Source organism: Microbacterium natoriense (assembly GCF_030816295.1).
GTDB lineage: Bacteria > Actinomycetota > Actinomycetes > Actinomycetales > Microbacteriaceae > Microbacterium > Microbacterium natoriense_A.
On record NZ_JAUSXV010000001.1, the window covers coordinates 794017 to 903647 of the forward strand.

General features: G+C 67.5%; 115 protein-coding genes (2 of these 115 only partly in view). 69 read left to right on the forward strand and 46 right to left on the reverse strand.

Annotation, left to right across the window (positions count from 1 at the left end):
- The 6 genes from QFZ53_RS03750 to QFZ53_RS03775 form a co-directional block, all read right to left on the reverse strand.
- Positions 1 to 601, reverse strand: partial view of a glycosyl hydrolase family 32 gene (locus QFZ53_RS03750; RefSeq protein WP_307293645.1) — the 5' portion only. The gene continues 374 nt to the left of window position 1, outside the view; 601 of the gene's 975 nt are visible here — the first part of the coding sequence; its start codon is at positions 599 to 601; the stop codon falls past the left edge of the window.
- A gap of 67 nt (positions 602 to 668) precedes the next feature.
- Positions 669 to 1835, reverse strand: a complete 1167-nt coding sequence (locus QFZ53_RS03755) for a serine hydrolase domain-containing protein (RefSeq protein ID WP_307293647.1) — start codon at positions 1833 to 1835, stop codon at positions 669 to 671.
- Between the two features lie 7 nt (positions 1836 to 1842).
- Positions 1843 to 2697: a carbohydrate ABC transporter permease gene (locus QFZ53_RS03760; protein WP_307293650.1), complete on the reverse strand. Its 855-nt coding sequence runs from the start codon at positions 2695 to 2697 to the stop codon at positions 1843 to 1845.
- Positions 2694 to 3656, reverse strand: coding sequence for a carbohydrate ABC transporter permease (locus tag QFZ53_RS03765; RefSeq protein ID WP_292906946.1), 963 nt, complete (start codon positions 3654 to 3656; stop codon positions 2694 to 2696). Before QFZ53_RS03765 ends, QFZ53_RS03760 begins: the two co-directional genes overlap by 4 nt.
- A 64-nt stretch (positions 3657 to 3720) precedes the next feature.
- The gene (locus tag QFZ53_RS03770; protein ID WP_307293652.1) at positions 3721 to 4992 is read right to left on the reverse strand and encodes an ABC transporter substrate-binding protein; all 1272 of its coding nucleotides are present in this window, start codon (positions 4990 to 4992) and stop codon (positions 3721 to 3723) included.
- Positions 4993 to 5332: 340 nt separating this feature from the next.
- Entirely contained in the window at positions 5333 to 6358 is a 1026-nt protein-coding gene (locus QFZ53_RS03775) for a LacI family DNA-binding transcriptional regulator (protein ID WP_292906950.1), read from the reverse strand.
- Between the two features lie 175 nt (positions 6359 to 6533).
- On the opposite strand from QFZ53_RS03775, the gene QFZ53_RS03780 reads away from it, so the two are divergent.
- The 3 genes from QFZ53_RS03780 (at position 6534) to QFZ53_RS03790 (ending at position 8873) form a co-directional block, all read left to right on the forward strand.
- Entirely contained in the window at positions 6534 to 7688 is a 1155-nt protein-coding gene (locus tag QFZ53_RS03780; RefSeq protein WP_307293655.1) for an SLC13 family permease, read from the forward strand.
- Positions 7689 to 7908: 220 nt separating this feature from the next.
- The gene (locus QFZ53_RS03785; RefSeq protein WP_307293658.1) at positions 7909 to 8136 is read left to right on the forward strand and encodes a hypothetical protein; all 228 of its coding nucleotides are present in this window, start codon (positions 7909 to 7911) and stop codon (positions 8134 to 8136) included.
- Complete coding sequence (locus tag QFZ53_RS03790) at positions 8136 to 8873, forward strand: 3-keto-5-aminohexanoate cleavage protein (protein WP_307293660.1); 738 nt, start codon at positions 8136 to 8138, stop codon at positions 8871 to 8873. Before QFZ53_RS03785 ends, QFZ53_RS03790 begins: the two co-directional genes overlap by 1 nt.
- On the opposite strand, the gene QFZ53_RS03795 is transcribed toward QFZ53_RS03790, so the two are convergent.
- Positions 8870 to 9679, reverse strand: a complete 810-nt coding sequence (locus QFZ53_RS03795; RefSeq protein ID WP_307293664.1) for a class I SAM-dependent methyltransferase — start codon at positions 9677 to 9679, stop codon at positions 8870 to 8872. The genes QFZ53_RS03790 and QFZ53_RS03795 overlap by 4 nt on opposite strands.
- Before the next feature lie 209 nt (positions 9680 to 9888).
- Between QFZ53_RS03795 and QFZ53_RS03800 the strand changes: the two genes are divergently transcribed.
- From QFZ53_RS03800 to QFZ53_RS03810, 3 genes are all read left to right on the forward strand, one after another.
- Positions 9889 to 11721, forward strand: a complete 1833-nt coding sequence (locus tag QFZ53_RS03800) for a SpaA isopeptide-forming pilin-related protein (RefSeq protein ID WP_307293667.1) — start codon at positions 9889 to 9891, stop codon at positions 11719 to 11721.
- 128 nt (positions 11722 to 11849) lie between these two features.
- Positions 11850 to 12791, forward strand: a complete 942-nt coding sequence (locus QFZ53_RS03805) for a hypothetical protein (protein ID WP_307293669.1) — start codon at positions 11850 to 11852, stop codon at positions 12789 to 12791.
- 64 nt (positions 12792 to 12855) lie between these two features.
- Positions 12856 to 13269 carry a YrdB family protein gene (locus tag QFZ53_RS03810; protein ID WP_307293671.1) on the forward strand — a complete coding sequence of 138 codons (414 nt, stop codon included), beginning with the start codon at positions 12856 to 12858 and terminating at the stop codon, positions 13267 to 13269.
- 156 nt (positions 13270 to 13425) lie between these two features.
- Here the strand turns inward: QFZ53_RS03810 and QFZ53_RS03815 are convergent, their stop codons facing one another.
- Positions 13426 to 14421 (reverse strand): SDR family NAD(P)-dependent oxidoreductase, encoded by a 996-nt coding sequence (locus tag QFZ53_RS03815; protein WP_307293675.1) that lies wholly within the window; start codon positions 14419 to 14421, stop codon positions 13426 to 13428.
- Positions 14422 to 14545: 124 nt separating this feature from the next.
- On the opposite strand from QFZ53_RS03815, the gene QFZ53_RS03820 reads away from it, so the two are divergent.
- Positions 14546 to 15055 carry a TetR/AcrR family transcriptional regulator gene (locus QFZ53_RS03820; RefSeq protein WP_307299349.1) on the forward strand — a complete coding sequence of 170 codons (510 nt, stop codon included), beginning with the start codon at positions 14546 to 14548 and terminating at the stop codon, positions 15053 to 15055.
- A 217-nt stretch (positions 15056 to 15272) separates the two neighbouring features.
- Entirely contained in the window at positions 15273 to 16526 is a 1254-nt protein-coding gene (locus QFZ53_RS03825; RefSeq protein WP_307293678.1) for a hypothetical protein, read from the forward strand.
- Here the strand turns inward: QFZ53_RS03825 and QFZ53_RS03830 are convergent.
- Complete coding sequence (locus QFZ53_RS03830; RefSeq protein WP_307293681.1) at positions 16504 to 18222, reverse strand: DUF2075 domain-containing protein; 1719 nt, start codon at positions 18220 to 18222, stop codon at positions 16504 to 16506. The genes QFZ53_RS03825 and QFZ53_RS03830 overlap by 23 nt on opposite strands.
- Positions 18219 to 18539 (reverse strand): nucleotide pyrophosphohydrolase, encoded by a 321-nt coding sequence (locus tag QFZ53_RS03835; RefSeq protein ID WP_307293685.1) that lies wholly within the window; start codon positions 18537 to 18539, stop codon positions 18219 to 18221. The genes QFZ53_RS03830 and QFZ53_RS03835 overlap by 4 nt, the downstream gene beginning before the upstream one ends.
- A 26-nt stretch (positions 18540 to 18565) precedes the next feature.
- On the opposite strand from QFZ53_RS03835, the gene QFZ53_RS03840 reads away from it, so the two are divergent.
- The 3 genes from QFZ53_RS03840 to QFZ53_RS03850 are packed head-to-tail and all read left to right on the forward strand — an operon-like array spanning position 18566 to position 21287.
- Complete coding sequence (locus QFZ53_RS03840) at positions 18566 to 19042, forward strand: very short patch repair endonuclease (protein WP_307293687.1); 477 nt, start codon at positions 18566 to 18568, stop codon at positions 19040 to 19042.
- A 28-nt stretch (positions 19043 to 19070) separates the two neighbouring features.
- Positions 19071 to 20348, forward strand: coding sequence for a DNA cytosine methyltransferase (locus QFZ53_RS03845; RefSeq protein ID WP_307293689.1), 1278 nt, complete (start codon positions 19071 to 19073; stop codon positions 20346 to 20348).
- 6 nt (positions 20349 to 20354) lie between these two features.
- A complete protein-coding gene (locus QFZ53_RS03850; protein ID WP_307293693.1) occupies positions 20355 to 21287 on the forward strand; it encodes a NaeI family type II restriction endonuclease in 933 nt (310 codons plus the stop codon).
- Positions 21288 to 21623: 336 nt separating this feature from the next.
- Here the strand turns inward: QFZ53_RS03850 and QFZ53_RS03855 are convergent, their stop codons facing one another.
- The gene (locus tag QFZ53_RS03855; protein ID WP_307293698.1) at positions 21624 to 23120 is read right to left on the reverse strand and encodes a SulP family inorganic anion transporter; all 1497 of its coding nucleotides are present in this window, start codon (positions 23118 to 23120) and stop codon (positions 21624 to 21626) included.
- A gap of 165 nt (positions 23121 to 23285) precedes the next feature.
- On the opposite strand from QFZ53_RS03855, the gene QFZ53_RS03860 reads away from it, so the two are divergent.
- A complete protein-coding gene (locus QFZ53_RS03860; protein WP_307293701.1) occupies positions 23286 to 23795 on the forward strand; it encodes a hypothetical protein in 510 nt (169 codons plus the stop codon).
- A 55-nt stretch (positions 23796 to 23850) separates the two neighbouring features.
- On the opposite strand, the gene QFZ53_RS03865 is transcribed toward QFZ53_RS03860, so the two are convergent.
- Positions 23851 to 24351, reverse strand: coding sequence for a MarR family winged helix-turn-helix transcriptional regulator (locus QFZ53_RS03865; RefSeq protein ID WP_307293703.1), 501 nt, complete (start codon positions 24349 to 24351; stop codon positions 23851 to 23853).
- Positions 24352 to 24441: 90 nt separating this feature from the next.
- On the opposite strand from QFZ53_RS03865, the gene QFZ53_RS03870 reads away from it, so the two are divergent.
- From QFZ53_RS03870 to panB, 5 genes are all read left to right on the forward strand, one after another.
- Positions 24442 to 25371 (forward strand): NADP-dependent oxidoreductase, encoded by a 930-nt coding sequence (locus QFZ53_RS03870; protein WP_307293705.1) that lies wholly within the window; start codon positions 24442 to 24444, stop codon positions 25369 to 25371.
- Positions 25372 to 25693: 322 nt separating this feature from the next.
- Positions 25694 to 26407: a DUF2520 domain-containing protein gene (locus QFZ53_RS03875; RefSeq protein WP_307293706.1), complete on the forward strand. Its 714-nt coding sequence runs from the start codon at positions 25694 to 25696 to the stop codon at positions 26405 to 26407.
- Positions 26404 to 27255 (forward strand): pantoate--beta-alanine ligase, encoded by an 852-nt coding sequence (panC, locus tag QFZ53_RS03880; protein ID WP_307293709.1) that lies wholly within the window; start codon positions 26404 to 26406, stop codon positions 27253 to 27255. The genes QFZ53_RS03875 and panC overlap by 4 nt, the downstream gene beginning before the upstream one ends.
- Positions 27255 to 27638: an aspartate 1-decarboxylase gene (panD, locus tag QFZ53_RS03885; protein ID WP_307293710.1), complete on the forward strand. Its 384-nt coding sequence runs from the start codon at positions 27255 to 27257 to the stop codon at positions 27636 to 27638. The genes panC and panD overlap by 1 nt, the downstream gene beginning before the upstream one ends.
- Positions 27635 to 28504, forward strand: a complete 870-nt coding sequence (gene panB / locus QFZ53_RS03890) for a 3-methyl-2-oxobutanoate hydroxymethyltransferase (RefSeq protein ID WP_307293711.1) — start codon at positions 27635 to 27637, stop codon at positions 28502 to 28504. The genes panD and panB overlap by 4 nt, the downstream gene beginning before the upstream one ends.
- A 96-nt stretch (positions 28505 to 28600) precedes the next feature.
- Here the strand turns inward: panB and QFZ53_RS03895 are convergent, their stop codons facing one another.
- A complete protein-coding gene (locus QFZ53_RS03895) occupies positions 28601 to 29836 on the reverse strand; it encodes an MFS transporter (protein WP_307293713.1) in 1236 nt (411 codons plus the stop codon).
- A gap of 96 nt (positions 29837 to 29932) precedes the next feature.
- Here QFZ53_RS03895 and QFZ53_RS03900 point away from each other — a divergent pair, with 96 nt between their 5' ends.
- Positions 29933 to 30238 (forward strand): ArsR/SmtB family transcription factor, encoded by a 306-nt coding sequence (locus QFZ53_RS03900; RefSeq protein ID WP_307293715.1) that lies wholly within the window; start codon positions 29933 to 29935, stop codon positions 30236 to 30238.
- Between the two features lie 178 nt (positions 30239 to 30416).
- On the opposite strand, the gene QFZ53_RS03905 is transcribed toward QFZ53_RS03900, so the two are convergent.
- A complete protein-coding gene (locus tag QFZ53_RS03905; RefSeq protein ID WP_307299350.1) occupies positions 30417 to 30695 on the reverse strand; it encodes a helix-turn-helix domain-containing protein in 279 nt (92 codons plus the stop codon).
- A gap of 61 nt (positions 30696 to 30756) precedes the next feature.
- Here QFZ53_RS03905 and map point away from each other — a divergent pair, with 61 nt between their 5' ends.
- Positions 30757 to 31533 carry a type I methionyl aminopeptidase gene (gene map / locus QFZ53_RS03910; protein ID WP_307293717.1) on the forward strand — a complete coding sequence of 259 codons (777 nt, stop codon included), beginning with the start codon at positions 30757 to 30759 and terminating at the stop codon, positions 31531 to 31533.
- Positions 31534 to 31597: 64 nt separating this feature from the next.
- Here map and QFZ53_RS03915 read toward each other — a convergent pair whose 3' ends face one another.
- The gene (locus QFZ53_RS03915; RefSeq protein WP_307293719.1) at positions 31598 to 32128 is read right to left on the reverse strand and encodes a MarR family winged helix-turn-helix transcriptional regulator; all 531 of its coding nucleotides are present in this window, start codon (positions 32126 to 32128) and stop codon (positions 31598 to 31600) included.
- A 148-nt stretch (positions 32129 to 32276) separates the two neighbouring features.
- Here QFZ53_RS03915 and QFZ53_RS03920 point away from each other — a divergent pair, with 148 nt between their 5' ends.
- From QFZ53_RS03920 to QFZ53_RS03960, 9 genes are all read left to right on the forward strand, one after another.
- Positions 32277 to 32663 (forward strand): nuclear transport factor 2 family protein, encoded by a 387-nt coding sequence (locus QFZ53_RS03920; protein ID WP_307293722.1) that lies wholly within the window; start codon positions 32277 to 32279, stop codon positions 32661 to 32663.
- 46 nt (positions 32664 to 32709) lie between these two features.
- Entirely contained in the window at positions 32710 to 33480 is a 771-nt protein-coding gene (locus QFZ53_RS03925) for an SDR family oxidoreductase (protein WP_307293725.1), read from the forward strand.
- Positions 33481 to 33558: 78 nt separating this feature from the next.
- Positions 33559 to 34041 carry a hypothetical protein gene (locus QFZ53_RS03930; protein WP_307293729.1) on the forward strand — a complete coding sequence of 161 codons (483 nt, stop codon included), beginning with the start codon at positions 33559 to 33561 and terminating at the stop codon, positions 34039 to 34041.
- Between the two features lie 68 nt (positions 34042 to 34109).
- Positions 34110 to 34664, forward strand: a complete 555-nt coding sequence (locus tag QFZ53_RS03935) for a PadR family transcriptional regulator (RefSeq protein WP_307293732.1) — start codon at positions 34110 to 34112, stop codon at positions 34662 to 34664.
- Between the two features lie 339 nt (positions 34665 to 35003).
- Positions 35004 to 36665 (forward strand): ABC1 kinase family protein, encoded by a 1662-nt coding sequence (locus tag QFZ53_RS03940; protein WP_373426315.1) that lies wholly within the window; start codon positions 35004 to 35006, stop codon positions 36663 to 36665.
- Positions 36666 to 36735: 70 nt separating this feature from the next.
- Positions 36736 to 38466, forward strand: a complete 1731-nt coding sequence (locus QFZ53_RS03945) for a histidine-type phosphatase (protein ID WP_307293737.1) — start codon at positions 36736 to 36738, stop codon at positions 38464 to 38466.
- Positions 38467 to 38557: 91 nt separating this feature from the next.
- A complete protein-coding gene (locus QFZ53_RS03950; RefSeq protein WP_307293739.1) occupies positions 38558 to 39040 on the forward strand; it encodes an SRPBCC family protein in 483 nt (160 codons plus the stop codon).
- Positions 39037 to 39354, forward strand: a complete 318-nt coding sequence (locus QFZ53_RS03955) for an ArsR/SmtB family transcription factor (RefSeq protein WP_307293742.1) — start codon at positions 39037 to 39039, stop codon at positions 39352 to 39354. The genes QFZ53_RS03950 and QFZ53_RS03955 overlap by 4 nt, the downstream gene beginning before the upstream one ends.
- A 214-nt stretch (positions 39355 to 39568) precedes the next feature.
- Positions 39569 to 40060, forward strand: coding sequence for an SRPBCC family protein (locus tag QFZ53_RS03960; protein ID WP_307293744.1), 492 nt, complete (start codon positions 39569 to 39571; stop codon positions 40058 to 40060).
- Here QFZ53_RS03960 and QFZ53_RS03965 read toward each other — a convergent pair.
- Positions 40057 to 40701, reverse strand: a complete 645-nt coding sequence (locus tag QFZ53_RS03965) for a TetR/AcrR family transcriptional regulator (protein ID WP_307293748.1) — start codon at positions 40699 to 40701, stop codon at positions 40057 to 40059. The genes QFZ53_RS03960 and QFZ53_RS03965 overlap by 4 nt on opposite strands.
- A 96-nt stretch (positions 40702 to 40797) precedes the next feature.
- Here QFZ53_RS03965 and QFZ53_RS03970 point away from each other — a divergent pair, with 96 nt between their 5' ends.
- From QFZ53_RS03970 to QFZ53_RS04025, 12 genes are all read left to right on the forward strand, one after another.
- Positions 40798 to 42357: an AMP-binding protein gene (locus QFZ53_RS03970; RefSeq protein WP_307293751.1), complete on the forward strand. Its 1560-nt coding sequence runs from the start codon at positions 40798 to 40800 to the stop codon at positions 42355 to 42357.
- A gap of 49 nt (positions 42358 to 42406) precedes the next feature.
- On the forward strand, positions 42407 to 43576 hold the full coding sequence (locus QFZ53_RS03975) for an acyl-CoA dehydrogenase family protein (RefSeq protein WP_307293752.1): 1170 nt from the start codon (positions 42407 to 42409) through the stop codon (positions 43574 to 43576).
- Between the two features lie 56 nt (positions 43577 to 43632).
- Positions 43633 to 45123: an MFS transporter gene (locus tag QFZ53_RS03980; protein ID WP_307293754.1), complete on the forward strand. Its 1491-nt coding sequence runs from the start codon at positions 43633 to 43635 to the stop codon at positions 45121 to 45123.
- The gene (locus tag QFZ53_RS03985; RefSeq protein ID WP_307293756.1) at positions 45110 to 45232 is read left to right on the forward strand and encodes a hypothetical protein; all 123 of its coding nucleotides are present in this window, start codon (positions 45110 to 45112) and stop codon (positions 45230 to 45232) included. Before QFZ53_RS03980 ends, QFZ53_RS03985 begins: the two co-directional genes overlap by 14 nt.
- Positions 45233 to 45239: 7 nt before the next feature.
- The gene (locus QFZ53_RS03990; RefSeq protein ID WP_307293759.1) at positions 45240 to 46058 is read left to right on the forward strand and encodes a sulfite exporter TauE/SafE family protein; all 819 of its coding nucleotides are present in this window, start codon (positions 45240 to 45242) and stop codon (positions 46056 to 46058) included.
- A gap of 411 nt (positions 46059 to 46469) precedes the next feature.
- Entirely contained in the window at positions 46470 to 48152 is a 1683-nt protein-coding gene (locus tag QFZ53_RS03995; protein WP_307293762.1) for a DUF11 domain-containing protein, read from the forward strand.
- Between the two features lie 428 nt (positions 48153 to 48580).
- Entirely contained in the window at positions 48581 to 50275 is a 1695-nt protein-coding gene (locus tag QFZ53_RS04000; protein ID WP_307293764.1) for a putative Ig domain-containing protein, read from the forward strand.
- A 101-nt stretch (positions 50276 to 50376) separates the two neighbouring features.
- Positions 50377 to 51684: an RNA polymerase sigma factor gene (locus tag QFZ53_RS04005; RefSeq protein ID WP_307293766.1), complete on the forward strand. Its 1308-nt coding sequence runs from the start codon at positions 50377 to 50379 to the stop codon at positions 51682 to 51684.
- 269 nt (positions 51685 to 51953) lie between these two features.
- Entirely contained in the window at positions 51954 to 52367 is a 414-nt protein-coding gene (locus QFZ53_RS04010; RefSeq protein ID WP_307293768.1) for a hypothetical protein, read from the forward strand.
- 79 nt (positions 52368 to 52446) lie between these two features.
- Complete coding sequence (locus tag QFZ53_RS04015) at positions 52447 to 52671, forward strand: DUF4190 domain-containing protein (protein ID WP_307293770.1); 225 nt, start codon at positions 52447 to 52449, stop codon at positions 52669 to 52671.
- A 139-nt stretch (positions 52672 to 52810) separates the two neighbouring features.
- The gene (locus QFZ53_RS04020; protein ID WP_307293772.1) at positions 52811 to 53002 is read left to right on the forward strand and encodes a hypothetical protein; all 192 of its coding nucleotides are present in this window, start codon (positions 52811 to 52813) and stop codon (positions 53000 to 53002) included.
- A 50-nt stretch (positions 53003 to 53052) separates the two neighbouring features.
- The gene (locus tag QFZ53_RS04025; RefSeq protein WP_307293776.1) at positions 53053 to 53997 is read left to right on the forward strand and encodes an FAD-dependent oxidoreductase; all 945 of its coding nucleotides are present in this window, start codon (positions 53053 to 53055) and stop codon (positions 53995 to 53997) included.
- Positions 53998 to 54066: 69 nt separating this feature from the next.
- Here the strand turns inward: QFZ53_RS04025 and QFZ53_RS04030 are convergent, their stop codons facing one another.
- Genes QFZ53_RS04030 through QFZ53_RS04040 form a run of 3 tightly spaced genes read right to left on the reverse strand, consistent with a single transcriptional unit; the run spans position 54067 to position 56457 of the window.
- Complete coding sequence (locus QFZ53_RS04030; protein WP_307293779.1) at positions 54067 to 54867, reverse strand: alpha/beta fold hydrolase; 801 nt, start codon at positions 54865 to 54867, stop codon at positions 54067 to 54069.
- The gene (locus QFZ53_RS04035; RefSeq protein WP_307293782.1) at positions 54806 to 55861 is read right to left on the reverse strand and encodes an SDR family oxidoreductase; all 1056 of its coding nucleotides are present in this window, start codon (positions 55859 to 55861) and stop codon (positions 54806 to 54808) included. Before QFZ53_RS04035 ends, QFZ53_RS04030 begins: the two co-directional genes overlap by 62 nt.
- The gene (locus QFZ53_RS04040) at positions 55858 to 56457 is read right to left on the reverse strand and encodes a TetR/AcrR family transcriptional regulator (protein WP_307293785.1); all 600 of its coding nucleotides are present in this window, start codon (positions 56455 to 56457) and stop codon (positions 55858 to 55860) included. The genes QFZ53_RS04035 and QFZ53_RS04040 overlap by 4 nt, the downstream gene beginning before the upstream one ends.
- Before the next feature lie 164 nt (positions 56458 to 56621).
- Here QFZ53_RS04040 and QFZ53_RS04045 point away from each other — a divergent pair, with 164 nt between their 5' ends.
- Positions 56622 to 57050, forward strand: coding sequence for a cupin domain-containing protein (locus tag QFZ53_RS04045; protein ID WP_307293788.1), 429 nt, complete (start codon positions 56622 to 56624; stop codon positions 57048 to 57050).
- Between the two features lie 133 nt (positions 57051 to 57183).
- Here the strand turns inward: QFZ53_RS04045 and qcrB are convergent, their stop codons facing one another.
- The 7 genes from qcrB to QFZ53_RS04080 form a co-directional block, all read right to left on the reverse strand.
- The gene (qcrB, locus tag QFZ53_RS04050; RefSeq protein ID WP_307293790.1) at positions 57184 to 58806 is read right to left on the reverse strand and encodes a cytochrome bc1 complex cytochrome b subunit; all 1623 of its coding nucleotides are present in this window, start codon (positions 58804 to 58806) and stop codon (positions 57184 to 57186) included.
- Entirely contained in the window at positions 58796 to 60157 is a 1362-nt protein-coding gene (locus QFZ53_RS04055; protein ID WP_307293792.1) for an NAD(P)/FAD-dependent oxidoreductase, read from the reverse strand. The genes qcrB and QFZ53_RS04055 overlap by 11 nt, the downstream gene beginning before the upstream one ends.
- A 127-nt stretch (positions 60158 to 60284) precedes the next feature.
- Complete coding sequence (locus QFZ53_RS04060; RefSeq protein WP_307293793.1) at positions 60285 to 61040, reverse strand: SDR family oxidoreductase; 756 nt, start codon at positions 61038 to 61040, stop codon at positions 60285 to 60287.
- A gap of 80 nt (positions 61041 to 61120) precedes the next feature.
- Entirely contained in the window at positions 61121 to 61354 is a 234-nt protein-coding gene (locus QFZ53_RS04065; RefSeq protein ID WP_307293794.1) for a hypothetical protein, read from the reverse strand.
- A 159-nt stretch (positions 61355 to 61513) separates the two neighbouring features.
- On the reverse strand, positions 61514 to 62449 hold the full coding sequence (locus QFZ53_RS04070) for an RNA polymerase sigma-70 factor (protein ID WP_307293796.1): 936 nt from the start codon (positions 62447 to 62449) through the stop codon (positions 61514 to 61516).
- Positions 62450 to 62627: 178 nt separating this feature from the next.
- Positions 62628 to 63224, reverse strand: a complete 597-nt coding sequence (locus tag QFZ53_RS04075) for a hypothetical protein (protein WP_307293798.1) — start codon at positions 63222 to 63224, stop codon at positions 62628 to 62630.
- Positions 63224 to 63754, reverse strand: a complete 531-nt coding sequence (locus QFZ53_RS04080) for a carboxymuconolactone decarboxylase family protein (RefSeq protein WP_307299352.1) — start codon at positions 63752 to 63754, stop codon at positions 63224 to 63226. Before QFZ53_RS04080 ends, QFZ53_RS04075 begins: the two co-directional genes overlap by 1 nt.
- Positions 63755 to 63973: 219 nt before the next feature.
- Between QFZ53_RS04080 and QFZ53_RS04085 the strand changes: the two genes are divergently transcribed.
- Positions 63974 to 64711, forward strand: coding sequence for an SDR family oxidoreductase (locus QFZ53_RS04085; RefSeq protein WP_307293800.1), 738 nt, complete (start codon positions 63974 to 63976; stop codon positions 64709 to 64711).
- Positions 64712 to 64757: 46 nt separating this feature from the next.
- Here QFZ53_RS04085 and QFZ53_RS04090 read toward each other — a convergent pair whose 3' ends face one another.
- The 3 genes from QFZ53_RS04090 to QFZ53_RS04100 all read right to left on the reverse strand — a co-directional run bounded on the left by QFZ53_RS04090 (position 64758) and on the right by QFZ53_RS04100 (position 67518).
- Positions 64758 to 65696, reverse strand: coding sequence for an alpha/beta fold hydrolase (locus QFZ53_RS04090; protein WP_307293802.1), 939 nt, complete (start codon positions 65694 to 65696; stop codon positions 64758 to 64760).
- A gap of 68 nt (positions 65697 to 65764) precedes the next feature.
- Positions 65765 to 66508, reverse strand: coding sequence for an alpha/beta fold hydrolase (locus QFZ53_RS04095; RefSeq protein WP_307293804.1), 744 nt, complete (start codon positions 66506 to 66508; stop codon positions 65765 to 65767).
- A 59-nt stretch (positions 66509 to 66567) separates the two neighbouring features.
- Positions 66568 to 67518 (reverse strand): alpha/beta hydrolase, encoded by a 951-nt coding sequence (locus tag QFZ53_RS04100; RefSeq protein ID WP_307293806.1) that lies wholly within the window; start codon positions 67516 to 67518, stop codon positions 66568 to 66570.
- A gap of 209 nt (positions 67519 to 67727) precedes the next feature.
- Between QFZ53_RS04100 and QFZ53_RS04105 the strand changes: the two genes are divergently transcribed.
- The 4 genes from QFZ53_RS04105 (at position 67728) to QFZ53_RS04120 (ending at position 70871) form a co-directional block, all read left to right on the forward strand.
- Positions 67728 to 68474 carry an SDR family oxidoreductase gene (locus QFZ53_RS04105; protein WP_307293807.1) on the forward strand — a complete coding sequence of 249 codons (747 nt, stop codon included), beginning with the start codon at positions 67728 to 67730 and terminating at the stop codon, positions 68472 to 68474.
- A gap of 82 nt (positions 68475 to 68556) precedes the next feature.
- The gene (locus QFZ53_RS04110) at positions 68557 to 69312 is read left to right on the forward strand and encodes an SDR family oxidoreductase (RefSeq protein ID WP_307293809.1); all 756 of its coding nucleotides are present in this window, start codon (positions 68557 to 68559) and stop codon (positions 69310 to 69312) included.
- Between the two features lie 196 nt (positions 69313 to 69508).
- Positions 69509 to 69889 (forward strand): ArsR/SmtB family transcription factor, encoded by a 381-nt coding sequence (locus tag QFZ53_RS04115; protein ID WP_307293813.1) that lies wholly within the window; start codon positions 69509 to 69511, stop codon positions 69887 to 69889.
- Position 69890: 1 nt separating this feature from the next.
- Positions 69891 to 70871 (forward strand): SRPBCC family protein, encoded by a 981-nt coding sequence (locus QFZ53_RS04120; RefSeq protein WP_307293815.1) that lies wholly within the window; start codon positions 69891 to 69893, stop codon positions 70869 to 70871.
- An 81-nt stretch (positions 70872 to 70952) separates the two neighbouring features.
- Here the strand turns inward: QFZ53_RS04120 and QFZ53_RS04125 are convergent, their stop codons facing one another.
- The 5 genes from QFZ53_RS04125 to QFZ53_RS04145 all read right to left on the reverse strand — a co-directional run bounded on the left by QFZ53_RS04125 (position 70953) and on the right by QFZ53_RS04145 (position 74260).
- Entirely contained in the window at positions 70953 to 71780 is an 828-nt protein-coding gene (locus QFZ53_RS04125; protein ID WP_307293818.1) for a ribonuclease H family protein, read from the reverse strand.
- Between the two features lie 167 nt (positions 71781 to 71947).
- Complete coding sequence (locus tag QFZ53_RS04130; protein ID WP_307293821.1) at positions 71948 to 72613, reverse strand: hypothetical protein; 666 nt, start codon at positions 72611 to 72613, stop codon at positions 71948 to 71950.
- Between the two features lie 10 nt (positions 72614 to 72623).
- Positions 72624 to 72839, reverse strand: a complete 216-nt coding sequence (locus tag QFZ53_RS04135; RefSeq protein WP_307293824.1) for a hypothetical protein — start codon at positions 72837 to 72839, stop codon at positions 72624 to 72626.
- 52 nt (positions 72840 to 72891) lie between these two features.
- Positions 72892 to 73206, reverse strand: coding sequence for a protealysin inhibitor emfourin (locus QFZ53_RS04140; RefSeq protein WP_307293827.1), 315 nt, complete (start codon positions 73204 to 73206; stop codon positions 72892 to 72894).
- Entirely contained in the window at positions 73175 to 74260 is a 1086-nt protein-coding gene (locus QFZ53_RS04145; protein ID WP_307293830.1) for a M4 family metallopeptidase, read from the reverse strand. The genes QFZ53_RS04140 and QFZ53_RS04145 overlap by 32 nt, the downstream gene beginning before the upstream one ends.
- A gap of 148 nt (positions 74261 to 74408) precedes the next feature.
- On the opposite strand from QFZ53_RS04145, the gene QFZ53_RS04150 reads away from it, so the two are divergent.
- The gene (locus tag QFZ53_RS04150) at positions 74409 to 75590 is read left to right on the forward strand and encodes a hypothetical protein (protein ID WP_307293831.1); all 1182 of its coding nucleotides are present in this window, start codon (positions 74409 to 74411) and stop codon (positions 75588 to 75590) included.
- Between the two features lie 57 nt (positions 75591 to 75647).
- A complete protein-coding gene (locus QFZ53_RS04155; protein ID WP_307293833.1) occupies positions 75648 to 76859 on the forward strand; it encodes a hypothetical protein in 1212 nt (403 codons plus the stop codon).
- Positions 76860 to 77129: 270 nt separating this feature from the next.
- Here QFZ53_RS04155 and QFZ53_RS04160 read toward each other — a convergent pair whose 3' ends face one another.
- Entirely contained in the window at positions 77130 to 77567 is a 438-nt protein-coding gene (locus QFZ53_RS04160) for a hypothetical protein (RefSeq protein ID WP_307293837.1), read from the reverse strand.
- A 192-nt stretch (positions 77568 to 77759) separates the two neighbouring features.
- Here QFZ53_RS04160 and QFZ53_RS04165 point away from each other — a divergent pair, with 192 nt between their 5' ends.
- On the forward strand, positions 77760 to 79298 hold the full coding sequence (locus QFZ53_RS04165; protein WP_292910581.1) for an SDR family NAD(P)-dependent oxidoreductase: 1539 nt from the start codon (positions 77760 to 77762) through the stop codon (positions 79296 to 79298).
- A 48-nt stretch (positions 79299 to 79346) separates the two neighbouring features.
- Here the strand turns inward: QFZ53_RS04165 and QFZ53_RS04170 are convergent, their stop codons facing one another.
- Together QFZ53_RS04170 and QFZ53_RS04175 are read right to left on the reverse strand one after the other, a co-directional pair.
- Positions 79347 to 79844: a hypothetical protein gene (locus QFZ53_RS04170; protein ID WP_307293841.1), complete on the reverse strand. Its 498-nt coding sequence runs from the start codon at positions 79842 to 79844 to the stop codon at positions 79347 to 79349.
- Positions 79841 to 80179: a winged helix-turn-helix transcriptional regulator gene (locus QFZ53_RS04175; protein ID WP_307293843.1), complete on the reverse strand. Its 339-nt coding sequence runs from the start codon at positions 80177 to 80179 to the stop codon at positions 79841 to 79843. Before QFZ53_RS04175 ends, QFZ53_RS04170 begins: the two co-directional genes overlap by 4 nt.
- Positions 80180 to 80254: 75 nt before the next feature.
- Here QFZ53_RS04175 and QFZ53_RS04180 point away from each other — a divergent pair, with 75 nt between their 5' ends.
- Positions 80255 to 80911, forward strand: a complete 657-nt coding sequence (locus tag QFZ53_RS04180; RefSeq protein ID WP_307293845.1) for an FMN-dependent NADH-azoreductase — start codon at positions 80255 to 80257, stop codon at positions 80909 to 80911.
- A 22-nt stretch (positions 80912 to 80933) separates the two neighbouring features.
- On the opposite strand, the gene arr is transcribed toward QFZ53_RS04180, so the two are convergent.
- Genes arr through QFZ53_RS04195 form a run of 3 tightly spaced genes read right to left on the reverse strand, consistent with a single transcriptional unit; the run spans position 80934 to position 83148 of the window.
- The gene (gene arr, locus QFZ53_RS04185; RefSeq protein ID WP_307299353.1) at positions 80934 to 81344 is read right to left on the reverse strand and encodes an NAD(+)--rifampin ADP-ribosyltransferase; all 411 of its coding nucleotides are present in this window, start codon (positions 81342 to 81344) and stop codon (positions 80934 to 80936) included.
- A gap of 21 nt (positions 81345 to 81365) precedes the next feature.
- A complete protein-coding gene (locus QFZ53_RS04190; RefSeq protein WP_307293847.1) occupies positions 81366 to 82466 on the reverse strand; it encodes a sensor histidine kinase in 1101 nt (366 codons plus the stop codon).
- Between the two features lie 10 nt (positions 82467 to 82476).
- The gene (locus tag QFZ53_RS04195; protein WP_292910565.1) at positions 82477 to 83148 is read right to left on the reverse strand and encodes a response regulator transcription factor; all 672 of its coding nucleotides are present in this window, start codon (positions 83146 to 83148) and stop codon (positions 82477 to 82479) included.
- Positions 83149 to 83236: 88 nt separating this feature from the next.
- On the opposite strand from QFZ53_RS04195, the gene QFZ53_RS04200 reads away from it, so the two are divergent.
- From QFZ53_RS04200 to QFZ53_RS04235, 8 genes are all read left to right on the forward strand, one after another.
- Positions 83237 to 83851: a M15 family metallopeptidase gene (locus QFZ53_RS04200; RefSeq protein WP_307293851.1), complete on the forward strand. Its 615-nt coding sequence runs from the start codon at positions 83237 to 83239 to the stop codon at positions 83849 to 83851.
- Positions 83848 to 84963, forward strand: coding sequence for an alanine racemase (gene alr / locus QFZ53_RS04205; protein ID WP_307293853.1), 1116 nt, complete (start codon positions 83848 to 83850; stop codon positions 84961 to 84963). Before QFZ53_RS04200 ends, alr begins: the two co-directional genes overlap by 4 nt.
- Positions 84960 to 85988: a D-alanine--D-alanine ligase family protein gene (locus tag QFZ53_RS04210; protein WP_307293855.1), complete on the forward strand. Its 1029-nt coding sequence runs from the start codon at positions 84960 to 84962 to the stop codon at positions 85986 to 85988. The genes alr and QFZ53_RS04210 overlap by 4 nt, the downstream gene beginning before the upstream one ends.
- Entirely contained in the window at positions 85985 to 87040 is a 1056-nt protein-coding gene (locus tag QFZ53_RS04215) for an acyltransferase family protein (protein WP_307293858.1), read from the forward strand. The genes QFZ53_RS04210 and QFZ53_RS04215 overlap by 4 nt, the downstream gene beginning before the upstream one ends.
- A gap of 179 nt (positions 87041 to 87219) precedes the next feature.
- Positions 87220 to 88299, forward strand: a complete 1080-nt coding sequence (locus tag QFZ53_RS04220) for an ABC transporter substrate-binding protein (protein WP_307293861.1) — start codon at positions 87220 to 87222, stop codon at positions 88297 to 88299.
- 13 nt (positions 88300 to 88312) lie between these two features.
- Entirely contained in the window at positions 88313 to 89155 is an 843-nt protein-coding gene (locus QFZ53_RS04225; RefSeq protein WP_307293863.1) for an ABC transporter ATP-binding protein, read from the forward strand.
- Entirely contained in the window at positions 89142 to 90023 is an 882-nt protein-coding gene (locus tag QFZ53_RS04230) for an ABC transporter permease (protein ID WP_307293865.1), read from the forward strand. Before QFZ53_RS04225 ends, QFZ53_RS04230 begins: the two co-directional genes overlap by 14 nt.
- Positions 90020 to 90904, forward strand: a complete 885-nt coding sequence (locus QFZ53_RS04235) for an ABC transporter permease (RefSeq protein ID WP_307293868.1) — start codon at positions 90020 to 90022, stop codon at positions 90902 to 90904. Before QFZ53_RS04230 ends, QFZ53_RS04235 begins: the two co-directional genes overlap by 4 nt.
- A gap of 9 nt (positions 90905 to 90913) precedes the next feature.
- Here QFZ53_RS04235 and QFZ53_RS04240 read toward each other — a convergent pair whose 3' ends face one another.
- The 3 genes from QFZ53_RS04240 to deoD form a co-directional block, all read right to left on the reverse strand.
- Positions 90914 to 91504, reverse strand: a complete 591-nt coding sequence (locus tag QFZ53_RS04240; RefSeq protein ID WP_307293871.1) for a nucleoside deaminase — start codon at positions 91502 to 91504, stop codon at positions 90914 to 90916.
- Between the two features lie 102 nt (positions 91505 to 91606).
- Positions 91607 to 94159, reverse strand: a complete 2553-nt coding sequence (locus QFZ53_RS04245; protein WP_307293874.1) for a DEAD/DEAH box helicase — start codon at positions 94157 to 94159, stop codon at positions 91607 to 91609.
- Positions 94160 to 94244: 85 nt separating this feature from the next.
- Complete coding sequence (deoD, locus tag QFZ53_RS04250) at positions 94245 to 94958, reverse strand: purine-nucleoside phosphorylase (RefSeq protein ID WP_292910545.1); 714 nt, start codon at positions 94956 to 94958, stop codon at positions 94245 to 94247.
- A 119-nt stretch (positions 94959 to 95077) separates the two neighbouring features.
- Here deoD and putP point away from each other — a divergent pair, with 119 nt between their 5' ends.
- A complete protein-coding gene (gene putP / locus QFZ53_RS04255; protein ID WP_307293877.1) occupies positions 95078 to 96592 on the forward strand; it encodes a sodium/proline symporter PutP in 1515 nt (504 codons plus the stop codon).
- Between the two features lie 10 nt (positions 96593 to 96602).
- On the opposite strand, the gene QFZ53_RS04260 is transcribed toward putP, so the two are convergent.
- Positions 96603 to 97259 (reverse strand): DNA alkylation repair protein, encoded by a 657-nt coding sequence (locus QFZ53_RS04260; protein WP_307293879.1) that lies wholly within the window; start codon positions 97257 to 97259, stop codon positions 96603 to 96605.
- A 147-nt stretch (positions 97260 to 97406) separates the two neighbouring features.
- On the opposite strand from QFZ53_RS04260, the gene QFZ53_RS04265 reads away from it, so the two are divergent.
- Together QFZ53_RS04265 and QFZ53_RS04270 are read left to right on the forward strand one after the other, a co-directional pair.
- The gene (locus tag QFZ53_RS04265) at positions 97407 to 98852 is read left to right on the forward strand and encodes a glycosyltransferase family 2 protein (protein WP_307293881.1); all 1446 of its coding nucleotides are present in this window, start codon (positions 97407 to 97409) and stop codon (positions 98850 to 98852) included.
- Positions 98849 to 99058, forward strand: coding sequence for a hypothetical protein (locus QFZ53_RS04270; protein ID WP_307293883.1), 210 nt, complete (start codon positions 98849 to 98851; stop codon positions 99056 to 99058). The genes QFZ53_RS04265 and QFZ53_RS04270 overlap by 4 nt, the downstream gene beginning before the upstream one ends.
- Here the strand turns inward: QFZ53_RS04270 and QFZ53_RS04275 are convergent.
- Positions 99020 to 99769: an EAL domain-containing protein gene (locus QFZ53_RS04275; protein ID WP_292910535.1), complete on the reverse strand. Its 750-nt coding sequence runs from the start codon at positions 99767 to 99769 to the stop codon at positions 99020 to 99022. The two genes, QFZ53_RS04270 and QFZ53_RS04275, sit on opposite strands and share 39 nt — an antisense overlap.
- A gap of 72 nt (positions 99770 to 99841) precedes the next feature.
- On the opposite strand from QFZ53_RS04275, the gene QFZ53_RS04280 reads away from it, so the two are divergent.
- Positions 99842 to 100846: a GGDEF domain-containing protein gene (locus QFZ53_RS04280; protein ID WP_307293885.1), complete on the forward strand. Its 1005-nt coding sequence runs from the start codon at positions 99842 to 99844 to the stop codon at positions 100844 to 100846.
- A gap of 12 nt (positions 100847 to 100858) precedes the next feature.
- Here QFZ53_RS04280 and QFZ53_RS04285 read toward each other — a convergent pair whose 3' ends face one another.
- Positions 100859 to 101893 carry an FUSC family protein gene (locus tag QFZ53_RS04285; RefSeq protein WP_307293888.1) on the reverse strand — a complete coding sequence of 345 codons (1035 nt, stop codon included), beginning with the start codon at positions 101891 to 101893 and terminating at the stop codon, positions 100859 to 100861.
- Between the two features lie 173 nt (positions 101894 to 102066).
- Here QFZ53_RS04285 and QFZ53_RS04290 point away from each other — a divergent pair, with 173 nt between their 5' ends.
- The 7 genes from QFZ53_RS04290 to QFZ53_RS04320 all read left to right on the forward strand — a co-directional run.
- Positions 102067 to 103134 (forward strand): DUF998 domain-containing protein, encoded by a 1068-nt coding sequence (locus QFZ53_RS04290; RefSeq protein ID WP_307293891.1) that lies wholly within the window; start codon positions 102067 to 102069, stop codon positions 103132 to 103134.
- A gap of 201 nt (positions 103135 to 103335) precedes the next feature.
- Positions 103336 to 103557, forward strand: coding sequence for a hypothetical protein (locus QFZ53_RS04295; RefSeq protein ID WP_307293893.1), 222 nt, complete (start codon positions 103336 to 103338; stop codon positions 103555 to 103557).
- Between the two features lie 11 nt (positions 103558 to 103568).
- The gene (locus QFZ53_RS04300; protein WP_307293896.1) at positions 103569 to 106619 is read left to right on the forward strand and encodes a helix-turn-helix transcriptional regulator; all 3051 of its coding nucleotides are present in this window, start codon (positions 103569 to 103571) and stop codon (positions 106617 to 106619) included.
- A 116-nt stretch (positions 106620 to 106735) separates the two neighbouring features.
- A complete protein-coding gene (locus tag QFZ53_RS04305; RefSeq protein WP_017831237.1) occupies positions 106736 to 106939 on the forward strand; it encodes a cold-shock protein in 204 nt (67 codons plus the stop codon).
- Between the two features lie 256 nt (positions 106940 to 107195).
- Positions 107196 to 108242 carry an ABC transporter substrate-binding protein gene (locus QFZ53_RS04310; protein WP_292910653.1) on the forward strand — a complete coding sequence of 349 codons (1047 nt, stop codon included), beginning with the start codon at positions 107196 to 107198 and terminating at the stop codon, positions 108240 to 108242.
- An 8-nt stretch (positions 108243 to 108250) separates the two neighbouring features.
- Positions 108251 to 109294, forward strand: coding sequence for a FecCD family ABC transporter permease (locus tag QFZ53_RS04315; RefSeq protein ID WP_307293947.1), 1044 nt, complete (start codon positions 108251 to 108253; stop codon positions 109292 to 109294).
- Positions 109295 to 109398: 104 nt separating this feature from the next.
- Positions 109399 to 109631 carry the 5' end (the start) of a FecCD family ABC transporter permease gene (locus tag QFZ53_RS04320; RefSeq protein ID WP_373426316.1) on the forward strand. Its footprint extends 814 nt past the window's final position, so the window shows 233 of its 1047 coding nt (coding positions 1-233); it begins with the start codon at positions 109399 to 109401; its stop codon lies off the right edge, out of view.

Here is a 109631-nt window from a genome sequence, read left to right on the forward strand (position 1 = left end):
TCAGCGGCTCGCCGATCGTCCAGGAGCTCAGATCGCGCGAGGTCGCATGGCCCACGACGCCGAGGTCACGGGGGTCGGCGGACTCCTCGGTGCGTTTCGCTCTCGACGTGATCAGCATGTGCCAGAGATCCCAGTCGAAGAAGACCCACGGGTCTCTCCAGGCTTCCTCCGGCCACGTGCCGTCGGCCAGCGTCTCGTACCAGCGCGGATCCGCGCGCAGAACCGGCGATGGCGCCTTCGACCAGGAATGAAGGTCGGTCGAATCGGCGGCGCCGATGCTCTCGACGTTTGTGTGAGCATCCGGTGCGAGGAACACCGACCCCGTATAGAACATCCGCCAGCCGGCGGTCTGCGGCACCACGCATCCGGTCCACGTCGCCGTCGCATCGAACTCCCCGGGCGCTCCCGGCTCGAGAACCGTGCCGTGCGAGGTCCACTCGCGCAGATCCGTCGACGTCGCGTGCCCGATCACGGCGTTGCGGTGTCGCAGGGCGGGATCGCCCAGTGCTCGTGGTGCGTTGAGGTAGAAGAGATGGAAGAGGTCGCCGTCATCGGCGATCCAGCAGTCCCAGACCCAGCGGTCGGGAATCTCGAATGGCATGGCTGCCCTTTCGCATGGTGGCGGAGCGCCGCGCTCGTGCGCGACGCCGTGCGGCCGGCCGAACAGCTCAGCTGCGGTGGAGGACGTCTCCCAGAGCCCGGACGATCGCGTCTCCACGGTCATCCGAATGAAGCTCCATGAGGTTGGTCACGTAGGCGAACCCCACTCGGTGGCGGCGGTCGGCGAAGGTGACCTGGCCGCCGGCTCCGTCGTGCCCGAACGACTCGGGGCTGAGGAACGGCCGGCGCTCCGACGGGATCATGAAGCCCGTGCCCCACCGCGGGTACGGGCCGGGAAGCCACCACACCGGCTCGCCCTCGCTCTGCACACGGGTCATCTCGGTGACCACGTCCTCTCCGAGCAGGCGATGCCCGTCGGTACGGATCACGGTCGACGACCAGATGGTCGCCAGCGCATGTGCGGTTCCGATTCCGCCCGCGCCCGGGATCTCTGCCTCGTGGACCTTCGGGTCGTCGAAACCGGCGCCGGGGACGACGAGTTCTGCGGGGAAAGCGGCGCCGAGCGTCATGGTCCGCCCCATCCACCGCGCCTGCTCCGGGTCGAGTTCCGGCATGCCGCCCGGTGGGGGCGCATCCATGCTCCCGCCTCGCGTGAGGCGGGCGACGGCCTGCTCCCGATCCGCAGGGATGCCGATCCACGCGTCGGCCGACAGCGGTTCCACGATCTCCTCACGGAAGAATCGGCCGACGGGGGTGCCCGTGATGCGGCGGACGATCTCGCCGACGAGCCAGCCGTAGGTGAGCGCGTGGTACCCGTACTGTGTGCCCGGCTCCCACAGCGGCTCCTCCGCCGCGAGCCGCTCGGTCATCGCGGTCCAATCGAGCGCGGTGGCGAGATCGACGTCCGCACGGAGGGCGGCGAGGCCGGCACGGTGCGACATGACCTGCCTCACCGTGATCGACTCTTTCCCCGCGGCTGCGAACTCCGGCCAGTATCGGCTGACGGGTGCGTCGAGGTCGAGTGCACCCGCCTCCACGAGGCGTGCGGCGAGGATCGCGACCAGGCCCTTGGTGCCGCTGAAGATCACGGCGGGCGTCGTCTGCTGCCAGGGAGCCGCCGGGCTCGACGAGGCGTGCCCGTGCCAGACGTCCACCACGGTCTCGCCCTCGATGCGGATGCTGAGGGCGGAGCCCCCGGTCTCACCGGCGGTGGCGGCGAACGCCTCGACGACGTGTTCGAATTCGGGCGCAGCGGCGCCCTGGATGTCGTTCATGCGGTACTCAGCCTTTGATTGCGGAACTGGCGATGCTGGCGACGAACCAGCGCTGGAAGATCAGGAAGACGATGAGCACCGGGAGGATGAAGATCACTCCGAACGCCAGCACGCTCCCCCATTCGGGAGGTTGTGCAGCCTGGAACACGCTCAGCTCGAGCGGGAGCGGCCGCACCGACGTGTCGGTGACCATGAGCACCGGCCACAGATACGAACCCCATTGGGCGAGGAACGTGAGGATCGCGACCGTTGCGAACGCGGGCTTGCTCATCGGCACCACGATCGTGAAGAAGGTGCGGAAGGGGCCGGCGCCGTCGAGTCGAGCGGCCTCTTCGATCTCGCCCGGGATGCCGAGGAAGAACGTGTAGAAGAGGAAGATCGAGAACGCGCTCGCGACGAACGGGATGGCCTGTATGAGGATCGTGTTCCGGCTTCCGCTGAGCATGTAGTACAGCGGGAGGGCGACGGCCTCGAACGGGATGATGGTCAGAACCGTGACGAGCAGGAGCACGAAGGAGCGGCCCCTCCAGCGCATCCTCGCGAGGGCGTACCCGGCGAGCGAGTTGACCACGAGGCCGCCGACCAGGACGAGTGCCGTGACCACCACCGAGACGGCGATGAACTGCCACAGGTATCCGGTGGTCGAGTTGGAGAACCGGCGGAAGACGTCGATGTAGTTCTCCAGCGAGAACTCGGTGGGGAAGAACCCGCGCACTCCCGTCAGGACCTGATCACCGGGGCGGAAGCTGCCGACGACGAGGTAGTAGATCGGGGCGAAGAACACGAGGGCGAAGAACGCCAGCAGTGCGTACTCGACGATGCGGGTCGCGATGCTGCCCGAGCGACTGCGGACGATGCTCATTCGACACCGCCTTCCTGGCGGATGAGCCGCCTCTGGATCAGTGCGATGACGGCGACGATGATGAGAAAGACCACGGCCATCGCAGCGCCCTGGCCGATGTTGTTCTGGTCGTATCCGGTGGTGATCACCTGATACATCACGGTCTGGGTCGCCTCGATGTTGATGGATGCGCTCTTGTCGAGCAGATACACCTGGTCGAACAGCCGGAACGCGAAGATCGTCGTGAGAAGCGTGACGAAGATCAGGGTGTTCCGCACGCCGGGCACGGTCACGTGGACGAACTGGCTCCACCGGCCCGCGCGGTCGATCGAGGCCGCTTCGTAGAGCTCGGGCGGAACGCTCTGCAGCGCGCCCAGCAGGATGATCATCTGGAAGCTCACGCTCTGCCAGATCGACATCACGATGATCGCGCCCAGCGCGGTCGACGGATCGCCGAGCCAGTCGTGCGGTCCGATCGCGCCACCGCTCACGGCGCCGAGGAAGCCGTTGAGCAGACCGTTCTCGTCGCGAGCGAAGATGAGGCGCCAGATCACGGCGACGAGCGCGAGCGGGAACACCAGCGGCATGAAGAACAGCGTGCGGAAGACCGTCATGCCTCGGAGCTTGCGATTGATGAGGATCGCGAGGCCGAGGGCGAGCGCGGTCTGCAGCGGAACCACGACGAGCGCGAATGCGAAGTTGTTCCCGAGTGAGCGGAGGAAGGTGGCGCTGATGTCCGGATCGAAGAACAGCCGTGCATACTGTTCGATCCCGACGAACCGAGGGGGCCGAGGGTTTCCGAGCTGGATGCGGAAGAACGACATCACGACGGCCCCCAGGAAGGGGATCGCCAAGAAGGCGGTGAGCAGGATCAGCCCGGGGGCGGCCATCAGGGGACCGGCGGCGCTGGCCGATCGCCGGCCGCCGCGGGGACGGGATCGGGACCCGCCGCTGCGCGATCGGGTGGTGGGGAACGTCATGTCTGTCCTCAGATGGGGTGCGCTGGGCGAAGCATCCTCCGCCCAGCGCACCGGTGCCGACGGGTTACTTGTAGTCGTCGTTGTCGACGAAGTCGCGGTCGATGGCGCGTGCCGCCGCGCTCAGGGACTCCGCAGCGTCGGCGCCTCCCCAGACGGCGCTGAGCGCTTTGCCGAACTCTGCGGTCACCACGGGGTAGCCGGCGGTGATGGGCCTCGAGACGGCGACGCAGTCGACCTTCAGAGTGTCTTCGGTCGGGCAGGCCGAGTTCAGCTGCGCGGAGAGGTAGGCCAGCGGCTTGCCGTCGCCGTAGAGGGCGGATGCGGTGAGCGCCGTCGTCGTCGCCGGCGGTGCCCCGTTGGCGGACGTGTACTCGTTCACGACCTCGTCGCTCATCAGGTAGTCGAGTAGCGCGCCGGCCGCGGTGGCGTTCTTGGTGGCGCCGCCCATGCTCCAAGCGATGGTGCCGGAACCCGTCTTCGCGCCCTGCCCGAAGTCGGGAAGCGGACCGACGACGAGATCATCGCCGAGCGCCTCCTTGTAGGCCGGGTACAGCCAGTTGCCCATCCAGTTCAGAGCCACGCGGCCCGACTGGAATGCGACGCCGTCAGTGTCGGGATCGGTGTACTGCCGCCATGACGCCCACGTCTCGACCGCCTCGACCGCGGTCTCGGAATCGAGTGCGCCCGACGCGCGACCGTCTTCGATGAGGGGTGTGCCCGCCGACCAGAGCACCGGCGCGAATGCGTAGATGCCGTACTCGGTGGAGAAACCGTTGTTCTCCGCGAGTCCGAATGGGCGGCCGTCCGGGTCGAGAGCGGCGAGCTTGTCGAGCACGTCGCTGAACTCCTCAGCGGTCCACGCGTCGGCGGCGCTCGACGGCATGGTCACCCCCGCAGCATCCAGGAGCTTCTTGTTGCCCCACATCGCCAGCCCCGAGTTCATCATGCCGACCGCGTAGAGGTCGCCGTCGACCGTGTTCTGGCCCTTGATCGCGGCGGTCTGATTCTCGATGGTGTCTTTCGAGACCCAGTCGTCGATCGGCGCGATCCGGTTGAGGTAGGCGAAGTTGGCGATCAGCGGCCCGTCGACCTCGACCACGTCGGGAAGCTCCTCATCGGAGGCGGTCTGCAGCGCCGTCGTGAACTGATCAGCGGGGATGAACTGCATGTCGATGGTGATGTCCCCGTTGGACTTCTCGAAGTCATCCATGATCTTCTGGATCGCTTCGTTCTCCGCCGACTGGCCATCGAGTGCCCAGACGGTGATCGTGCCGGTGCCGCTGCCCGCGTCGACGCGTGCGGAGGGATCGGCCGTGCCTGAGCAGCTCGTGAGCATAATGACCGCTCCGAGGCTGAGGGCAGAGACCCTCAACCATCTGCGTGACCTCTCGGAAACTGAGTGCAGTGATCGCATGTGAATGACTCCTTCGTCGTACTGGTCAAGGGAAAGCGGCACGCTCGGGAGCGCGCTCGGAGGTGGGAGGGCTTCACGGCCCACCTCCCGTAATCTCGGGTGCTACAACCATTTAGCATCATGCCGGAGATCGCGATCGTCGTCAAGACGCGACCTCGATTCGCCGTTCGGCGGCCTGTCAGCAGCGGACGCGCGTGCGGCTCACGACGGGTCGTGACGGTGCGGGCTCCACGCCGATGACGCGGGGGCTTCGAGAGCCGGGTCAGCGCGTGGGCGCCGCGACGGAATTTCTCACGATCGTCGGCATCGGTATGAGGACCTCTTCGTCGGCGGACGGGTTGAGCAGGAGCTGCACTGCCTTTTCGCCCATGTCCTCGTGCGGGAGCCCGATCGTGGTGAGCCCGGGTCGCAGGTAGGAGGCCAGTTCGTCGTCGTCGAAGGAGATCACGGAGATGTCATCGGGAACCGAGAGCCCTGCGTCTGCCAGCGCCTGATAGGCGCCGAACGCGATCCGGTCGTTCAGGCACAGCAAAGCGGTGACCGGACGCCCCCGTTCGAGGACCGCCCGGGTTGCGGCGTACCCGCGGTCGGGAACCCAGATCGAGATGGACTCCTCATCGATGAAGCTCAGGTCGTGTGCACGCATCGCTTCGGTGATACCCGCCATACGTCTGGTCACCGCGATCGAGCGGAGCAGCTCTGCACTGACCTGATCGCGTTGTCCGATGAGTGCGATGCCGTTCCTGTGCCCGTGCTGCACGAGCAGATCGACCGCGGCGCGCCCTCCGGCTTCCTCGTCCGGCAGCACCGAGCGGCGGTGGATCGGACTCGCCGCGTTGAGCATCACGACTTCGGTACCGGCCGGAACCTCGGGCAGGTCGACCTCGCGGGCGCGCATCGATGCGAACAGGATGCCGTCGGCTTGACGGTCGAGGACCGCCTCGACCGCGACGGCCTGTCGCCGGGGATCGCCGTTGGTCTCCATCACGAGCACCACGTGACCGGCTTCTTCTGCGGCCGCGATCGTGCCCTCGATGAGTCCGGAGGCGAAACGCGTCGTCGTGACCATGTCGGAGATGAAGCCGATCGTATGGGTCTTGTCTCCGCGAAGGGCTCGAGCCGACAGATTCGGGCGATAACCGAGTGCCTGGGCTGCGCTGAACGCCCGGTCCCTGGCGTCCTGCGACAGTCGGGTGTTCGGTCGGCCGTTGAGGATCAGAGACACCGCCGTCGGTGAGAGCCCCGCGAGGCGGGCGACATCGGCGAGCGTCACTCTCTTCCCGGTCATGGTCGGTCCCTCCTGTCCGACCGGCCGTGATCCGCGGACGGTCATTGCCACTCTAGGTGCTGAACCCTTGAAGCACCGGCGCTCGGGCGTGGCAGGCGCCTCGCGGCAGCGACTATGCTCACACAGTCGACGAGCACGCCCCGGCTCGGCGACTCACTCTCGAGACGGAGATCGGATGCGCACCGCGATCGTCGGATCCGTGCTGCTCGTCGCCGGCGCGGTCGCTGCCGTGACCGGCATCCTCCCGCTGTCCGACCTGGTCGAACTGTGGGATCGCGTGTGGCCGATCCTGCTGTTCGTGTTGGCGATCACGGTCGTCACCGAGCTCGCCGCGGCCGCCGGGCTGTTCACGGTCATCGCGCAGCACACCGCTCGCTGGGGGCGCGGTCGTGCGTGGACGCTGTGGTTGCTGGTCGCCCTGCTGGCCACCGTGAGCACGATCTTCCTCTCGCTCGACACGACCGCGGTGCTGCTGACCCCGGTCGTGGTCGTGCTCGCGCGTCATTCGGGACTCGATCCCCTGCCGTTCGCCTTGACGACCGTGTGGCTCGCCAACACCGGTTCGCTGCTGCTTCCCGTCTCGAACCTCACCAATCTGCTCGCGCAGCACGCGATGGGACAACCCAGTCCGTTCGAGTTCGCGGCCCTCATGGCGGCGCCGGCCGTCGTCGCGATCGTCGTGCCGCTCGCGGTGATCTTCGTGCTCTACCGCCGCAGCCTGCTCGCCCGATACCGTACGGGCGAGGGCGTGGCGGTCGACGATCCCGTGCTGTTCCGCTGGAGCGCAGGTGTCGTCGCGGCCCTCGTCCCCCTGCTCGTGTCGGGGCTGCCCGTGTGGATTCCGGCGGTCGCCGCCGCGCTCGTGCTCGGCGCCGTGTTCCTGGTGCGGCGCCGGGGCGTGCTGCGCGTGGGACTGCTGCCGTGGCAGCTGATCGTGCTCGCGTCGGGTCTGTTCCTGTTCATCGAGGCCCTGCACGCGGTGGGGCTCGGAACCGTGCTCGCCGCCGTGTCGGGAGAAGGAGAGTCTCCGCTCGCGCTGCTGCGGCTGGCGGTGACCGGCATGGTGGGCGCCAACGCGATCGACAACCTCCCCGCGTATCTGGCACTCGAACCGTCGGCCGAGAGCCCGCTGCGGCTGGCGGCGCTGCTCATCGGCGTCAACGCCGGCCCGCTCATCACGCCGTGGGCGTCGCTCGCGACGCTGCTGTGGCATCAGCGGCTCACGTCGATGGGCGTCGAGATCAGATGGGGTCGATACATGCTGCTGGGAGTGGTCGTCGCACCGCTCACGGTCGTGCTGTCGACGCTGGCGCTCGCCGCGTTCGCGTAGACGGCGATCGCGCGCTGGCCGTTCTCGCTGAGACCCCCACCTATTGTCGAGACCCCCAGCTATAACCGGGGGTCTCGACAATAAGAGGGGGTCTCGACGGGGCAGGGCGGAGGAAGCCGCAGCGCAGCCCCTCGCGCGTGGCGGATGCCCGCGGAGCGTGTCAAGGGTGTTCTGAGTGTCGGTGGCCTCGCGTAGGAAGAAGGGGACGGAAGGAACACGCATGGCTGCTGGAGACATCGAGACGTATCACCGCAACGGAATCTGGTTCAACCGCATCGAGGGGGAATCGACCACGTTGGGCATGAGCTTCGAGAGCCGCGCAGATGCCGTCAGCGTGGGGCGCAGCGCCGCCGCCGCCCGCCAGGTCGGGCACTCGGTGCGCACCGAGGAAGGGCCTTCGGCCGATGCGAGCGCGTACGAACGGCATGCGCGTGAACTGATCGCGTGATGCTGCTCCAGGCATGCATCAACGGCGCGCGAGACGCATCGCAGCATCCGTGGCTGAGCGCAGACGAGGCCTTGTCGGCCGACGACGCCGCGCGTGCGGTGGCGGCCGGAGCGCAGGAGATCCACGTCCACCCGAAGGATGCCGCGGGGCGTGACAGTCTCGCGGCCACCGACGTCGCCCGGTGGGTGCGGGCGATTCGTGCGGCGTGCCCCGGAGTGCCGGTCGGCGTGACGACCGGCGCCTGGGCCGAGCCCGACTCCGAGCGCCGCACCGCGGCGATCGCCGGATGGACGGTGCTCCCCGACTACGCGTCGGTCAACTGGCATGAGGCCGGAGCCGACGAGGTCGCGGCTGCGCTGATCGACCGCGGTGTCGGCGTCGAAGCGGGCATCTGGGACGGCCCTGGTCTGGAGGCATGGCGGCGTTCTCCCGTGCGCGCCGACTGTCTGCGCGTTCTGGTCGAATTGCCCGATGAGGCCGTCGAGACCATGCGCGGCCACGCCGAGGGGCTGATCGCCCACATCGCGCGTGAGGAGCCGATGCTGCCGATCCTCCTGCACGGCGAAGACCGCTCTGCCTGGGCGGCTTTCGATCTGGCGGTCGAACGCGGCCTCGATTCACGCGTGGGGCTCGAAGACACCCTCACGCTCCCTGATGGGCGGCCTGCCTCGGGCAACGCGTCGCTCGTGCGGGCCGCGGTCGCGCGGAGGAAGGCACTAGAGGATGCTCGGTCTTAGGTCGACGCGGTGATGATGTGCGCCTGGATCCTCCCGCGCACCTCTCCCTCGCCGTACCGCGAGGCGATCCGGGCTGCGGCCCTCTCCGTCGCCTCCTGCAACGCACCGGCGTCCCGTTCCTCGATCTCCGCCCGTACCGGGGTTCCCTGGCAGTAGGCGGTCGCGGCGATCAGAGGCGACGGCGCGACGCTCTGCGCGGTGACGGTGTCGAACCCGATGCGGGTGAAGCCGGCATCCCTCAGCTCGCGCTCGATCTGTGCGATGTCGTGGTAGCCGTGCGGGACGCGGGCCATGAACCGCGGCGGGTCGTCGGGGAACATCTCGGCGAGCTCGTCGGTCACCTCGGCCGCGAACTCGTTCGTGTCGAGATCGTCCCAGACGCTGAAGAGGAACACGCCGCCAGGAGCGAGCACGCGCAGCGTCTCACGGTAGGCGCGCACCCGATCGGGGAAGAACATGGCGCCGAACTGGCACAGGACGACGTCGAAGCCACCGTCGTCGAACGGCAGGTCCAGCGCGTCGGCGGACTGCCAACGCACGCGCGGATCGGGAAGGACGGATGCCGCGAAGTCGAGCATCGGGCGGCTGAGGTCTGTGGCGATGTAGACGGTGTCGGCGGGCAGCTGAGGGAGCAGGAAGCGCGGGACCACGCCGGTTCCGGCGGCGGTCTCGAGCACTCGCTTCGGCGAGAGAGCGGATGCTCGGTGGGCGAGGTCGGCCGCGTAGGGCTCGAAGATGAGCGGCACCATGTAGCGGTCGTAGTTCTCGGGGATCGACCCGGAGAAGACGTTGTCAGGATCGGGCATCGTTGCACCTCTTGAGGTGAGGCTACGCGCCCACGGCGATGCGGGGAAGAGCCCTGAGGCGATCGTTTCGCGGCGCGCGTGCGGCATCCGCTCTCTGAAAGGAAGCTGGCAGTCTCCTCCTTCTGCGTAACGAGAAGCCGCTCGCGCCGTCTCATCAAGTACTGGGAGAAAGCTCGGCATGGCCGAGCCGAACAAGCTGGGGAGATGCAATGACGATTCGGGGAGCGCACGTTCAGCGTGCTCGCACGACGACACGAGGCCGGGGGCCGCGCTGGGGGCGCGGCCTCCTGTCGGCGGTGACCGGGCTGACCCTGGTCGCCGCGGCCATGCTCGGCACCGCGCAGATCGCCGCGGCCGCGCCGACCGTGACGCATTCCGATGCGATCTCGAACCTCGCGATCGAGAAGACCGACGGCACCGGGCCGGTCGCGCAGTGGGAGAAGGTCCGCATCACGGGCGACTGGTCGGTGCCCACCGGATCGAAGGCCGGAGACACCTTCGGTATGTCTTTGCCGGAGGAGTTCAGCCGCACCGGCGGCGGAGCGTTCGACATCACCGATCCCGCGACGGGCGTCGTGCTCGCTCAGTGCCAGGTCGCCGACGGCAGTGGTCCGGAACTCGTCTGCACGCTGACGCAGGCCGTCGAAGGCATGGAGAATCCCGGAGGGTCGTTCTGGCTCGAGGTGACCGCCTCGCGATCGACCACGAGCACCACGGTCGAGTTCGACCTGGGCGGCAGGGTCGAGATCGTGGAGCTCCCGGGCGGCGGCGGGATCACTCCCGAGGACCTGACCGAGGCGGAACAGCCGTACAAGTACGGTGGCCCGACGGCGGTCGACGGGCGGCTCGAGTGGGTGGTCGGGATTCCGAGCAGTGCGGTGCTCGACGGCGGTTTCGTTGTGAAGGACTCGCTCGATCAGGGGCTGGAGAACCACCACTACACCGGCGAGATCCGGCTGCTGCAGCGGCCCGTGGTCGACGGCGTCCTCGTCGGCGACTGGTCGGAGGTCGCGGCAACCCAGTATCAGGTCGTGTTCGCGCCTGACGGTCGCTCCTTCGAGTTCACCGCATCCGGACTGCCGGAATCCGGGCTCTCCTATCGCCTGCTCTACTTCACGCAGGCGGATGACATGGTTCTTCCCGGTGACGTGTTCGGCAACAAGGCGATCGTCAACACCTCTGAGACCTCGGCGAACGTCGTCATCGCCCAGTCAGGCGGGGGCAGTGGAACGGGCGACCAGTACACCCGGTTCGAGATCACCAAGGTGCTCACGGGCGCTGCAGCTGATGAGGCCCGCGGCGCGACGTTCACGGTGCGCTACTCGGTCAAGGGCTCGGACGAGCCATCGAAGACGCTGTCGGTTCCCGTGGGGCAGGCGGTGCGCAGCGATCGTGTGCCGCTCGGCTCGACGTTCATCATCGAGGAAGTCGACCTCCCTGTGATCGACGGGGTCACCTGGGGCGACTGGGTCATCGAGGGAGAAGGCGTCGTCGAGACCGGAGACGGCCGGTACGAGGTCACGCCGGCGACGTCGGCGGGGGTGAGCCTCACCCTCACGAACGAGGCGAACGCGATGCCGGTCGACGGCAGTCTGTCGTGGGAGAAGGTCGATCACGCAGGTGCAGCGCTCGCGGGCTCGGAGTGGCTCCTGTCTGGTCCGCTCGGCGACATCACCGTGGTCGACGGCGGGCAGGGCGACGAGGCTGAGGCCGACGGCATCCTGAGCGTCAGTGGGCTTCCGGCCGGGACGTACACCCTGACCGAGACCAAGGCGCCGCAGGGGTACGAGCGCACCGACGAGACCTTCACCGCGACGATCGACGCCGAGCATCAGGTCGTGAGCTTCGGGCAGATCGTCAACGAGAAGACGCCGGCTCCGACCGTCACGCCGACTCCTCCTGCGACGCCGTTCGAGCTCGCGCTCACGGGTGGTGGCGATGGCCGCAGCCTGGCGCTGATCGCGTTCGCTCTTCTTCTCAGCGGCGCTGCCGTTACGGTCGGCGCCGTCGTCCGGAGGCGAGTGAGCGCCTCGAAGCGCTGAGAGTCCAGGGCCGCTGCGGTTGCGCAGCGGCCCTGTCGGCGGTCTGCCGGGATGGGGTGGCTGGGGTCGGGTCGCGGCGTGGGCGTCGGATGCCGGGGAGCGCTCTGTGATGTGAGAGCCTGGCCCGCATGACCGACATCACCGCAGCGCCGGCCCGCTCGCGCATGCTCTCGTTCGCGATCGGCGTCGCCGGCGGGTTTCTGGGGCTGCTGCCGTGGTTGCTGACCGGCCTGCGGCTGCCGTTGCAGAATCTGTGGGCTACGGCCACGATGCCCGACGAGATGCCGCTCGCGCTGCTGCCGGTGAGCCAGTACTACGCGACGCAGATCTTCGCGCTTCTGCTGCTGGGCGGGGTGTTCGCCGGGCTCGCTGTGCATATCGTCGGGAGTCGTCGTGCGCTCGCCGCCTGGCCAGCGGCGCTCGGTGTGATGCTGTTGCACGTGATCGCGATCGTGCAGAGTTTCGCGGTCGTGGGCGCGGGGCTGCGCGACGGGAGCGATTCGACCGTGTACCTCGTCGGGCTTCTCGGCGGAGCTGTCGCCTCGGCGCTCTGCGCGCAGCTCGGGTTCTTGATGACCTCGCGTCGCTCGGTCGGCGTCGCCGCGTTCGGCGTCGCGCTGGCCGCCGCGCCATTCGCCACGTGGGCCTCGACGTTGATTGTCGCGTTCACCGGCGAGGTGTTCCCGCCCGCGTTCCTGCCCGAGTTCGTGCGCTGGCTGCCCGGCGTCGTCGTGGGTGCGGCGCTGATCTGGTGCGGGGTGCGTCCGTTCTGGCGGCTCGTGGTGTGGGCGGTGTCGCTGCTGGCCCTGTGGATCATGCCGGCGCTGTTCACCGCGATCATGTACTCGCTCGGCAGCCGGGTGATGCTCGGCGACTTCCCCGAGATGCTCGCCGCCTCGGTGCAGCTGTTCCCGATGGTGCTCGCGGAGGTGTGGATGCCGGTGATCGCTGCCGCCGTGATCGGCGTCGTGGGTACCGTGGTGCGGATGCTGGTGCAGAGGTCGCGTGCGGAGGCTCACGCGAGTCCGGCGGTAGCGGACGAGAGTGCTCGAGCTGGAGTGCCGCACTGATTACGTGCCGACATCCGCTGCGGCAGCTCTCGGCCTGGAACCGGTCGTGCGCCATCATGGAGCTGTGGCCGAACCCTCTGAACCCGCCGACCCGAAGCGCGTCCATGCGGAGTGGGAGGGCTACTCCTCGCCGCTCCGTGAGCTCGTCATGCTCAATGCCCTCGTGGCGTTCGTGCTCGAGCTCGCGATGCTCGTGTTCGTCGCGTGGTGGGCGCTGCTGCTCGACGTTCCGTGGTGGGCGCGGATTCTGATCGCGTTCGTGCTCGTCGGCGGACTCGCCGTGCTGTGGGGGACGTTCGCCTCTCCGCGGGCGCGCGTCGCGCTGCCGGTGTTCGGGATCGTGGTGGTCAAGGTGATCGCCTTCGGCGCCGGAGCGCTCGCGCTGTGGGGAGTCGGCGGACCGGTGGCGGCTGGGGTGTTCGCCGTCGTGGCGGCGGTGAGTGTTGCGATCACGACGTTCGTGAGGGCGCGGGCGTAGCAGCCGCCGCCGCGGCGCGGCCGTGGTCACGCTTGTGGTGGCCTCGGCATCCACCAATCCGCCTGAAGTGTGACCGACCTGTGGGGCGGTCACGGCAGTGGCGACCTGCGCAGGCGGCATCCCGCCAGACGCGTGACCGAACCGAGCGTGAGGTGTTTACTGCACCGACCATCCCCCGTCGGACGCCAGCACGACCCCGTTGATGTTCACCGCGTCGTCGGAGAGCAGGAAGGTGATGGACGCGGCCAGGTGCTCGGCGGTTGCGACGGTGGGGATCGCCTGCTGGAACGGCGCGAGGCGAGCGGAGCCGTACTCCGACATGTTCGGCGGCATCGGGATGCCGGTGGCGACGCCGCCGGGGGCAACCGAGTTCACGCGGATGCCCTTCGGTCCGTACATGAACGCCGCCGACTTCGTGACTCCGATGATGCCGTGCTTGCTGGCCGTGTAGGCGTTGCCCGAGGAGTTTCCACGCAGGCCGGCCTCGCTCGAGACGTTGAGGATCGAGCCGCTGCCCGCCGCCTCCATGATCGGCAGCACCGCGCGCATGAGCTTGAACGGAGCGGTGAGATTGATCGCGATGACGCGGTCCCAGACGGCATCCGTCGTCTCGCCGGCGGGCGAGAAGTCGTCGTTGATTCCGGCGACGTTCGCGAGGGCATCGATGCGGTCTCCCGCGGCGGCGATGACCGCGTCGATCGCGCTCTGCTGGGTGAGGTCGCCGGCGACGGTGACGACGTCGGGGAACTCGGCCTTCAGCGCATCGAGCTTCTCGGCGGAGATGTCGGCGGCGATCACCCGTCCGCCTTCGCGAGCGATGCGGGATGCCGTGGCCCTGCCGATTCCGGATGCAGCGCCCGTGACGATCACGGTCTTGCCGGCGAAGCGTCCGGTGGTGGGCCTCTCGGTCCAGCCCGCAGTGTCGGTGTCTTCCGGGATGACGCCGCCGTTGGCCGCGCGGACGAGGTCGTCGACGACCGACTGCGGCAGTGCGCCCTGGCTCATCGCGACGAGCTGCTGCAGGGGGAGGCCGAGCACGGGGGTGAGGAGTTCGGGGTCGGCACCGGTCTGCTCGAAGAGTCGGCGGACGAGCGGTCCGCCGACCTCGTCGTTCAGCCAGTCGCCGATGGTGGAGTGTGCGGTTAGGGTCATGCTCGTTCTCCCTGATTCGAGTTTCGCAACGGTGCGTCTACTTATTTCTGATCGTACTCCTGAGTAGCCTGTGAGCGTGCCCAGACCTCGAAGTGAATCCGCCCGGCAGGCCGTGCTGGAGGCGATGCGGGGGGCTCTGTCTTCGTCGGGTTACGAGGCCGTGACGATCGAGGGGCTCGCCGAGGCCGCCGGAGTGTCGAAGCAGACGATCTACCGGTGGTGGCCGTCGAAGGCGGCGATCCTGGGGGAGGCGCTGCTGGAGGGGGAGCTTCCCGAGGTGGAGCTGCCGATGACCGATGACCTGGCGGCGGATTTGAAAGCGATGTTCGCGGTGCAAGGGCAGGATGCGGAGACGATCGCGCTCGCCCGCGCCCTCATCGCGGTGACGGCGACCGATCCGGAACTCGGCGCGCGGCTGAACGAGCGACTCGCGGCGCCGATCCGCGAGTGGACGGCGGAGAGGCTCGCTCTCGGAGTTTCGGCCGGTGAAGTGCGAGCGGACGTCGATGCGGCGGTTGTGGCGGACCAGCTGATTGCGCTGGGGTCGTATTTGGCGCTGCTCGGGGTGCCGTTGGGGCGGGAGAATTCGGACGCTCTCAGCGAGCTGGTGCTGCGGGGAATCGCCGCGCGCTAGACATCAACACAGGCTGAGATAGTTGGATATTGGCCGACGCGGCAGTCCCAGCGTTTCGAGGTCAGCGCTTCTCCCTGGTGAGAGTCGCGGTCAATGCCAGACAATCGCGAGCGTTGCGGTAGAGATATATCAATACTTTCAATGATTGACCCATGGAGGGCTCGTGAGTCTCGTAGAGATTTGGGATTCAGTCTGGATCGCGGCACTAGCCTCTGCCATGCTCTACGGCACCTATCGAGCAGTCGAATGGCGATGGCCGGAGCGGTACATCGGGATGACCCAGACCTTCGGGCTCTCGGCCCAGCAGACTTCGCTTCGCTTCTTCGCGTATAGGTGTGTGCCAACTTACCTGTTCGCTGCCACCTGTTTCGTGACTGTGGAACGCCTCGGAGGAAACGCCTGGATCTCGGCGGGGGTGATGTGGACGTGCAGCGTTGCCGCGACGCACGGTCGGGTAGTGGTCGAAGGGCTAGTCCGAAAGTGGGGCGAGGCCAACTATGCCCTGTTCCATTTGGCCATGCTCGTGCTCCTGGGCGGCGTCGTGGTCGCGGCCCGGTTGACCACGCGAACCTGGGCCGTGCTGGTGCCGTCTCCTGGCGAATTGCTCGCGGCCCTTTGGTCGGGTCTCTTAGTTGCAGGTATCGGCGGATTCGCAGTATTCGTGCTGCGGCCTCGAAAGAACAGTTCCCCATCGTACGGTGCCGCCTATTTCGTGGAACGAGCATCACGCGATGTCGGGATTGAAGCTCTCGACTGGCTTTTCGCTGAGAGTCTCCGTGTGGGAGCCAACCCGATTCTTCTAAAGGCCATTCTTGTGGTCGAGGCGCTTCAACGGCCGAGATGGGCGCGGTCCGTGGAACGAGCATTCGTCTACCTCCGGCTGGCTCGCACTTCAGGCGTCATGCAAATGTCATCGACCAGACCGCTCACAGATCGCGAATCGATATCGGAAGCAGCAACCCAGTATGCCGGGACTTGGGCCCTGCGTTTCCAGGCCCTCGACGGTCTGCCTACCTGGACCCTTGATTCAGGAGACGCATGGGAGCACGTGACGGCGCATAATGGCGACGTTGCGTTCGCGGAGAGTGTTCGGGACATCGCGAACCACCTACTCGAGACTGTGTCGGGGCGGTGGACCCGTCGCTCCGAGAATGCACCCATCTTGCTCGAGCTGCGCCGCTTTCCCGCCCGGTTTGCATTCCGAGGGGTCGCGCGTGCGGATGAACTCACTCTGCTCGAGTTGAATGGTGCGGCTCACTACCAGACCATCTCGCCGCCGGCTGACCGAACTCCAGGAAGTTGGTGGGCATGGGAATGCGAGATATCCCCCTCCGCTCGAACGGTAGCGGTCATCGACAAGGACAAGCAGGCGGCCACTGTTGCTAGCCTGGCTGACGGGCAGATAGCGGACGTGCAGGCGACAGACGCAAGTGATATTCAGTTCCTAATCAACGCTGACTCTTCCAAATGATTTGCCGCAGCCGCTCCCGCAGCCCCGGATCGCACACGTACACATACGTCCCAAGCATCCCGCGGGTGAGCAAGACGCCGTAGATGTTGCGGATGAAGGTGAGGAGCTCGGCATCCGAGAACGCGCCCTTCAGGTGCCCGGTATTCTCCTTACCCTTCGTGTCGCGGTAGTTCTCGCGGTCGGCGATGATGGCACCGGATGCCGGGTCGACGCGGAGGTCGGGACCGATGATCACGTCGGCGTAGTTGAGGTCGTACCCCTGCACCGTGTGGATGGAGCCGATCTCGTCGACGGACCCCCGGGAGTTGATCCAGTCCTTCTGCGCCTTGTTCCACTGCATCCGCTCGCGATCGATCTCGATGTCGTAGGCATCCGGGTTCTTGCGCGAAACCCACTCCCACGCATAGCCGGCGACGAGTCGTGACAGGCCGGCCTCGGCATCCCTCTGCCGGATCGCGGCCCGCATCTGGCCGAGGTCGGCGAAGAGGCGCAGGTCGTAGTCGCCGAGATCGGGGAGCTCGACGGGCTCGCCGCGAAGTAGCGCCCGGATGAACTCGACGTAGCCGGCGCCCGCCTTCACGCGCATCTGCGTGGTGAGCGGGTAGTGACGATGCTCGTTCTTCGCGGCATCGATCGCGGACATGAGGACGGCCGGTGAGAGGTCATGCGGACGCACGCTCTGCTCGCCGTCCACGAGCAGCAGGCGGTGCCGGCGAGCGACGATCCAATCGAGCTGGGTGAGGGCCGGGTAGTCTGCGCCGAACAGCTTCTCGTTGATCGTGATGAACTTGCCGTTTTGCACGCCGGACGCCTGGTTCGCGCGCTGCCCGAGCCGGTGAGTCTCGTCAACGAGCACGAGGTCGAACACGTCTTCCGACTCGCCCACTCGGAACGGCGACAGCACCATCGACGGCTCCAGCCGCGGTGTCTTGCGGAAGACCTTCTTGACCGACTCGCGCAGCGATTGCTGGGGGATGACGAGCGCCATGCGCAGGTCTTTCAGCAGCTCGCGGTTCTCGGGGACGAAGAACTCCGCGAACATCGAGTCGGGCTCGACCTCGTCGTGCTCCCCGTGTGCACGGATGTCGGCGAGCAGCTTCATGAGATAGATCGCGATGATCGTCTTGCCGGTGCCTGGGTGACCCTGCACGACGAGCGTGGACCGCTTCGAGTCGTCTCGCAGCTCGGTGAGCAGGCCCTCGACGATGTCCTCGACTGCGATGGCCTGGTCTTCGGTCAGGGCTTTGAACGGTGACAGCTTGAAGAGGTCGGTGTTCTCGATCTGCGGGATGCTGCGGGTGAAGAGCCCGGCCGACCGCAGCTCCTCAAAGATGTCGCGGAACGACTCGCGATAGGCGTCGCGGTCGTAGTACTGCGCATTGGTGAGTCCGTCGTTGCCGTTCAGGATCTCGTATTGCCCGTCCCCATGGAACCAGCGGATCAGATGCGCCTCGAGATCCAGGCAGACCGACTTGTTGTACGTGTCGTCGACGACCACGCGGATGCTGTCGAGTGCGCGCTTCTGCGGATTCCTGAGATGCTGACGGATGCGCTTCTGCGCGCTGGTGGTCTCGCCGACGTACACCTTCTTCGGCCGTCGGTCGCCATCGATCATGTAGACGACGGGCCAGTTCGCGAGGTGCTCGTCGCCACGATCTATCGCCTTCTCCTGGAATCGGAAGTGGCGGATGCTCACTGCTCGGCCCGCTTGTGGATGCGGCCCTGGTTCAGCTCGACCGGATACTTCTGCTCCGTCTTCGCCAGCTTGCTCATGACGATCTCGTCGAGGTCGACGCCGAGCCGGTTCGCGAGATGGATGCAGTACGTAACGACGTCGGCGAGCTCATCTCTGACGTCCTGCGGGTCGGCGTCAGGTCCCCACTGATAGCACTCGAGGAGTTCGGACGCTTCGATCGCGATGCTCTTCGCCAGGTTCTCCGGGGTTTGGAGCTGGCCCCAGTCGCGGGCGGCGACGAAGGCGCGGAGGGCGGCGACGGTCTGCTCAGACAGCATGAAGGTGACGGTACTACGTTGGCGCTATGCATGGAGGGGTTGAACCGTCGGCGTCTGCAACGGGTCTTGTCGCTCCGACGCCGGGTCGCCGTCGCAACATGCAGGCAAATCGACGGCGAGACACGAAGCCCGAACGGGCTATCCGATCGCTACTGCATGCGGAAGGATTCCGGTACCGGTGCGATCTTCGCATCGATCTGGCGGCCGGCCGAGTTCGTCCCGACATCGTGTTCACTCGTCGGCGCATAGCCGTTTTCGTCGACGGGTGCTTCTGGCACTGCTGTCCAGTTCACGGAGCCCCTCCGCGAGTCAACACGTCCTACTGGGCCCCCAAACTCCAACGCAACGTCGAACGCGACGCGCGCAACACACGGATGCTTGAGACTGAAGGTTGGACCGTAATCAGAATCTGGGAGCATGAGGATCCGCAAGTCGCGGCGTTTCGCATTGGGGCAGCGGTGTCGCGGTGCGAAGCGGGCAGAGCCGGTAATGCATCATCCTGATGTCCGTGCGCCGACGTACGATAACAAAGTGCCTAAGACCCCAAGTTCCGGAGACCAGATTCTCAGCCTCGTAGAGGCATGCGCCGGCGCTGGCGGGCAGTCGCTCGGCCTTCATAAGGCGGGCTTCAAGCACTCGATAGCGATCGAGATCGACGAGACGGCGGCCGATACGCTTCGGTCAAACCTAGAGGTAGACGTTGCTGTTGGCGACGTGGCCGACGCGGCCGTATGGGACCCGAGGCTCTATGAGGGCGTCGACCTTTTTGCGGGCGGCGTGCCGTGCCCGCCGTTCTCAGCGGCCGGCAAGCAACTCGGAACCTCTGACGAACGTGACCTATTCGCGTGGGCGATCGAACAGGTAGCTGTCATCCGTCCCGGTGCGGTGATGCTGGAGAACGTCCGCGGGCTGTCGGCGCCCCGGTTCGCGGCCTATCGTCAGCGCATCCTCGACCGCCTGGACGAACTTGGTTATGTAGGGGAGTGGAAGTTGCTTCACGCAGCTGACTTCGGGGTCCCGCAGCTTCGCCCCCGGTTCGTGCTGGTCGCCATGCCTGCTGACGAGATGCGCTACTTCCATTGGCCTGAACCGAAGTCTGGTCCGAGGGTGACGGTCGGCGAGGCCCTACACGATCTGATGGCTGCAGACGGCTGGGAGTATGCCGACGCTTGGAGTGAAATGGCGGCCGACATCGGCCCCACGCTCGTGGGGGGAAGCAAGAAGCATGGTGGCGCTGACCTCGGTCCGACTCGTGCCAAAGCGGGATGGGCGAAGCTGCACATCGATGGACGCGGCATCGCCGACTCGGCGCCGAATCGGACCTCTCCATCCTTCAGGACTGTGCCGCCGCGCCTCACGATCGAGATGGCCGCCCGAATTCAGGGCTGGCAAGCGGAGGATGCTTACGAGTTCTCTGGGCGGAAGACCTCTCAATACCGTCAGATTGGGAATGCTTTCCCGCCTCCAGTCGCGAGAGTAGTCGGAGAAAGAATCCGAGATGCTCTCAAGCATCAGAGCAGTGTCCGATCTGAACTCCCAGGCGCTATGGACCTTCACGACCCCGTGTATCGCGCTCTCGCGCGCAGCGACAAGCCGTTGAGTTTGGACGAGCTAGTCCAGGCGTATACGGAAGGCAGCGCCTCGGCAGTAGAACAGCGGCTTGCCGCTATCCGTCGGGACTTCGAGCTTCACATGCTCGAGGATGGCGGGGTTACGCTGTACAGGCTTGGTCAGTTCAAGGGTTTCACTGGCCAGGAAGACCACTGGCGTCACGAACTCGTTTCCCGGTTTAAGAACAGAGTGAGCTGATTCGGCATGACGGGGCGCCACGAGCCCATTCCCGTTCCGGGAGAGGTGTGTCAGCCGGATGCTCGTAAGGCGGGGGTCCCTCCAGCCCACGAGATTCTTGATCCGATTCTGGACTCAGAACTCCAGACCGTCCTTGCTTGGCTCAAAGCTCAGCAGATCACCGATCTCCTGCGAACCGCTGTTGACGACGCGGTCAAGTATGTCCTCGATGGGGCAAGAACTTGGCGGTTTGACCTCACGGACCCCGCCGTCGATTCTGATGAACGGTCCTCGGTCGGTACGAAGCTTCAGTATCACGTAATAGAAGAGCTCGGACTGAAGAAGGAGCCTCCTCTCGACACCACGATCATGGGCATCGCCGTAGAGATCAAAGGGACGATTCGCGACACTTGGATGATCCCGCGCGAGGGGCAGTGCGAGGTCACTCTCATGATCCGGATTGACGCTAAAGCGCACCTCTTCGAGGCCAGGCTGATGCGTGTACACCGTGCCTGGCTGACCGGCAAGAAGGGGAATCGCGACCTAAAGCGCTCACCGCGTGCTGACGCAGTGCGCCGCTACTCGCAGGTTGTGGTGCCGCCGACGCCCTTGCCCCCAGAGCCGTTGAGGCTCTTGGATCGCGCATCCTTAGATGTCGTATTCGGTAACGACGGCTTGCGGAAGAGGCTCATCGCCTTGTTTGCGGCCCTTCCAGAGATTGTTATTCCCCGTGGGTCTATCGGGATTGTAGGAGCAGGTCTTCGAGACCCGATGAAGCGCGCGAGGGAAGCCAAGGTCGAGCTGCGGGAGAAACACGGACTTATCGTCCTTGTGGGCACGTGGCCTGCAGAACGTACGCTCGCGCGAACGATGGGGTTCGACCTGAGCGACGAGGCCTGGGTTGCTGTGCATCTGGACACGTTTCAAGTTTACGGATTGCGCGTCCCGGAGCCCCGGTAGCGCCATCCGAGCTGAAGAATAGGGCCGCGAATCGCGTCCACGCGCACGAGGTCGGCCGCGCCGATGGACCTCACAGAGAACCCGGGAGCGTTCCGTTGTGCGCATGGCCGCGAGCTCTTGCGCGCGGCCGGGCGATTGGCCGACGTACGTCGCGAGTTCAGGCGCGCTCTCGCACCATCTCCTTGCGCAGATCGTTCAGCAGGGCACCATTCTCGACGCGCCAGAAGTACCAGGCGTCTTGAGCGAGATCAGCGAGGATGACGCGTACCGGTACGGCAAACAGCGCTCTGATCTACCCGGGTAGATCGCCCCGATTTCCCCCGGGAAATCGGGGCTCTACTCGAACCCACCAGTCAGCCGCCCCCGCATCCGCTCGCTGCTCTCGTTCATCCCGACGATCTCCACGCTCTTCCCCAGCGCCGCATACTTCGTCTCGATCGCATCCAGCGCGGCGACGGTCGACGCATCCCACACGTGCGACCCCGACAGATCGATGACGACCCGACAGGGGTCGGAAGAGTAAGAGAACAGCGTCGTCAGATCGTTGCTCGACGCGAAGAACAGCTCCCCGTCGACCACATAACGCGCAACAGAACCAGCGACAGTCCGCGTCACCGTCACGAAATGCGCCACGCGCCGCACGAACAGCACCGACGCGACCAGCACCCCTCCCACAACTCCCACCGCAAGATTGTGGGTGACCAAGACCAGAAGAACGGTAGAGAGCATCACGAACGTCTCGCTTTTCGGCATCCGCTTCAAGGTCGACGGACGCACGGAATGCCAGTCGAACGCGCCGATCGCGACCATGATCATGACGGCCACGAGAGCTGCCATCGGGATCGTCCCCACAAAGTCCCCGAAGACCACGACCAACAAGAACAGGAACACCCCGGCGCAGAACGTCGAGATGCGAGTCCTCGCCCCCGAGGCCTTCACGTTGATCATGGTCTGACCGATCACCGCGCAGCCGCCCATGCCGCCGAAGATCCCTGAGAGCACGTTCGCGACACCCTGCGCCCACGACTCACGGCTCTTGTTCGAGTGCGTGTCGGTGATCTCGTCGACGAGCTTCGCGGTGAGCAGCGACTCCATGAGCCCGACCAGCGCCACACCGAGCGCGAACGGCGCGATGATCGTGAACGTCTCCCAGGTCAGCGGCACGTTGGGGATGAACAGCGACGGCAGGCTCCGCGGCAACTCGCCCTGATCGCCCACGGTCGGTACGGCGATCGCGAACACGAGCACGACCGCGGTCACGATGATCACCGACACGAGCGGCGCCGGCACGACCTTGGTGATCTTCGGCATCACGAGCATCACGACGATTCCCAGTGCGACCAGCGGATACACCATCCAGGGCTTATCGATCAGCTGCGGGAACTGCGAGCTGAAGACGAAGATCGCCAGCGCGTTCACGAACCCGACCATGACGCTGCGCGGAATGAACCGCATCAGCTTCGCGACCCCCAGCACCCCGAGGATCACCTGGAACACTCCCGCGAGGATCACCGTCGCGATGACGTAATCCAGTCCGTACGCCGGTGCGACCGGCGCGATCACGAGCGCGACGGCACCAGTCGCCGCGGTCACCATCGCCGGACGCCCGCCGAGGAACGCGATCGACACCGCCATGATGAACGACGAGAAGAGTCCCACCTTCGGATCGACGCCCGCGATCACCGAGAACGCGATCGCCTCGGGGATCAGCGCGAGCCCCACGACGAGACCCGCAAGGACTTCGCGGGTCAGCATCCGCGGGCTCTTCAGCGTCTGAAGCACAGTGGGGTTGGCCCGATAGCGGGCGCGATCAGACATCGCGGTGGCAGACATGGATGCTCCAGAGAAGGGCGCCTCGAGAATGAGGCAGACGTTCCAGGGTAGAGCGGATGCCGTGGCGCCGAGTCATGTCGACAGACTCGGCGTCCCGTTGAGGCGCCTTCCGCCCCTGTCGCCGATGAGACATGATGAGGAGGACCGACGTCGAAGGAGACCGCCTTGCCGCTGCCCCAGACTTCGCCGAGCAACGTGGCATCCTCCGCCCTTCCCGGCGCGACCGTGATCGAGAAGATCCGGCGACTCGTGATCGTCTCGGTGATCGCTGCGTTCGCGTACGCGGTCTTCATGACCGCGAACCGAGGCTATTGCGCGGGCGGATTCGACGCACAAGGAGGTTTCATCGACGCTTCCGGTCGTGCCGTTGACCAAGCTCCTCGATGCGTGGAGCTGACCCTCGGCGCGAGCCCGCTGCTCTACGCCGGGATCGCGCTGTTCGTCGTCCTCGCGATCGGTCGGGCGACGAACGCGTCCACCGCGATGGCCACCAGGCGGAGCCTCAACCGCTCGGCCTTCGTCGTCGTCGGGATCGTGGTGTTCGCGATCGTCGTCTCTCAGATGTGGTTCCAACTGGTCCCGATCGAGGGCTTCGCCTCAGGGGGCGGGTCGATCTTCAGCCCCTTCCCCTTCGGGATCATCGACGTCGAGACCACACCGATGACCACACCCTGACGGGTGAGGCGGGTGGCGTTTCGTCTCGCTTCGCTCGCTCAACGACCGGCGGACGTCATTCGGCCTTCGGTTTGCGCCGTCCCGCTGACCGCGGCGGGTTCGCTCGCAGGTGTTCGCTGACCTGCGTCATCACCCGCGCGAGCACCTCGACATCCTCTTCCGCCAGCGGATCGATCAGCAGATCGCGGACGGCCTCGATGTGGCCGGGGAACACCTTCTGCAGCACCGCGCGTCCCTCCGCCGTGATCGCGACGATGGTGCTGCGCTCATCTTCGGGTGAAGGCGCGCGCGTGACCAGCCCGCGTTCCTCGAGCGACTGCGCCTGATACGTGAGCCCGCTGCGGCTGTACACGACGCCGTCGGCGAGATCCGTCATCCGCTGGCTGCCGCCAGGAGCGTCACCGAGCCGGGCGAGCAGCTGGAACTGCACGTAGCTGAGCTTGCCGACCTCGCGCAGCTGCTGCTCCACCGCGTGCCGCAGCAGGCTGCTCACTTCTGTGAAGGCGAAGTAGGCCGCGAGTTCCGTCGGGGAGAGCTGGGGAGGGTGTGTGCTCATGCACCCAGTATACGTGTTGCTTCGAATTCGAAGTAGTGTTACGCTCACCATATGCTTCGAATTCGAAGCAACAACGAAAGGATCAGAATCATGAAGGCAGTACGGTTCCACGAAGTGGGCGGCCCCGAAGTGCTCCGGTACGAAGAGATCGGGCAGCCCGCTCCGGCTGCGGGGCAGGTGCGACTGCGGGTCGCGGCATCCGCTTTCAACGCCGCCGACAACGGCATGCGCGCCGGCTTCCTCCCGATTCCGGTGGTGCTGCCTCACGTTCCGGGATACGACGTCTCCGGCGTCGTCGATGCGATCGGTGAAGGTGTCGACGGGTTCGCGGTGGGCGACGCGGTGATCGGCTTCCTGCCGATGGCCGAAGACGGAGGGGCGGCGGAGTACGCCATCGCCCCGGCCGACGCGCTCGTCGCAGCGCCGACGTCGGTGCCGCTGGCGGATGCTGCGGCATTGCCCTCGGTCGCACTCACCGCGCGTCAGGCCCTCTTCGATGACGGAAACCTCGAAGCGGGTCAGCGCGTGCTCATCGTCGGTGCGGGCGGCGTCGTGGGCAAGTACGCGATCGCCCTGGCGAAGCGCGCAGGCGCACACGTCATCGCCACTGCCAGCCCTCGGAGTGCGGATGCTGTCCGCGCGGCAGGCGCAGACGAGATCATCGATCACACGGAGACGGGTGTCGTCGACGCGGTCTCCGAGCCGGTCGACCTGCTGCTCAACCTCGCCCCCATCGAGCCGAGCGAGTTCACCGCACTGGTGCGGCTCGTGCGCGACGGCGGGACCGTGGTGAGCACCACGGCGTGGATGCCGGCTCCCGACGATGCCGAGCGAGACGTCCGCTCGGTGGTCGTCTTCGTCCGCAGCGACGCCGAGCGGCTAGTCGAGCTCGCGTCGCTGGTCGACAGCGGTGACCTCAAGCTCGAGGTCACCCGGCGCATTCCGCTCGCCGAGCTGCCGGCTCTGCACGCGGAGGCCGCCGCGGGGCGGATCAGCGGCAAGGTGATCGTCATCCCGTGAGGTGTGCGGGTCGAACGAGGATCGCGTTCCGCGCGGCGGGTGCACCGGCATCCGGCCCCGCGGAACGCGCTTCTCCTTGGCATGTAGTGACCCCGCGCCCGTCGCAGAGCGCTGAGCAAGATGCTGGACGCCGTGGCGGACCACTATGGCAGGCAGCGTCTCGCCGGAAGAACGAAACGACAAGGCGCAATCGCATAATTGGAAAGATCTGACTAGCAAGGTTGGCATTTAACTTGTCTGAATGCTCTCCGATTTGGAACCCGTGCCGTCTCGGGCGGATACTCGTGGCACCTGCGTCCGCCCTTGTCGACCGGCCTTCACCATGAATCCTGCCTCTGCTCTCGCGCCTGCGACCATCATCGCCGTCATCGGCGCCGGCCGTCTCGGCGGCGTTCTCAGCCGGGCGCTTCGGACGGCGGGATTCAGCGTCCTGGGACCGCTCCGTCGGGACCAGTCCATGCCATCCGCCGACATCGCGCTGCTGTGTGTTCCGGATGCCGCCATCCCCGCGGTGGCGTTCGTCGCGCGTTCGCATGTGCGCCTGGTCGCGCATGTCTCCGGCGCCACCGGCCTCGACGATGTCGATGTCAGCATCCATCCCCTCCAGACCTTCACCGGTGCCGAAACTCCTGACGTCTTCCACGGCATCGGCGCCGCGATCGACGGACGCACCGATGGCGACCGAGAGCTCGCCGCCGAGCTCGCCCGCGCCCTCGGCATGAACCCCTTCACGGTCACCGACCGGGTCGCTTATCACGCCGCCGCATCGTTCGCCTCGAACTTCGTGCTCACCGTGCTCGACGCCGCAGAGCAGCTCGCCACGGCCGCCGGCGTCGAGAACCCCCGCGAGATCCTCGCGCCGCTCGTCCGCCAGTCGGTCGACAACTGGCAGAGCCAGGGCGCGAAAGCGGCTCTCACCGGCCCGATCGCTCGCGGCGACGAGCAGACGGTCGCCCGGCAGCGCGAGGCTGCACCGGACAGGACCCTCTTCGACGCCCTCGCCGCCGCCACCCGAGCTCTGAAGGACCGCGCATGAGAACCGTCCGCACGATCGCCGAGGTGCGAGCGTCCGTCGCAGACGCGAAGACGAACCGAAAGAGGGTCGGCCTCGTCCCCACGATGGGCGCGTTCCACGAGGGGCACCTCTCCCTCATGCGCGAAGCGCGCGCGAACAACGATCTCGTCGTCGTCTCCCTCTTCGTCAACCCGACGCAGTTCGCGCCGAACGAAGACCTCAGCTCGTATCCTCGCGACGAGGCCCGCGACGCTGCGCTCGCCGAAGCCGAGGGTGTCGACGTGCTCTTCGCTCCGGCCCCTGAAGAGATCTACCCCGACGGCTTCGCCACGAACATCCACGTCGCAGGCCTCACCGACGTCCTCGACGGCGCGAGCCGCGGCGCGCACCACTTCGACGGCGTCGCCACAGTCGTCACCAAGCTGTTCGGCATTGTGCGCCCCGACGTCGCCTACTTCGGCCAGAAGGACGCGCAGCAGGTGCTCGTCGTGCGCCGCGTCGTGCGCGACCTCGACCTCGACGTGCGCATCGAGGCGTGCCCGATCGTGCGCGAACCCGACGGGCTCGCCATGAGCTCGCGCAATGTGTACCTCGATGCCGACGCCCGGCGGCAGGCGACCGCGCTGAACCGGGCCCTCGACGCCGCACAGGCTCTTCACGACGGCGGAGAGCGGGATGCCGGCAGCATCCGCACAGCCGCACTGAAGGTGCTCAAGGATGCCGGCATCCACCCCGAATATCTCGAACTCCGCGACGCCGAGACGCTCGAGCCGGTCGCCGACACCGCGAGAGACACCCTGCTCGCGGTCGCCGCCCGTGTCGGCGCCGCCCGCCTCATCGACAACCACGTACTGAAAGCGAGCCTCTGATGCGACGCACCATGCTGAAGTCGAAGATCCATCGCGCGACCATCACCGGCAGCGACCTGAACTACGTCGGATCGATCACGATCGACCCCGACCTGCTCGAAGCCGCCGACATCCTTCCGCACGAGCAGGTGCATGTCGTCGACGTCGACAACGGCGCCCGCTTCGTCACCTACACGCTGATCGGCGAGCGGGGGAGCGGCGTCATCCAGGTCAACGGCGCCGCCGCCCGCCTCGTGCACACGGGCGACACGATCATCGTGATCTCCTACGCTGAGTACTCGCCGAAGGATCTCGCCGACTATGAGCCCACCGTCGTGCACGTCGATCGTGCGAACGCGATCATCCGCGTCGACGACGCCGTCGGTGAGCTGGTGACGGCGTGAGCGCGCACGCGGCACCCACGAAGCGCCTCGCGCTGGGCGACCTCGCCGCGAAGAGGGATGCCGGTGAGCCGATCGTCATGGTCACCGCCTACGACTTCCCCAGCGCGCAGATCGTCGAGGCCGCCGGCGTCGACATCGTGCTCGTGGGCGACTCCGCCGCGATGACCGTGCTCGGCTACGACAGCACCGTGCCCGTCACGATCGACGAGATGCTCATGCTCACCAAAGCCGTGCGGCGGGGGCTCACGCGGCCGCTGCTCGTCGGCGACCTGCCGTTCGGCTCGTACGAGGCGTCCGACGAGATCGCCATCGCGACCGCCCAGCGCTTCATCAAAGAGGCCGGCGTCGACCTCGTCAAAATCGAACGCGGCGGGACCACCGTCGACCGGGCGCGTGCGCTCGTGAACGCCGGCATCCCCGTCGTCGGCCATGTCGGGCTCACCCCGCAGACCGCCACCGCCCTCGGCGGCTACCGCGCCCAGGGCCGCACGGCCGAGGCCGCGCTCGCCGTGATCGACGACGCCCTCGCCCTGCAGGCGGCCGGCGTCTCGCTGCTCGTCGTCGAAGCCGTGCCCTCCGAGGTGACCGCCGCGCTCATGCCGCTGCTCGACATCCCCGTGATCGGAATCGGAGCAGGAGCGGATGCCGACGGCCAGGTGCTCGTCTTCCATGACCTCCTCGGCATATACGCCGGCGGCGCGGCGAAGTTCGTCAAGCGCTACGCCGACCTGCGCGCGGCATCCGTCGAGGGCGTCGCCGCTTACGCCGACGAGGTGCGCGACGGCGTGTATCCGGGGCCTGAGCACGGGTACGGGATGCCGGAGGGCGAGGCCGCACGGCTGCGGGAGCTGATCGCGGGGCGGTAGTCGGCCGCCCGAGGTGCGTGTTGTGGTCGGCTCAGCGCGTTGGAGCGGCATTGCGGCGCACCTCGAGGGCTCGAAGTCGGCGCGCCGCCGCCCCGCCTACTCCGCCCGGCGCACCCGCAGCACGAGGGCCACCAGGGCGAGGGCGATCACGACGAGTCCGTATCCCACGCACACCGGCCCCAGCCCGAAGACTCCCACGAGCAGGCCGGCCACAACCGCCGGAACTCCGAACGCCAGGTAGGCCAGCAAGTAGATGACCGCGAACGCATCGGCGCGTTCGGATGCCGGGATGCGCGGCGCAAGAGAGGCGACGACTCCCGAGAACGCGGTGCCGAAGCCCATGCCGGTGATGCCGGCAGCGACGAGGTAGAACGTCAGTGATCCGGTGGCGAGCGCGGCGAGCGACAGGGCCGTGCCGGTGGCGAGCGCCGCGGTTCCGAAGATCGTCATGGTGCGCGCTCGCCGGCCGCGCATGACGAACGCGGTGACCGCGCCGACACCGGCGAGCAGTGCGACAGTGAGTCCCTGCCACACGTGGGCGGTGCCGCCGAGTTCGCCGTGCACGATGTTCGCACCGAGGGAGAGGAACAGTCCACCGGTCGCCCATCCGGCGACGACGGCAGGTGCGCTGCGCCAGAAGTCGGTGCGGATGCTCGCGGGGATGGAGAGCCGGAAGCTCAGCGACGCCCAGGCGCCGGGCTTGCGAGGCGCGGTCTCGGGAAGGAACAGGAGGATCACCGCGATCGCGACGTAGATCACGGTGAGAGCGGAGAACACGTCGACGAGCGCGTCGCGCGTGAGATCGAGCATGATGCCCGACACGAGAGCGCCGACAGCCAGACCGATGCCCGGGCTCAGAGAGTTCCACAGGGCCGCGCGCTGCGGTTGTCCTGTGGGCGCGAAGTCGAGCACGGTCGCGGAGAGCGCCGCGATCAACAGGCCGCTCGCGATGCCCTGTGCGATGCGCGCGAGGAAGAGGATGGCGACGGCATCCGCGTGCCAGAACAGCAGCATGCTGACGGCGAGCAGTACGAAACCGGCGATCGCGACGGGGCGCCTGCCGATGTGATCCGACAGCGAGCCCGCGGTGAGCAGAGTCAGCAGCAACGCGATCGCGTACACGGCGAACACCGCGCTGATCACGACGGCGTCGAATCCGATGTCGTGGGCGAGCACGGGATAGAACGGCGATGGCGCGCTCGCGGCCACCATCATCAGGATCTGCGCGACGACCGCCAGCACGAACCCGAAGCGGGTACGCGACGCGGAGGGGACGGATGCGGGAGCGGATGCCGTGCGCGGTGGCACGACGATCGAATCAGTGGCGGGCATGGCAGCTCCTTGAAGGTCCGCGAGTCTTCGGTTCGAGAATCATCGAACTATCGGAGCGTACTCGCCAATCTGTAATTGTTCAAGTATTCTCGAACTATGCCCGGAGATCTGCCGCATCCCGAGCGCGCCGAGATCCAGCTGACCGACGTGCTCTTCGCTCTCAGCGACCCCGAACGTCTCGCCATCGCCCGGCAGCTCGCCGACGGCCCGCTCGACATGGCGGAATGCCACGCGACCGACCCGAATCTGCCGAAGTCGACCAAGTCGCACTTCATGAAGGTGCTCCGCGAAGCGGGCGTCATCCGCAACGAGCCCAACGGACGCCGTCGCACATTGACGCTCCGCCGCGACGAGCTCGACGAGCTCTTCCCCGGGCTGCTCGACTCCGTGCTGCGGGGCTGATCGGGCGCAGCATCCGCTCGCCAGCCCTTTCTGCCTTGCACTGGGGAAGGCATCCTGCGCTTCAGAAGGAAGGATGTCCGAGAACGATCCTTCCGAAGCGCGAAAGACCTTCCGTGGGGCAGGGGTGAGAGCGCGAGGGGCAGCGGGAGCGGGCGGGCCAGGGCGACCGGGCGTGCGGCTAGGACGCGAGCTGCGCGCGACTCCCTTGGGCGGGTTGCGGGCTGACCTCGGCCCAGACGGCGTCGAGCGAGAGGCCGAGGACGTGCGTGATGGCGGCGATCGTCGAGAACGCGGGCGTCGCCACGCGGCCCGACTCGATCTTGCGCAGAGTCTCGGGCGAGACGCCGGCGTCGAGGGCGACGCTCAGCATCGAACGCTCACCGCGCGCTCGCCGCAGCAGGGCGCCGAGTCGTTCTCCGCGTTCGACCTCGGCGGGAGTGAGCGGCATCCGGACCATCATGATGACGATTCTAGTACCGGGATAGTATTACCGGGATAGTTATTGGAAGGCGTGAACCGTGATCGAAATACTGACCCCCGAAGAACTGGACCGAGCGCGCGACACCGGCGCTCTCGTCGGCGGCATTCTGCAGTCCCTGAAGGAGCGCGCGACGGTCGGGGTGAACCTGCTCGATCTCGACGCGTGGACGAAGGAGATGATCGAGGATGCCGGAGCCGAGTCCTGCTACGTCGACTATGCGCCGTCCTTCGGACGCGGCCCCTTCGGTCACTACGTCTGCACGGCCGTCAACGATGCCGTGCTCCACGGGATGCCGCACGACTACGCACTGGCCGACGGCGATCTGCTCACGCTCGACCTCGCCGTCACGCTCCGCGGCATCGCGGCCGACGCGGCGATCAGCTTCGTCGTTGGCCAGACGGCGTCGCCCGACGACCTCGCGATGATCGAGACAACCGAGCGTGCGCTGGCGGCCGGCATCGCGGCGGCGCGACCGGGCGCCCGCGTCGGCGATCTCTCGCGCGCGATCGGCACCGTGCTGCGCGCGGCCGGCTATCCCATCAACCGCGAGTTCGGAGGCCATGGTATCGGCTCGACCATGCATCAGGACCCCCATGTGGCCAACGACGGGCGACCGGGGCGTGGCTACATCCTGCGTCCGGGGCTGCTGCTCGCGCTCGAGCCGTGGGTCATGTCCGACACCGATCAGCTGGTGACGGACGACGACGGTTGGACTCTCCGCAGTGCGACCGGATGCCGCACCGCCCATACCGAGCACACGATCGCGATCACCGAGACCGGCGCGGAGATCTTGACCCTGCCGCCGATCGCCTGACACCGCTGTCCTGCGGCGACAGTCCGCGCTCGCATCCGGTCCGAGCGTCCGGCCAGTGCGTTGCTCAAGAAGGCGGGGCGGACCACATGCGGGACAACCCGCGCGCGCGCATGGCCTCAGCGGCGACGTACGCGTCGTCCACGAAGCGCCGTGTGAGGCGGGTGTAGTGCTCGACCTCCCGCTTGCTCCACCCGTCGAGTACCAGAGCGATCATGTCGTCTCCGAGATCGAACACATGCTGCGCTGCTTCGAGCCCCGCGGCAGTGAGGCCCACGAGAGTCGCTCGCGCATCCGTCGGATCCGGCGTGCGCTCCAACCAACCGTTCGCTTCGAGGCGGTGCAGCATCTTGCTGACGTTGGATGCGCCCGTCTTCAGGCTCTCTGCGATCTGCGACGGCCGCAGCGGACCCGAGAACCCGAGCAGTCGGAGCAGTTGATGAGACGACTGATCCAGCGGCTCGCCTGACCGCGTCAGCACCTCGGATTGGAAGCGCGGGGATTCCCACAGGTAGATGAGCCGGCTCAGGTCGGTCAGGAGGTCGGATCTGTAGCTGGTCGAGCCATCTGGATCCCGACCATCCTCAGCAGTTGCCATACGGCGACCCTACCGCGGGAACATTCTCAACCCGGGAATAAGCTGTCGTATACGACAGTTATTGCTGTCGTAGACGACAGTAATACTACTGACGTCGCCGCATGGATCCACCGTGGATTCATGCGCCATTCGATGGGAGAGAACGCACATGAACACCATTCCCGACGGCCCGGTCGCCGAGTTCATCGACGCCACGAACCGACACGACGCCGACGCGCTGCTCGCCGTATTCGCACCGACCGCGACAGTGCGAGACGACGGCTCCGACTACACGGGGTCGGCCGAGATCCGGCGGTGGATTCAGGAGCACCAGATCGCACCGAAGATCACCCTCGATCCGACGTCCTACGACGAAGCAGATGAGAAGACGGCACCGCTGAGCTCACGGCGTCTGCGGACGGCGACTTCCCCGGCGGGCCGCTGCCGTTCACCTTCGATTTCACCCTCGAGAGCGGCCGGGTCATCGCACTCGGCATCCGCCTCGCGCACTGACATCAACTGGAGCGGCTCTTCCGCCGCGCACCGCGGTCGCTGATCTCGCGGCCGCACGATGGGACCGCCAGGGCCCGCGAAAGGACACCATGATCGACTCCACAACCCTCAACGGCAAGCGTGCACTCGTCTCCGGAGGAACGAAAGGCACCGGGCGAGCAGTCGCGCAGGCGCTCGTCACGGCCGGCGCCCACGTCACCGTCTTCGGGCGCTCCAGGCCCGATCCCTCCCACCCCGCGCATGACGCGCAGATGGCCGACGTCACCGACGCCGCGGAGCTCGGCGCTTTGGCTCAGCGCGTCGGCGAGGTCGACATCCTCGTTCACGTGGCCGGAGGATCCGACGAGCCCGGTGGCGGCTTCCGTGCCCTCGGCGACGAACACTGGGATCATGCGCTCCGACTCAACCTCCTCGGAGCGGTTCGTCTCGATCGGGAGATCATCCCCGGCATGATCTCCCGCGGTGGCGGCGCGGTGGTCCATGTGTCCTCGATCCAGGCGCAGATGCCCCTGTTCGACGGAACGCTGGCGTATGCCGCGGCGAAAGCAGCTCTCAGCACATACAGCAAGGCACTCGCGAACGAGTGCGCGCCGCTCGGCGTGCGCGTCAACACCGTCTCGCCGGGATTCATCCGCACGCCCTCGGCCGAAGCGCTCATCAGCCGCCTCGCGACAGCCCGCGGCACCGACCGCGACGCCGCGCGGCAGTCGCTGATGGATTCGCTCGGGGGCATCCCGCTCGGTCGCCCTGTCGAATCCGAAGAAGTCGCGAATGCCGTCGCCTTCCTCGTCTCCGCCGCGGCCTCCGGCATCGTCGGTGTCGATGTCAATGTCGACGGAGGAACCGTTCCGACCCGATGACGGATGCCGTCGGGTTGACGCACCGGGCGGCGCCGGCGCCGCTGGCCGATGGGCGCGGGCGAGCCTTAGAGTGGCGCCATGCCCATCGAGCCTCCGGAGTGGATCGAGGTCGAGCTGACCAGTCACCGCAGCGCGGTCGGTCAGCGCTGGGTCGCGGTGGTGCTGGCGCTCGCCGGCGTCGTCGGCCTGGTGCTCAGCTTCTTCATGGAGCCCGAGTGGTGGGCGGTCATCTCCCTGGGCCTCGTGAGCCTGTTCATCGTGGTCATCGGCATCAGCCTCTGGTTCAACGCCGGGGCGAACGCGGCGGCGACGGTCGCGCTGCGTGAGTCGGGCACGCAGGCCGCTCTCCGGGTGCTGTCGGCGGAATTGGTCGCCGATGACGGCGTCATCTATCGCCTGCTGCTCCGTGTGCCCGTGGACGAACTCGTGGTCGTTCAGCACCAGTGCAGTCAGGGCCAATGCATCGACGCTGCCGGTGGGGCTCCGGGCACCGAGGTGCCCGCGCTCCTCGACAGGGCCACGAAGTCGTGGGGTGTCATCCACGGCCGCCTCGGCGGCTGAGATTCCCATCCCACTCACAGTCTCAACGACATATCGTTAGCTATCGCTACCTATATCGGGAGGTCATCATGAACAACGCATTCCCCTCAGGTCCGTTCGGTGGAGCGAATCCGGCATCCGCTCTCTTCGACGCCATGGAGCAGCTCCGCAAGTCCTTCGATCCGCGTCCCAGCGGCGGTTCGCGCATGGCGCGCGGCGACGTCCGCACCGCCGTCCTGTCGCTCCTCGCCGAGAAGCCCATGCACGGCTACCAGATCATCACCGAGATCGCCGAGCGCAGCGGCGGCAGCTGGAAGCCGAGTGCCGGTTCGGTCTACCCGACCCTGCAGCTCCTCGCCGACGAGGGCCTCATCACCGCCGAAGAGCAGAACGGCCGCAAGACCTACTCGCTGACGGATGCCGGAGCAGCGGTCGCCGCCGAGGCGACCGAGACCCCGGCGCCGTGGGAGGCCTCCGGTCCGCGCGATCACACGCGCTTCAGCGCACTGCCGAAGGCAGGCGTCGACCTCGCTGCCGCCGCAGCCCAGGTCGGCCGCACCGGTTCGCCCGAGCAGGTGCAGCAGGCCATCGACGTGCTCGATGAGGCTCGCCGTAGGCTGTACTCGATCCTCGCCCAGGACTGATCGGATGCCGGCGCGACAGCCGGCGGGAGGAACGAGATGACGGATGCCGAGCCCGGTCGCGCGCCCCGTTCGTTGAGCGAGGGAGCGCCAGCGCCCGAGACGAGACCCGTTCCGTCCCGCTCGTTGAGCGAGGAGCGCAGCGACGAGATGAAACGCGAGTCTCCTGCGTCGAGTTCGGCTGACGGCGTTTCGTCTCGCTTCGCTCGCTCAACGACCGGGGATGGCGACGACGTTTCGTCTCCCTCCGTTCGCTCAACGACCGGGGGCGCTGACGGCGTTTCGTCCCGCTCAACAACCGATGCGGCGCGCGGTCCGGCCGACCAGGCGCGATACCGGCGCATCCTCGGCTTCGCGTCTCGCCAGTTGATCCAGCTGTGGTGGTTCGAGCTGTTCCTGCCCCGCATCGGCTTCGGCCGGATCTCCGACCGCACGCGCACGCACCGCCTGCAGATGCTGGCTCGACGGTTCCATGCGCTCGCGGTCGAGCTCGGCGGACTCATGATCAAGGTCGGGCAGTTCCTCTCGTCGCGCCTCGACGTGCTGCCGCCCGAGATCACCGATGAGCTCGCGGGTCTTCAGGACGAGGTGCCTGCCGTTCCTTTCGCGCAGATCAGGGAGATCGCCGAAGCCGAGCTCGGCGCCCCGCTGCAGCAGATCTACGCGTGGTTCGACGAGGTGCCCGTGGCCGCGGCATCCCTCGGCCAGGCGCATCGCGCCCGGCTCTCGGCCGCCGATGCCCTCGACACCGGGCTCGGCGAGGTCGTCGTCAAGGTGCAGCGCCCCGGCATCGACCGGGTGGTGGCGACCGATCTCGCCGCGCTCCGCCGCGTCGGCCGCTGGTTGAGCCGCGTGCACGCGGTGTCGAGCCGCGTCGACGCCCCCGCGCTGGTCGAGGAGTTCGCGCACACCAGCCTCGAAGAGATCGACTACCTGCACGAGGCCGCGAGCGCCGAGCGGTTCGCCGCCGACTTCGCCGACGACGACAGCATCCGCACCCCCGCCGTCGTGTGGGCGCGCAGCACGCGCCGTGTGCTCACCCTGGAAGACGTCACCGCGATCAAGATCAACGACACCGACGCGCTGCGAGCTGCGGGCATCGACCCGGGACGCGTGGCCGACGCCTTCGCCCGCGCGATGTTCGACCAGGTGTTCGCCCACGGTTTCGTGCACGCCGATCCGCACCCGGGGAACGTGTTCGTCGAGCCGGTCGTCCTTTCGGCTCGGTCGGCTTCGCCGTCCTCGCTCAACGACCGAGAGTTCCGCCTCACCTTCATCGACTTCGGGATGATGGCCGAGGTGCCGGCATCCCTCCGCGGCGGCCTGCGCAGCCTCGTGATCGCCATCGCGACGCGCGACGGCCGAGCCATGATCGAGGCCGCCCGCACGATCGGCGTCCTCATGCCGACCACCGACACCGCCGACCTCGAACGAGCGCTCACGGCGCTGTTCGATCGATTCGGCGGCATGGGCTTCGGGCAGTTGAAAGACGTCGACCCGCGTGAGTTCCAAGACTTCGGCGACCAGTTCGGACACGTGATGCGCTCGCTGCCGTTCCAGCTGCCCGAGCGTCTGCTGCTGCTCATCCGCGCCGTCTCGCTGACGTCGGGCATGTGCAGCGCGCTCGACCCCGACTTCAACGTGTGGGACGCCGTCGAACCCTACGCCACCCAACTGCTCGGCGAGGAGAGCGCGGGGCTGGTGCAGGACATGGCCAAGCAGGCGGCCGCCAGCGCCGGCATCCTGTGGCGGATGCCGCAGCGCCTCGATTCGCTCCTCACCCGCGTCGACGCGGGTGAGGTCAGCTTCGACACCTCGCGGCTCGAGCACCGCCTCGACAGACTCGAGCACGTCGCGCGGCGCATCGCCTCCGGTGTGCTGTTCGCAGCGCTGCTCGTCGGCGGCGCGATCCTGCTGGCACCCGCGCCGCCCCTCGGCATCGTGCTGATGGGCGTCTCGGTGCTGCCGCTGCTGCACGCCGTGTTCGCGCGACCGCCGCGCTGATCGCACCGCGCGGGTGGGGGACAGCATCCGTCCATCCGGCGTTCATCTGCGACCACTACCTGTGGGACACGTGACTCTCCGTTCCTCTCTCTCGTGCGCGGCCGTCGTCGCCGCCGTCATGTCCCTCGCGGTCGCCGCCCCCTCGCAGGCCGCCGAGGCCCCGGCCGACCCGGGCGATTTCTACAGCAGCAAGCAGCCCTACGTCCCGCCGACCGACGCGGACGTCGCCGCCTATCAGCAGGCGCCCGCCGGATACGCGCCGCTCGCGACCGAGACCGTGGCGCGGCACGGCTCGCGTGGTCTGTCGGGCTACAAGTACGATCTGCTGCTGCACCGGCTCGCCGAGACCGCCCAGGCGGAGGGCGGGTTCCTCACGCCCGAGATCGGAACCGAGTTCCTCACGAACCTCGACGCGATCACCGCGGCCAACGTCGAGAACGGCTACGGCATGCTCACCGGCCAGGGCGAGACGCAGCACCAGGGCATCGGCGAGCGGGCCGCCGCCCGCAACGCGGCGCTCTTCGCGGATGCCGGCAATCGCATCGTCGCGGAGACCTCGGGTGAGCCGCGAGCGACGGAGTCGGGCGAGAACTTCCTCCTCGGGCTCGGCGACGCGGGGCTCGCGCTCGAGCCGCGACCCGATCTGCTGTACTTCCACAAGGTCGAGAACCCCGACGGCACCGAGAAGGCGCCGGGCACTCCCGAACGCGAGGGCGCCGAGGCCTACGAGGCGTACATCGAGGCGCAGACCGATGACGGGGGCACGATCGCAGCAGCCACCGAGTTCATCGAGGAGCGCCCTGAGTCGGTGCGGGTGTCGGAGGAGCTGCTCTCGGGCATCTTCACCCCGGCGTTCATCGCGGCGATGGGAGCGGATGACGCCCACACCTGGTACGCGACAGTCGACGGCACGAAGGGCGGCGCCCCCGCGTGCGCTCCCGGTGCCGACCCGGCCGCCGATCCCGACGCGTGCAGCGACCCGAAGAAGTCGATCAAGAGCGCTGTGGATGCCGCGATGACCCTCTACAACCTGTACATCATCGCCGCCGACATGGAGCAGGAGAACGTATCCCCGCACGAGTTCGACTTCGCCCAGTACTTCGACGGGCGAGAGGCCGATGCCGAGTGGTTCGCCTATCTGCTCGACACCGAGGACTTCTACGAGAAGGGGCCGAGCCTCGCCGGACACGACGAGACCTACACGGTCGCCCAGCCCCTGCTGGACGACTTCTTCCGGGTGATCGACGACCGCGCTGCGGGCGGTGATGTGGCGGCGACGTTCCGCTTCGCGCACGCGGAGACGATCGTTCCGTTCGCGGCGCTCCTGAAGCTTCCGGGTTCGACCGTGCCCGCTCCCGACGTGGCGGCACCGGCATCCGTCTCGGATGTCTTCGACTACGCGTCGAACCCGTGGCGCGGGGCTCAGGTGACGCCGATGGCCGCGAACGTGCAGTGGGACGTGGTGTCCCGAACGGGCGTCGACCCCGCGACGGGCACCTCGTACACGCCGCTCGTGCGCATGCTCTACAACGAGCGCGAGATCGCCTTCGCCGACGGATGCCGTCCGGTCGCCGAGGGGTCGCACTGGGTCAAGGTCACCGAGCTCAAGCGCTGCCTCACCGGCGCCGCGATGGCCGAGAGCCCCCTGATCGGCGACACAGCGCCCGTCGACGACACGGTCCCGGGGCCGGAGCTCGCTGCGACGGGTGGCGGAGCGGATGCCGCGACCTGGATTCTCGGCATCCTGCTGTTCGTGGTGGGCGCGGGGGCTGCGTCGCGGCGCCGCGCATTGCGCGACTGACTCCTTTTGCAATCTAAGGGTTGCATGTCGTGAGATGATGTGCAACTCTGGGATTGCAATCAGAGCGGTTGCATCTGGAGAAGGAGGCATCATGGTGAACGAGATCTCGAACCCCGCAGCCGTCGTCGATGAGGAGACGTTCTCGGTGCGGCGGACCATCCGCATCGCCGCATCCATCGACAAGGTGTGGCGCGCCGTCGCCGAACCCGAGCATGTCTCACGGTGGTTCGGACACGTCGCCCTCGACGGCTCCGGAGCCGGCGCCACCGGCACGATGACCTTCCCCGACTACGGGGCGATTCCGCTGCGCGTCGAGGCTTTCGACGAGCCGAACCTCATCGCGTACCGGTGGGGCAACGACGATGCGCAGGATGAGCGCCCCGATGTGCTCGATCCCGAGACGTCGACCGTCTTCACGTTCACGCTCGAGCCCGTCGACGGCGGAACCCAGCTCACGGTCGTCGAGTCGGGATTCGAGCGCACCTCGGCTCCCCTCGCGAATCTCGAAAGCCACCGCACCGGATGGAACGAGGAGCTCGACAAGCTCGTCGCCCTGGTCGAGGGCGAAGCGTGACCACCGACACCCTGCTTCCCGTGTTCTCGGCGCTCGCCGACGAGACGCGATGGAGCATTCTGCAGGCGCTCGGAGAAGCGGATGCTTCGGCATCCGCTCTCGCGGGCCGCGTGCCGGTCAGCCGTCAGGCCATCGCCAAGCACCTCTCCGTGCTGCAGGAGGTCGGTCTGGTCGAGCCGATCCGGGTCGGGCGCGAGGTGCGCTTCCGGGTGATCGGCGCCGAGCTCTCCGCCACTGCCGCGAGGCTCGACGCGATCGGCCGCGAGTGGGATCGTCGTCTCGCCGCGATCAAGGGGATCGCGGAGGGGCTCTGAGGATCGGCGACCGGTCGGATCTGCCGACTGGTGCCGTTCGTCGGCGTGGAATCCGTCTGCATGCTGAATCGGGCCGTTTCGGCATGCAGACGGAATCTCGGCATGCAGACGGCACCGCACTGCACATTCGTGCCGCCGACCGCAACCCACTGATGTGCAGGGCGATGCCCCTCTAACCTCGGCGGGACGAGTTGTCGACGGTGAGGAGGGATTCGTGTCCCGCAATGTGAGGGTGCTTCACTGCACACCTGAAGACGTGTTCGACGTGCTGGGCGACGGCTGGCTTTATCCGTCTTGGGTCGTGGGGGCCTCTCGAATGCGCGACGTCGACGCGTCGTGGCCGGCACGCGGGGCGGAGCTGCATCACTCGTTCGGTGTCTGGCCCGCGCTGATCGACGACAAGACCGTGGTGGAAGAGTACGACCCGCCGCGCCGCATGGTCATGCGTGCTCGCGGCTGGCCGGTCGGAGAGGCGAGGGTCTTCCTCGAGGTGAAGGAGCGCGGAGGCGACTGCGTCGTGCGCATCCGCGAAGAAGCGGTCGCCGGGCCCGGGCGGTTCGTTCCGCGTGCCCTGATGGACATGTTGCTGCACTGGCGCAACGACGAGACCCTGCACCGGCTCGCGTACCTCGCCGAGGGGCGTGCGGCGCCCTCGGAATACATCGTGTCGCGCAGGCGAGTGGTGCCTGAGCGATTGAACCCTTAGGGCTGCACGGAGGGATCGAGGTCCTTCGCCAGAAGATCATCTGCGTGTTCCGGATCGAGCCCAGAGGCCCAGACTCGCCCCCCGACAGCGAGATCACGGAGGAATCGTGTCAGCTCCTCCTCGTCGTACGGGGCTTCCTCGTCGAGCCACCAGGTGAGGATGCCGACGATCTCGCCAGCCCATGCCCGCGCCACGAAAGGGATCGGCAGTCGGGGGGTGACCCCGCTGCGAGCGGCGCGACGATCGAATGTCTCCTCGGCCTGAGCGACGAGGAAATGGGTGAGTTCGCGCAATGCCTGCCCGTTTCCCTCGCCGCGCAGAATGATCCGATATGCGTCGCGCTCGCGAGCGGCCAGTTCGAAGAGGTGTCGAACGGGTAGACCCGAGAAGCCGAGCGGACGCGCTTCCTCGATGCCGGGGAGCAGCCTTTGGCGTTCGAGGGCCAGGTCGGAGACGAAATCGCTGAGCAGGCTGTCTTTGTCGCGGTAGTGCGTGTAGAACGTCGCCCGCGACAGATCGGCGGACGTGACGATGTCTTCGATCGTGACGGCATCGAAGCCCTTCTCGAGGACGAGTTCGATGAACGCATCGCGGATCGCCCGCTTCGAGCGGCGCACCCGGCGATCCTCGCCTGTTCTCATGAATTTCTCCTCGTGGGATTGACGCCGCATTCCCACAGAGTATATTCCTAGACACAACGTTCAGTACTGAACAGCATGTCTACCAATGGAGGAAGCATGAATCTCGGAAGGTTCGTTCGGGCGACTGCGGCCGTGCAGCCGGGTGCAGAGGCGGTCGTCGCCGGGGAGTCGAGGCTCACCTACGCACAGCTCGATGAAGCGAGTGATCGTCTTGCGGCAGCTCTCATGGATCGGCACGGTTTGGTGCGCGGCGATGTGGTTGCCGTGCTCGGATGGAACTGCGCCGAGCTGGTCATCACCGAGGTCGCGCTGTACAAGGCGGGGCTGGTTCGCGCGCCTATCAACGCTCGGCTCGGCGTCTCCGAAGTGCACGACGTTCTGGCCGATGCCGGAGTGAAGGTCCTCATCGCGGATGTGGACCACATCGATCTCGTACGCAGCGCTCTCGCTTCGGTGACCGTGGATACCGTCATCACCATCGGTGGCGCGAGCGACCTCGGAATCTCGTTCGTCGATGCTCTGGCATCCGTGGAGCGGAGGGCCGTGGATGTCGAGTGCAGTGAAGCGGACACCGCCGTTCTGCACTTCACCTCCGGGTCCACGGGCAAACTGAAAGCCGCCGTCCACACGTACGGGAATCGGCTCGCGCTCATTCGCAAGTCGCTGATGCACCCCGATGGCTACGTGGGGCCCGGCGGCCGAGAGATTCTGGCAGGCCCTATCACCCACGCGTCAGGGATGCCGATGATGGGCGTGTTCCGCGCCGGCGGATGCGTGATCGTGATGCGCACATGGGATCCGATCGAGTTCCTCAAGACCGTCGAGCGGGAGAAGGCGACGCACGCGTTCGTGGTGCCCACGATGATCAACATGATCCTTGCCGTCCCCGACGTGGGCCGCTTCGATCTGTCGACTCTGAAGCACCTCATCTACGGGGGCGCGCCGATGTCGCCCGCGCGAATCCGTGCAGCATGGAAGCACCTGGGCCCCGTGCTGACGCAGGGGTTCGGGTGTGCCGAGACGACATCGGTGGTGATGCTGCTCAGCACCGATGACCACCGTCGCGCCATCGAAGACGGCGACGAGGAACTGCTCCTCAGCTGCGGGAGGGCGATCTTCGATGCCGAGGTCCGCGTCGTCGATGAAGCCGGAGCTCAGGTCGCACCAGGAGAGATCGGCGAGCTCGCCGTACGCGGCCCGGACATCGCCCATGGCTATCACAATGAGGAAGCGCTGACGGCGGAGACGTTCCGCGGCGGGTGGTTCCACTCGGGCGATCTCGCCCGGTACCGGGAGGACGGATACATCTTCATCGTCGACCGGAAGAAGGACATGATCATCTCGGGCGGGTACAACATCTACTCCGTCGAGGTCGAGGCGGCTCTGCTGCAGCATCCGGGAATCTTCGACGCCGCCGTGATCGGCGTCCCCGACGAGGAATGGGGGGAGGCTGTCAAGGCTGTCGTCGTCCCGCATCCCGGCGTGATCCTCGACGAGGTGGAAGTCATCGAATTCTGCGCGGCCCGCCTGTCACGACTGAAGAAACCCCGTTCGGTCGATGTCGTCAGCTCGCTCCCCGTCAACCAGAACGGCAAGACCGACCGCCGCGCGATCCGAGAACGCTTCTGGACCGCCGACGGGCGCCGGGTCGCCTGACACGACGTCCTCACCTGAACCTGCTCCGACCCGAAAGAGACCCGAACCGATGACATTCACGCTCGACCCCGATTACTCCGCAGACCCGAAGCTGCAGGACCTCATCGCGCAGCTGCGACGCTATCTGATCGAGGAACTCATCCCATACGAGCAGAAGCTCGGGCTCACCCCTGAGACCAAGGTCACTCGTGCACAGCTCGAACCGGTCTGGCATCGCAGTCGGGAACTCGGCTTCTACGGGATCGCTCTGCCGCCCGAACTCGGCGGTCAGGGATTGTCGACGTATGCCCTCTGCGCACTGAAGGAAGAGCTCACGGCGCACGGATCCGTGCTGTCGCATTCGGTGCTCGGCGACATGGGCGGCCCGCTGCGGGCCGGATCCATCATGCAGTACGCCACACCCGGTCAGCTCGAGAAGTATCTGATGCCGGTCATCCGCGGAGAACGCGCCTGCTGCTTCTCGATCACTGAGCCGGATGCCGGATCCGACGTGCGGCGCATGCGCACGACAGCTCGTCTCGACGGCGACGAGTACATCATCGATGGAGGGAAGGTCTTCAGCTCGGCCGCTCCGTTCGCGGACTTCGCGATCGTCGTGGCGCGCATGGACGGCGAGGACGAGCAGTACAGCGCGTTCCTCGTCGATCTGGATGCTCCCGGTGTCACCGTGCGCGACGGCGAGATCCCGATGTCCGGGCAGCAGATCGAGGGCGACATCGACTTCGTCGGCGCCCGCATCCCCGCTGCGAACCTGCTCGGTGAAGTCGGTCAGGGTCTGCGGATCGGGATCGGACGGATCAACATGAACCGTCTGCTGCACAGTCCCTCCATCATCGGAGCCGCTCGCCGGGCGTGGACGCTGTCAGTCGAATACGCGCGCACGCGCATCATCAACGGGCGGCCGCTGATCCAGTTCCAAGCCATCCAGCACAAGCTCGCCGACATGGCCACCGACCTCTACGCCGCCCGTTCGATGGTGATGGCCACCGCCGCGAAGGTCGACCGCGGTGAAGACGTATCCGTCGAGGCGAACATGTGCAAGCTGTTCACGGCCGAGGCCTGCTTCCGCATCGCGGATGAGGCCGTGCAGATCCACGGCAAGGCCGGGCTCACCCAGGGCAATGAAGTGGAGCAGCTGTTCCGCACACTGCGGATGTACCGCATCGTCACGGGAACCAGCGAGATCCATCGAAACGCGATCGCGAAAGCACTCGCCTGAGCACGAGTTCGCATCCGCCCTCGCACCTCCTCCGCAATGACGCACCAAGGAGAATCATGACCCGTCCCACTGGCACTGCCGGAGTGCTCACCCGGATTCCCGCCGACGCTCGCGGCATCATCGCTCTGCTGATAGTCCTCGAGTTCGTCGCGGGACTTCTGCAGGGCTTCTACGACCCGCTCGTGAAGCTGTTCGCGCAGGCCTACGAGGTCTCAGACGGGCACATCATCTGGTTCCACACCCTGCAGGGCCTGTCTGCGGCGGTCACCGTTCCGTTGCTGGCCAAGTTCGGCGACATGTTCGGCCACCGCCGCATCCTGCGCATCGCCGTCGGAATCGTGATTGCGAGCACGCTGCTCACCGCGCTCGCACCCGACTTCCCGCTCCTTCTCGCCGCGCGGATCCTCGCAGGACCGATCGCGGTCTGGCTGCCGCTGGAGATCGCACTCGTGCACCAGCGCGTCGATCACGCCACCGCGCGTCGGGTGATCGGATGGCTCGTCTCCGTGCTCGTCCTCGGCGCTGTGATCGGCAACATCCTCGGAGGCCTCTCAGTGACCCTGGTGCCCTTCTCCGTGGCGCTGTACGTGCCCGTGATCCTGATGATCGGAGCGGTCGTGGCCGTGCTCCGGATCCCGGAGACCACACTGCGCGCCGCTCCCGGTATCGACGGATGGGGGCTGTTCGGCATCGCTGTATCGATGGTGTTGTTGCTGACAGGAATGAGCCGCCTGGCCGATGACGGACTCGGTGCCCCCTTGCCCTGGATCCTCATCGCCACGGCCTTGGTCAGCTTCACCGTGTGGGCCTGGTGGGAACGGCGCAGCAGCAACCCGGCGGTCGACCTGCGGATGCTGGCCTCGCCGAGACTCGCCCCCCTGTACATCGTCGGATTCCTGTTCGGTTTCGTGCTCTTCGGATTCCAGACACCGCTCGCCACGTTCGCCGCATCCGACCCCGTGTCCGACGGCTACGGACTCGGGTTCCCCACCTTCATGCTCTCCCTCGTCATCGCAATCTTCACGATCATCACCGCCGCCGGTTCCGCGATCGTCAACACGCTCACCCGATGGATCGGAACCAAGACCGTGCTCGTGACCGCAGCACTCATCTCGGCCGCCGGATTCATCTTCTTCGCCGTGCAACACTCCGAGAAATGGCACATCTTTGTCCTCGCCGTGCTCGCCGGCATCGGAATGGGACTACTTATGGGTGCCCTCCCGGCGCTCGTCGCTGAAGAGGCCCCTGCCGACAGCACCGGCATCGCAGCCGGGGTCTACAACTCGCTGCGCACACTGGGCGGAGCGCTGTCTGGTGCGGGATTCTCCATCGTGCTGATCACGCTGGCGAACCCCGGTGGCGGGGCGTCCGATGTGGGTTACACCGTGATCTGGTTCACCGCAGCGTCCGCGTTCCTCATCGCAGCGGTCGTCCTCGCTGTCAGCAAGACCGTATCCGTCCCGGAATCGATCCTCCTCCCCACGCCCACCGGCACGATGCCGGTCCACAACCCCATCGAACGCGAGAGTCGACATGAACACCCCTGAGCAGCCCACTCCGGCCGACTTCTGTGCGACGGCGGATGCCTCCTCGAGCCGCATCGCATACACCGACGATGCGGGCATGTGCCCGCCAGGGGCGGCGGGCCGGGTCTGATGCGGGGATGGCGATGACACGGGGCAGAAGGGGCCGCAGGGCGTCCATCGCGATCACGATCGGTGTCAGCGCCGGAACGCTCTCCGGTGTCTTCGGCGTCGGAGGCGGCGTCGTGGTCATCCCCGCGCTGATGCTGCTTCTCGCGTTCGACCAGCGCCGTGCGGCCGGCACTTCGCTTGCCGCGATCGTTCCGACCGCCGCTGTCGGGGTCGTCTCCTATGCGACTCACGGCTGGGTCGCCTGGGGACCGGCGATCCTGTTGGCCGCCGGAGCGATCATCGGCGCTCAGCTCGGCATCCGGATGCTGCCTCGGGTGCCTCTCCTCGCGCTGCGGTGGGTGTTCATCACCTTCGCGTCGGGCGCCATCGTGACGCTCTTCCTGGTCGTCCCGGTTCGTGCCGAGCAGGTTCCCATCACCGGATGGCTCGGGCTGGAGCTGGTCGCCCTCGGTCTGATCACCGGAGTGCTGTCAGGCCTTCTCGGTGTCGGCGGCGGCATCGTCGTGGTCCCCGCGCTCATGGTCCTTTTCGGCTTCGACGACCTGATCTCGAAGGGCACCTCGCTGTTGATGATGATTCCTGCGGCGCTGGCCGGGACGGTCGGAAATCTGCGTCGTTCGCAGGTGGATCTGCCTCTCGCGATCACGGTCGGAGCATCCGCATGCGCGACGGTGCCGTTGGGGACCTGGGTTGCGGCATCGATCGATCCGCGCACCGCCAACATCGTCTTCGCGATCTTCGTCGCCATCATCGTGGTGCAGATGGCACTGGCAAGACCTCAAAGCCCTCCGCCGCAGGTAGGGCGCGATCCCCGACCAGCGGGTTAGCGTCTACCGGGGCGGCCCCTCCGAGATAGAAACCCTCAGGGTGCTTCGGAGTGCATCGTCGACTGAGGGTGAAACGGGTGAGCAGAATGTGCATTCAGTCCAGGAATTGACAATGCTGCACCGTCGTCGAACCGGCCTGTCGGTGGCCGTGGACAAGTTTCATCATTTCGCGTGATGAAAGGCGTAGGTCGGCGTCTCTCTAACTAGGTCGGGGTCCGTGATCAGCCGGAAAGCTGCCGGAGCACCGACGACAAAGAGTCTGGGGAGACCATGAAATCTGGAGAATATTCACGCACCGATGCGCGCCGTGGCGCTACGGCCAAGAGAAAGGCCCGCGCGATGCAGGGTCTCGTTCTCGCGGGACTGGCAGTTGCCGGAACGTTGGCTGCCGCAGCGCCAGCTTCTGCAGCGGTGGCGACGCTGCAACCGACTTATACGACGGACGCCGAGTTTCCGGCAGGAACCTACGCAGGGCTGTCGCTCGCAGGCGTCGAGGGTGTCGGTCGTGAAGTCCTGGAGTTGCCAGCGAGCGTCACCACGACCGAACTGGAAGTGACTCGGCCATCGCTGTCGACAGGAATGCGCCTTCCCGCGGGTCTCGGGGGAACCATCCATTTGACGAGCGAGCGAGTGGGGCTCGCCACCACCCAACCGATTCCGGCGCGGTCGACGCTCACCGGTGCGCTGACCGGCCTGGCCAACGAGGACAACCAGAATCCGTCGCCGACCACGTTCCTGAGCGATTTCAGCGTCAACAACACCACCCAGGGGGATTGGAAGTACACCTTCGACTTCTCGGGCCTTGATGGAGGGGTTCTTCCGGCCGGTTCTCTCTTGAACACGGGAGACCTCGATGTCTGCAAACCCACCGTAGAGACGATTAGATTCTCAGCGGACGCGACCGGGCAGTGGGCGACCTTCGATCTGAATCGTCAGATCCAAGGTTGGCCTGCCTCATCTGCGCCGCCGACCGTGGCGTTCGATGACGTAACGTCGGAGTATGTCGTCACCGGGGTCTGCGGGAACGTGAACATGGGGAACTGGTTTACCACGACCCAGCCGATCACGACCCTCCACGTGCGGATGACGAACGCGGGCGGTCTCAATACCTTCATCTCATTTGGCATTCGGACGCCAGTGGAGCCGCTGGCGCCGGCGGTCGGGATCGTGAAGACCACGAATGGTGTCGATGTCCAGGCGGCACCGGGCCAGACGGTCGCGGCCGGTTCGACGGTCACCTGGGGGTACGCGGTGACGAACACCGGTGACACTCCCCTGGGCAACGTCGCCGTCACCGACGACAAGCTCGCCGACACCGCTATCGACTGCGGGGCGGGGACCAACATCATCCCCCAGCTCGCGATCGGTCAGACCGTGAACTGCTCGGCTACGGGGACCGCGATCGAGGGGGATTACACCAACGCTGGATCCGTCACAGGAACCCCCGTCGACGAGACCGGGACGGTCATCGACTCCCTCGAGCCGGTCACCGCGACCGACACCTCCTGGTACCACGGGCAGGCCACCCGCACACTCACGATCGCGAAGGTCGTCGACCAGGCGCAGGCGACCCCCGGCGACACTCTCCGGTACACGGTCACGGTCACGAACACCGGTGATGCGAGCATCCCCTCCACGGTCGTGCGCGACGAGCTTCCGGCGGATGTCGAGTTCGTCTCCGCGACCGACGGAGGCACGCTGCAGGGCGATGAAGTGATCTGGAACGTCACCGACCTCGGCGCGGGACAGTCTGTCGCGTTCGTCGTGGAAACCCGCATCCTGGACACCGCAGCCGGATCTCTGGAGAACCGGGCAGGCGCCACCGGCACGACGCCTGACGGTCAGGAGATCGACGCCACCGCCACCGTCGAAACAGCCTGCGCCGATGACACGCGCGAAGCGTGCGCGGTGACGACGCTGCCTGTCGTCACGCCCCCGACAACCGGAGGCGGAACCACGACCACGCCGACATCGACGCACCCGCTGGCAACGACGGGTTCCGACTTCCCCGTCGTGCTCACCGCAATCGCCGGCCTGACAGTCCTGGCCGGAGCCGCCACCCTGCTGATCGCCCGACGCCGCACCCGCGTGTAGCGGGGAACTCAGACGGTGGAGGACCTCAGTGGAGGGGTGAGCGGATCACACCCCTCCACTGCCTCGCCGCGCGTCGGTGAGCGTGCGTGGCCTCCTTGTCGTCCTTGACGCGCCCCGGTCACAAGCTGGTGCGCATCGTCCAGTCGATGCGCACCGAAGCCGCCACTCTGCTCCCCGGCGAGTGGCGGTGCGACCCTGATTCCTCTCCCCCACCTCGAGGGGAGTCAGGGTCGTCTTCTCTTGCTCTCGCCAAGACGGTCGCTGGAGATCCGAACAGTCATCGCTCGCCTCTCCGGTCTGTCCGGCCCCGGACATCGACGGGCGGCTCACCGCCTGTCGTCATAAAACTGCATCTCACTCGTCTCATTAGAGGGGTGGTGTCCGATCACCGCTCCGCACCCGACTGCTTACCTATCTGGGGATGGAAAGTGCGCAACTTCAAATTCTCCGCGCCTGCGAGCGCGGCAACGATCACCTTCGCGGTATTACTGTCCGTCGCCGCGGCGGCTCCTGCTCACGCGGTGACGACGGCCGTCACCGACTGGACCACGTTGGACCAGTCCTTCGAGAACGCGGTCGACGGCGACGTGGTGATGCTCGACGCAGACATCGACGCCTCGGGAACGGCGGACTATCTCGGTGTCCCAGCGGGCGCGGGCATCACGCTCGACCTGAACGGTCACTCGCTGAAGCTGGCGCCCACGACGGGTCCGGGCATCCACGTCGGCAGCACGTCGTCGCTCACGATCGATGACTCGGTCGGGACCGGCCGACTCGAGGCGATCGGCAGCGCCAACCCGGCCGACCCGTGGCCGTATTTCCCTGGCATCGGTACGGACACGACCGATCTCGCGGCCGGCGCCGTGACCATCAACGGCGGCGCGATCACCGCTCAAGGTGGGATGTACGCGGCCGGCATCGGCGGTTCGCGCTTCGCTGGTGGGGGATCGGTGACCATGACGGGCGGTTCGCTCGTCGCGCAGAGCGGGTCATTGGCCGCTTCCGTGGGCTCGGGGTATCTGGTCTTCAATCCGCTCTATCGAGGTTCGGTCACGGTGGTCGGTCCCGAGGACGCCACCGGACTTCCGACTGTCGCGGGCCGCGGAGGCCCGGACAACGAAGTGGCACCTGTGTCTTACACGGATCCGACCTCTGGAGTGCTGGTGACGGGAGACGCAACCGGCAGCATCCCAGATCAAGGCCGGCTGACGCTCGCGTTCCACTACCGAGTGACGTTCGCTTTCGCCGACGGAGTCACGAGCGACTCGACGCAGATCGTCGACTGGGGGCACGCCGCATCAGTGCCGGCTGACCCCGTGCGCCCGGGGTACACCTTTGCCGGGTGGGCGTCGTCTGTCGCCGGAACCTCGCCGGGTGACCCGACGATCGCCCCGGTGACATTCACCGCCCAGTGGAACAGCGTCGCGCTCGACGCTCCGGAGATCACGACCCTGTCACTCCCGGATGGAATCGTCACCGACGCGTACAGTGCGCCCGTCAACGCGATCGGAACCGGCCCCATCACCTTCCAGGTGAGCGCCGGCACACTGCCCGCAGGACTGGTCCTCGATCCTGCCACAGGTGTCGTGAGCGGGACCCCGACGACTGCGGGGACGTTCGCGTTCACTGTCTCGGCGTCGAACGCGGGCGGTTCGGATGAGCAGGAGTACACCGTGGTGATCCGGGAGCGGCCGATCATCACGACCATGTCTCTGCCCGATGGAACGATTGCAGCGCCGTACCGCGAGACGATCGCGGCGACCGGCACCGGCCCGATCACGTTCGCCGTCACGGCCGGGTCGCTGCCGCCGGGACTGAGCCTTGATCCGACGACAGGTGTCATTTCGGGCACGCCCACGGTGAACGGGTCCTTCCCGTTCACCGTGACCGCATCGAACGCCGTCGGTGACGATACTCACGAATACACCATCGCCATTGCTGCGCGATCGGTACCGGCGACTTCGACGGATTCCACGGGCACTTCGGTGCGCACACCCTCGGACGGCAACTTGGCGTGGACCGGCGCAGAGACGCCTCTGCCTTGGATGATCGGCGGAGGATTGTTGATTCTTCTCGGAGCCTCGACGATCCTGTGGGCGCGTCTGCGTCGCCGATTCGCCTGAGCGCGTGAACGATCGTGGGCCCATCCGGATCTCGGATGGGCCCACGAATCGCTGAAGCAGCTGGTCCCGGGGTGAGGGTTCAGCCCGGGGACGTGGGGACGATGGGAACAGTCACGAACACTTCGGTCGAAAGCGACGACGGCTTCGAACTCGTCGCTCTCGCTGCCGAAGGAGATCGAGCGGCGGCGGGCGCCTACTTCCAGAAGAACCAGCGGTTGCTCATGGCTATGGCGCACCGCATCAGTGGTGGCGTTCTCGATCCTGACGACCTTCTGAGCGAAGCGATGATCACGGTCTTGACGAAGTGGTCACAAGGGACGGGCCCGGAACGCTATGCGAACGCGTACGTGATCCAGACGATGCGGAATCGGGTGAAGGACGAGTTGAGATCTCCACGGTCGCGGGTGGGAGAGATCACCGAGACCAATGCGCCGCTGCATGACGACAGCACGGAGCAGCACTCCGCGGACATGCACCGCGAATATGCGATCGTGCGCAGAGCGCTCGGCCTGCTTCCTGAGGACCAACGAGCGGTCCTCGTCGCCACCGTCTTGGAAGGGCGCAAGCCCGCAGACCTCGAGGAAGAGCTGGGGCGTCCGGCGTCTGCGATCTATTCGCTGTCGCGACGAGCGCGTCTGAACCTTCGGCGCGCGACGCTGCGAGTGGTCCTGGAAGACGGAGCGCCGCAGAAATGTCGCGCCGCGTCCGCCGAACTGCCAGAGAAGGTAGCCGCGTCGCCCGAGGACTCGGGTGAATCTCACGGCATGCACCATATCCGTACGTGCGCGCGCTGCCGCGGGGCGTGGTCACGCTTCGCGGCGATATCCCTCTCTCTCGGGGTCGTCACCCTCCTCACCGTCAGCGGCGTGCTGTTCCCCTCGGGGAGCGCGGAGGCTGCAGAGACGCACTCTCCGTCTGCGCATGGGCGCCATGCGACGGTGCGCAGCGTGCGTCGGATAGGGGGTCGAGCCGGGTCGTGGGCCGTCACCCCGACGCGGGTCGGTGTGACGGCCCTTGCGGTCGGCATCGCCATAGTCGTCGGATCGATCGCACCGGCACTCATGCCGCCCCCTCCGGATGCGGTGTTCGACGTCACGGCGACGGCGGTCGGTGAGCGCGTCGTTCTGAATGTCGGCATCCTGATCGACCGACCGTGGACCGTGGAGCGCATGGTCATCTCCCTGCCTTCGGGCCTGTTCGTCGACGAGGCTCCGCCGGGATGGGATTGCACGCCGATCGAGCTGAGCGAGACCCAGTGCGTCGTCGACGGTCCGAGCCCTCTTGGAGGAGACTTCGTCATCGATGGTCCGGGGCTCCTACTTCGCGGCGCCGCGTACCGGGTGGATCTTGTCGCGCATGCCGACGGACGCACACTCACCGCATTCGAAAGCGGACCGCTCGAACAGTGACTCCGTCATCACAGGGCGAGAACCACCTGACTGCGGCGGGTCCGGGGAGGGAAGCCCGCCGCAGCCAGGTTCTTGCTTGCGGAATTGAGGTGAGGTGGGGATCTACACCGCCCGCCTGCGACACGGACCCCCGATCCGTGAGACGCGCCTGACAAGCCCGGCAATAAGGAAGACGAGAGTCAGCCCGATATCTGACGCGAACGGCTCGCCGAGTCGAAGTCGCAGCCGTGTTCGCGTAATGAATGCGCAGCGGCGGCGTCTCTCTAATCATGACCATCCTTCCTTTGTTCCGCGTACTCACCGCGCTGCTCATCCCGCTGGGCCAGATCGGTCTATGGGTGGCGATGGTCGGCGCGATCGCCCTCGCGATCGCGCTGGCGGTCGATGCTGCGGGGCTCGTCGGCGGTGGGGCCGTGCTGTGGCTGACCGGTGCGATGCTGAGCCTGGGGCTGTGGTACTCGGGTGATCTGTTGGCGCCGGTCGCGGTGGCGGTCGCCCTCGTCGTTGCTGTCGCTGCGGGCGTGGCTTGCCGACGACTGCTCAGGCGACGCCCTGGTGCGGTCCGGAATCCTGTCGTGCGGCAGGGGGCCGAGTCGGCTCGGCCGTCGGTGCGGACGCGCAAGGTCGCGCTTCCCGACGTCGAGCTGGCCTCGTTGGGTGCGCCATCCGACGCGCGGGCCTGAGCCGCGCGCATCGATGGAGACGCGGCCGCGATCGGCGAGATCGACTCACACAGCTGAAACGACGTTCCTGCCTGCCCGTATGAACTCCCTTGCCACCTTCTCTCTGATCTGCGGAATAGCCGGGCTGTGTCTGGTGCCGGTCCTGGGCCCGGTTGCCGCCCTGGGAGCGGGGTATACCGCACGGAGGCAGATCGCCGCCCACCGCCAGCACGGACGCAGGCGGGCGACAGCCGGAATCGCGCTCGGCTGGATAGGACTCGTCATCGCATGCATCGTCATCATCCTGTTCGTCATCTGGCGCTGACGGGCAGCGGTTCGCCAGGGTGCGAGCGCCGGCTGTCCATGACATGACTCCACAAGATCGAGGTGAGATGAACGCAGGCAGGTACGTCGTCATTCATCCGCGTGCGTTGGAGGTATTTCGTCGGCGGGCCGGAAAGTCTGTGGCGCAAGTGCTGATCGACGCCGGGATCGATGCGCCGGAGTTCCGTGAGCGGATCCGCGGAGAAGGCTTCGGACTGAGTGACGTCGCCCGCCTCGCGCAGGCACTCGACACGACACCCCGCGAGCTCACGACGACCAGTACAGTCCTCGCCGCCGCCGAACGCCTTCGGCGCCCTCGCGTCGCACCGTAGCCCGTAGACGTTCGTCGAGCGTTCGCGCATTGCATGGGAAGGTGGGAGACATGAAGCGAAGTGTCACGGTCATCGGCGCGGGAGTCGTCGGCCTGTCGATCGCCCACGAGCTCGCTGGTGCAGGTCATGCGGTCACCGTGTGCAGCGATCAGCCGTGGGAGCAGACCTGCTCCGCGACAGCCGGCGCGATCTGGTTCCCGTTCGAAGTCGATGGCGGAGCAGACACCGAGGTGATGCTTCGGTCGACGCTGGAACGGTTCGAGTCCATCCACGACCAGCACGTGGACGCAGGCGTGGATTTCCGTCGGGGCACGGTGGTCGAGCGCTCGACCGTGGTTGACCGGGAGTGGACGCGGGTGGTCCCCGGCTGGAAGGAGACGACGCTCGTCCCGCCGGGCACGACCGGGGTCCGCGCTACCGTTCCGGTGATCACGATGAGCGTCTACCTGCCGTGGCTGCGCGCGGCGACGGAGGCGCGGGGTGTGCGTTTCGAGTCGCGCACGATCCACAGCGTCGACGAGGCGGAAGTCGCGGATGAGCTCGTCGTGATCGCTGCCGGGTTGCGCAGTACGCGACTCATCGACGACGAGTCCCCGGTCGATCCGGTGCGAGGGCAGGTCGTTCGGATCGACAACACCGGGCCTGACAGCGTGCAGGAGTGGCTGCTCGACGAGCACAATCCGGCTGGTCTGACATACGTGATCCCCCGCCGGGACTGCCTGGTACTCGGGGGCACCGCCGAGGCCGGAGAAACCGATCTCACGCCCGACGCCGCCGTCGAGCGTGGGATCATCGATCGCTGCGCCGACTACTTCCCGCAGATCAGAGGTCGAGAAGTGGTGTCGCGAGGTGTCGGGCTCCGGCCGCGTCGTCCCGTCATCCGGATCGATGCGACGACTGTCGATGGCCGCCGCGTGATCAGCGCCTACGGGCACGGTGGCGCCGGGGTCACCCTCTCCTGGGGTACCGCTGAGCAGGTCTTGACGCTCGTCTGATTGCTGGGTCGATGAACCTCGCTCAAAGAGCCGGGGCCGCGGTGAGCGCCGGGCTCACCGCGGCGTTTCTCACTCGACCGACCCTGTGAGCAGCTCGACAAGAGCGTCGCTGTGGGTCAGTTGCGGATGGTGTCCAGCCCCTGCCACGGAGATCAGCTCGACGTTCTGACGTGATGCGAGCTGTGCGAACGCACCGGTGGATAGGGGATCGTCGCTTCCCGTGATGATGCGGATCGGGCCGCGGAATCGCTCGAGCGCTTCTCGCAGCTCGGCTCGCCACTGCGTGGAGCCGGTGCGCGCGAGATGCTCGGCCGCCCTCGTGGCGGTGCGTCGTTGGAGGTCGCCGACGCTGGATTCGAGGGCGGCCGCGCTCGCTTCTGATCCGGTCAGTCGGCGTGACAACCGTGCCGGGTCGGTGTGCCTCAAGTAGGTGCGCACGAGCGGCCGCAGTCCCGCCGAGGCTCCCGCCGGGGCCTGCAGGAAGAACGGTGCGATCAGCGTGAGGGATCTGACCTGCGTCGGGAGTCGATCGGCCGCGACCACTGCCGCGGCCGCCCCGATGGAGTGGCCGATCAGGTCGACAGGCCCGTCGCCCAGCACGGCAGGCAGCCACTGCTCCCAGTCGTGAACGCCTGTTCCGCCGCTGAGGCCGAGTCCGGGAAGGTCGACGGCTCGCGCACGGATGCCCGACGCCACCTCGGCCCAGGTGTCGGCGTTGACCGGCAGGCCGGGAAAGATCACTCGGCTCGATCCGGAGGCGCCGAGTTCGAAAGTCCTCAGACCGCCGACGTCGACGAATCGACGTCCGTCAGTCGTGTCGGCGCCGAATCGGTGCGCGGCCAGGTGGTCGACCCACCGTTCGAGAGACACCCGCACATCGGGCATCCGGATGCCGTGTCTGGAGGCCAGCTCGACGGCGGAGTCTGTCGGATAGCGATCGGCCGACATGAAGGTGAGCGTCTCCGGATCGGCCTTGGTGATCCACTGCGGGAGCCGCTTTGATGACACCGACCGGCATCCGCACCCGCGGAACCCCGGCGCCGAGATGCCGGCCGACGTGCGTGAGAAGGTCGGCCAGCGGCGGCGTGGCGTCGTCGAGGATCCAGTAGGCCTTGCCCGCGGCATCCGGATCGATCGCCGCTGCCGACATGAAGGCCGCCAGATAGTCGACAGTCACGACCGGGAGGAACGTCGTCTCATCTCCGGGCAGGGCGGCCGCAGTGCCGTTCCACATCTGCTCGATCGTGGTGGCCAGCCCGATGTGCTGGTCGGATTCCCCGGTGACGCTGTCGCCGATCACGCTGGACGGATTCACGATGGTCCAGGGGATGCCGCGCTCGAAGGCGCGGGCCTGGAAGATGGCGTCGGATTCGACCTTGGATGCTTCGTAGGCGCCGAGTTCCTTGTAGAGCGCGGTGCGGTGGTCATCTGACCAGGGAACGGTCGCGGGGTCCTGCCCGCCGACTCGGTAACCCGACACGTGGACGACGCGCTGCAGATGGGGGAGGCCCTCGGCGAAGTCCATGACCTTCTCGACGATGCCGACGTTCGCGGTGCGCGCCTCCTGGGCGTTCATCCCGAACCGGTAGGACCCGGCGCAGTTGTGGATCTCGGTGACGGAGGAGAGCGCGGCCGGACCACCGGCGATGATCTCGGGAGCGTCGAAGTCGACGATCGTCGTGCGGATGCTCCGGCTCAGGCCGTGCTCTGTGAGCCATCGCTCGACACGAGCCCCCGACGCGGCGGTCCGGACTGCGACCGTGACGTCTGCGCCGGCCTCGGCAAGAGTCAGGACGAGGTGTCGGCCGACGAGCCCGGAGGCCCCGAAGACCAGGGCGTGCCGGGAGACTTCGTGCGACGTCATCGCGTCTTCTCCGCGGCCTGGCAGCGCTGGTCGATGAGCTCGGCCACGACGTCGGCGGCGGAGAGCAGGGGCTGGGTGCTCTTCATGGCGCGAGAGACGATCACCGCCCCCTCGATCGTCGACACGACGACGGTCGCCAGAGAGCGGGCCTCTGCCGCCTCCAGGCCATTGGCTTCGAGAAGGGCGGTGGTCGGCGTGATCCACGACTCGAACGCGGTCGCGCACGCCTGCCGCAGTCGCTCGCTCTCTGCGCCCATCTCGAGGGTGACGACGGAGACCGGGCAGCCCAGCCGGAAGTCGCTCTCGCCGACGATGGTCGCCAGCGCCTCGACAGCGGCGCGGGCGGCCCCGGCCGCGCTTCCTGCCGATGCTGCCGCCTCGGCGATCAGCGCCTCGAACTGCTTCGCGGCGAGGTCGACGGCGGCGACTCCCAGTCCCTCTTTCCCCTTGGGGAAGTGGAAGTAGATCGACCCCTTCGGCGCGCCAGCGCGTTCGATCACGGCGTTCAGGCCCGTGCCGCTGTAGCCGCTGGTCTGGATGAGCTCGAGCATGGACTCAGCGAGCCGTGCCTTGGTCAGGTCTCCTTTGGATGCCATAGCTCAATAATAGACCGGTCTATATATTTTGCAAATCGACCGGAGAGCGGGCGTGGGTCAGTCCTCGCTGCGCGCCGTCCGTCACGAATCAGGCCGCTCGGCGGTCCTCCTCATAGGGGTACGTCCGTCCCCGATGTGGAGCAAAGAGATCAGGAGTGTCAGACATGCACGACCACAATTCCATCTACGACAACCTCGCACCCGCTCAGCGACCGGCAGTTCACGTCCTGTCATCGGTCGATCTCGCAGCGATCGACGGTGCACGTGACGCGATGACGATCCACGTCACCCTGCCGCCGGCGAGCCCGGGAACGAGGCCTCACCGCCATTCGGGTCCCGCGTTCGGCTATGTGGTCGAAGGCGAACTGCTCTTCGAGCTGGAGGGTGAAGCCCCGCGGGTCGTGAAAGCAGGGGAGACCTTCTGGGAGCCGGGCGGAGACGTGATCCACTACCAGGACGCCAACAACCTCGCTGACGAGTCCACGACCTTCGTGGTCACCATGCTGTGCGTCCCGGGCGAGCCCATGCTCACTCTCGTCTCGGAGCAGGAGCTGAGCAGCCGAAGCGCCCGCCGCGTGCCCGCATCGGCGTGATTTCGTCGGCCGTTTGAAAGTCCGTCCCGTCGAATGAGACCCGCCGTCCGCCATCTCCGGCGCCGCGGTGGGTCTCGTCAGCACCGACTGCGATGAGACCTCCGGTCGGCGTCACGTCTTCGTGCCGTGTGGTTCAGGCTTCTTCCAGTGGCGGAAGTGACGCGGTAGTCGACATCCCGGAGTCTTTCCTCGTGCCTGCCGATGAGATTCGATCGCCGAGCAGGCGCACCGCCAACCAGCCGCGAAGTCGCTCGGCTCGTCGTAGCCGTCCATCTTCATCGGGGCGTGCCTCGACGGCCTGCGCCGGCTTGTGGGCGGCGAGCCTCCATCTCTCATACTCGTCGAGCGGTTGATGCACCTCTATGTACTCTCCACCGGGCATTCGGACGATGCGCCCTGTCTCGTATCCGTGCAGCACGAGGTCGCGGTCCTTGCGCTGCAGCGCGATGCAGACGCGCTGGGTGACGAAGAAGGCTGCCAGAGGTCCGACGAGAAGCGCCACCTGCAGCGTGAGGATCACCGTCTCGAACGACACGTGGAAGAGGAGCGCGATGATGTCGGCGCTGCCTGCTGTCCAGAGGATGCCGTAGAAGATCACGCCGGCGACTCCGATCGACGTGCGGATGGTCGTGTTGCGGGGGCGGTCGAGGATGTGATGATCCACGCTGTCGTGCATGATCCACCCCTCGAGGAACGGGTAGAGGGCGACAACGACGAGGAACGCGCCGACGACCGTCAACGGAACAAGCACAGCGAGTGTCCACGTGCGGTCGAGGAACTCGAACTCCCAGCCGGGGGGTACCAGACGCAGCGCACCGTCAAGGAACCCGGTGTACCAGTCCGGCTGACTTCCTGCGGATGCGTTGCCAGGATCGGCCGGGCCGTAGTTCCATATCGGATTCACGGTGACGAGGGTCGACATGAGAACCAGAAGACCGACGACGACGGCGAACAGTCCTCCTGCCCGTACAGCGGCGTGAGGGAGCAGCGGAATGCCGACGATGTTGTTCTCCTCCCGACCGCCGGCGGCGAACTGGGGAGGCTTGTTCTTGTAGGCGGATCGAGCGCGACCGGCGATGAGCACGAGCATTCCGACAGGGACCACGAGGATGTGAACCAGGTAGAGATTCTCGATGATCCTTCCCGGGAACTCGCCTCCGAAGAGGGCCGTCGACAGCCAGGTTCCGATCACGGGGATGCCGAGGGTGATGCCCTCCACGATGCGGAGCCCCGATCCGGAGAGCATGTCGTCGGGGAGTGCGTATCCGCTCCACCCGCCGGCGAGCACGACGATGAGCAGGAGGAAAAGCATCAGCCAGCTGCCTCGTCGCGGACGGCGGAATCCACCGGTGAAGTACATGACCAGCAATTGGATCAGGACAGATGCGGGAACCATCAAGGCGGCCCAGTGATGGAGCTGCCGAAGAAGCAGTCCGCCGGGCACCTCGAACGACACCCGCATGACGGAATCGAAGGCCCGCGAGACCGTGACGCCGCCTAAGGGCACGTGCGGGCCGCGGTACACGACAGCCTCGCTGGACGGCACGTAGACGACCATGAGCACGACGCCGGTGACGAAGAGCACCGCGACGCCGGCGATCGTGATGACGCCGAAGAGGTTCGTCCAGTGCAGCGGGATGGAGCGCCCACGCAGTTCCTGCCGCACGGACGCCACCGCAGCACCCATGCGGGTACTGCGGAGACGATCCGACACGCGATCCGTGAACGATCCCGTGCGGCGTCGATCAACTGGCATGCCGTGCCTCGTCAGGTACACGATCCGAAAGGCGGATGATCGGCGGAACGGCCTCGAGGAATGCTGCCCGAGGCTGCTGAACCGATTGGAGAGAGACGATGTCACGGCCGAAGAGGAACGCGACGACCCACAGCGCCAGCACACGGGACTTGCGCTCCCACGTAGGAACAGCAAGAACGTGATAGCCGCGGTGCATCAGCCACGCCAGGAGTCCCTTGATGACGATGCCCTTGTACTGGAAGACGCCGTGTCCGAGACCGAGGGTAGCGACGACGCCCAGGCTGTGGTGCGCATACTCGCGGGGCAGCTCTCCCCGGAGGGCCGCGGCGATGTTCTTGGCGAGCAGGCGACCCTGCCGGACGGCATGCTGCGCGTTCGGTACCGTGCGCGCTCCCGCGATCGGCGAGGTCAGGTCGGGGATGGCCGCGTTGTCGCCGGCGGCCCACGCGTCTTCGACGATCCTGTCGGCGGTGCCGATCCGGAGATCCGGCCGGGTGATCAGAAGTCCCCGGGCGTCGATCGGCAGGTCCGTGTGCGAGGCGACGACCGGGTTCGACGCGTTGCCGGCAGCCCAGACCAAGATGTTCGAGGCGTACCGCTCACCGGTGGACAGCCTCACCTCGCCACCGGTGGCCGACACGAGCTGAGTGTTGAGATGCACGATCCCACCGCGCTGCGTCAGATGCTCGACGACCCACCGGCCGGGCTCGTCCGTCACCTCGGGAAGGATCCGCTCGTTGGCTTCGACCAGATGGAAGCTCAGCTCAGAGAAGCGGAGTTCTGGATAGGACTTCAGCAGCGACGACGCGAGAGCCAGCATCTCGCCGAAAGCCTCCACCCCGGAGAATCCGCCGCCGACGACCGTAGCCGTGAGGAGTCGCCGGCGCTCGGGCCCAGGAGGGAGAGCCGCTGCTGCTTCGAACGCGGTCAGCAACTGGTCGCGCACTGCGACGGCTTCCTCGACGGTCTTCAATCCGATGGCATGCTCCGAGATGCCGTCGATCGGGAAGACCCGGGACACGGCCCCCGCTGTCACCACGATGATGTCGTAGTCCCGCCTCTGTGAGGAGCCATCCGGCATCTCGACGAGCACGTGCTTCTCGGCGTGCGAGATCGACGTGACACGGCCCGGAATCACTGTGGTCCGCCTCAGATGGCTGCGTAGAGAGACGGCGACGTGCCGCGCTTCGACAGATCCTGCCACCACCTCGGGAAGGAACGGCTGATAGGTCATATACGGCCGCGGCTCGACGAGAGTGATGCGAGCCTGCTTGTCGCGAAGCCGCTTCTCCAGGTTCCACGCCGTATAGAAACCGGCGTAACCGCCACCGACGATGAGGATGTTCTTCATCAGTTCCGTCTCCATTCCCTCACCAATAAGACCCCGTAGCGGTGTGGATTGTGACAGGTGTCGTGAGTTCGTCGACCTCGTCGAGAATGGAGGGTGTGAGGAGTGATCACTCCTCACACCCTGACTCTTACTTCTTGGCCTGCGAGGCGAGCCACTCGTCGAGCGTCGTCGACGCGAGCTGCGCGCCTTCGACCGGGAGAAGCGTCGACTGCTCGATCTTCGCGCCGAAGTACTGCGCGTCGGGGGTGGTCGTCACCGAGCGCTGATCGCCTGCTGCGGCGAACGTCCGCTTGATGAACTCCTCGATCGAGAACGTCTCCGGCCCGGCGACCTCGACGGGGCCGTTGGCGGGTTCCCCGGCTGCAGCGCGGCCCACAGCGGTCGCGACATCCTCCGCCGCGATCGGCTGGATCAGGGCGTCGGCGACGCGGATCTCCTCCCCCTGCATGGAAGTGAAGACGATCGCCGGAGCGAACTCGAAGAACTGCGTGGCGTGAAGCAGGGTGTAGGGCACACCGGAGTCCGCGATCAGCTTCTCCTGAGCAGCCTTGCCGTGGAAGTAGCTGATGTCCTGCGGCCGGTTGGTTCCGACCACGGTGAGCGCCACGTGATGCTTGACTCCCGCTTCCTTCTCCGCAGCGAGCTGGTTCTTCGTGGACGTCGTGAAGAAGTCCATCACCACGTCCGGAGCATACGAGGGCGCCTGTGTCGTGTCGACGACCACGTCGGCTCCCACGAGCGCCTTCGCGAGTCCCTCACCGGTCATCGTGTCGACGCCGGTCTTGCGCGACGCGGCTACCGCATCGTGTCCGTGCGCGATGAGCTTCTCCACGACGCGGGAGCCGACATGTCCGGTGCCGCCGATAACTACGATCTTTGCCATTTTCGGATACCTTCCGTCTTTGAGACGTCGACGTGACGTCCCGAAGGGGTGACCGGTGACCGAGGTCGGGTGTGACGGTGTCATCGATTCCAGTGGCGGAGTTTCTCCGGGTTGCACACCACCCACACGGTGGCCATTCGTCCTGAGCGGAAGTCGGCCGTGATGACTCCGACGACCCGGTCATCCCGAACCAGGGTGATGCCGGGGACGCTGTTGATAGAGGCCAACGCCGCGGTGGTTCCTTCAGTCATCAACGCCACCAGTTCCGACGACGCGGCAGAGCGCCCGCTGAGAGGGATCGATGCGGTGTCCACGTGCCCTCCGCTGTCTATGACCAATGTCACGGCCCGATGAAGGAGGCCACGAATCGCTTCGTCGTCCTTCGTCGCCATCGCCTTCGAGAGCTCTGCGATGATCTCCTCGTCGGCACCACGATGTGCCCGGCGCGACCACGCGCGGGTAACGCCTGGAGGTCATGCGCTGACCGCGGCGACGTTCCGCAATTTCTCGGGGCTCATCACCCAGAGAAGTTGCAGGATGCCGTCACTCGACGGTGTCACGGTCACCACGGTGGTGACCTGCCCGTCTTCCGTGAGGGTTGCGGCGGGCTGCCCGTTGACCTCGACCCAGTCGATTCTCTTGTTCGTCCAGAAGTGGTGCGCGAACGCGGAGACGAACTTCGCCACCCGCCCGCGCCCGCTCACCGGGATGCGTGCGGCCTGCTTCACCCCGTTGCCATCCGTGTAGCTCACGACGTCGGCAGCGAAGAGCGACTCGAGCTCGCGGACATCCCCCTTCTGGGCAGCAGTCAGGAAAGCCGCCAGAAGACGTCTTTGCGCTGCGGGATCCACCGTCGCCTGCTTTGCGGACGCGAGGTGTGCGCGTGCTCGGCTGACCAGCTGTCGTGCGCTGGCCGGGCTGGATGAGACCACCTCGGCGATGCGCGGGTAGGGGTAGTCGAATGCCTCGCGAAGGATGTACGCCGCCCGCTCGGTCGGTGTCAGCTTCTCCAGCGTGAGCAGGATCGCGAAATGCAGAGCTTCGGCGCGCTCCGCTCCGAGAGCGGGGTCGTCCTCCGTGTTCACAGGCTCAGGGAGCCACGGGCCGATGTACGTCTCACGGCGCACGCGGGAAGACTGGAGGACGTTGATCGACAGCCGCGTCACGATCGTGGTGAGAAAGGCGATCGGTTCCTGTACCTTCGAGCGATCCGTGTTCTGCCAGCGGATCCAGGTCTCCTGGACGATGTCATCGGCATCGGCAACGGTGCCGAGCATCCGATAGGCGATGCCGAACAGACGTCGGCGGTGCGCGTCGAATGTCGTCAGCGCGTCCTCCAGCTCGGTGCACACACCACTATGTTCGTCGGTCTTCTCGCGTTCGTCCACGTCGACGTCTTCAGCGCCCACGGGAGACCCTGCTTCCGTCTTCCTGACCCGTCCCATCCGACACCACGATCCGCATCGTCGCCCGCTCCGTTCTGAACGACTTCGGTCCACGCAGATGCCGTCCTCTAAGGGTGACCGCGCAGGAGCCCGATCTGTGACGGGTCCAGGCGAAGACGTCTGACGGCGAGCAGCTTCTTCGTCAGTCCGGGTAGGCCGCCCGTATGCGGCGTCGTTCGTACATCAGAGTCGCGGTCAGCAGCGCCGCTCCGACGACCACCCCGGCGATCTGGGCGAGGAGTGGCTGCGCGCCCCCTCCGAAGATCAGGAGGAGCGCGACGAGCGCTCCCCCGAGCACCGAGTTCACCGTTCCGATCATGCTCGCCATCGTGAACAGGAATGACGAACGCGAGTAGCGCACACCCAGCTCCCCGGTGCGCGGGTTGTCGAGGGAGATCAGATCCGGACCTGACGGATGCAGGCTGACGAAGTGCTCCCGGATCCGCACCATGCGCCGGCGCACCGTGATGTTCTCGACGCTGGTGTCGACCAGGCGCACGACGGTGAACCAGCCGAGCATGAAGATCGTAGGGAAGACCGTGACCGTGAGGACCGCCAGCAGTGCGGGCGACCTGCCCGCGAAGCCGATGGCCACCAGTCCGCTTGACAGCGTCGACAGGTAGATCGTGCTGCGCGTTCCCGCCTCTGCGATCGTCGAGCTCGCGACCGATTGCAGCACGAACAGCTCGGTCCCGATCGCACTGTTCAATGCGGCCGCGCCGGGTTCCGCATCGGCCATCAGCGGGCCTCGTTTCCGCTTCGACGCTCCGGGGCCACCTCGTAGTGACTGGTGATGGCGACTCGGTTGAAGGCGTTGATGATGATGGCCAGCCACCTCACCGCGGCGTGCTGCTCGACCGAGAGTGCGCCGGTTGCGTCGCGCTGCGCTGCGCGCCCGGCCTGTTCGTCGGCGATGAGCGTCACGTGCTCGGTGACCGCGAGCGCGGCCTTCTCCACCGGGGTGAAGTAGTCGGTGTCCCGCCACGCGCTCAGAACGGCGAGGCGGTCGGATGTCTCCCCCGCGAGGAGAGCGTCGCGCGTGTGCATCCGCAGGCAGAACGCGCAGCCGTTCAGCTGAGACGCGCGGACGCGAATCAGCTCGATGATGCGCTGGTCGAGGCCCGCCTGCACTGCCGCAGCAGTGGCCTCCTTGCCTGCTGACAGGAGCGCCTTGTACACGGCGGGTGCGGCGTGGTCGAGGTGCGCGGGAGGGAGCCCGGGCTCGGCCGGGAGATCCGCGATCGTTTCCTGCTGCCCGATGGTCGACATGTTCACCTTTCGAATCTGAGGCGCGCCTGACATTCTCAGCGCCGTTCACTTCGTTGACCGGGAGGAAGCCCCCGTTGTGACGAGCGTCACAGGCGCAACAGGGGGCTGCCGCTCGATCGGCCTGTCACACCGCAGCGGTTCTCGCTGTCACATTGGTGGCGCCCTACGAGCTCCGGTGGAGCCACCTCCGGTCGCGGCGCCATGATCAGGGGAAAGCGCATGAATCGGAAACTGGAAAGCAAAGTCGTACTCGTCACCGGAGCGTCATCCGGAATCGGACGCGCCACCGCTCTGGCCCTCTCCACAGCTGGTGCACTCGTCGTCGCCGCGGGACGCCGAACGGAGAATCTGCAGGAGCTGGTCGAGGAAGCTCCCGGCGAGATGCTGGCGGTGGAGCTCGATGTCACCGACAGGGAATCCGTGGACCGGGCGGTGGCGGCAGCCGTCGAACGTTTCGGTCGGCTCGACGCACTCGTGAACAACGCCGGGCTGATGTTGGCAGGAATGGTCGTGGGCGCGAACACGGACGAATGGGTGCGCATGGTGGAGACGAACCTGTTGGGATCGATGTTCGTGGCCCACGCCGCTCTCCCTCACCTCGTCGAAACGCACGGCGCGTTCGTTCAGGTGTCATCCACCTCGGGGCGAATCGCGTCTGCGGGCGCCGCCGTGTACTCGGCGACCAAGTTCGGGATCACCGCATTCGCGGAAGCGGTCCGACAGGAGGTCACGAGTCGCGGCGTCCGAGTCGTCGTGGTGGAGCCGGGCTTCGTCGAGACGGAGCTCACCGACCACACCACAGACCCCGTCATGAGGGATGCCGCCGATCAGATCGGGCGGTCGATGCGCACACTACAGCCGGAGGACATCGCGGACGCGATCGTCTTCGCGCTCACCCAGCCGGAGCACGTCTCCATCAACGAGCTCTTGGTTCGCCCGACCGATCAGGTCCACTGATCGCTCGGTGGTGCACCGTCTAGGTGTTCGACGGTGCACCACCGTGTCACGGTGTGCCGGCTCCGTCCCCTGGAGGTTCCGCGACATCCGCGACAGCCTGGGCGAAGGCGTGCGGTGCCTCGGCCGGCAGATGGTGACCCGCATGGCGGACCTGACGATGCTCGCGGGGGCCTGAGAACAGATGCGCATGCTGTGACCCGTCCGTCGCCGGGAAGTTCCCATCCGCCGTCCCATCGAGCGTGATCGTGGGAACGCTGATCGTCGGGGCAAGAGCCAGACGCTCCTCGAGTTCGTCGTAGATCTCCGCTCCTGGCGCCAGGCCCAGTCGGTGACGGTACGAGTGGATGACGACCTCGACGTAGTCGGGATTGTCGAATGCGCGGGCGACGCGGTTCAGTTGCGCGTCGCTGAACGCCCATTCCGGCGAGTTCCTCCGCCAGATCACCTCGGCGATGTCTCGCCTGTTGGCATCGAGGCCGCGACGACCTCGGTCGGTGGCGAAGTACCAGAAGTACCAGAACCCGGCCTCCAGGTCAGGGCGTATCGGTGATTGCGAGTCGGCGATGTTCTGGATGAGGTAGCCGTTGACCGAGACGAGTCCGGAGATCCGCTCCGGCCACAGGGCGGCGACGACGCATGCCGCCCGCCCGCCCCAGTCGTATCCGGCGAGGACCGGCTCGTCCAGATCCAGAGCGTCGATGAACGTCAGAAGGTCCGATCCCAATGCGGCTTGCTGACCCGTGCGAGCGGTTCGGTCATCCCGGAACCGCGTGGGGCCGTGCCCGCGCAGATACGGCACGACGACTCGATAGCCGGCGTCGACGAGCATCGGCGCGACCTCGGCGTAGCTGTGCACGTCGTAGGGATAGCCGTGCAGGAGCACGACGGGGTCTGCAGACGGGTCGCCGAGATCGAAGTAGGCGACGGACAGGTCGCCCGCGTCGATCTGCTGGGCAGTGAGGAAGGGCGAGGATGCAGAGGTCATGATGATCCTTCACGTCGATGGTGTGGCGCCCCGCACCGCGCGAGCAGTGCGGGACGCCACGGTCTGGGTCAGGCCATGGTTGACGTGACGCCGGCGACGTACGCCTTGCCGGCGGACGCGATCACTTCGGCGACGACCTCGGGGTGCGACACCAGGGCGGCGTGGGAGGCACCCTCGATCTCCCGCGTTCCGCGGGAAGCGGCGCGCTCTGCGCCCGCGCGGAACACCGCCACCGGGATGTTCAGGTCATGGTCGCCGAAGACGTGCCATGACGGGATGTCCTTCCACGCCGGCCGCGTGGTGGGCAGACCGTCCGTGAGTGCGGCCTCGGTGACCGGTCGCTGAGTCGCGGCCATGAGGACGACGGTCTCCTCAGTCACGTCCGCAGCGAACTGGTGGTGGAATGCGTCCGGACGGATGGCGAACTCGTTTCCGCCTGTGGAGACGGGGTGCACCAGCAGCGTCTCGCCGAGTGTGCTCCCGGGGGCGCTGTTCGACAGATCGAAGGCGCTCTCGCCGGTCTCGGGGACGAACGCTGATACGTAGACGAGGCCGACGACAGCCGTGTTGGCGGACGCTGCCTCCGTGATCACGAGACCGCCGTAGGAGTGCCCGACGAGTACGACAGGCCCCGCGATGGAGGAGATGACGTCGCGCACGTACGCGGCATCGCCGGTCAGGCTGCGCAGCGGGTTGGCGACGGCGACCACCTTCACACCGTGGGTCTGCAGCTGCGCGATGACGGCATTCCAGGATGCAGACTCTGCAAACGCTCCGTGGACGAGGACGATGGTGGGTTTCTCGGGGGTCATGATGTCTCTTCTCTCTAGATGTTGCGCTGCTGGGGGGCTTCGGATGTGAGGACGGGCGACTACGCGGCTGCGAGTGCCTTGCGGAGAATGTGGATCGCCTGTTCGATCGCGGCAGTGCTGGCAGCGGAGCTGCGCAGCGGGTTGAGCATCATGAAGTCGTGGATGGTGCCGTCGTAGCGGACGAGCGTCGTACGCACGCCTGCTTCGATGAGCTTCCGCCCGTACGCTTCGCCCTCGTCGCGAAGGACGTCGTTCTCGTCGACGACGAGGAACGTCTCCGGCAGACCCGCCAGCTCGTCGATCGACGCTCTGAGTGGGGACGCGCTGACATCGGTGCGAGCGTCGACGTCAGGAAGGTAGCTGTCCCAGAACCAGGCCATCGCGTCGGCGCGAAGGTGGAACCCTTCTGCGAACTCCCGGTAGCTCTCCGTGTCCTGACCGGCGTCGGTCACCGGGTAGTACAGCGACTGGTGGACGAAGGTGACGTCGCCGCGACGCTTCGCGAGAATCGCGACGACGGCTGCCATGTTCCCGCCGACGGAGTCACCGGCGATGGCGAGACGAGAAGCGTCCAGACCTTTCGACGCGCCGTCGTTCGTGATCCAGCGTGCCGTCGCGTACACCTGTTCGACAGCCACGGGGTGATGGGCTTCCGGCGAGCGGTCGTACTCGACGAAGACGACCGCCGCATCGGCGCCGGCCGCAAGCTCGCGCACGAGACGGTCGTGGGTGCCGGCATCGCCCAGCACCCATCCACCACCGTGGACGTAGAGCACGACCGGCAGCTCGCCGCTGGAACCCGCAGGCTTCACGATGCGGACCCGCACGTCTCCGACCTCCGCCGGGACAGTGATCCACTCATCGACGACATCGGACTCTGCGATCGGCGCTCCCTGGACGTCGTCGAGGAGCTTTCGCGCGCCCTCGACACCGAGGTCGGCGAGGAACGGAGGCGTCGATGTCGCGTCGGCGAAGGCTTGCGCCTCCGGCTCCAGAACGTGGTCGGTCATGACAGGGTCCTTTCAGATGTGCGGTGAGCCGTTCTCGACCGTCACCGGTTCTGCAGCCCATGCAAGAAAGGACCAGATGAACTCAGTGATTGTGACAACCCTGCGGATGAGCGGTCTTCTCGCCGTTTTGCGTCACAACCTCCGTGTGCGCCCGGTCAATTCATGTACGGGCGGCCATACGCGACGGCCCCAGCTGACGAAGGAGCATCATGAAAATCACGGTCATCGGTGGAACCGGACTGATCGGCGCCAAGCTCACCCGCGCTCTCGACGATGCCGGCCACGAAGTTCTCGTCGGGGCACGCGCGACCGGCGTGAACTCGTACACCGGCGAAGGGCTGGAGGAGGCGCTGACCGGTGCGGACGTGCTCGTCGACGTGTCGAACTCCTCGTACACCGACGAAGAGGCCGCCCGTGACTTCTTCTACACCTCGACCATGAATCTGCTCAGCTACGGCCGAGCGGTCGGAGTCCCGCATCATGTCGCGCTCTCGGTTGTCGGAACGGACAGGCTTGCGCGCGCTGAAGGAGGGTACTTCGCAGCGAAAGAGCAGCAGGAGCGGTTGATCATCGAGTCCCAGCAGCCGTACTCACTGGTGCACGCAACGCAGTTCTTCGAGTTCATCCGAAACATCACCGACAACGCCACGCACGGCGGGAAAGTTCGCGTCGCGGACGTGCTCCTACAGCCCATGGCGGCAGCAGACGTCGCCGGTGCCGTCGCCGAGGTCGCCCTCGGTCGACCGCTGTACGGCATGGTCGAGTTCGCGGGCCCGGAGGTCTTCAGCCTCGAGCAGCTGGCGGTTCAAGATCTGCGTTTCCGCCAGGATGAGCGGGAGGTGACTGCAGACCCTCTCGGCACCTATTTCGGGGCACATCTTCAGAGCCGCGACCTGCTCCCCGAGGCGACGGCGAGGATCGCTCCGACGAGGTACCACGACTGGCGGAGCAACTGACGAACGTCTGTCACATCCAACACCCCTGTCTGGTCACTACTTATGGGCACGCCTACCTGTGCCCACGAGAGGAAGGCATGAAATGGCAAAGATCGTCGTCATCGGAGGCACAGGCCTCATCGGATCCAAGGTCGTCTCGAAGCTGAACGCGCACGGCCACGAGGCCATCGCGGCGTCGCCGAACACCGGCGTCAACACGCTGACCGGAGAGGGCGTCGCGGAAGTCCTCACGGGCGCCGACACGGTCGTCGACGTGTCCAACTCGCCGTCCTTCGCGCCGGATGACGTCATGGAGTTCTTCACCACGTCGACGAGCAATCTGCTGCGCGCAGAGGCGGCGGCCGGCGTGAAGCACCACGTCGCTCTCACGATCGTCGGCACGAACAGGCCCCAGAGCATCCCGTATTTCGCGGCGAAGGTCGCTCAGGAAAAGCTGATCCGCGACTCGGGAATCGGATACTCACTGGTCCACGCCACGCAGTTCTTCGAGTTCGTCGGCAGCATCGCCGACATCTCGACCGAAGACGACACAGTCCGGCTTCCCGGCGGCCTGGTTCAGCCCATCGCCGCGGAAGACGTCGCGACGGCCGTCGCGCGCACGGCTGCGGGCGCGCCCCAGGGCGACATCGAGATCGCGGGACCCGAGGCCTTCGGCATGGACGAGTTCATTCGTCGCGGCCTCACCTTCCGCAAGGACCCTCGAGTCGTCGTGCGCGACGACAGCGCTCCGTACTACGGCGCGCAGATCGAAGAGCGCACTCTTCTCCCTGTCGAGGGCGCTCAGATCTTCGAGACGCGCTTCGAGGACTGGCTGCCGCTCAACCCGCCCCGCAAGTAGTAGGACGGGACGTCACCTCACCCCGTCTCCCTGACGCCGCTCGGCCCTTTACGATCCACGCTCCTCACGGAGTGCAGATCGTAGGGGGCTGAGCTTTTCTCGTTGAAGTCTTGCCGCAGCGCCGGTTCGTTCGCTTCACAGTGCTCCCGAACGAACCTCTTGACACGGCATCCGATCGGGCATAACGTACAACCAAATGGTTGTACAAAGAGAACTCAGTGAAGCGGAGGTCGACCGTGTCTTTCACGCACTGGCGACGTCTACCCGGCGCGACATCCTGCGTCGGACGATCGAGCGTGAGCAGTCCGTCTCGGACCTCGCCTCCGAATACGACATGTCGTTCGCGGCTGTGCAGAAGCACGTGGCAGTGCTCGAGGCTGCGGACCTCATCATCAAGCGCGCAGAGGGACGCGAGCGGCTCGTCCGCGCGAACCCCGAGATGATCGCCCGCGCCAGGGCGCTCCTCGCCCGATACGAAGAGCTGTGGCGGTCGCGCATCGCCCGACTCGACGATCTGCTGGCCGAGACGGCATCCACCCAGAACAAGAACAACGAACCGAACGAACAGGGAGACTGACATGCCCGTCACCGACGTCACTACCGACCCCGAGAACCTGACGATGACCATCGTCGCCGAGTTCGCCGCACCCGTGGAGCGCGTGTGGAGCGCGTACAGCGATCCGCGCCAGCTCGAGCGCTTCTGGGGTCCTCCCGGGTGGCCGGCGACGTTCACCGCCTGGGACCACACGGTCGGCGGGCGGGCGTACTACACGCTCAACGGCCCGCGCGGAGAGAGCTCTTCGGGTTCGTGGGAGTTCCTCTCGATCGACGGGCCGCACAGCTTCGAGGTGCTCGACTCGTTCGTCGACGCCGAGGGCAAGCCGCTCGCAGGCTTCGCGCCGATGCGGATGAAGCTGTCGTTCGAGCCGACGGACGACGGCACGCGGATGATCGGCGAAAGCCACTTCGACTCTGCTGAGGCGCTCGAACAGGTCGTCGCGATGGGCGTCGTCGAGGGCACCAAGATGGCGATGGCTCAGCTCGACGCCGTGCTGCAGGACCTCCGCGAGTTCGCGCAGGGCAAGGGCACCCAGGTCGAGCTTCTCGACGACATCCACGTGCGCATCACGCGTCTCGTCGACGGGCCGCGCGAGCTTGTGTGGCGCGCGTACAACGAGGAGGCGCTGATGCGGCAGTGGATGCTCGGTCCCGACGGATGGGAGATGACCGAGTGCGTCGTCGCCATCGAGCCTGGCGGCTCGCACCGCACCTCGTGGGCGCCGGTCGGAGACACCGAGGGCGAGCCCTTCGGATTCGAGGGTGAGGTGCTGCTGGTCGATGCGCCGCGCCGCGCCGTCACCACCGAGCGGATGATCGGCACCGAAGGCCCGGAGACGCTGAACGACCTCAACCTCTACGAGGAGGACGGCGCGACCCTCATCACGCTGCTCATCGAGTACCCCGACAAGGAGACCCGCGACATGATACTCGCGACCGGCATGGCCGAGGGCATGGAGGCGTCGTACGCCCGACTGGAGAGCACGCTGCTCAAGGTCTGAGCGTTCACCGCTCCTGAAGAACGGGCCGGATCCTGCGGGATCCGGCCCGTTCTGCGTCGATCGGGGAAGTGGGCTCGACCGTCAGATCAAGCGACGCAGGGCCTCTTCGAGGGTGACGCCCTGGGCCTCGGCGAGGTCGGTGAGACGCGCGTGCTCGTCGCCGCTCAGCGTGATGCGCAGTTCGATCGGGTCGTCGGCGGGTGCGTCGTCGAGACCGTCGAACAGGTCGGATGCCTCGGCCCACAGCGGCTCGGCGAGCGATGCCGCTGCGGCGGATGCCGATGGGTCGCTGAGCTTGTCGAAGCGTCCTGCGGTGGGCCCTTCGACAGGCTCAGGGACCCAGGGAGTGCCGGGCCCGTCGGCGGGCGCTGCGCCCCAGGCATCGTCCCCACGGGCGCCCGCTGCGATCGGCGCCGAACCGGCGACCGCGGCCCCGGCATCCGTCGCCTGCGTGAAACCGGGACCCCGCCGCGGCTCCTGCTTCGCCTGATACGCCTTCGCGGCGGCGTTGGCGCGCTGGTCGGCGGCCTCGTTGAGCGGGTGACCGGCATGACCCTTGACCCAAGAGAACTCGACATCGCGCCCTCGCATCGCCTCATCGAGCGCCTCCATGAGGTCGCGGTTGAGCACCGGCCCGCCGTCGGACTTGCGCCAGCCCTTGCGTTTCCAACCAGGCATCCACTTGGTGACCGAGTCGATCACGTACTTGCTGTCGCACTCGATCAGGAGCTTCTCGTCTGTGCCCGCGGTCGCCCGCAGCAGCTCGAGCACGGCCTGCAGCTCTCCTTGGTTGTTCGTGCCGTGCGGAGATCCGCCGGCCGCCCAGTTCTCGTCGTCGATGTACCAAGCCCAGCCGTTGGGACCGGGATTGCCCAGGGCGGAGCCGTCTGCGGCGGCGGTGATCGTCATCCCTCCACCGTAGCCGGGGCCGGCGACGCCATCCGTCGCCTCATGCGCGCTCCAAACTCGGCGACGTGCGCTTCCCTCGGCGAGAATCCACGGATTCGACCGAGTGGGATGCGCAATTCCGAGGGGAGGGCGCATCGGGCGGATGCCGGGGGCCGAAGGCGTCGTGCTCAGCCCGCCAGCCGCGCATCGGCCGCAGCCAGACCACGGTGCATCTCTGCGCGCTCCTCCTCGGGCCACGGACCGGAGTACGCCAGCGGGATCTCGGTCATGAAGCGCCGCTGGTCTTCGGGAATGCGCGCGACCACGGCATCCGGGTCCGAGCCGGCAGTCGCATAGAGACTCGGGCCGTCGGCGTAGTAGGGGTCGGTGAGCACGAGCCGGCCGTCAGTACCGCGCATCACATTCGCCGGGTTCGCATCGAGAGGGCCGCACCACGGCAGCTCCTCGATCGCTCGGGTGTGGATGCTGCGCACGCTCTCCGCGAGAACCGCCACCTCCGGGGCGCTCGCGTCGATCGCCTCGAGGAAGGCCACGGCATCGGTCTCTTGCGTCGGACTCAGCCACTCCATGACGAGAAGGTCACCTCCTCCGCCGAGACGCCGGTGCGCGAAGCGCACCGGCACCTGGCGCGTGGGTGCGGCGCGACGGTACAGCTCGGCCGTGTAGGGGCCGGTGGGGTCGAACGGGCTGATCCGCGCGACCGCCGACCCGTCGGGGGAGCGGAGAGCGATCGCCCAATCGCCCGCCCCGCACGGAGTCCAGCCCGCGGCGAGGTGAGCCTGTTCGGCGGCGCGATGATCGGCCTCCGCGCCGAGCGCGATGACGAGCGGCATCAGGGTCGGATCACTCTTCGGGCTCGCCGGTCTCCGTGCCTTCGGTGTCCTGCAGCACCGGTGCGACCGGGAACACGATCGAAGTGATCGGATTGCCGAGGCCGAGCGCGAGCGAATCGACGCTCGGCACCTCGTCGAGAAGGTCGGCCTCACTGCGAGCGAGCGGCTCGGAGGGCAGAACCCACTGGTTCTCCTCTTCTTCGGAGCGTTGCTGGAAAAGTCCCATGTCCCCATTGTGCGCCGGTCGGGGCGTCAGGGGCGAGACTCATCGGAAGCTGTCAGGAGCGGGAGGCGGCCCGCACGGCGTCGACCAGCTCGCGCCACGGGCCGTCGAGGGCGCCGTCGGGCAGTTCGTGCTCTCGGCGCTCCGCGGGAGTACGAGCGCGGATGCTCCACACGAATCGGTCTGCACCCGTGCCGTCGGGCGTCGGCTCATCCCACGGGCATGAGTCGATCAGCGCGATCCAGTCGCCGGCCTCTTCGGGGGGAGCCTCGACCCGCCAGCGACGCCGGATGCCCGCGATGCCGCCGGTGCGCACCACCGCGATCACGACATGCGCATCATCGCGTTCGGGTGGACGGGCCTCGCTCATCCTTCAAGAGTCCCACGGTCGTCCACGCGCGTCGAGCGGCTGCTTCGACGACTGTCGCGTCGGTCTCGCGATCGAGAGCGGATGCCGCGACGATCGTTGCCTCGGCGAACTCCGCGAACGTGGCGGTGCTCGACAGGCCACCGGTGAGGGCGCGGTACCAGACCAGCCCCGCGCGCTCCCAGGCGTTGCCGCCGAGGTCTGTCGCGAACAGGGCGAAAGCGCGATTCGGGATGCCGGAGTTGATGTGCACCCCGCCGTTGTCTTCGGTGGTGCGGACGAACCCGTCCATGTGATCGGGCTGCGGGTCCTTGCCGAGCTCGTCGTCGTCGTAGGCGGTGCCCGGATGCAGCATCGAGCGCAGGGCCTCGCCCTGAACGGCATCCGTGAAGATCTCGGCCCCGATCAGCCAGCTCGCCTCGTTCGCCGATTGCCCGAGCAGGTACTGCTCGGTGAGCGCGCCGAACACGTCGGCGATCGATTCGTTCAGAGCGCCGGGCTGGCCCTGATACTCGAGGTTCGCTGTGTGCTGCACGACGCCGTGCGCGAGCTCGTGCCCGATGACCGTGGTCGAGGCGGTGAAGCCGGTGAAGACCTCGCCGTCGCCATCGCCGAACACCATGCGCTCGCCGTCCCAGAAGGCGTTGTCATAGTCGACGCCGTAGTGCACGGAGGCGTTGAGCGGGGCGCCGGCGTCATCGAGGGAGTTGCGGTGGAAGGCGGAGAGCAGCATCTCGAACGTGGCGCCGAGACCGTCGAACGCCTGGTTCACCGCGTCGTCGGCGACGGGGCCGTCGTCTTCGGAGCGCACGACGATCCCCGGAAGCTTCTGTGTGTTGCCCGCGTCGCTGATCGTGCGATTGGGCGCGTCGGACAGCTGCGCGACCAGGTCGCCGTTCTCGTCGATGGACAGATCGAGGCGCGCGCGGAACGGCGGTCGCCCTGCCGTCAGCGTCTGCCGAGCGGCGGCCGCGGCTCCCGGGAACCTTCCCGATTCGGCCAGGCGCGCAAGCAGATAGGAGGGGATGATTCCGGGGGATCCTGCGTGGCTGCTCATGCCTCGACGATACGCCGGGCCGCCGACGTTCGCGCCTGCGGCCACGCGGGCATCCCTCGACGGGCAGCGACCTCAGAGCCCGGCGAAAGAGGCGAAGAACATGCTTCTGATTTGATATTGAGAATCGTTATCAATAAAGTGGCGTCCTGTGACCACGACCTTCCGCCGCCGCGCCGCGGCGCTCCTCGCGACCACGTTCCTCGCCTGCGCCGTGGTCGGGTGCGCGGCATCCGAAAGGCCGGAGATCGCCGCGACCGCACTCGACGGCGACGGCGTTGACGGCGGCGGAGCGGCAGAGGTCGCCGAGCCGGCGCGAGCGCTGATCATCGCGGACGAGCGCGGCGGGCTCACCCTCCTCGACCTCGCCACCGAAGATAGCCAGGTCATCGCCGAAGCGCAGTCCGAGCGGGTCGCAGACGTCGAGGGGACCGGACGCTTCATCTACGTCGTGCGCGAGGGCGCCGTCGAGGTCGTCGACTCGGGGCGGTGGACCATGCCGCACGGCGATCATTCGCACTACTTCCGCGGTGAACCGCGAACCGTCGGGGCGGTCGACGGCGACGGTCAGGCGCTCATCGGGGTCGGTGCGGATGCGACCGTCATCCGCTTCGAGGACGAGGCGGCCGTCCTCGAGCACGAGCCGCTGGGCGAGGGCGCCGTCGATCCGGCACGCTCCGCGATCGACGGCGGGGGACCGGCGATCGTCGTCGCCGGTCACCTTCTCACCGCGACGGATGCCGGAATCGCAGGGGTCGACGCCTCCACTGTTCCGTGCCAGGCGGCGAGCGACGTCGACCTCACGCGCGTCGGGACGGTGTTCGCGTGCGCCGAAGGCGCCGTGCTCGTCAGCCGCGAGGTCGACGGCACGGTGTCATCCGAGTCGATCCCCTACCCGGCAGGCGTCGCCGCCCCTGCGCTCACGCTGTCAGGGAGACCCGACCGGCCCGATCTCGCCGGCGTCTCGGTCGATGGCGGCGCCTGGCTGCTCGATGTGCGCGAGCGCGCCTGGACTCTTCTCCCCTCGGACGTGCCCCTCGTCGACGCTGCCGCGATCGGCGACGATGACGCGCGCACCGCCGTGATCGCATCCGACGGGTCCGTGCGGATTCTCGCCGCCGACGGGGCCGTGCTCGCCCGCACCGATCCGCTCCTCGCCGATGCCCTCGCGGACCCCGCGCTGAGCGAGCGGCTGCAGCTGCTCGTCGACGGCGATCACGCCTACGTCTCCGATCCCGCCACGGGGTCCGTGCACGAGATCGACCTCGACGACGGCTTGGTCACCCGCACGTTCGCTGACCTGCACCCCTGGGCCGTCGAGCTCGTCGGCTGACGGACACACGCAGCCCCAGAAGCATCCCCGAAAGCACCAAGAGAAAGAGAGAACATCATGTTCCGTCCTGTCCGACATCGTCTCGCGGCCGGCGCCGGCGTCGCGCTCGCTGCGGTGACCCTCGCAGGATGCGCGGGCGCCAGCGCCCCGGCATCCGCGCCCGCCCCTGAATCCGAGAGCGCCGCCCTCGATGGCGGCACTCGAGTCGCGATCGCCTACGACGGCGGAGTCCTCGTGCTCGACGGCGAGACCCTCGAGCCGGTGGGCGAGGCCGACCTGCCCGGCTACCTCCGCGTGAGCACTGCGGGCGACGCCGACGGACACGTCTTCGTCACCACCGACGGCGGATTCCACGTGCTCGACACGGGTATCGCGTCGGGAGAGGTCGCGTTCACCGGCGAGGTTTTCGACGCTGCGACGCCCGGACACGTCACCCCCCACGCCGGGCGCACCGCGCTCTTCGACGACGCCACCGGCGACGTGCGCATCTTCGACACCGACGCGATCGGCACCGGCGAACTCCCCCCGTTCGACACACTGTCCTCTGACGCAGCGCATCACGGTGTCGCGATCGAGCTGTCCGACGGCACCAGCCTGTCGACCATCGGCACCTCCGAGTCGCGCAGCGGTGTGCGCCACCTCGACGCCGACGGCACCGAGGTCGCGCGCAACGAGACCTGCCCCGCCGTGCACGGCGAGGGCGCGGTGAAGGACGAGGCCGTCGTGTTCGGCTGCGAAGACGGCGTGCTGCTGTTCTCGGACGGAGCGTTCACCAAGCTCGACGCCCCCGACGAGTTCGGCCGCACCGGCAACGCCTACGTGACCGACACGAGCCCCATCGCGGTCGGCGACTACAAGACCGACCCCGACGCCGAGGGCTACCTGCTCTCAGCGCTGACGCTCGTCGACACCGAGGCGCAGACCCTGTCGGTCGTCCAGCTCCCCGAGGGCGTCGAGTACACCTGGCGCGGAGTCGGCCGCGACGAGCACGACGGCATCGTGCTGCTCAGCGCCGACGGTTCGCTGTACTCGCTCGACGAGACCGGCGCCGTGCAGGATTCCTGGCCTGTCATCGAGCCGTGGGAGAGCCCGGTGGAGTGGCAGAACCCGCACCCTGGGCTGAAGGTCGTCGGCGACATCGCGTACGTGAGCGAGCCGGCGGCGAACAGCATCCACGCCGTCGACCTGCACTCCGGCGAGATCATCGCCTCGCAGGAGCTCGACGAGGTGCCCGGCGAGTTCGTCGTGGTCGGAGCGGTCGAGCACTGAGGTGAGCGCATGAGGCGGGTCCGGTTCCCCCGGGCCCGTCTTCGGCGTGCCGGGGGCGCTGCTCGCCGAGCATTCCGGTCGCAGTTCGTGCCGGGTGGGCGGCTGCGCGCGGCGTTCCGGTCGCACTTGGTGCCGCCGGAATCGATCCGAGGCGGCACGAATCGCGACCGGAAGCGAACGACGGATTCCGGAGGCAGCGCGAACTGCAACCGGAACGGGACGGCGGATGCTCGGGCGGGAGCCTGCGGCCGGCCGCGGATGCGGCCCGGGTCAGTCATACTCGACACCGACCACGGTCGTGCGGACTCCGCCCGACTCGTATTGCACCGGCATCCCGGGGTGGGCGACCGAGAACCAGAAGGTGCCGTCCTCGGTGTCGTAGCGAAGGCACTCGACCTCGCCGAGCGGGATCGACAGGGTCTCGCTCGAGACCGAGGTCGTCTCGGCGTCGAACGCTGCGTGCTGCTGCAGCTCGAGCCAGGTCACCTGGTTCGCCGACAGGTCGGATCGGTCGTCGTTCGACCAGCGCTCGAGCGTGGCGCCCTCGGCATCCGTCTCGCTGAACCTGTTGTATCGGGACGATGCCGTTCCATCAGGGAGGTCGATGCGGATGCTGATGGTCTTGCCTCGTCCGGTCGCATCGCGGATCTCGGCTGCCGTGAACGGAGTCGGCAGAAGCCCCGGGCCGAGGATGTGCGGGTCGATCATGCGACCATTGTCCACCCGCGCCCGCGCGACGCTGCTCCCTGCATGTTCGGGAGGAGTTCTCGCGTTCGGGAGGAGGCGCGCGAGGCATTCCTCAGCCCGAGCGAGCGTTCGCCGCCCGAGCGCGTGCGTCAGGCGACGGCGCCTGCAGCCGACGCGGGCCGACCCTCAGGACTCTCGCGTAAAATCGGCGCAATGACCGACACCGCACCCTTCGACGAGCTCAGAGGCCCAGAGGGGGCCGATCTGGGTGCCGGCGTCGACCCCGACGATCTCGCCACCACGCTGCGCGTCCTCTCCGAACTGCACGAGATCGACAACGAGCATCCCGACTTCATCGCCGTCCGCCACGCCACCGCCGCGATGTTCAAGGCTGTCAAGCGCGTGCGTCGCAAGGAGATCCGCGACGCGATCGCCGAGGCGGACAAGGCCGTCGTCGCCCGCACGGCGACAGGGGCGCCCGACCGCATCGACGACGAGACCCGCGGGAACGACCTCGCCTCGAGCGTCGTCGACGCACCGATCGCGGGCGAGCTGATCAAACCGCGCAACTGCTACATCTGCAAGCAGCCGTACACGCTCGTCGACGCGTTCTACCACCAGCTCTGCCCCGACTGCGCCCGGTTCAGCCATGGCAAGCGCAACGCCCGCACCGACCTCACCGGCAAGCGCGCCCTGCTCACGGGCGGCCGCGCGAAGATCGGCATGCACATCGCGCTCCGCCTGCTCCGTGACGGCGCGCACACCACGATCACGACGCGCTTCCCACGGGATGCCGTCCGCCGTTTCTCGGCGCTGCCCGACTCGGGCGACTGGCTGCACCGCCTCCGCGTGGTCGGCATCGACCTGCGGGACCCTGCGCAGGTGATCGGCCTCGCCGACTCCGTCGCGGCCCAGGGGCCGCTCGACATCCTCATCAACAACGCCGCGCAGACCGTTCGGCGCTCGCCGGGTGCGTACTCGCTGCTGGCGGATGCTGAGCTGCAGCCGCTACCCGACGGACCGCTGCCCGAGATGGAGACCTTCGGGCACACGAACGACCAGCATCCGCAGGCGCTGCAGGCGTCGGTCGACGCGCATCCGCTGCTGTCGGTCGCAGCCCTCGGCGGCACGGTCGCCGAGCAGGGTGGGCAGGCGCTCACGGCCGAAGACCTCGCCCGGCTCGCCATGGCACCGGGGTCGTCGTCGCTCGAGAAGCACGCCGACGGCACTGCGATCGACGCCGGAGGTCTCGTGCCCGACGTCAACCGCGTGAACAGTTGGGTGCAATCGGTCGACCAGGTCGACCCGCTCGAGATGCTCGAGGTGCAGCTGTGCAACACCACGGCTCCCTTCCTGCTCATCAGCCGCTTGCGTCCGTCGATGGCGGCATCCGCATCGCACCGCAAGTACGTGGTCAACGTCTCGGCGATGGAGGGGCAGTTCTCCCGCCGGTACAAGGGCCCCGGCCACCCGCACACGAACATGGCGAAGGCCGCGCTGAACATGCTCACGCGCACCAGCGCCGGCGAGATGCTCGAGACCGACGGCATCCTGATGACCGCCGTCGACACCGGCTGGATCACCGACGAGCGTCCGCACTTCACCAAAGTGCGCTTGGCCGAGGAGGGTTTCCACGCCCCGCTCGACCTCGTCGACGGCGCAGCCCGCGTGTACGACCCGATCGTGCGCGGCGAGGCCGGCGAAGACGTGCACGGTGTGTTCCTGAAGGACTACGAGCCCAGCCCCTGGTGAGTCCGGCCGTCTAACCGCGGCGCATCCGGCGGAGCATCCAGGGACGAACTACGGATGCCGGGACTGCACGACGCGCACGGTCACTCCGGCGATCACGAGAAGCAGACCGGGGATCGCGAGGAGGACGGCGCCGACGACCGTGAAGAACGTCACCACCGGTCCGACCGTGAACCGGCCGTCCGTGACGGGCCCGTTGCACGTGATCGTGCCGGGGCCGGCAACCCCCACCGAGAAGCTTCCCTGGGAGTCCCACGCCTCGGGCAGCACCAGGCCTTGCTGTGTCATGTCGGGCCTCAGCTGCAGCACACCACCCCCGGGGAACGTGCCGGAACACTCGATCTCGCTCCACTGATCGGAGGGTGTGACGTAGATCGCGTGGTCGCCCTCCGTCAGCTCGACGGTGAGATCCTCGCCGAAGGCGGCGGGCGGCGCGAGCCGGAATCCCGGGCTGAACGCGATCGCGGCGGCGCTGAGCAGGACGAGCGCGCCGAGCGCGAGCAGAATCCACCAGGCGCGGCGTGGTCGTCGTGCCCGGGGGATCGTCATCGCGCGCGGATCTCGAGGTTTTCGGCGGCCCAGGTGCCGAGCTGGTCGAGGATCGGCAGCAGCCCCCGGCCGCTCGCCGTGAGGGAGTAGGAGACCGCGACAGGAGGCCCGGCGTCGACCGTGCGGACCACGAGTCCGGTATCAGCGAGCTCGGCGAGCCGATCGGACAGCACGGTGTCGCTGATTCCGGCGACCGCGCGGCGCAGCGCGACGAAGGTCGAAGGGCCTCCGCCGAGCGACGAGATGATCATGCCGTTCCAGCGTTTGCCGAGCACGCTGAAGGCGAGTGTGACTGCGGCGTCGCACACATGCACTTCTTCGTCGATCTCGGCCATGCCTCCATCCTACCTGTGCTACGTTAACCGCTGTTGCTAAGAAAAACAGAGCGACTACGAAATCGAAAGGTTGACATGACCCTGTTCCGCCTGGATGCCAGCATCCTTCCCGCGTCGTCCGCCAGCCGCGCACTCGCCGACCTCGTCGAGGCCGAGTGGACGGCATCCCACCCCGACTCGACCGTCACCCGCCGCGACCTCGCCGCCGACCCGGTGCCGGCCACGACATGGGCGGATGCCGTCACCGGAGGCTTCGTCGAGGCCGAGCACCGCACGCCCGCGCAGAACGATGCGCGAGCCCTCGCGACCGCCTTCGCGGATGAGCTCATCGGCGCAGACGCCCTGCTGTTCGCCGTGCCGCTCTACAACTACGGCGTCTCGCAGCACTTCAAGACCTGGTTCGACCTCGCCTACACCGACCCGCGCATCGACCCGAGCGGCACCGCCCTCCGTGGCAAGCCCGCGACGCTGGTGACCGTGCTCGGCGGCAACTACGCCCCGGGCACGCCCAAGGAGGGCTGGGATCATTCGACCGGGTGGCTCCGCCGCGTCCTCGAAGACGTCTGGGGGCTCGACCTGCGCGTCGTGCAGCGCCCGTTCACACTGGTGGGCGTGAACCCGGCTCTCGATGCCTTCACCGACACCGCACAGGAACTCAAGGCTGCCGCCGAGAACGACGCCGTCGCCTACGGGCGCGAGATCGCGGCCCTGCGCGGTTCGCAGGTGGCCTGACCTCAGCGGGGCACGGTGCGCCTCAGTTGATGATCTCGGCGTGCTCGTCGTCGCGGATCGCGGCCAGCCGATCGCGCCACGTCTGCAGCGCCTCCGGCGTGAGGCGGGTCCAGTCGGTGACCTCCTCGACGATGCGCAGAGGGTCGGCGCTGCGATACGACCGGGTGGGATTACCGGGGAACTTCTTGTCGGTCACGTTCGGATCGTTCTCGAACGGACCGGTCGGCTCCACGAGATACACCCGGGGTTCACCGTCGCCGGCGGCCAGTTCGGCCGCGAGCCCCGCGCCATCGCGCAGAGCCGTGAAGTAGATGTGGTTCATGACGACCTCGGGCCGGTAGTTCGACCGGAAGCCCGCTGTCAGCAGGTCGCCCGGTGCGAGTTCGGCCTTCGTGCCGTGGAAGAACGGTCCTTCGTCCAGTGCATCATCCAGTGCATCGCTCACCGCGACAGCCTAGGCCGAGGCGGCGGGCGCGTACAGACCCGGGTGCGGATGCGGCAGCCACACCGTGACGTTGAGACCGCCGCCGACCCGGGGTGTGAGCACGAGCGACCCCTCGTGCGCCTGCGCGATGCGCTGCACGATCGCGAGGCCCAGCCCGGCGCCGGCGTGGTCGTCGTCGTGGGTGCGGGCGACACCCCGCTGGAAGGGCTCGGCGAGGGTGGCGACGAGCGCGGGGGAGAGCGTGGGGCCGGTGTTCTCGACCACGACCGCCACGGCCTGATCGAGGGAGTGGGTGCGCACCGTCACGGCGCCGCTCTCGGACACGTTGTGCACGATCGCGTTGTGCACGAGGTTGGTGATCAACTGCTGGAGCAGTGACGCGTTGCCGACCGCGTGAGCCGCGTCTCCGCCGACGTCGATCGTCACCGCCCGCTTGTCGGCGAGCGGGAGCAGGGACTCCACGGCCTCCTCCGCGAGCAGAGACAGGTCGACGCTCTCGCGCGTGAACGCCCTGCGATCGGCGCGGCTGAGCAGCAGCAGCGCCTCGGTGAGCTCGATCGCCCGGGCGTTCACCTCCTGCAGGCGGTCGATCAGCGCGTCCACGTCGCGCTCGGGATCGACGCGGGCGACCTCGAGCACGGTCTGCGAGATGGCCAGGGGCGTGCGCAGCTCGTGCGAGGCGTTCGCCGCGAAGCGCTGCTGCTCGGCCATGTTCTGCTCGAGCTGGTCGAGCATCGAGTCGAACACGTCGGCGAGGTCGCGGAACTCGTCGCGTGGTCCCTCCAGCGCGACGCGGTGCGAGAGCGAACCCTGGGCGGCGAGCTGGGCGGCGTAGCCGATGCGGTTGAGCGGCGCCAGCATCCGCCCCGCGAGCCACCATCCGCCCGCCCAGCCGATGACGATGAGCACGATCAGCACCATGGCCGCCACGGGTCCGAACGCCCGCAACAGGTCGGAGCGATTGGGGATGAACGTGTCGGGGAGGAGCTGAGGGATCTGGACGTCGGGCACGTAGCGCAACAGGAAGAAGCCGACCACCGCGAGAAGCAGCACTCCCGACACCACCACGATGCCCGCATAGCTCAGGGTGAGCTTCATGCGTGCGGTCATGCCGCGGCGCCTAGGCATCGGCATCCGCTCCGATGCGGTACCCGACACCGGGAACCGTGAGGATCAGCCAGGGCTCGCCGAGACGTTTGCGCAGCGATGAGACGGTGATGCGGACGGCGTTCGTGAACGGGTCGGCGTTCTCGTCCCAGGCGCGCTCGAGCAGCTCCTCGGCGCTGACGACTCCGCCGTCGGCTCCCACGAGCACCTCGAGCACAGCGAACTGCTTGCGCGTCAGCGCGACGTAGCGCCCGTCGCGGAAGACCTCGCGACGGAAGGGATCGAGGGTCAGACCGGCGACCTCGAGTACGGGAGGGCGTGCATGCTGACGGCGCCGGTCGAGCGCCCTCAGACGCAGCACGAGCTCGCGGAGTTCGAAGGGCTTGGTGAGGTAGTCGTCGGCGCCGATCTCGAAACCGGTCTCCTTGTCATCCAGACGATCGGCGGCGGTGAGCATGAGGATCGGGATGCCGCTGCCGGAGGCGACGATCCAACGGGCGACGTCGTCGCCGGAGGGGCCGGGGATGTCGCGATCTAGCACCGCGAGATCGTAGGAGTTGACGCTCAGCAGCTCCAGGGCGGTGTCGCCGTCCCCGGCGATGTCGGCAGCGATCGCCTCGAGACGCAGTCCATCGCGAACCGCCTCGGCGAGGTAGGGCTCGTCCTCGACGATCAGCACTCTCATGGGTTCCGAGCATACGCACCCGGGCATATCGGGAGTGTATGAAAAAGCGCATACGCCGTCGCAACACGCTCCCTTCTTCACTGGAAGCATGAACAACAGCCGCGCACTCAGACAGCGACGCGTCACCGCCACGATCGGTCTCTCGCTGCTCGCCGCGATCGTGATCACTTCGATCATCCTGATCGGCCAGCAGACGTCATCGCCCGCCTCCGCGACCGTCGGAGCTCCGCTCAGCGACGGGCAGGTCGGCGAAGACGACGGCAAGATCGACGAAGCCGACCGGATCTCGGTGTTCGCCGAGACCCCGGCGGTCTCGAACCTCGACCCCGCGCTGCTCGCCGCCGTGCGGAACGCCGCGACCGCTGCCGAGCAGGACGGCGTGCGCCTGCACGTCAACAGCGGCTGGCGGTCGGCCGAGTATCAGGAGGAGCTGCTGGCGGACGCCGTCGAACGGTACGGCTCGGCGGAGGAGGCGTCGCGCTGGGTCGCGACGCCCGAGCGCTCGGAGCACGTCTCGGGAGACGCGGTCGACCTCGGCCCCGTGGCCGGGCAGGACTGGCTCTCGCGCAACGGCGCCGAGTACGGCCTCTGCCAGATCTACGGCAACGAGCCCTGGCACTTCGAGCTGCGTCCGAGTGCACCCGCGAACGGCTGTCCGCCCATGTACGACGACCCCACTGCCGACCCGAGGACCCAGCGATGACCCTTCTGCTCGCCCCGCGCCTGTCACGCCTGCACGCGCCCACGCTCACCACGCTCCCCTCGGCGATCGCGGCCAACGTCGAGCGCGTGCGCTCGACCACCGACGCGCGCATCATGGCCGTCGTGAAAGCCGACGGTTACGGCCACGGGGCGGTGGCCGTCGCGACCGCGGCCGTCGCCGCAGGCGCCGAATGGCTGGGGGTGACGGATGCGGCGGACGCGGCAGAGCTGCGAGACGCGGGCCTCGACGTGCCGATCCTGGCCTGGTTGAACCCGGCCGGTGTCGACGCCGTGCAGGTCTCCCGCGATCGTGTCGACGTCGCCGTGGGTTCGGTCGAGGAGCTGCGACAGCTCGCGGCCGACGCGATGACGCCCGTCCGCGTGCACCTGCACATGGACACCGGGATGTCGCGCGGTGGGTGCCCGGTCGAAGACTGGGCCGAGCTGCTGAGGGTGGCGCGCGCGGCTCAGGGGCGCATCGAGGTCGTCGGCGTGATGGGCCATCTGCCCCGTGCCGACGAGGCCGATCCCCGCGCGAACACGGCGGCGGTGCTGAGGATGCGGCATGCGCGCGACGCCGTGCTGCGTGCAGGCTACGGGCCGCTGCTCGTGCATCTGGGGGCGACCGCCGGCGCGCTCACCGACCCATCGACGCACTTCGACCTCGTCCGGGTGGGGGCGGGGCTCGTGGGGATCGACCCATCCGGCACGGTCTCGCTCGACGGGGCGTCGAGACTGACGGCATCCGTCGTGCACTCGTCGCTGGTGCGGGCGGGCACCTCGGTCGGGTACGGAGAAACATACGTCACGCGGCATGAGACCAATCTCAGCGTGATCGGCGTCGGCTACGCGGACGGGATTCCGCGGGAGCTGTCGGAGGGGGCGGGTGTCGAGATCGGGGGGTCTCGGCATCCGATCGTCGGAAGGGTGTCGATGGATCAGATCGTCGTCGACACCGGAGACCGGGCGTTCCCGCGGGGAGCGACCGCGACCTTGTTCGGGCCGGAGGGCGGCGCCGTGCCCAGCGTGCAGGAATGGGCACGCTGGGCGCAGACGATCCCGCACACGATCGTGACGGGCATCGGCCCGCGCGTGCAGAGGAGCAGAGCATGAGGGTGCTGGTCATCGGCGGAGGACGGAACTCGGAGCACGAGGTCTCTCTCGCCTCGGCCGCGGCTGTCTCGGAGGCGTTGCGTGCAACCGATCACGATGTGCGGACAGTGACGATCGGGAGGGACGGGGTGTGGGATGCCGCGCCGGACGCCTCCCCGGCCGGGTCACTGGCTGCGGCGATGCCGCTGCTGGCCTGGGCCGACGTCGTGTTCCCCGCCGTGCACGGCGCACTCGGGGAGGACGGCGCGCTCGCCGCGCTGTGCGCATTGGCGGACGTACCCGTGGTGGGGTCGGGGCCTCGGGCTGGCGCGATCGGGATGGACAAGCACGCGACGAAGCTCGTCGCGAGAGACGCGGGCATCGCGACTGCGCCGGGCTTCGTGATCTCCTCCTCGGCGATCGGCGACGTGGAGTTCGAGGCGCCGGTCGTCGTCAAGCCCGTCTCGGCGGGATCGAGCTACGGCGTGAGCCTGGTGCGCGAGCCGGGAGAACTTCTCGAGGCCCTGCGCACGGCCGCCCGATTCGACGACCGGATCCTGATCGAGGAGGTCATGCAGGGGAGGGAGATCGACGTGGCGGTGATCCGCGAAGCGGGCGGCGTGCGCTGGGCGGCTCCGCCGCTGGAGATCCACGCGGCTGGCTTGTTCGACACGGCGATGAAGTACGACGGCAGCGCACGCTTCACCGTGCCCGCTGCGTTGACGGCGGCCGAGACCGGGATGCTGTCGCGCGCCGCGGTGACGATGTTCGATGCCCTCGGCTGCGCCGGTGTCGCACGCATGGACTTCTTCCTCGCCGACGCGGGGCCGGTGCTGAACGAGGTCAACACGATGCCGGGACTCACCGCGGCGTCGCAGGCGCCGCGCATGTTCGCTGCGGCCGGGGTGTCGTACCCCGAGCTCATGGACAGGCTCGTGCGCGCGGCGGTCTCGACGACCGGGGAGCTCCGGTCGTCGAGCGAGCGGGTGCCGGCGAGCGAGACGAGGCGCGGTGCCCGCGCGCACGCAGCCGGTGCGCGGCGGTGACCACGAAGGTTCGCGAGGGCTGGCCCGACGTCGCGAAGGGTGTGTGCATCATCCTCGTGGTGCTGTGGCACGTCGTCACGAAGCAGGCGATCGACATGCCGGGCGCCGGTGCGGTCACAGATGTCTGGTCGACGGTGAACGCGCAGCTGCTTCCGTTGCGGATGCCGTTGTTCTTCCTGATCTCGGGAATGTTCGCCGTACGCGCCGTGACCGCGATCGACGGAGCGAGCTGGCGGCGCCGATCAGCGCGTCTCGCTTCGGTGTACGTCATCTGGGTGCTCATCCAGACCTTCGTGCTCGCACTGACCCCCGACTTCGACACTGCCAGGGCGTCGGATGCCGGCGAACTGCTGGCGCAGCTGACCGTCAGCCCGACGAACCTCTGGTACCTCCTCGCCCTCGCCGCGTACCTCCTCATCGCCCGGCTGACACGGCAGGTGCCGACGCCGGTGCTGCTGCCCATCGCCTTCGTCGCGTCGGCGGCCGCGGCATCCGGAGTCCTGCCCGACCTCGGCAACCTCTGGCAGGTGGTGCAGAACCTGTTCTTCTTCCTCGCGGGGATGCGTCTTCGAGGCGCGGTCGAGGCGTTCGCGAGGAGCTCGCGGCCATCGCACCCGTTCATGCTCGGAGCGGCATATGCCGTGTGCGCCGCCGCCGTCGGCGTACTCGGCATGAGGCAATGGCCGGGCGTGTGGCCGATGCTGTCGGTGGTCGCAGTGGCCTTCGGAGTGGCGACGTGCGCCGTGCTCGATCGGCGCGCCGGAGCGATCGCCCGACCCTTGAGGTGGGTCGGACGGCGAACGCTGCCGATCTATGTGCTGCACATGATCCCGCTCGCACTGATCGACGCGGGTATCCGTGCGACGGGTATCCGCACGACGCCGGTGATCGAGGCGGTGCAGCCGCTGGTGCTGACGTCGATCGTGATCGCGATCTGCCTGGGCGTGCACGCGGTGCTGCGGCGTTGCGGCCTCGGTGTGCTGTTCGATCCTCTGCCGCTGGCCGACCGCCTGCGCGGACGACGACGAGCGGTGAGAGCGATCCAGACGTGACGACGGGGCGCGGATGTCCGGCGTGGCAGGCTCAGCGGCCATCGGCAGAAACGTAATCGGGCGGAAACACGAGACCCCTGCGACCGAAATCTCCATCGCCTACCGTCTGGAACAGCGCAGTTCACGAGGCATCATGCTGCGCCTGTCCACCCGATCGTCTGCACCCTGGAGCACAGCACATGACCTCACTTCTCTCTCGGCGCGCGTTGCGCGTCCTCTCCGCGGCCTTTGCTGCGACCATCGCCGCCACTGCGCTCGCGGGGTGCGCATCAGGCGCAGACCCGGCTACGGCCGGCTCCTCGGCGGACTCGGATGCCGGTCTCGGAGACCTGACCGTCCAGCTCAGCTGGGTGAAGAACGAGGAGTTCTCGGGTGAGTTCTTCGCGGACTCGAAGGGCTATTACACCGACGCCGGACTCGGCACGGTGACTCTGGTGCCCGGACCTTCGACCGGCGCGGCGGAGCTCATCTCCGGCAGTGCGGATGTCGCGCTCTCGGATGCCGTCTCGATCGGTTCGGTCGTGGCATCAGAAGGCGCTCCGCTCAAGATCATCGCCACGACCTATCAGAAGAACCCGTTCACCGTGCTGTCGCTGGCGGGCGGCGCCGACATCGCCACGCCGAAGGATCTGATCGGCAAGAAGATCGGCGTGCAGGACTCCAACAGCGCGCTGTTCAAGGCTCTGCTCGCAGCCAACGGCATCGACGAGTCCGAGCTGACCATCGTGCCGGTCCAGTACGACCCGGCGCCCCTGATCAGCGGCGAGGTCGACGGTTTCATCGCCTATCTCACGAACGAGTCGATCACGGTCGCGGCCTCCGGCACCGAGGTCACGAACCTCCCGTTCGCCGACAACGGCCTGCCGTTCGTCGCCGAGACCGTGACGGTGACAGATGACGCGATCAAGAACGACCGCGAGAAGCTCAAGGCCTTCCTGGTCGCAGAGATCAAGGGCTGGACGGACGCCGTGAACGATCCCGCTGCCGGGGCGGACCTCGCCGTGAGCGAATACGGCAAGGACCTCGACCTCAACCTCGACAACTCCATCGCCGGCGCGACCGTGCAGGCCGAGCAGCTCGTGGTCTCGGACGAGACGGCCGAGAACGGCCTGTTCACGATCTCGGACGCCCTCCAGAAGGAGACGATCAAGAGCCTGGCCGGTGCCGGCATCACGCTGAAGGCGTCGGATCTGTTCGACATGTCGCTCCTGGATGAGGTCTACAAGGAGAACCCCGAGCTGATCGCATACGCGGGCTGATCGGAGCTCGACCATGACGCAGCCGATCCTCACGACGGATGCCGTGCAGTCCGGTTCTCAGGGCGATGTCCTGGGAACCGGACTGCAGATCTCGGGATTGAACAAGGTGTTCGCCTCAGGGCGCAAGAGCGTCGCCGCGCTGGCCGACGCGAATCTGCACACCGAGCAGGGTTCGTTCCTGTCGCTGCTGGGACCGTCGGGATGCGGCAAGTCCACGATCCTGCGGATCCTCGCGGGCCTCGAGACCCCGACCAGCGGCACGACCCGCGTCGACGGCAAGAGCCCGAAGGAGCTCCGCGCCGAGAGCGGGCTCGGCATCGCGTTCCAGGACTCGGCGCTGCTTCCGTGGCGCAGCGTGGTCAGCAACATCCGGTTGCCGTTCGAGATCGCGGGGCTCCCGGTCGACAAGGACTACGTCGCGGAGATGATCGCGCTCGTAGGTCTTCAGGGCTTCGAGAAGGCCAAGCCCTCGCAGCTCTCGGGCGGTATGCGACAGCGCGTCTCGATCGCCCGATCGCTGATCCTCAAGCCGGAGGTGCTGCTGTTCGACGAGCCGTTCGGCGCGCTGGACGACATGACCCGGCAGAAGCTCAATCTCGAACTGCTGCGCATCTGGACCGAGAAGCCCGCGACGACCCTGCTGGTCACGCACGGCATCTCGGAGGCGATCTTCCTCTCGGACTACGTAGCGGTGATGAGCCCGCGACCCGGTCGCGTCAAGAAGGTGCTCAAGATCGACCTGCCGCGTCCGCGGACACCCGAGATGCTGCGGACCCCCGAGTTCCACGCGTATGTGGACGAGGCGTCCGAACTGCTGTTCGGCGAGGGAGGAGCCGCCGCGGATGACCACCACTGAGAGGGTGCAGGCGGACGGCTCGGCCGAGTCGCAGCGCGGGGGCGCGCCTGGCGCGCTTCGACGAGGCCGGCCGGTGCGGTGGCAGAGCATCGCGCTTCCCGCCTGGCTCGCCGGACTCATCGGCGGCGTCGGAATCATCATCCTGTGGTGGGTGATCGCTGCGGTGTACGTCGCGCCGACCGGTGCGCGCCCGATCCCCACACCGTTCGAGGTCGTGGCGAGTTACGCCGAGAGCGGCTGGGAGTTCTACTGGCGCAACTTCTCGGTCACGTTGGCAGAGGCCGGGATCGGGTACCTCTGGGGCAACGGCATCGCGTTGATCCTCGCGGGCATCGTGCTCGTCGTCCCCCGCCTCGAGGGTGTCGCCATGCAGCTCGCGATCATCACCTACTGCATCCCGATCGTCGCGGTGGGGATGCTGGCCATCGTGATGATCCCGTTCCCCAAGCCTGGCGAGCCCAGCGGTACGGCCGTGCTGCTCGCCGCGCTCTCGGTGTTCTTCACCACGGTCGTGGGGGCGCTTCTGGGGTTGAAATCGGCCGATCGCACGAGCCTCGACCTGATCGCAGTGTACGGCGGGGGCCGTCTCGCGCAGCTGGTCAAAGTGCGTCTCATCGCGGCGCTGCCGGCGATTCTCGGCGCCCTGCAGATCGCCGTCCCCGCCGCCTTCCTCGGTGCCGTGCTCGGGGAGTTCTTCGGCAAGATCGAGACCGGCGTCGGCATCGCCATGACTCTGGCCCAGCAGGGTTCGAACGCCCCCGTGGTGTGGGCTCTCGCGCTCGCCAGCGGGGCTGTCGCGCTCGTCGGCTTCGCCCTGGTCGGAGCCATTGCGCGCGCCGTCGCGCCGTGGTCGAAAGGAGCAGCATGACCACGCTGACCGCAGCTCAGGAGCAGCAGCGGGCCTCGCCGGATCGCAGCGATTTGAGCCGAGACGTCCGCCGCGCGGCTGCGCGCGGGGTGCTCAGCGCCCTGGGCGGGAGTCTGCTGACGTTCGCGCTCACTCTCGTGACCGTCGTCGTGCTCTGGGTGGGGGTGCTGGCGATCTTCCGCATCTCGCCGCTCATCGCCAAAGGGCCTGTCGACGTGTGGAACTTCTTCGTCACCGTGCCGGCCGCGGAGGCCAATCGCGCGCTCATCGCGGGCAACCTCGCCGTGACTCTCGGTCATGCGTTCATCGGGTTCGTCGCCGGCCTGGTGGTCGCCGTCATCGGCGCAGGAGTGTTCCAGCTCAGCAAGGGGATCGAGCACGCGCTGATGCCGCTCGCGATGCTGCTGCGGTCGGTGCCGCTCATCGCGATGGCGCCGGTCATCATCATGATCTTCCAGCGCGGCTGGCTGACGATCGCGGTCATCGGAGGCATCGTCGTGCTGTTCCCGGCGCTCGTGAACATCTCCCTGGGGTTCAGGTCGGCCCCGCCGCAGATGAACGACCTCGTCGAGGTCTACGGCGGCGGAGCCTGGTCGAAGCTCCGCAAGGTCGCGATGCCCTCCTCGCTGCCGGCGTTCTTCGCCGCCGTGCGCATCTCGGTGCCCGGCGCCATCACGGGGGCGCTGCTCGCAGAGTGGCTCGCCGTCGGCGGCGGCATCGGCGGGTCCATCGGTGGATTCGTGCCGCAGGCGCAGTTCACCGCCCTCTGGGCGTCGGTCGTCGCCGTCACCGCGGCTTCTCTCGTCCTATACAACGTCGTCCAGATCGCTGAAGACGTCGTGCTCGCGCGCATGGGCATGCATTCGCAGAAGAGCGTGTAGAGGGAGCGTCTACTCGACTGCTCCCCGCGCGTTGTAGACGACGGAATCGCTCGCGCCGTAGGCGCGGTACACCGCGACGGCATCGTCATGACCGACGCCGATGGTCACGCGGATGCCGCGGTCCTCGAACTGCTGCGCCCAGTCCTCGACGACCGGTCCCTCGTCGAATCCGGTGAGTTCTTCGAGCAGAGCGCCCTCGCCGGCGACGACGAGCGAGCGGACGCCGCTCCACATCGTCGCGCCGTAGCACTGCACGCACGGCCGCCAGTTGACGATCAGCGAGAGGTCGGCGCCGTCGGCGCCGAGATCCCAGCGGCCGAGCGCCCGCTGCGCCAGGCTCAATGCCGTGACCTCGGCGTGAGCGGCGGTCAGGCCGGAGCTCAGCACGACGTTGACCCCGACCGACACGAGCTCTCCGCTCGCCTCGTCGACGACGATCGCGGCGAACGGCCCGCCGTTGCCGGCTCGCCAGTTGCGATCGGCGAGGTCGTTGACGAGCCGCATCCGCTCTTCGACGGAGGGCAGCCGCCGAGGCACATCGGGAAGCTCGTCGATCAGCCAGTCAGGCAAGGAAGCCGCGAAAGCGGTGGCGAGTTGCATTGTCGGACTCCTCCTGGTCGGGGCTGGCCTTCACGCTAGTCCCGCCGTGTTTCGGCAGTGCTACGCGCTCGCTCGGCCCGGACCGCTACGCGAGCCGGAGGGTCACAGCTGCCCGACTCCCGTCACGGTGACGATCGCGGCACCCTCCTCATCGGATGCAGCGAGGTCGACGGTCGCCGAGATGCGCCAGTCGTGATCGCCGGCGGGGTCGTCGATGATCTGATGCACGGTCCACGCGGTGGCGCCCTGGGTGATCAGCAGCAGCTGCGAGCTGCGGGCGTCGGGACCTGTGAGGATCTCGTCGTGCTCGGCGAAGTACGCGTCGAGCGCGGCATCCCACCCCGCGGCCCCGAACGACGGATCGAGATCGGCGAGAGCATCCACGTCCTCGCGGGCGGCGAGCTGCACGCGGCGGAACAGCTCGTTGCGCACCAGGATGCGGAACGCGCGCACGTTGGACGTGAGGCGCTTGGGGGCGGGCGGGACGATCGGCTCGTCGGAACGCGCTGGGTCCCTGAGCTTGTCGAAGGGCAGGGACCCAGCTCCCGACACGAGCTCCTCCCATTCGTCGAGGAGGCTCGAGTCGACCTGACGCACGAGTTCGCCCAGCCATTCGATGAGGTCGCGCAGATCGTCGTTCTTGAGTTCTTCAGGGATCGTCTGCGAGGCGGCCCGATACGCGTCGGAGAGGTAGCGCAGCACCACGCCCTCGGAGCGGGCGATCTTGTAGTACGCGACATATTCCCCGAACGACATGGCCCGCTCGTACATGTCGCGCACGACCGACTTGGGGTGCAGTTCGAAGTCGCGGATCCAGGGCTGGGCGGCGCTGAAGGTCTCGAACGCCGCGCCGAGCAGCTCGTCGAGGGGCTTCGGATAGGTGATCTGCTCGAGCAGCTCCATGCGCTCGTCGTACTCGATGCCCTCGCGCTTCATCTCGGCCACGGCCTCGCCGCGGGCGAGGAACTCCTGCTGGCCCAGCACCGCGCGCGGATCGTCGAGGGTCGACTCGACGATCGAGACCATGTCGAGGGCGAATCCGGCCGAGTCGGGATCGAGCAGATCGAAGGCCGCCAGAGCGAACGGCGACAGCGGCTGGTTCAGCGCGAAGTTCGGCTGCAGGTCGACCGTGAGGCGGATCTCGAAGCGTTTCGTCTCGGTCGCTCCGCTCGCTCGCTCAACGACCGGAACCTGCTCCACGACCCCGGATTCGAGAAGAGTGCGGTAGATGCCGAGCGCCCGCAGGGCGAGTTCGCGCTGACGCGCACGCGGCTCGTGGTTGTCGTAGATGAGCGAGCGCATGTTGCCGAACACGTCGCCGCCGCGGGCGATCACGTTGAGCATCATCGCGCTGGTGATCTGCATGTGCGAGGTGAGGGTCTCGGGCACCGCATCGATCAGCTTGCGGAACGACGGCTCGCCCCACGACACGAAGCCGTCAGGGGCCTTCTTGCGGATCAGTTTGCGCTTCTTCTTGGGGTCGTCGCCGGCCTTCTTGATGGCCGCCGCGTTCTCGGTCTCGTGCTCTGGAGCCTGCGCGACCACGGTGCCGGCGGTGTCGTAGCCCGCGCGGCCCGCTCGCCCGGCGATCTGGTGGAACTCCCGCGCGTTGAGCTGACGCATCCGCGTGCCGTCGAACTTCGTCAGCGCCGTGAGCAGCACCGTGCGGATCGGCACGTTGATGCCGACGCCAAGCGTGTCGGTGCCGCAGATGACCCGCAGCAGCCCGCGCTGGGCGAGCTGTTCGACCAGTCGCCGGTACTTCGGCAGCATGCCCGCGTGATGCACGCCGATGCCCGCGCGCAGGAATCGCGAGAGCGTCTTGCCGAAGGCGGTGGTGAACCGGAACTCTGCGATCAGCGCCGCGATCTGATCGCGCTGCTCGCGCGTGGCGATCTTCGTGCTCGACAGCGCCTGCGCGCGCTCCATGGCGGCGGCCTGCGAGAAGTGCACGACGTAGATCGGCGCCTGGCCGGTGCGCAGCAGGTCTTCGACGGTCTCGTGGATCGGCGTGAGCTCGTAGAAGTAGTGCAGGGGCACCGGGCGTTCGACGCCCGTGACGGATGCCGTGTCCCGCCCGGTGCGCCGCGTGAGGTCGGCGGCGAGTTCGGTGACGTCGCCGAGTGTGGCCGACATGAGGATGAACTGCGCCCGCGTCAGCTCGAGCAGCGGCACCTGCCACGCCCAGCCGCGATCGGGGTCGGCGTAGAAGTGGAACTCGTCCATCACGACCTGGCCCACATCGGCATCCGCGCCCTTGCGCAGCGCCAGGTTCGCGAGGATCTCGGCGGTGCAGCAGATGATCGGAGCGTCGGCGTTCACGGACGAATCCCCCGTGATCATGCCCACGTTCGCTGCTCCGAAGATGTCGACGAGCGCGAAGAACTTCTCGCTCACGAGCGCCTTGATCGGAGCGGTGTAGTAGCTGCGGCGGCCGTCGATCATCGCGGCGAAGTGCGCGGCGACGGCCACGAGCGACTTTCCGGTGCCGGTAGGGGTCGACAGGATGAGGTTGTTGCCGGAGACGATCTCGATGACCGCTTCGTCCTGTGCCGCGTACAGGCTGATGCCCGTGGCCTCCGCCCACTCGACGAACGCCAGATAGACGGCATCCGCATCGGAGCCGTCAGGCAGGGAGGTGTGGTCGAGGAGCATCCTTCGATCATCCCTTATGCCCGGTTCCGTGCCGGCATCCGTCCTGACCTCGGCGTGAACCGCGAGAGCGGAAGGGGTGTGCAGCTCAGACCGCTGTCGCCGCCTGCAGGGCGATGCGGATCATGTCGCCGAAGGTCTGCTCGCGCTCCTGCGCGGTCGTCTCCTCGCCGGTGATGATGTGATCGGAGACGGTGCAGATGCTCAGCGCCCGTCGGCCGTAGTACGCCGCGAGTGTGTAGAGCCCGCTCGTCTCCATCTCGACGCCGAGCACCCCGTGCTGCACGAACGGCTCGGTCAGCTCGGGTCGTGTGCTGTAGAACTGGTCGCTCGAGAACAGCAGTCCCACGTGCACGGCGGACTCGAGCGGTTCGGACTCGCTCGCCTCGACCGCGGCCCGCAGTAGCGGGAAGTCGGCGACGGGGGCGTAGTCGAGTCCGTGGAACCGCACGCGGTTGATGCCCGAGTCGGTGCATGCGCCGTTGGCGATGATGATGTCGCGCACCTTCAGCTTCTCCGTCAGCGCGCCGCATGAGCCGACCCTGACGATGGTCTGCACATCGTAGGAGTCGAACAGCTCGTTCGCGTAGATCGCCATCGACGGCTGGCCCATGCCAGAGCCCTGCACCGAGACCCGGTGGCCGTTCCAGGTGCCGGTGAAGCCCAGCATCCCCCGCGTCTGCGTGTACAGCTCGGCGTCCTCGAGGAACGTCTCCGCGATCCACCGGGCCCGCAGCGGGTCACCGGGGAAGAGGACGATGGGGGCGATCTGGCCGGGCTCTGCGGCGATGTGCGTGCTCATGGCCTCAGCGTAGCCAGCGCCTGTGCACGCCGCGCCGCGCAGAGGGTTGGCGCCGGCATCCGTCTCTGACACCATCGGAGCACGGATGCGGTGACCTGCGCCGCACAGGAGGGACGACGATGTCCGATCAGATCTTCATGTACGTGGCGCTCGGCGTGTACTTCGCCGGGATGCTCCTCATCGGCTACATCGCGTTCAAGCGCACGGACGATCACGAGGACTACATGCTCGGCGGGCGCAACCTGCCGCCGTGGGTCGCGGCGATCAGCGCGGGTGCGGCCGACATGTCGGGGTGGCTGGTGATGGGCCTTCCCGGCGCCATCTACGCCGCAGGTCTCATCGAGGCGTGGATCGCGATCGGTCTCACGATCGGCGCCTACCTGAACTGGCGTCTGGTCGCGCCCCGCCTACGGGCGTACACCGAGGTCTCGCGCAACTCGATCACGATTCCGAGCTACTTCGAGAACCGTCTCCGCGACTCGACCCGCTCGCTCCGGGTGGCCTCAGGCCTCATCATCCTGGTCTTCTTCACGCTCTACATCTCCTCGGGCATGGTCGCCGCCGGTGTCTTCTTCGAGAGCTCCTTCAACGGCGACTACATGTTCGGGATGCTCCTGGTCGGCGCGATCACGCTGCTGTACACGCTGTTCGGCGGATTCCTCGGTGCGTCTCTCACGGATGTCGTCCAGGGCCTGATGATGGTCATCGCGCTCGTCGTGGTCCCGGTCGCGGCCGTGATCGCGATCGGCGGACTGGGCGAGACGAGCACGCTCATCGCCGACACCGCGGGTGCCGGACACCTCTCGCTGCTCGGGGGCACCGCCGTCACCGGCGGGACGATCCTCGCGATCGTGTCGGCGCTGGCCTGGGGGCTCGGCTACTTCGGTCAGCCGCACATCATCGTGCGCTTCATGGCGTTGCGCACCCCGCAGGAGGCGAAGAGCGCTCGCCGCATCGGCATCTCGTGGATGGTGGTGTCGATGCTGGGCGCCGTCGTGTCGGGCCTCGTCGGCATCGCGTACATGGCGCAGCGCGGCATCGAGCTCGACAATCCCGAGACGGTCGTGCTGCTGATGTCGCAGACTCTCCTGCATCCGTTCGTGGCCGGCCTCGTTCTCGCCGCTGTGCTCGCGGCGATCATGAGCACGGTCTCGAGCCAGCTCGTGGTGTGCTCGTCCGCCCTCGTCGAAGACCTCTACAAGGTGGCGCGCAAGACGCCTCCCTCGCAGAAGCGGCTCGTGCTGATGGGGCGGCTCGCGGTGCTCGTCGTCGCGATCGTGGCGATCGTCCTCGCGATCAGCCCGAACGACTCGATCCTCGGACTCGTGTCGTTCGCCTGGGCGGGCTTCGGCGCCGCGTTCGGCCCGATCATCCTGCTGAGCCTGTTCTGGCGCAAGCTCACCAACTGGGGCGCGCTCGCCGGCATGTTCGTCGGCGCTGCGACGGTGTTCATCTGGAAGGCGCTGAACACCGGGCTGTACGAACTGCTCCCCGCGTTCGTGCTCGCGTTCGTGGCGGCGATCGTGGTCAGCCTGCTCACCTACAAGCACAACGAAGAGATCCAGCAGGAGTTCACCGACACCGGAGCGATGCTCGCCGTGCCCCGGCCGCACGCGGTCGGCGACACCCCGTGAGCGCCTCGGCTCAGCCCTGGCGACGCACGATCTCGCCGATCCACGCGGGTGCGAACGGCGAGGTGCAGCCGGGCGCGGTCGGATAGTCGGCGAGCACCTGCAGGCGCTCGCCGATGTCGAGAGCCCTGGCCCTCAGGCCCGGGTGGTGGATGCCGATGGTCGCGAGCGTCTCGTTCATGGCCCACTGCTTGCGTGATGGAGAATCTTTCATGTCCCGCTCGATCTCGTCGAGAAGGGCGTCGAGGTCGAGCCCCGTGGGAGACTTCGCGACGCGCACCGACGTCAGCGACCAGCCCGCCGCAGCGACGGTGTCGTCCCGATCGCCCATCCATCCCTCGCGCAGCTCTTCGGCGAGCGGCGTCTTCTTCAGCACGTAGTTCACGAACCAGTCGTTGACCTTGGGCGGCTGCGGTTCGCGAAGCATCTCGTCGAGATCGGATGCCTCGAACTGCCGCGGAGAGCAGATCAGCAGAGCCAGCAGCCGTGCCGGTGTCTCACCGGTCGCCCACAGCTCTCGAGCCAGCTCGGGTGAGGTCTTGATCTTCTTCGCCAGCGTTCGGAGCCTGGCGAGGTTCATGCCGTGATCGTCGCCGCGCTTCTCGTTCGCCGCCCGCACCTTCGGGTCCTCGAGCGCGGCGAGCTCGGCCAGGGCTTCTTCGAGCGTCATCCGTCCAGGCTATTCGTCTCGGGTCGCATGGACGGCTTTTCTGCGCATGAATAGCCTGACCTGCGCGATTCGAACGGCCGCCCGCACGAGACGTGGGAGGGTTGCGTGTGAGGGAGGGCGCATAAGCGTCATGTGGAGGGGTTCGCAGTGAACAGGTTCTTTCAGAGGTCCGTCGGACTGGCGGTGATCTTCATCGTGCTTCTGGGCGCGGGGCTGCTGGTCTGGGGCATCGTCGTCACCGATCCGCCGGCCCTGTGGGACCCGGTGCATCTGACGCTCGCCGGCATCTGGCAGCTGATGTACAGCGCCGAGCTGCCGAACCTCGGGGTCATGGCGGCGGCTCTCGGGCTTGCGCTGCTGATGGTGCTCTTCGTGGTGATCAGCGAACGCGTAGTCGCCAGCCGCTATCGCAAGGCCGGCACCGAGGTCACCAAACTCACTCTCGCGCCGCGCACGGTGATGGAGCGCACGCGCGGCGTGTTCGCGGGCGAGGCGACCGTGACGGTCCTGATCCCGGCTCACAACGAGGAGAAGTCGATCCCCGCGACCCTCGTCTCGCTCATGCAGCAGAGCACACCGCCCGATCGCATCCTCGTCGTGGCAGACAACTGCACCGACCGCACGGTGCAGGTCGCCAAGGAACACGGCGTCGACGTCTTCCAGACGGTCGGCAACACGCACAAGAAGGGCGGCGCGCTGAACCAGGCGCTGCAGGACCTGCTGCCGACGCTCGGCGACAACGACACCGTGATGGTGATGGACGCCGACAGCCAGATCGGCGACGACTTCCTCACCGAGGCGATCCGGCGGTTCACCGAAGACCGTGCGCTGATGGCCGTGGGCGGACTGTTCGAGGGCGAAGACGGGCACGGGCTGCTCGGTCAGTTCCAGCGCAACGAGTACATCCGCTACCAGCGGGAGATCCGCCGCAGGAAGGGGCGCGTGTTCGTGCTCACCGGCACGGCATCCGTGTTCCGCGCCTCAGCCCTGCGCGCGGTCGCCGAGGCGCGCGGCAGCCAACTCCCGGGCATCAAAGGCGAGGTGTACGACACCTTCGCCCTCACCGAGGACAACGAGCTCACGATCGCGCTCAAGTCGCTCGGGGCCCTGACGATCTCACCTGTCGCGTGCACGGTCGTCACCGAGCTGATGCCGGGGTGGCGGATGCTGTGGGCTCAGCGCCTGCGCTGGCAGCGCGGCGCTCTCGAGAATCTCGGCGAGTACGGGTTGACCCCGCAGACGCTGCGGTACTGGGCGCAGCAGATCGCGATCGGCTACGGCGTGCTGGCGCTGTTCAGCTACTTCGCGCTGATCCTGCTCATGATCCTCGCGATGGACACCTGGGTGTGGTTCCCGTTCTGGCTCGGCATCGGTGTGCTGTTCGCGATCGAGCGCACCGTGACGGCGTGGAAGGGCGGCTGGCGAGCGCGCCTCGTCGCCGTGCTCATCTTCCCCGAGCTGATCTACGACTGCTTCCTGAACCTCGCATTCCTCAAGGGCGTGTTCGAGATCGCCTTCGGCCGCAGGGCCACCTGGAAGCACGTGGATCACGGCGGGGCGCCAGCCGACGCCGCGAAGGAGGTCTCCTCATGATGGTCGGAACCGGCATCCTGCTGCCCGAGGCATGGCTGCAGACCGAGTGGTTCAGCGTGCTGGCGACGTTCGTCGCGATCAACACCCTGATCTACGTCGTGCTCGGTGTGATCAAGATCATCCCGAAGTTCCGCCTGCGCCGCTCGTACAGCGGCGCGAGCAGGAGGTCAGAGACCAGGAGCATCCACCCCGATGCTCCGGTGTAGATCGGCGAGCAGCTCGCCGATCTGAGAGGCCGAGGCGGGGTAGCCGAGATGGTAGCCCTGGGCGTAGTCCGAGCCGAGCTCGCGTGCACGCTCTACCTGCTCCGCATCGGACACGCCCTCGACCAGCACGCTCGCTCCGGCGGAGCGGGCCGCGGCCAGAAGGGCGGCGAGCCGGGTCTTCGCGTCGTCGTCGTCGGCGACCTGCCAGAACAGTGCGCGATCGATCTTCACGACGTCCGGTTGGAGAACCGCGATCCGTCCCTCGTCAGCACACACAGCGCCCGCGTCGTCGACGAGAAGGCTGCCGCCGAGGCTGGTCACCCTCTCGCGGACGGCGCTCAGGTCGGCTGTCGTGGCGCCCTCGTAGATCTCCAGCCCCCACGGGCGGGTGAGATCCCGCAGCATGTCGGCCAGCTCCGGGCGCAGCATCGTCGCCCCGGAGGCGTTGAAGGTGACCGACATCCCGGCGGGAAGCTCGCTCATCGCCTCGATCGCCTGCTCGATCAGGAGAAGCTCGAGCTCTGCTCTGATGCCCATCGATCCGGCCCGGTCGAGGTGGAGGGGCGGAGGCGCCCCGTCTTCGAAGCGGGCGAGCGCCTCGAACCCCACGACGCGCCATTCTCGGAGGTTCACGATCGTCTGGAAGACGATGTTCGCGCGGGGGAACTCGGCGAGGATCCCTGCAGCGTCTGCGCGCCCGCGACTTGTCACGGTTCACCTTATACCCCGCGGCGTGAGCGCTCCGAGTAGGCTGGACGAGAGGCGCGCACCTGGGGAGGATGCATGGTCGTTCAGGACATCAGAGCATCCGACGCGGAGGATCTCCGCTGGTTGCGCTTCGGCTGGCTTCGCTCGATCAGAGAGCGCACGTCGACGTTCTCGGTCGTCACGGCGACTCTGCTGCTCTACTTCGGAGCGCTCGGGATCTTCGAGCTGTCCGAAGACGACCTGACCGTGTTCGAGCGGGCGTTGTCCGGGGGGACCACCCTCGCGTGCTTCGTGGTGTTCGCGATGGTCGCGTTCTTCGGCGTCGAACTGCGACCGTGGGTCGGGTTCGCGCTGGTCGCCGCTCACGTGCTGGTGTCGATCTACTACCTCGGGTTCTCGGATGAGAGGCAGAACGCGATCGCGGCGTTCCAGGAGCTGCCGATCATGGCCATGTACTTCTCATGGTTCTACGGGGCCAGGATCGCGCGCGTCGGCGTCCTGTTGATCCTCGTGTCGGTGGGGGCCGCGACCGGGTTCGGATCCTTCACGGGTGTCGGCGCGCTTCTCGGACCGGTCAACATGCTCGCCGCCGGACTGTTCACGTGGATGTGTCTCGAGGCGGGGATCTTCATGCGTCACCGCATCCGTCTCGAATCGCACTCCGACGAGCTGACCGGTGTGCTCAACCGCCGCGGTTTCGAGGCGAAGATCACGGCCGAGATCCGTCGCGCGGTGCGTCACGATCGCCCGCTCAGCGTCGCGGTGCTCGATCTCGACAAGTTCAAGGACGTGAACGACGAGGCCGGCCACGCCGCCGGCGACTACGTGCTGCGCGCGGTCTCGTCGCACTGGATGTCGCTGTCTCGCTCGACCGACCTCGTCGGGCGGCTGGGCGGCGACGAGTTCGCCATGCTCATGCCCGAGACGGATGCCGACGAGGCGCGCGCATTGATGATCAGGCTGCGCGAGTTCACGCCGCATCCGTGGTCGTGGGGTGTCGCCCAGGTGCGCCCGGACGACACGGCTGCGTCCGTCATCGCCCGCGCCGACGCGGCCATGTACGACGACAAGCGCCGCTGAGCGCTGTCGGGCTCAGTCTTCGTCGACGAGCTCACCGCGGATGCGCCGCAGATCCTCCATGAGCGATCCGATCAGGATCCAATGACCGGATGCCGGAGGCTTCACCACGAGCGGCGCGGTCAGGGCCGGGATCACCGAGGTGAGAGTGTCGGGTTCGGGGGCGACGTCGGCGATCTGCACCGCGAGGCGGACGTCGTGGCCGGCGCGGCGAAGCTGCTCGGCGATCGCGGTGACGGCGGGCTCCAGCCCGATCGAGTCGTCGTAGTGGTCGAAATAGGCGCGGGTCATGCCGATCGTCTGCGTGACGATCGGCGACAGCCGCTCGAGGAGCGCGCGCATCTCGCGCAGATCTTCGCGGTGCGCCGAGCGCCGAGGGTTGAGCGTGAGCGACTCCTCTCCGGCCGCGATGGATGCCGCGGCGGCATCCTTCATCGGGCGCAGCAGACGCACCTCGACCATCAGCTCCTGCAGGCGCTGCGGCGTCTGCGGTTCGGGGAGCGCGGCGGCGAGACGATCGAGGCTCGCGGCCAGTTCGGCGCCGAGCAGCCCGAGGTCGCGCCGGGCGGGGCCAGTGAGAACCGGCGGCACGATCAGCGCGTTCACGACGATGCCGATGACGACGCCGATCAGGGTCTCGACGATGCGCGCCAAGGCGTAGTCGGGTGTCGAGCCCAGCGCCAGCACCAGCATCGCCGAGATCGCGACCTGGTTGCCGGTGCCCGGGGTCGCGCGGAACACCCAGGCGATGAGCATCGCCACCACGATCGCGAGCAGCACGATCCAGCTCGGCGTGCCGAGCAGGAGTCCCAGGGACACCGCGATGACGACCCCGACGATCACGCCGATGCTGCGCTCGAGTGCCTTCGACAGAGACTGGTTCACGCTCGGCTGCACGACGAGCAGGGCTGCGATCGCCGCGAACACCGGCAGTTGACCAGGCACCACCCAGCCGGCGAGCAGCCAGGCCGCGATCGTCGCCGCAGCCGACTTCACGACCTGCAGCAGCGGAGAGCGCCTGGAGGCGCGGATCGCGGCGGGAATGCGCATGGCTCAACGGTACTCGGGCGGCGGCATCCGCCCCGGCGCGTCCCGTCCGTCGGCTCAGCTTCCGTCTGCATGCCCAGAACCCGGCTTTCGACCTGCGGACGGAATCTGAGCCTGCAGGCGGGACGGAGAGAGCGCGCTGGTCGGAGAACTCCGGGCATGCTTCGATGGGAGGCATGGACGACCGGGAGCAGCAGGCGGGGCGACTGCAGAACGAGACCGAGGCCGTCTGGGCGACGGTCGGGTCGTTCGTCCTGGGCGCCGTGACCGGCATCCTGCTGCTCATCGGCGACCCGCGGCCGCTGACGGGGCCGCAGTCGCTCGCGATCCCGGTGGCCGCCGTGGGTGGAGTGGTCGCGGCATCCGCCTTCGTCGTCAGCACCGTGCGGCATCACAGGGGCGAGACAGTGCCGATGCCCCGGTGGCAGAGCGTGATCTCGAACCTGTCGGCGATCGCTCTGACGGTCGTGTTCGCCGCGATCACCGCGATGGGAGCGCTGCTCGCCCTGCAGATCCTCGCCATCGGTCTGCAGGGGTTGCAGCTGGGAGCGGTGGGCGGCGGCGTGCTGGCGGGGGTCGTCGCCGCCGTGGGAGGGCGCTTCGCATACGGTGCAGGGATCGGCCTGCGTACGGCGGATCTCGCCGGCATCCTGTTCGGATTCCTCGCCCTCGGCACTCTGTTCGCGATGTCGACGGCCGCCGACCCCCGTTGGTGGGAGCACAACTTCTCGACACTCGGTGGAGGAGCGGGCGCGTGGGCGTTCAACGGCACGCTCGTCGTCGCCGGTCTCATCATCGCCACCGTGGGCTCGTACGTCGGCCGAGATCTGCACCGGATGCTGGGCGACGACGCTCTGCCCCGTATCGCGCCGATCGTCGTGCTCTGGGCGCTCACGGGCGCGGCGCTCGCCGCGATCGGCCTCCTGCCGCTCGAGCGGGTGCCTGTCGCGCACAACATCGTCGCCCTCGGCGCGCTCGCGCTCTTCGTGCTGGCGGCCGTCACGACGGCACGGGTGTTCCCCGGTTCGCCCCGAGCGCTGGTGATCACGACGATCGGGCTGATCGCCCTCGTCGGAGTCTCGGTCATGCTGTGCTTCGCCATCGGGCTGTTCGGGGTCACGGCGCTCGAGGTGATCGTGATCGGGCTCGGGATGCTGTGGATGCTGACGCTCGTGCGCGTGCTCGCGGTGCTCGCGCCGTCGCAATCGCGTCCCTCCGCCCGCATGAATGTCCTGCGTCTCTGATCGCTGCACCAGCGTGCGGGGTCGAGTGCACGGCCTGTCGCCGAGTGCACGACACGTCGGCACCGATCTGCCGTGCACTCGGCGAGTTCACGTGCAGTCGACGCGCAGATAGGGAGCCAGCGCGCGAGAGATAGGGAAGGTGTCGGATGCCGGCGGGCCGCCTCAGAGCGGAATGTAGGGGTACCGGAGAAGGAGAACCCCATGTACGAGCACCCGTATTACCAGTACACCCGTTTCGAGCAGGACGAGCTGGCGCGCCGAGCCGAGCTGCAGCGCTTCATCGCCGAGCACTCGGATCAGATCGTGGCCAGGCCGGAGGGTCCGATCGGACGGATGCTGCGCCGCATCGGCGCCGCGTTCGGACGCCGCAGCGGTCGTGCCGCGCAGCGGCAGACACCGTGCGAACCGGCCGTCGCCCGTTGACCCTGGCTGCCTTGCCCGCGAACGGGGTCGTTCCCGCGACCGACATCGTTCCCGCGACCGACGCCGTTCGCGGGACCGCTGTCGCGCGGTCGACGCGAGCCGCAGCATCCGTCGCCACGGGACCGACCACGCCGCAGACCCCCGATGTCGGCGCGGGGTGGCACGATGAGAGCATGCCTCCGTTCGCGCCCAGCGCTCCGATGGTCGGTCGCGACTCCGACCTCGCTCGCGCGCACGCGCTGTTCGAGCGTGCGAGCGAAGGAACGCCCACTGCGCTGCTGATCGAGGGCGAGGCGGGCATCGGCAAGTCCCGATTGCTGCGCGAGTTCGCCGACGACATCGCGAATCGCGCCGACATCCATGTCGGCTGGTGCCTCGACCTCGGCGCGGCTCGTTCGCCCTACGGTCCCCTCACCGGCATCCTGCGGTCGATCGTGCAGACCCTCGGCGACGATAGAGTCCGCGACGCCGTCGGTTCGGGTGTCGATGCGCTGGCCATGCTGCTCCCCGATCTCGCCCCTCAGGCCGATCGTGCGAGCACCAGTCCCGAGCGCCTGCGCGACGCGATCGCGAGCCTGATCGAGTGCGCCGCCGAGCGTGCTCCGCAGGTCCTCGTGGTCGAAGACCTGCACTGGGCCGACGAGTCCACGCTGGCCATCCTGTCTTTCCTGCTCCGTGCACTGGGCCGGGGGCGCATCATGCTGCTGCTGACCTCTCGATCCGACGATGTGCGCCGCGGCGACGCCGTGAGCCGCTTCATCGGCGAGGCCACTCGGGCGCGCCTGCTCGAGCGCGAGGCCCTCGAGCGGCTCGACATCGACGCCGTGCGCGAGATCGCCGAGCAGGTGACCGGGCACGCCCTCAGCCAGGGCGCGCTCGAGCGCATCTACGACCGTGCCGAAGGGGTGCCGTTCTTCGTCGAGGAGATCGCCTGCTGCTCCACGGCTCCGATCCCCGACGGGCTCCGCGATCTCCTGCTCGCCCGGTTCGATCGACTCGGCGACGACGCCCGAAGGGTCGTGCAGGTCGCGTCGGGCGCAGAGCGTCCGCTCACGCATCCGCTGCTCGAGCGGCTCGTCGGCTTCGCGGATGAGCGGCTCGACGAAGCCATGCGTGAGGCTACGCGCAGCGGCATCCTCGTCGTCATCGACGACGGCTACCGGTTCCGGCACGCGCTGCTGCGAGAGGCGGTTCACGACGACCTGCTGCCCGGCGAGCGCTCTCGCCTGCACCGCACGTACGCCGAGACCCTCGAAGCGCTGTGCGACGGCAGCGACTCCGCCGACGCGGCAGCCCTCGCCTATCACTGGCAGCTCGCACAGGACGACCGCAAGGCCCTGTCCGCGGCGGTCGACGCGATGCTCCATGCGAAGGCGCGCTTCGCGTTCGCCAGCGCCGCGCGCTTCGGAGAGCTCGCGCTCGGAGTGTGGTCGCAGGTGTCCGATCCCGAGCATGCCGCCGGCATCGCCCGACTCGATCTGCTGCTCGTCCTGGGGTCGATCCTGCGCAACGCCGGCGACGGCGAACGTGCGCTCGCCGTGGTGACGCTTGCTCTGTCCGAACTCGACCCGGCGACCGTCGACCCGCGCCTGCACGCCCGCCTGCTGCGCGACAAGGCCTACTACACGATGAACCTCGGCCGTCCAGGCGCCATCCCGCTGCTGCACGAGTCTCTGGCGATCCTCGACGAACGCGTCGACGACGACCGCCTGCGCGCCACTGTTCTCAACAACCTCGCCAGCCGATACATGATCGCCGGCGAGCTCGATCGGTCCTATGAGCTGGGCGTCGAAGCAGGTGCATTCGCCGCTCGCGCCGGTTCGGACGACGAGTCGTCCATCGCGGCCAACGTGCGTGCGGCCTCTCGCGCCCACCGGGGAGACCTCGCCGAGGGCATCCGAGAGTACGAGCAGGCGCGCGCGCTCGCCAGAGGGTCGACGGCCGATCTGCGGTATCGCGTCAACTACTCCGACCTGCTGACCCTGCTCGGCCGCTATCGCGAGGCCGTCGCGCTCGCGGAAGACGGGCTGGCGCGCTCGCGTCGATTCGGCGTCGAGCGCACCTCGGGGTCGGTGATGACTCAGAACATGGCGGTCCCACTGCTCGAACTCGGCGAGATCGAGCGCGTGGAGGAGATGCTCGCACGCGAGCTCTCGCAGAACACGCTGCGGGTGTTCCGCATGTACACGACCATGACGCGCGTGCGGCTGCTGTCGTGGCGCGGGAGGCACGAGGAGGCCGCCGAGCTCCTGCGGGAATCGCTGCCGGCATTCCGTGAGACGGGGACCGTCGAACGTCAGATCTGGTACGACATCGTCGTGATGACGGTGGCGGTGGCCGAGAGCAGCGGCGATCTCGAGGGCGCGCTCGCAGCGATCGTGCAGATGCTCGCCGACGAAGGCCCGCGGCTGCTCCACCAGCGCCGGCTGCTGCTGCAGTCGGGATGGATCATCGCCCAGCTGCGCGCGCAGGGGGTCGAGGTCGCTCAGGCGGTCGAGGCGATCCGCGCCGCATGGCGGGCCCAGCATCCGCAGCTTCAGGGCGACACTTGGGAGAGCATCCTCTTCGCACTGCTCGACCCGACCGTGCAGCGGCTCGAAGCGGCGCTGTCCGTCGCCGACGGCGACGACGTACCGGTCACGTTCCGCTCGGTCCTGCGCCTGGAACTCGCCCGCTTGCGGGTGCGGGAGGGCGACAGGGCGACGGCGGGTCGGCTGCTGGCAGAGGCCGCCGTGCACGCGGAGCGCATCGGTCACGAGCAGCTCCGTCGCGAAGTCAGCGGGTTCATGGCATCCGCCGGGCTCGGCGCGCACGAATCGTCGGATGCCGATGCGCTCACCGCCCGCGAACGCCAGGTGCTGGATCTGATCGCCGAGGGCCTCAGCAATCGGCAGATCGGCGAGCGGCTGTTCATCAGCGTGAAGACCGTGAGCGTGCACGTCTCCGCCGTGCTGCGCAAACTCGGTGTCAGCACGCGCACCGAAGCCGCCGTCGCGGCGCAGCGAACAGCTGTCGAGCGGAGTGCTCCTCGGACCGACGACGGCGTTCGTCTCGTCGGATGAGGACACCGATGTTCTCGTTGTCAGCCAGCCGTGGTACGGTGACCGAGTACGCGTGTCGAAAGTTCCGACACGGTGCAGATCGCGAAAGCGGTCATTTCAACAGAAAGTAGAAACACATGGCCACTGGCACTGTGAAATGGTTCAACGCGGAGAAGGGCTTCGGCTTCATCGCTCCTGATGACGGCTCGGACGACCTCTTCGCCCACTACTCGGCAATCGCCGGCTCCGGTTTCAAGGAGCTCCGCGAGAACCAGAAGGTCGAATTCGACGCTGAGCGTGGCCCCAAGGGCATGCAGGCGGCGAACATCCGCGCTCTCTGAGCGCGCGCTGACTTCCTGACCGGCCGGACCCTTCGGGGTCCGGCCGGTTCTGCGTTTCCGGGAGGGATGTCGCACGATCCGAATCGTGTGCGAACGCCCGGTCGGCTCGGGCGTCATCCGCCCGCGATCTCCAGAGGGTCGAGCAACAGGGTTAGGGTCACCTAAGGCCCGTGTGTTAGGTTAGGCCAGGCTTACCAAAGCCTCGGTGCAGCGTCGCGCCACGTCCCCCTGACTCAAGAACCCGAAGGGAACGCTCGTGCGTATCTCCCGTGTCCTCGCGCTCGGCGCAGCCGCAGCTCTCGCCCTCAGCCTCAGCGCCTGCGCGACCCCGTCCGCCGACAGCGATGCAGCCGGTGCGGCATCGGCCTCCGAGACCGCAGGCGTCGTGCCCGACGGCACGTTCCCCGTCACGATCGAGCACGTCTACGGCGAGACCACGATCCAGAAGCAGCCCGAGCGGGTCGCGACCGTTGCCTGGTCCAACCAGGAAGTGCCGCTCGCTCTCGGGATCGTGCCGGTCGGCATGGCGAAGGTCACCTGGGGAGACGACGACGGCGACGGAATCCTGCCCTGGGTCGAGGACAAGCTCGACGAACTCGGCGGTGACACTCCAGTGCTGTTCGATGAGACCGACGGCATCGACTTCGAGGCCGTCGCCGACACCAAGCCCGACGTGATCCTCGCCTCCTACTCCGGCCTCTCGCAGGAGGAGTACGACACGCTGTCCAAGATCGCACCGGTCGTGGCCTATCCAGATGTCAAGTGGGGAACGTCGATCGACGACATGATCGCGATGAACTCGAAGGCGATCGGCCTGTCGACGTCGGGTGAGAAGCTGATCGACGACCTGCAGGCAGAGGCGGATGCCGCGCTCGCCGCGCACAGCGTGCTGGCCGACAAGAAGCTGCTGTTCTCGTACATCGACCCGTCCGACCTCAGCCAGATCGGCTTCTACAACGCGATCGACACCCGTCCCGGTTACCTGCACGACAACCTCGGCCTGCCTTTCCCCGCGATCGTGGAGGAGAGCGCCGACAGCACCGAGTTCTACCAGGCGGTGAGCTCGGAGGAAGCCGACAAGTTCAGCGACGTCGACGTCTTCGTGGTGTACGGCGACGAGTCGGTCATCCCCGTGCTGCAGGCCGACCCGCTGCTGTCGAAGATCCCCGCGATCGCCGAGGGCCGCATCGCGACACTGGGCGAAGCCACCCCGCTCGCGGCCTCCGCCAACCCTTCGCCGCTGTCGATCGGCTGGGGCCTCGACGACTACCTGGCTGCGCTGGCCGCTCCGCTCGCCGGCTGAACCGGGCAGTGACCGCTGCGACAGCATTCGCACCGGGCGCCGCACGTCTGCGGCGCCCGGTCGCGGTGCGCACCCTCTGGCTTCTCGCAGGGGTCGGCCTGATCGCCCTGCTGAGCATCCTCTCGGTGTCCTTCGGCGTGCGCGCCGTGTCGCTCGCCGACATCGTCTCGGCGCTCTCCGGGCATGACGACACGATCGCGCAGGCGGCGATCATCAAGCGCGTCCCCCGCACGGTGCTCGCGATCCTCGTCGGCTCGGCGCTCGCTCTCGCCGGTGCGACCATGCAGGCGGTCACCCGCAACCCCATCGCCGACCCCGGAATCCTCGGTGTCTCCAGCGGCGCCGCTCTCGCGGTGGCCGCCGGCATCGCCTTCCTGGGCCTCACCGACGCCTACGGGCAGATGGCGCTCGCCATCGGCGGCGCCGCGCTCGCCGCCACCTTCGTCTACACGGTCGGCTCTCTCGGACGCGGGGGTGCGACTCCGCTGAAGCTGGCGCTCGCGGGGGCGGCGACCTCCGCCGCCTTCGCCTCTCTCATCAGCGCGATCATGCTGCCTCGAGTCGATCTGCTGCAGTCGTTCCAGTCGTGGCAGGTCGGCGGGGTGGGTGGCGCGGAATGGCCGCGCATCGCCGTCACCGCACCGGTGCTCGCGATCGGCGCGCTCATCTGCTTCGCGAGCTCTCGCGGCATGAACTCCCTCGCCCTCGGCGACGACATGGCCGCCGGCCTCGGCGAGCACGTGTTCCGCACCCGGCTCGTCTCCGCGTTGGGAGCGGTCATCCTGGCGGGCGCCGCGACCGCCGTCGCCGGACCGATCGGGTTCGTCGGACTCGTCATCCCGCACGTATGCCGGATGCTGATCGGAACCGATCACCGCTGGCTGCTGCCCTTCTCGGCTCTCGCAGGCGCCGCGCTGCTGCTGGCGAGCGACATCGTGGGCCGGACCATCGCGCCGTCCTCCGAGGAGATCCAGGTCGGCATCGTGACCGCGGTGATCGGCGCTCCGTTCTTCATCTGGATCGTGCGTCGGCAGAAGGTGCGCGAGCTGTGACCCTTCGATCCCCGCGCACCACTCCAGGCATCGCTCCGCGCTACCCGGAGCCTCCGGGGCGCGTGGGCCCGACTCAGGGACCCAGGGCTCGAGAGGCCCAGGGCATCGGCGGCGTCCGTGACCGTGACCGCGTCGCGGCCATCATCGCCGGTCGCAGGGCACGGCAGCGCCGTCACGCGATCGCCTCGATCATGCTCGGCGTCGTGCTGGTGATCCTCTTCCTCGGCGCGCTCATGTTCGGCAACACCTTCTACGCACCCGACGAGGTGTTCCGCGTGATCGCGGGCCAGACCGTTCCCGGGGCCTCCTTCACCGTCGGCGAGCTGCGACTGCCGCG

Excerpts from the sequence above, each read along its gene's own strand:
- QFZ53_RS03850 (WP_307293693.1), top strand. The coding sequence starts at position 20,355 with ATGACGGGGCGCCACGAGCCCATTCCCGTTCCGGGAGAGGTGTGTCAG.
- QFZ53_RS03795 (WP_307293664.1), bottom strand. The coding sequence starts at position 9,679 with ATGCCCGATCCTGACAACGTCTTCTCCGGGTCGATCCCCGAGAACTAC.
- QFZ53_RS04235 (WP_307293868.1), top strand. The coding sequence starts at position 90,020 with ATGACCACGCTGACCGCAGCTCAGGAGCAGCAGCGGGCCTCGCCGGAT.
- QFZ53_RS03895 (WP_307293713.1), bottom strand. The coding sequence starts at position 29,836 with ATGCCCGCCACTGATTCGATCGTCGTGCCACCGCGCACGGCATCCGCT.
- QFZ53_RS03970 (WP_307293751.1), top strand. The coding sequence starts at position 40,798 with ATGAATCTCGGAAGGTTCGTTCGGGCGACTGCGGCCGTGCAGCCGGGT.
- QFZ53_RS04290 (WP_307293891.1), top strand. The coding sequence starts at position 102,067 with ATGGACGACCGGGAGCAGCAGGCGGGGCGACTGCAGAACGAGACCGAG.
- QFZ53_RS04005 (WP_307293766.1), top strand. The coding sequence starts at position 50,377 with ATGGGAACAGTCACGAACACTTCGGTCGAAAGCGACGACGGCTTCGAA.
- QFZ53_RS03950 (WP_307293739.1), top strand. The coding sequence starts at position 38,558 with ATGGTGAACGAGATCTCGAACCCCGCAGCCGTCGTCGATGAGGAGACG.
- QFZ53_RS04230 (WP_307293865.1), top strand. The coding sequence starts at position 89,142 with ATGACCACCACTGAGAGGGTGCAGGCGGACGGCTCGGCCGAGTCGCAG.
- QFZ53_RS04060 (WP_307293793.1), bottom strand. The coding sequence starts at position 61,040 with ATGGCAAAGATCGTAGTTATCGGCGGCACCGGACATGTCGGCTCCCGC.
- QFZ53_RS03835 (WP_307293685.1), bottom strand. The coding sequence starts at position 18,539 with ATGCTGTCTGAGCAGACCGTCGCCGCCCTCCGCGCCTTCGTCGCCGCC.
- QFZ53_RS03825 (WP_307293678.1), top strand. The coding sequence starts at position 15,273 with ATGCTCTACGGCACCTATCGAGCAGTCGAATGGCGATGGCCGGAGCGG.
- QFZ53_RS04180 (WP_307293845.1), top strand. The coding sequence starts at position 80,255 with ATGACCCTGTTCCGCCTGGATGCCAGCATCCTTCCCGCGTCGTCCGCC.
- QFZ53_RS03900 (WP_307293715.1), top strand. The coding sequence starts at position 29,933 with ATGCCCGGAGATCTGCCGCATCCCGAGCGCGCCGAGATCCAGCTGACC.
- QFZ53_RS03925 (WP_307293725.1), top strand. The coding sequence starts at position 32,710 with ATGATCGACTCCACAACCCTCAACGGCAAGCGTGCACTCGTCTCCGGA.
- QFZ53_RS03765 (WP_292906946.1), bottom strand. The coding sequence starts at position 3,656 with ATGACGTTCCCCACCACCCGATCGCGCAGCGGCGGGTCCCGATCCCGT.
- QFZ53_RS04260 (WP_307293879.1), bottom strand. The coding sequence starts at position 97,259 with ATGACGCTCGAAGAAGCCCTGGCCGAGCTCGCCGCGCTCGAGGACCCG.
- QFZ53_RS03840 (WP_307293687.1), top strand. The coding sequence starts at position 18,566 with ATGCATGGAGGGGTTGAACCGTCGGCGTCTGCAACGGGTCTTGTCGCT.
- qcrB (WP_307293790.1), bottom strand. The coding sequence starts at position 58,806 with ATGCCAGTTGATCGACGCCGCACGGGATCGTTCACGGATCGCGTGTCG.
- QFZ53_RS03905 (WP_307299350.1), bottom strand. The coding sequence starts at position 30,695 with ATGGTCCGGATGCCGCTCACTCCCGCCGAGGTCGAACGCGGAGAACGA.
- QFZ53_RS03935 (WP_307293732.1), top strand. The coding sequence starts at position 34,110 with ATGAACAACGCATTCCCCTCAGGTCCGTTCGGTGGAGCGAATCCGGCA.
- QFZ53_RS04095 (WP_307293804.1), bottom strand. The coding sequence starts at position 66,508 with ATGACCCCCGAGAAACCCACCATCGTCCTCGTCCACGGAGCGTTTGCA.
- QFZ53_RS03760 (WP_307293650.1), bottom strand. The coding sequence starts at position 2,697 with ATGAGCATCGTCCGCAGTCGCTCGGGCAGCATCGCGACCCGCATCGTC.
- QFZ53_RS04245 (WP_307293874.1), bottom strand. The coding sequence starts at position 94,159 with ATGCTCCTCGACCACACCTCCCTGCCTGACGGCTCCGATGCGGATGCC.
- QFZ53_RS03915 (WP_307293719.1), bottom strand. The coding sequence starts at position 32,128 with ATGGCAACTGCTGAGGATGGTCGGGATCCAGATGGCTCGACCAGCTAC.
- deoD (WP_292910545.1), bottom strand. The coding sequence starts at position 94,958 with ATGAGCACGCACATCGCCGCAGAGCCCGGCCAGATCGCCCCCATCGTC.
- QFZ53_RS03785 (WP_307293658.1), top strand. The coding sequence starts at position 7,909 with ATGGCTGCTGGAGACATCGAGACGTATCACCGCAACGGAATCTGGTTC.
- QFZ53_RS04295 (WP_307293893.1), top strand. The coding sequence starts at position 103,336 with ATGTACGAGCACCCGTATTACCAGTACACCCGTTTCGAGCAGGACGAG.
- QFZ53_RS04200 (WP_307293851.1), top strand. The coding sequence starts at position 83,237 with ATGAACAACAGCCGCGCACTCAGACAGCGACGCGTCACCGCCACGATC.
- QFZ53_RS03965 (WP_307293748.1), bottom strand. The coding sequence starts at position 40,701 with ATGAGAACAGGCGAGGATCGCCGGGTGCGCCGCTCGAAGCGGGCGATC.
- QFZ53_RS03755 (WP_307293647.1), bottom strand. The coding sequence starts at position 1,835 with ATGAACGACATCCAGGGCGCCGCTGCGCCCGAATTCGAACACGTCGTC.
- QFZ53_RS04015 (WP_307293770.1), top strand. The coding sequence starts at position 52,447 with ATGAACTCCCTTGCCACCTTCTCTCTGATCTGCGGAATAGCCGGGCTG.
- QFZ53_RS04040 (WP_307293785.1), bottom strand. The coding sequence starts at position 56,457 with ATGGCATCCAAAGGAGACCTGACCAAGGCACGGCTCGCTGAGTCCATG.
- QFZ53_RS03815 (WP_307293675.1), bottom strand. The coding sequence starts at position 14,421 with ATGACCCTAACCGCACACTCCACCATCGGCGACTGGCTGAACGACGAG.
- QFZ53_RS03870 (WP_307293705.1), top strand. The coding sequence starts at position 24,442 with ATGAAGGCAGTACGGTTCCACGAAGTGGGCGGCCCCGAAGTGCTCCGG.
- QFZ53_RS04075 (WP_307293798.1), bottom strand. The coding sequence starts at position 63,224 with ATGGCCGATGCGGAACCCGGCGCGGCCGCATTGAACAGTGCGATCGGG.
- QFZ53_RS03920 (WP_307293722.1), top strand. The coding sequence starts at position 32,277 with ATGAACACCATTCCCGACGGCCCGGTCGCCGAGTTCATCGACGCCACG.
- QFZ53_RS04105 (WP_307293807.1), top strand. The coding sequence starts at position 67,728 with ATGAAAATCACGGTCATCGGTGGAACCGGACTGATCGGCGCCAAGCTC.
- QFZ53_RS04025 (WP_307293776.1), top strand. The coding sequence starts at position 53,053 with ATGAAGCGAAGTGTCACGGTCATCGGCGCGGGAGTCGTCGGCCTGTCG.
- QFZ53_RS04160 (WP_307293837.1), bottom strand. The coding sequence starts at position 77,567 with ATGATCGACCCGCACATCCTCGGCCCGGGGCTTCTGCCGACTCCGTTC.
- QFZ53_RS04165 (WP_292910581.1), top strand. The coding sequence starts at position 77,760 with ATGACCGACACCGCACCCTTCGACGAGCTCAGAGGCCCAGAGGGGGCC.
- QFZ53_RS04280 (WP_307293885.1), top strand. The coding sequence starts at position 99,842 with ATGGTCGTTCAGGACATCAGAGCATCCGACGCGGAGGATCTCCGCTGG.
- QFZ53_RS04100 (WP_307293806.1), bottom strand. The coding sequence starts at position 67,518 with ATGACCGACCACGTTCTGGAGCCGGAGGCGCAAGCCTTCGCCGACGCG.
- QFZ53_RS04195 (WP_292910565.1), bottom strand. The coding sequence starts at position 83,148 with ATGAGAGTGCTGATCGTCGAGGACGAGCCCTACCTCGCCGAGGCGGTT.
- QFZ53_RS03855 (WP_307293698.1), bottom strand. The coding sequence starts at position 23,120 with ATGTCTGCCACCGCGATGTCTGATCGCGCCCGCTATCGGGCCAACCCC.
- QFZ53_RS03990 (WP_307293759.1), top strand. The coding sequence starts at position 45,240 with ATGGCGATGACACGGGGCAGAAGGGGCCGCAGGGCGTCCATCGCGATC.
- QFZ53_RS04110 (WP_307293809.1), top strand. The coding sequence starts at position 68,557 with ATGGCAAAGATCGTCGTCATCGGAGGCACAGGCCTCATCGGATCCAAG.
- QFZ53_RS04010 (WP_307293768.1), top strand. The coding sequence starts at position 51,954 with ATGACCATCCTTCCTTTGTTCCGCGTACTCACCGCGCTGCTCATCCCG.
- QFZ53_RS03875 (WP_307293706.1), top strand. The coding sequence starts at position 25,694 with ATGAATCCTGCCTCTGCTCTCGCGCCTGCGACCATCATCGCCGTCATC.
- alr (WP_307293853.1), top strand. The coding sequence starts at position 83,848 with ATGACCCTTCTGCTCGCCCCGCGCCTGTCACGCCTGCACGCGCCCACG.
- QFZ53_RS04130 (WP_307293821.1), bottom strand. The coding sequence starts at position 72,613 with ATGCCGCTCGTCATCGCGCTCGGCGCGGAGGCCGATCATCGCGCCGCC.
- QFZ53_RS04190 (WP_307293847.1), bottom strand. The coding sequence starts at position 82,466 with ATGACCGCACGCATGAAGCTCACCCTGAGCTATGCGGGCATCGTGGTG.
- QFZ53_RS04270 (WP_307293883.1), top strand. The coding sequence starts at position 98,849 with ATGATGGTCGGAACCGGCATCCTGCTGCCCGAGGCATGGCTGCAGACC.
- QFZ53_RS04115 (WP_307293813.1), top strand. The coding sequence starts at position 69,509 with ATGGTTGTACAAAGAGAACTCAGTGAAGCGGAGGTCGACCGTGTCTTT.
- QFZ53_RS04305 (WP_017831237.1), top strand. The coding sequence starts at position 106,736 with ATGGCCACTGGCACTGTGAAATGGTTCAACGCGGAGAAGGGCTTCGGC.
- QFZ53_RS04055 (WP_307293792.1), bottom strand. The coding sequence starts at position 60,157 with ATGAAGAACATCCTCATCGTCGGTGGCGGTTACGCCGGTTTCTATACG.
- QFZ53_RS03800 (WP_307293667.1), top strand. The coding sequence starts at position 9,889 with ATGACGATTCGGGGAGCGCACGTTCAGCGTGCTCGCACGACGACACGA.
- QFZ53_RS04125 (WP_307293818.1), bottom strand. The coding sequence starts at position 71,780 with ATGACGATCACCGCCGCCGCAGACGGCTCCGCCCTGGGCAATCCCGGT.
- QFZ53_RS03775 (WP_292906950.1), bottom strand. The coding sequence starts at position 6,358 with ATGACCGGGAAGAGAGTGACGCTCGCCGATGTCGCCCGCCTCGCGGGG.
- QFZ53_RS04285 (WP_307293888.1), bottom strand. The coding sequence starts at position 101,893 with ATGCGCATTCCCGCCGCGATCCGCGCCTCCAGGCGCTCTCCGCTGCTG.
- QFZ53_RS04085 (WP_307293800.1), top strand. The coding sequence starts at position 63,974 with ATGAATCGGAAACTGGAAAGCAAAGTCGTACTCGTCACCGGAGCGTCA.
- QFZ53_RS03820 (WP_307299349.1), top strand. The coding sequence starts at position 14,546 with ATGCGGGGGGCTCTGTCTTCGTCGGGTTACGAGGCCGTGACGATCGAG.
- QFZ53_RS03780 (WP_307293655.1), top strand. The coding sequence starts at position 6,534 with ATGCGCACCGCGATCGTCGGATCCGTGCTGCTCGTCGCCGGCGCGGTC.
- QFZ53_RS04120 (WP_307293815.1), top strand. The coding sequence starts at position 69,891 with ATGCCCGTCACCGACGTCACTACCGACCCCGAGAACCTGACGATGACC.
- panD (WP_307293710.1), top strand. The coding sequence starts at position 27,255 with ATGCGACGCACCATGCTGAAGTCGAAGATCCATCGCGCGACCATCACC.
- QFZ53_RS04145 (WP_307293830.1), bottom strand. The coding sequence starts at position 74,260 with ATGAGCAGCCACGCAGGATCCCCCGGAATCATCCCCTCCTATCTGCTT.
- QFZ53_RS04135 (WP_307293824.1), bottom strand. The coding sequence starts at position 72,839 with ATGGGACTTTTCCAGCAACGCTCCGAAGAAGAGGAGAACCAGTGGGTT.
- QFZ53_RS03770 (WP_307293652.1), bottom strand. The coding sequence starts at position 4,992 with ATGCTCACGAGCTGCTCAGGCACGGCCGATCCCTCCGCACGCGTCGAC.
- QFZ53_RS03985 (WP_307293756.1), top strand. The coding sequence starts at position 45,110 with ATGAACACCCCTGAGCAGCCCACTCCGGCCGACTTCTGTGCGACGGCG.
- QFZ53_RS03865 (WP_307293703.1), bottom strand. The coding sequence starts at position 24,351 with ATGAGCACACACCCTCCCCAGCTCTCCCCGACGGAACTCGCGGCCTAC.
- QFZ53_RS04170 (WP_307293841.1), bottom strand. The coding sequence starts at position 79,844 with ATGACGATCCCCCGGGCACGACGACCACGCCGCGCCTGGTGGATTCTG.
- putP (WP_307293877.1), top strand. The coding sequence starts at position 95,078 with ATGTCCGATCAGATCTTCATGTACGTGGCGCTCGGCGTGTACTTCGCC.
- QFZ53_RS03805 (WP_307293669.1), top strand. The coding sequence starts at position 11,850 with ATGACCGACATCACCGCAGCGCCGGCCCGCTCGCGCATGCTCTCGTTC.
- QFZ53_RS04155 (WP_307293833.1), top strand. The coding sequence starts at position 75,648 with ATGTTCCGTCCTGTCCGACATCGTCTCGCGGCCGGCGCCGGCGTCGCG.
- QFZ53_RS04035 (WP_307293782.1), bottom strand. The coding sequence starts at position 55,861 with ATGACGTCGCACGAAGTCTCCCGGCACGCCCTGGTCTTCGGGGCCTCC.
- QFZ53_RS03790 (WP_307293660.1), top strand. The coding sequence starts at position 8,136 with ATGCTGCTCCAGGCATGCATCAACGGCGCGCGAGACGCATCGCAGCAT.
- QFZ53_RS03930 (WP_307293729.1), top strand. The coding sequence starts at position 33,559 with ATGCCCATCGAGCCTCCGGAGTGGATCGAGGTCGAGCTGACCAGTCAC.
- QFZ53_RS04175 (WP_307293843.1), bottom strand. The coding sequence starts at position 80,179 with ATGGCCGAGATCGACGAAGAAGTGCATGTGTGCGACGCCGCAGTCACA.
- QFZ53_RS04045 (WP_307293788.1), top strand. The coding sequence starts at position 56,622 with ATGCACGACCACAATTCCATCTACGACAACCTCGCACCCGCTCAGCGA.
- QFZ53_RS04090 (WP_307293802.1), bottom strand. The coding sequence starts at position 65,696 with ATGACCTCTGCATCCTCGCCCTTCCTCACTGCCCAGCAGATCGACGCG.
- QFZ53_RS04225 (WP_307293863.1), top strand. The coding sequence starts at position 88,313 with ATGACGCAGCCGATCCTCACGACGGATGCCGTGCAGTCCGGTTCTCAG.
- QFZ53_RS04240 (WP_307293871.1), bottom strand. The coding sequence starts at position 91,504 with ATGCAACTCGCCACCGCTTTCGCGGCTTCCTTGCCTGACTGGCTGATC.
- QFZ53_RS04210 (WP_307293855.1), top strand. The coding sequence starts at position 84,960 with ATGAGGGTGCTGGTCATCGGCGGAGGACGGAACTCGGAGCACGAGGTC.
- QFZ53_RS04220 (WP_307293861.1), top strand. The coding sequence starts at position 87,220 with ATGACCTCACTTCTCTCTCGGCGCGCGTTGCGCGTCCTCTCCGCGGCC.
- panC (WP_307293709.1), top strand. The coding sequence starts at position 26,404 with ATGAGAACCGTCCGCACGATCGCCGAGGTGCGAGCGTCCGTCGCAGAC.
- QFZ53_RS04140 (WP_307293827.1), bottom strand. The coding sequence starts at position 73,206 with ATGAGCGAGGCCCGTCCACCCGAACGCGATGATGCGCATGTCGTGATC.
- QFZ53_RS04080 (WP_307299352.1), bottom strand. The coding sequence starts at position 63,754 with ATGTCGACCATCGGGCAGCAGGAAACGATCGCGGATCTCCCGGCCGAG.
- QFZ53_RS03975 (WP_307293752.1), top strand. The coding sequence starts at position 42,407 with ATGACATTCACGCTCGACCCCGATTACTCCGCAGACCCGAAGCTGCAG.
- QFZ53_RS03980 (WP_307293754.1), top strand. The coding sequence starts at position 43,633 with ATGACCCGTCCCACTGGCACTGCCGGAGTGCTCACCCGGATTCCCGCC.